The 113,746-nt window shown below is 67.3% G+C and carries 101 protein-coding genes, 1 tRNA gene and 2 pseudogenes (1 of these 104 cut by a window edge); 56 read left to right on the top strand and 48 right to left on the bottom strand.

The annotated features are described in order from the left end of the window. The coding region (locus AX730_RS09010; RefSeq protein ID WP_157074175.1) for a hypothetical protein at positions 1-869 on the bottom strand (869 nt) is incomplete at its 3' end. 2 nt (positions 870-871) lie between these two features. Continuing rightward, positions 872-1,426, bottom strand: coding sequence for an RNA polymerase sigma factor (locus tag AX730_RS09015; RefSeq protein ID WP_062355381.1), 555 nt, complete (start codon positions 1,424-1,426; stop codon positions 872-874). Between the two features lie 263 nt (positions 1,427-1,689). Between AX730_RS09015 and AX730_RS09020 the strand changes: the two genes are divergently transcribed. Beyond that, complete coding sequence (locus tag AX730_RS09020) at positions 1,690-4,596, top strand: bifunctional diguanylate cyclase/phosphodiesterase (RefSeq protein ID WP_062355092.1); 2,907 nt, start codon at positions 1,690-1,692, stop codon at positions 4,594-4,596. 23 nt (positions 4,597-4,619) lie between these two features. Here AX730_RS09020 and AX730_RS09025 read toward each other — a convergent pair whose 3' ends face one another. From AX730_RS09025 to xseA, 4 genes are all read right to left on the bottom strand, one after another. After that, positions 4,620-5,000, bottom strand: a complete 381-nt coding sequence (locus AX730_RS09025; RefSeq protein WP_062355095.1) for a hypothetical protein — start codon at positions 4,998-5,000, stop codon at positions 4,620-4,622. Between the two features lie 70 nt (positions 5,001-5,070). Next, positions 5,071-6,846, bottom strand: coding sequence for a vWA domain-containing protein (locus AX730_RS09030; protein WP_062355097.1), 1,776 nt, complete (start codon positions 6,844-6,846; stop codon positions 5,071-5,073). Between the two features lie 107 nt (positions 6,847-6,953). Continuing rightward, the gene (locus AX730_RS09035; RefSeq protein ID WP_062355100.1) at positions 6,954-7,298 is read right to left on the bottom strand and encodes a ribonuclease E inhibitor RraB; all 345 of its coding nucleotides are present in this window, start codon (positions 7,296-7,298) and stop codon (positions 6,954-6,956) included. A gap of 83 nt (positions 7,299-7,381) precedes the next feature. Beyond that, positions 7,382-8,710, bottom strand: coding sequence for an exodeoxyribonuclease VII large subunit (xseA, locus tag AX730_RS09040; protein WP_062355103.1), 1,329 nt, complete (start codon positions 8,708-8,710; stop codon positions 7,382-7,384). Positions 8,711-8,827: 117 nt separating this feature from the next. Here xseA and AX730_RS09045 point away from each other — a divergent pair, with 117 nt between their 5' ends. The 4 genes and pseudogenes from AX730_RS09045 to AX730_RS09060 form a co-directional block, all read left to right on the top strand. Beyond that, positions 8,828-10,132, top strand: coding sequence for a sialidase family protein (locus tag AX730_RS09045; protein ID WP_062355106.1), 1,305 nt, complete (start codon positions 8,828-8,830; stop codon positions 10,130-10,132). Positions 10,133-10,196: 64 nt separating this feature from the next. Next, positions 10,197-10,589, top strand: coding sequence for a DUF2946 family protein (locus AX730_RS09050; protein ID WP_157074176.1), 393 nt, complete (start codon positions 10,197-10,199; stop codon positions 10,587-10,589). Between the two features lie 62 nt (positions 10,590-10,651). Next, on the top strand, positions 10,652-12,853 hold the full coding sequence (locus tag AX730_RS09055; RefSeq protein WP_083537818.1) for a TonB-dependent receptor: 2,202 nt from the start codon (positions 10,652-10,654) through the stop codon (positions 12,851-12,853). Between the two features lie 46 nt (positions 12,854-12,899). Then, positions 12,900-13,115, top strand: a pseudogene (locus AX730_RS09060) (hypothetical protein); the annotation flags it as partial. Positions 13,116-13,198: 83 nt separating this feature from the next. Here the strand turns inward: AX730_RS09060 and AX730_RS09065 are convergent. Together AX730_RS09065 and AX730_RS09070 are read right to left on the bottom strand one after the other, a co-directional pair. After that, positions 13,199-13,750 (bottom strand): response regulator transcription factor, encoded by a 552-nt coding sequence (locus AX730_RS09065; RefSeq protein ID WP_062355114.1) that lies wholly within the window; start codon positions 13,748-13,750, stop codon positions 13,199-13,201. 13 nt (positions 13,751-13,763) lie between these two features. Continuing rightward, positions 13,764-14,999, bottom strand: coding sequence for an ATP-binding protein (locus AX730_RS09070; protein ID WP_062355117.1), 1,236 nt, complete (start codon positions 14,997-14,999; stop codon positions 13,764-13,766). A gap of 98 nt (positions 15,000-15,097) precedes the next feature. Between AX730_RS09070 and ispG the strand changes: the two genes are divergently transcribed. Together ispG and AX730_RS09080 are read left to right on the top strand one after the other, a co-directional pair. After that, entirely contained in the window at positions 15,098-16,363 is a 1,266-nt protein-coding gene (ispG, locus tag AX730_RS09075; protein WP_062355120.1) for a flavodoxin-dependent (E)-4-hydroxy-3-methylbut-2-enyl-diphosphate synthase, read from the top strand. A gap of 4 nt (positions 16,364-16,367) precedes the next feature. Continuing rightward, entirely contained in the window at positions 16,368-17,042 is a 675-nt protein-coding gene (locus tag AX730_RS09080; protein ID WP_157074185.1) for a phosphatase PAP2 family protein, read from the top strand. Positions 17,043-17,129: 87 nt separating this feature from the next. Here the strand turns inward: AX730_RS09080 and AX730_RS09085 are convergent, their stop codons facing one another. Further along, on the bottom strand, positions 17,130-17,741 hold the full coding sequence (locus tag AX730_RS09085; RefSeq protein WP_062355126.1) for a hypothetical protein: 612 nt from the start codon (positions 17,739-17,741) through the stop codon (positions 17,130-17,132). A 55-nt stretch (positions 17,742-17,796) separates the two neighbouring features. Then, a complete protein-coding gene (locus AX730_RS09090) occupies positions 17,797-19,212 on the bottom strand; it encodes a pectin acetylesterase-family hydrolase (RefSeq protein WP_062355130.1) in 1,416 nt (471 codons plus the stop codon). Positions 19,213-19,585: 373 nt separating this feature from the next. On the opposite strand from AX730_RS09090, the gene AX730_RS09095 reads away from it, so the two are divergent. Then, positions 19,586-20,527, top strand: coding sequence for a DedA family protein/thiosulfate sulfurtransferase GlpE (locus AX730_RS09095; RefSeq protein ID WP_062355133.1), 942 nt, complete (start codon positions 19,586-19,588; stop codon positions 20,525-20,527). A 13-nt stretch (positions 20,528-20,540) separates the two neighbouring features. Here AX730_RS09095 and AX730_RS09100 read toward each other — a convergent pair whose 3' ends face one another. Then, positions 20,541-21,437, bottom strand: coding sequence for a GGDEF domain-containing protein (locus tag AX730_RS09100; RefSeq protein ID WP_083537819.1), 897 nt, complete (start codon positions 21,435-21,437; stop codon positions 20,541-20,543). Between the two features lie 95 nt (positions 21,438-21,532). On the opposite strand from AX730_RS09100, the gene AX730_RS09105 reads away from it, so the two are divergent. Then, positions 21,533-24,274, top strand: a complete 2,742-nt coding sequence (locus AX730_RS09105) for a serine/threonine-protein kinase (RefSeq protein ID WP_062355137.1) — start codon at positions 21,533-21,535, stop codon at positions 24,272-24,274. A gap of 13 nt (positions 24,275-24,287) precedes the next feature. Here the strand turns inward: AX730_RS09105 and AX730_RS09110 are convergent, their stop codons facing one another. From AX730_RS09110 to AX730_RS09135, 6 genes are all read right to left on the bottom strand, one after another. After that, on the bottom strand, positions 24,288-25,196 hold the full coding sequence (locus tag AX730_RS09110) for a DMT family transporter (RefSeq protein ID WP_062355140.1): 909 nt from the start codon (positions 25,194-25,196) through the stop codon (positions 24,288-24,290). Positions 25,197-25,209: 13 nt separating this feature from the next. Next, positions 25,210-26,250, bottom strand: coding sequence for a UDP-N-acetylmuramate dehydrogenase (gene murB / locus AX730_RS09115; protein WP_062355143.1), 1,041 nt, complete (start codon positions 26,248-26,250; stop codon positions 25,210-25,212). Then, positions 26,247-27,302, bottom strand: a complete 1,056-nt coding sequence (locus AX730_RS09120) for a quinone-dependent dihydroorotate dehydrogenase (protein WP_062355146.1) — start codon at positions 27,300-27,302, stop codon at positions 26,247-26,249. Before AX730_RS09120 ends, murB begins: the two co-directional genes overlap by 4 nt. A gap of 14 nt (positions 27,303-27,316) precedes the next feature. Further along, positions 27,317-27,595: a DUF4190 domain-containing protein gene (locus tag AX730_RS09125; RefSeq protein ID WP_062355149.1), complete on the bottom strand. Its 279-nt coding sequence runs from the start codon at positions 27,593-27,595 to the stop codon at positions 27,317-27,319. A 146-nt stretch (positions 27,596-27,741) separates the two neighbouring features. Continuing rightward, the gene (gene amaB, locus AX730_RS09130; protein ID WP_062355152.1) at positions 27,742-29,274 is read right to left on the bottom strand and encodes an L-piperidine-6-carboxylate dehydrogenase; all 1,533 of its coding nucleotides are present in this window, start codon (positions 29,272-29,274) and stop codon (positions 27,742-27,744) included. A 246-nt stretch (positions 29,275-29,520) separates the two neighbouring features. Beyond that, positions 29,521-29,597 (bottom strand) — tRNA-Arg (locus AX730_RS09135). Between the two features lie 107 nt (positions 29,598-29,704). On the opposite strand from AX730_RS09135, the gene AX730_RS09140 reads away from it, so the two are divergent. The 4 genes from AX730_RS09140 to thrC all read left to right on the top strand — a co-directional run bounded on the left by AX730_RS09140 (position 29,705) and on the right by thrC (position 35,309). Next, complete coding sequence (locus AX730_RS09140) at positions 29,705-30,160, top strand: GNAT family N-acetyltransferase (protein ID WP_062355153.1); 456 nt, start codon at positions 29,705-29,707, stop codon at positions 30,158-30,160. A 333-nt stretch (positions 30,161-30,493) separates the two neighbouring features. Next, positions 30,494-32,986, top strand: coding sequence for a bifunctional aspartate kinase/homoserine dehydrogenase I (thrA, locus tag AX730_RS09145; RefSeq protein ID WP_062355156.1), 2,493 nt, complete (start codon positions 30,494-30,496; stop codon positions 32,984-32,986). 31 nt (positions 32,987-33,017) lie between these two features. After that, complete coding sequence (locus AX730_RS09150) at positions 33,018-33,947, top strand: homoserine kinase (protein ID WP_062355158.1); 930 nt, start codon at positions 33,018-33,020, stop codon at positions 33,945-33,947. A gap of 54 nt (positions 33,948-34,001) precedes the next feature. Beyond that, positions 34,002-35,309, top strand: coding sequence for a threonine synthase (gene thrC, locus AX730_RS09155; RefSeq protein WP_062355161.1), 1,308 nt, complete (start codon positions 34,002-34,004; stop codon positions 35,307-35,309). Here thrC and AX730_RS09160 read toward each other — a convergent pair. Further along, positions 35,269-36,159, bottom strand: coding sequence for an MBL fold metallo-hydrolase (locus AX730_RS09160; protein ID WP_062355387.1), 891 nt, complete (start codon positions 36,157-36,159; stop codon positions 35,269-35,271). The two genes, thrC and AX730_RS09160, sit on opposite strands and share 41 nt — an antisense overlap. Before the next feature lie 116 nt (positions 36,160-36,275). Here AX730_RS09160 and AX730_RS09165 point away from each other — a divergent pair, with 116 nt between their 5' ends. The 7 genes from AX730_RS09165 (at position 36,276) to AX730_RS09195 (ending at position 43,545) form a co-directional block, all read left to right on the top strand. Beyond that, positions 36,276-36,752 carry an OsmC family protein gene (locus tag AX730_RS09165; RefSeq protein WP_062355163.1) on the top strand — a complete coding sequence of 159 codons (477 nt, stop codon included), beginning with the start codon at positions 36,276-36,278 and terminating at the stop codon, positions 36,750-36,752. Positions 36,753-36,820: 68 nt separating this feature from the next. Beyond that, a complete protein-coding gene (locus tag AX730_RS09170) occupies positions 36,821-37,873 on the top strand; it encodes a LacI family DNA-binding transcriptional regulator (RefSeq protein ID WP_062355166.1) in 1,053 nt (350 codons plus the stop codon). A gap of 120 nt (positions 37,874-37,993) precedes the next feature. Continuing rightward, positions 37,994-40,102 carry a TonB-dependent siderophore receptor gene (locus AX730_RS09175; RefSeq protein WP_062355169.1) on the top strand — a complete coding sequence of 703 codons (2,109 nt, stop codon included), beginning with the start codon at positions 37,994-37,996 and terminating at the stop codon, positions 40,100-40,102. Positions 40,103-40,150: 48 nt separating this feature from the next. Next, positions 40,151-41,416 carry an MFS transporter gene (locus AX730_RS09180; RefSeq protein WP_198147112.1) on the top strand — a complete coding sequence of 422 codons (1,266 nt, stop codon included), beginning with the start codon at positions 40,151-40,153 and terminating at the stop codon, positions 41,414-41,416. Beyond that, complete coding sequence (locus AX730_RS09185) at positions 41,413-41,691, top strand: hypothetical protein (RefSeq protein ID WP_062355175.1); 279 nt, start codon at positions 41,413-41,415, stop codon at positions 41,689-41,691. Before AX730_RS09180 ends, AX730_RS09185 begins: the two co-directional genes overlap by 4 nt. After that, entirely contained in the window at positions 41,691-41,954 is a 264-nt protein-coding gene (locus AX730_RS09190; protein ID WP_062355177.1) for a hypothetical protein, read from the top strand. The genes AX730_RS09185 and AX730_RS09190 overlap by 1 nt, the downstream gene beginning before the upstream one ends. Before the next feature lie 10 nt (positions 41,955-41,964). Beyond that, the gene (locus AX730_RS09195) at positions 41,965-43,545 is read left to right on the top strand and encodes a PepSY-associated TM helix domain-containing protein (RefSeq protein WP_062355180.1); all 1,581 of its coding nucleotides are present in this window, start codon (positions 41,965-41,967) and stop codon (positions 43,543-43,545) included. 10 nt (positions 43,546-43,555) lie between these two features. Here AX730_RS09195 and AX730_RS09200 read toward each other — a convergent pair whose 3' ends face one another. Further along, positions 43,556-45,226, bottom strand: a complete 1,671-nt coding sequence (locus tag AX730_RS09200) for an alpha-amylase family glycosyl hydrolase (protein ID WP_062355183.1) — start codon at positions 45,224-45,226, stop codon at positions 43,556-43,558. Then, positions 45,226-46,716 carry an MFS transporter gene (locus AX730_RS09205; RefSeq protein ID WP_062355184.1) on the bottom strand — a complete coding sequence of 497 codons (1,491 nt, stop codon included), beginning with the start codon at positions 46,714-46,716 and terminating at the stop codon, positions 45,226-45,228. The genes AX730_RS09200 and AX730_RS09205 overlap by 1 nt, the downstream gene beginning before the upstream one ends. A 374-nt stretch (positions 46,717-47,090) precedes the next feature. Between AX730_RS09205 and AX730_RS09210 the strand changes: the two genes are divergently transcribed. Both AX730_RS09210 and AX730_RS09215 read left to right on the top strand, forming a co-directional pair. Further along, positions 47,091-48,707: an alpha-glucosidase family protein gene (locus tag AX730_RS09210; RefSeq protein WP_062355186.1), complete on the top strand. Its 1,617-nt coding sequence runs from the start codon at positions 47,091-47,093 to the stop codon at positions 48,705-48,707. A gap of 301 nt (positions 48,708-49,008) precedes the next feature. Further along, complete coding sequence (locus AX730_RS09215; RefSeq protein WP_062355188.1) at positions 49,009-51,765, top strand: TonB-dependent receptor; 2,757 nt, start codon at positions 49,009-49,011, stop codon at positions 51,763-51,765. 102 nt (positions 51,766-51,867) lie between these two features. Here the strand turns inward: AX730_RS09215 and AX730_RS09220 are convergent, their stop codons facing one another. After that, the gene (locus AX730_RS09220; protein ID WP_062355190.1) at positions 51,868-53,412 is read right to left on the bottom strand and encodes a TerC family protein; all 1,545 of its coding nucleotides are present in this window, start codon (positions 53,410-53,412) and stop codon (positions 51,868-51,870) included. A gap of 260 nt (positions 53,413-53,672) precedes the next feature. Here AX730_RS09220 and AX730_RS09225 point away from each other — a divergent pair, with 260 nt between their 5' ends. The 3 genes from AX730_RS09225 to AX730_RS09235 are packed head-to-tail and all read left to right on the top strand — an operon-like array spanning position 53,673 to position 57,467. Beyond that, positions 53,673-54,794, top strand: a complete 1,122-nt coding sequence (locus AX730_RS09225; protein ID WP_198147113.1) for a Fe(3+) ABC transporter substrate-binding protein — start codon at positions 53,673-53,675, stop codon at positions 54,792-54,794. A 10-nt stretch (positions 54,795-54,804) separates the two neighbouring features. Then, the gene (locus AX730_RS09230; protein ID WP_062355191.1) at positions 54,805-56,463 is read left to right on the top strand and encodes an ABC transporter permease; all 1,659 of its coding nucleotides are present in this window, start codon (positions 54,805-54,807) and stop codon (positions 56,461-56,463) included. Then, complete coding sequence (locus AX730_RS09235) at positions 56,460-57,467, top strand: ABC transporter ATP-binding protein (RefSeq protein WP_083537822.1); 1,008 nt, start codon at positions 56,460-56,462, stop codon at positions 57,465-57,467. The genes AX730_RS09230 and AX730_RS09235 overlap by 4 nt, the downstream gene beginning before the upstream one ends. On the opposite strand, the gene AX730_RS18855 is transcribed toward AX730_RS09235, so the two are convergent. Both AX730_RS18855 and AX730_RS09240 read right to left on the bottom strand, forming a co-directional pair. Then, entirely contained in the window at positions 57,445-57,696 is a 252-nt protein-coding gene (locus AX730_RS18855) for a hypothetical protein (protein WP_157074177.1), read from the bottom strand. The two genes, AX730_RS09235 and AX730_RS18855, sit on opposite strands and share 23 nt — an antisense overlap. Positions 57,697-58,028: 332 nt before the next feature. Next, entirely contained in the window at positions 58,029-58,838 is an 810-nt protein-coding gene (locus AX730_RS09240; RefSeq protein WP_062355193.1) for a helix-turn-helix domain-containing protein, read from the bottom strand. A 96-nt stretch (positions 58,839-58,934) separates the two neighbouring features. On the opposite strand from AX730_RS09240, the gene AX730_RS09245 reads away from it, so the two are divergent. Beyond that, positions 58,935-59,765, top strand: a complete 831-nt coding sequence (locus tag AX730_RS09245) for an NAD-dependent epimerase/dehydratase family protein (RefSeq protein WP_062355392.1) — start codon at positions 58,935-58,937, stop codon at positions 59,763-59,765. Between the two features lie 73 nt (positions 59,766-59,838). Here AX730_RS09245 and AX730_RS09250 read toward each other — a convergent pair whose 3' ends face one another. The 4 genes from AX730_RS09250 to AX730_RS09265 form a co-directional block, all read right to left on the bottom strand. Then, positions 59,839-60,693 carry a PA4780 family RIO1-like protein kinase gene (locus tag AX730_RS09250; RefSeq protein ID WP_062355395.1) on the bottom strand — a complete coding sequence of 285 codons (855 nt, stop codon included), beginning with the start codon at positions 60,691-60,693 and terminating at the stop codon, positions 59,839-59,841. A 469-nt stretch (positions 60,694-61,162) separates the two neighbouring features. Then, positions 61,163-61,426: a hypothetical protein gene (locus tag AX730_RS09255; RefSeq protein ID WP_062355196.1), complete on the bottom strand. Its 264-nt coding sequence runs from the start codon at positions 61,424-61,426 to the stop codon at positions 61,163-61,165. Between the two features lie 10 nt (positions 61,427-61,436). Continuing rightward, positions 61,437-62,762, bottom strand: a complete 1,326-nt coding sequence (locus AX730_RS09260; RefSeq protein ID WP_062355199.1) for a hypothetical protein — start codon at positions 62,760-62,762, stop codon at positions 61,437-61,439. A gap of 13 nt (positions 62,763-62,775) precedes the next feature. Beyond that, the gene (locus AX730_RS09265; RefSeq protein ID WP_062355202.1) at positions 62,776-63,924 is read right to left on the bottom strand and encodes an SPFH domain-containing protein; all 1,149 of its coding nucleotides are present in this window, start codon (positions 63,922-63,924) and stop codon (positions 62,776-62,778) included. Between the two features lie 157 nt (positions 63,925-64,081). On the opposite strand from AX730_RS09265, the gene AX730_RS09270 reads away from it, so the two are divergent. Beyond that, complete coding sequence (locus tag AX730_RS09270; protein WP_062355204.1) at positions 64,082-64,624, top strand: hypothetical protein; 543 nt, start codon at positions 64,082-64,084, stop codon at positions 64,622-64,624. Positions 64,625-64,868: 244 nt separating this feature from the next. Here the strand turns inward: AX730_RS09270 and AX730_RS09275 are convergent, their stop codons facing one another. After that, the gene (locus tag AX730_RS09275; RefSeq protein ID WP_062355398.1) at positions 64,869-67,766 is read right to left on the bottom strand and encodes a ligand-binding sensor domain-containing diguanylate cyclase; all 2,898 of its coding nucleotides are present in this window, start codon (positions 67,764-67,766) and stop codon (positions 64,869-64,871) included. Between the two features lie 193 nt (positions 67,767-67,959). On the opposite strand from AX730_RS09275, the gene AX730_RS09280 reads away from it, so the two are divergent. After that, positions 67,960-69,039 (top strand): metallophosphoesterase, encoded by a 1,080-nt coding sequence (locus AX730_RS09280; RefSeq protein WP_062355207.1) that lies wholly within the window; start codon positions 67,960-67,962, stop codon positions 69,037-69,039. A 6-nt stretch (positions 69,040-69,045) separates the two neighbouring features. Here the strand turns inward: AX730_RS09280 and AX730_RS09285 are convergent, their stop codons facing one another. Next, the gene (locus tag AX730_RS09285; RefSeq protein WP_062355210.1) at positions 69,046-69,849 is read right to left on the bottom strand and encodes a DUF2306 domain-containing protein; all 804 of its coding nucleotides are present in this window, start codon (positions 69,847-69,849) and stop codon (positions 69,046-69,048) included. A 189-nt stretch (positions 69,850-70,038) separates the two neighbouring features. Here AX730_RS09285 and AX730_RS09290 point away from each other — a divergent pair, with 189 nt between their 5' ends. Next, positions 70,039-71,127, top strand: coding sequence for a helix-turn-helix domain-containing protein (locus AX730_RS09290; RefSeq protein ID WP_062355212.1), 1,089 nt, complete (start codon positions 70,039-70,041; stop codon positions 71,125-71,127). Positions 71,128-71,136: 9 nt separating this feature from the next. On the opposite strand, the pseudogene AX730_RS09295 reads toward AX730_RS09290, so the two are convergent. Both AX730_RS09295 and AX730_RS09300 read right to left on the bottom strand, forming a co-directional pair. After that, a pseudogene (locus AX730_RS09295) lies at positions 71,137-71,609 on the bottom strand (VOC family protein). Between the two features lie 177 nt (positions 71,610-71,786). Next, entirely contained in the window at positions 71,787-73,313 is a 1,527-nt protein-coding gene (locus AX730_RS09300) for an esterase/lipase family protein (protein ID WP_062355215.1), read from the bottom strand. A 140-nt stretch (positions 73,314-73,453) separates the two neighbouring features. Between AX730_RS09300 and AX730_RS09305 the strand changes: the two genes are divergently transcribed. After that, complete coding sequence (locus AX730_RS09305) at positions 73,454-74,503, top strand: S66 peptidase family protein (protein ID WP_062355218.1); 1,050 nt, start codon at positions 73,454-73,456, stop codon at positions 74,501-74,503. A gap of 147 nt (positions 74,504-74,650) precedes the next feature. Further along, a complete protein-coding gene (locus AX730_RS09310; protein WP_062355221.1) occupies positions 74,651-75,460 on the top strand; it encodes a GNAT family N-acetyltransferase in 810 nt (269 codons plus the stop codon). Between the two features lie 21 nt (positions 75,461-75,481). Here AX730_RS09310 and AX730_RS09315 read toward each other — a convergent pair whose 3' ends face one another. Then, positions 75,482-75,790: a YkgJ family cysteine cluster protein gene (locus AX730_RS09315; protein ID WP_062355224.1), complete on the bottom strand. Its 309-nt coding sequence runs from the start codon at positions 75,788-75,790 to the stop codon at positions 75,482-75,484. A 334-nt stretch (positions 75,791-76,124) separates the two neighbouring features. Between AX730_RS09315 and AX730_RS09320 the strand changes: the two genes are divergently transcribed. After that, positions 76,125-76,643, top strand: coding sequence for a hypothetical protein (locus AX730_RS09320; RefSeq protein ID WP_157074178.1), 519 nt, complete (start codon positions 76,125-76,127; stop codon positions 76,641-76,643). 7 nt (positions 76,644-76,650) lie between these two features. On the opposite strand, the gene AX730_RS09325 is transcribed toward AX730_RS09320, so the two are convergent. The 5 genes from AX730_RS09325 to AX730_RS09340 form a co-directional block, all read right to left on the bottom strand. Next, the gene (locus AX730_RS09325) at positions 76,651-76,971 is read right to left on the bottom strand and encodes a DUF6122 family protein (protein ID WP_062355231.1); all 321 of its coding nucleotides are present in this window, start codon (positions 76,969-76,971) and stop codon (positions 76,651-76,653) included. 7 nt (positions 76,972-76,978) lie between these two features. Next, the gene (locus AX730_RS09330; protein ID WP_062355233.1) at positions 76,979-77,449 is read right to left on the bottom strand and encodes a YaiI/YqxD family protein; all 471 of its coding nucleotides are present in this window, start codon (positions 77,447-77,449) and stop codon (positions 76,979-76,981) included. Further along, the gene (locus AX730_RS19130; RefSeq protein ID WP_198147115.1) at positions 77,446-77,613 is read right to left on the bottom strand and encodes a hypothetical protein; all 168 of its coding nucleotides are present in this window, start codon (positions 77,611-77,613) and stop codon (positions 77,446-77,448) included. Before AX730_RS19130 ends, AX730_RS09330 begins: the two co-directional genes overlap by 4 nt. A 457-nt stretch (positions 77,614-78,070) precedes the next feature. Beyond that, on the bottom strand, positions 78,071-79,897 hold the full coding sequence (locus AX730_RS09335) for an extracellular catalytic domain type 1 short-chain-length polyhydroxyalkanoate depolymerase (RefSeq protein ID WP_062355236.1): 1,827 nt from the start codon (positions 79,895-79,897) through the stop codon (positions 78,071-78,073). A gap of 137 nt (positions 79,898-80,034) precedes the next feature. Next, positions 80,035-80,877 (bottom strand): class I SAM-dependent methyltransferase, encoded by an 843-nt coding sequence (locus AX730_RS09340; RefSeq protein WP_062355401.1) that lies wholly within the window; start codon positions 80,875-80,877, stop codon positions 80,035-80,037. A gap of 125 nt (positions 80,878-81,002) precedes the next feature. Between AX730_RS09340 and AX730_RS09345 the strand changes: the two genes are divergently transcribed. Together AX730_RS09345 and AX730_RS09350 are read left to right on the top strand one after the other, a co-directional pair. Beyond that, a complete protein-coding gene (locus tag AX730_RS09345; protein WP_062355240.1) occupies positions 81,003-81,929 on the top strand; it encodes a M14 family metallopeptidase in 927 nt (308 codons plus the stop codon). A gap of 97 nt (positions 81,930-82,026) precedes the next feature. Then, positions 82,027-82,293 carry a DksA/TraR family C4-type zinc finger protein gene (locus tag AX730_RS09350; RefSeq protein ID WP_062355243.1) on the top strand — a complete coding sequence of 89 codons (267 nt, stop codon included), beginning with the start codon at positions 82,027-82,029 and terminating at the stop codon, positions 82,291-82,293. Between the two features lie 71 nt (positions 82,294-82,364). Here AX730_RS09350 and AX730_RS09355 read toward each other — a convergent pair whose 3' ends face one another. Then, complete coding sequence (locus tag AX730_RS09355; RefSeq protein ID WP_062355245.1) at positions 82,365-82,820, bottom strand: PA2169 family four-helix-bundle protein; 456 nt, start codon at positions 82,818-82,820, stop codon at positions 82,365-82,367. Between the two features lie 260 nt (positions 82,821-83,080). Here AX730_RS09355 and AX730_RS09360 point away from each other — a divergent pair, with 260 nt between their 5' ends. Continuing rightward, the gene (locus AX730_RS09360) at positions 83,081-83,998 is read left to right on the top strand and encodes an HDOD domain-containing protein (protein WP_157074179.1); all 918 of its coding nucleotides are present in this window, start codon (positions 83,081-83,083) and stop codon (positions 83,996-83,998) included. 121 nt (positions 83,999-84,119) lie between these two features. Continuing rightward, positions 84,120-84,710, top strand: coding sequence for a DUF6151 family protein (locus AX730_RS09365; protein WP_269746990.1), 591 nt, complete (start codon positions 84,120-84,122; stop codon positions 84,708-84,710). A 10-nt stretch (positions 84,711-84,720) separates the two neighbouring features. Here the strand turns inward: AX730_RS09365 and AX730_RS09370 are convergent, their stop codons facing one another. Further along, complete coding sequence (locus AX730_RS09370) at positions 84,721-86,796, bottom strand: putative bifunctional diguanylate cyclase/phosphodiesterase (RefSeq protein WP_062355407.1); 2,076 nt, start codon at positions 86,794-86,796, stop codon at positions 84,721-84,723. Between the two features lie 201 nt (positions 86,797-86,997). On the opposite strand from AX730_RS09370, the gene AX730_RS09375 reads away from it, so the two are divergent. Together AX730_RS09375 and thpR are read left to right on the top strand one after the other, a co-directional pair. Further along, entirely contained in the window at positions 86,998-89,121 is a 2,124-nt protein-coding gene (locus AX730_RS09375) for a M13 family metallopeptidase (RefSeq protein ID WP_062355251.1), read from the top strand. A 118-nt stretch (positions 89,122-89,239) separates the two neighbouring features. Continuing rightward, positions 89,240-89,830: an RNA 2',3'-cyclic phosphodiesterase gene (gene thpR, locus AX730_RS09380; RefSeq protein WP_062355254.1), complete on the top strand. Its 591-nt coding sequence runs from the start codon at positions 89,240-89,242 to the stop codon at positions 89,828-89,830. A 6-nt stretch (positions 89,831-89,836) separates the two neighbouring features. Here the strand turns inward: thpR and AX730_RS09385 are convergent, their stop codons facing one another. Beyond that, positions 89,837-90,922 (bottom strand): tetratricopeptide repeat protein, encoded by a 1,086-nt coding sequence (locus tag AX730_RS09385; RefSeq protein WP_062355256.1) that lies wholly within the window; start codon positions 90,920-90,922, stop codon positions 89,837-89,839. Between the two features lie 87 nt (positions 90,923-91,009). Here AX730_RS09385 and trxC point away from each other — a divergent pair, with 87 nt between their 5' ends. The 9 genes from trxC to AX730_RS18465 all read left to right on the top strand — a co-directional run bounded on the left by trxC (position 91,010) and on the right by AX730_RS18465 (position 97,259). Further along, positions 91,010-91,444 carry a thioredoxin TrxC gene (gene trxC, locus AX730_RS09390; RefSeq protein WP_062355259.1) on the top strand — a complete coding sequence of 145 codons (435 nt, stop codon included), beginning with the start codon at positions 91,010-91,012 and terminating at the stop codon, positions 91,442-91,444. A gap of 109 nt (positions 91,445-91,553) precedes the next feature. Next, the gene (locus tag AX730_RS09395) at positions 91,554-92,108 is read left to right on the top strand and encodes a GNAT family N-acetyltransferase (RefSeq protein WP_062355262.1); all 555 of its coding nucleotides are present in this window, start codon (positions 91,554-91,556) and stop codon (positions 92,106-92,108) included. A gap of 111 nt (positions 92,109-92,219) precedes the next feature. Further along, positions 92,220-92,435, top strand: a complete 216-nt coding sequence (locus AX730_RS09400) for a hypothetical protein (protein ID WP_062355265.1) — start codon at positions 92,220-92,222, stop codon at positions 92,433-92,435. Positions 92,436-92,619: 184 nt separating this feature from the next. Continuing rightward, a complete protein-coding gene (locus tag AX730_RS18460) occupies positions 92,620-93,171 on the top strand; it encodes a GNAT family N-acetyltransferase (RefSeq protein ID WP_083537825.1) in 552 nt (183 codons plus the stop codon). A 13-nt stretch (positions 93,172-93,184) separates the two neighbouring features. Next, complete coding sequence (locus AX730_RS18860; protein WP_157074183.1) at positions 93,185-93,421, top strand: hypothetical protein; 237 nt, start codon at positions 93,185-93,187, stop codon at positions 93,419-93,421. Between the two features lie 119 nt (positions 93,422-93,540). Further along, positions 93,541-94,323: an SAM-dependent methyltransferase gene (locus tag AX730_RS09405; protein WP_062355268.1), complete on the top strand. Its 783-nt coding sequence runs from the start codon at positions 93,541-93,543 to the stop codon at positions 94,321-94,323. A gap of 24 nt (positions 94,324-94,347) precedes the next feature. After that, positions 94,348-94,875, top strand: a complete 528-nt coding sequence (locus AX730_RS09410; protein ID WP_198147117.1) for a GNAT family N-acetyltransferase — start codon at positions 94,348-94,350, stop codon at positions 94,873-94,875. A 310-nt stretch (positions 94,876-95,185) separates the two neighbouring features. Then, positions 95,186-95,425: a hypothetical protein gene (locus tag AX730_RS19135; RefSeq protein WP_198147119.1), complete on the top strand. Its 240-nt coding sequence runs from the start codon at positions 95,186-95,188 to the stop codon at positions 95,423-95,425. Next, positions 95,373-97,259 carry a sensor domain-containing diguanylate cyclase gene (locus AX730_RS18465; RefSeq protein ID WP_198147121.1) on the top strand — a complete coding sequence of 629 codons (1,887 nt, stop codon included), beginning with the start codon at positions 95,373-95,375 and terminating at the stop codon, positions 97,257-97,259. Before AX730_RS19135 ends, AX730_RS18465 begins: the two co-directional genes overlap by 53 nt. A 9-nt stretch (positions 97,260-97,268) precedes the next feature. On the opposite strand, the gene AX730_RS09425 is transcribed toward AX730_RS18465, so the two are convergent. After that, positions 97,269-98,357 carry a diguanylate cyclase gene (locus AX730_RS09425; protein ID WP_062355280.1) on the bottom strand — a complete coding sequence of 363 codons (1,089 nt, stop codon included), beginning with the start codon at positions 98,355-98,357 and terminating at the stop codon, positions 97,269-97,271. Between the two features lie 818 nt (positions 98,358-99,175). Here AX730_RS09425 and AX730_RS09435 point away from each other — a divergent pair. Then, complete coding sequence (locus AX730_RS09435; protein WP_062355287.1) at positions 99,176-99,520, top strand: RidA family protein; 345 nt, start codon at positions 99,176-99,178, stop codon at positions 99,518-99,520. Between the two features lie 3 nt (positions 99,521-99,523). Continuing rightward, positions 99,524-99,736 (top strand): hypothetical protein, encoded by a 213-nt coding sequence (locus tag AX730_RS09440; protein WP_062355290.1) that lies wholly within the window; start codon positions 99,524-99,526, stop codon positions 99,734-99,736. Positions 99,737-99,911: 175 nt separating this feature from the next. On the opposite strand, the gene AX730_RS09445 is transcribed toward AX730_RS09440, so the two are convergent. Beyond that, positions 99,912-101,174 carry a TIGR03862 family flavoprotein gene (locus AX730_RS09445; protein WP_062355410.1) on the bottom strand — a complete coding sequence of 421 codons (1,263 nt, stop codon included), beginning with the start codon at positions 101,172-101,174 and terminating at the stop codon, positions 99,912-99,914. A 97-nt stretch (positions 101,175-101,271) separates the two neighbouring features. Here AX730_RS09445 and AX730_RS09450 point away from each other — a divergent pair, with 97 nt between their 5' ends. Further along, on the top strand, positions 101,272-102,870 hold the full coding sequence (locus tag AX730_RS09450; RefSeq protein ID WP_407071484.1) for a serine hydrolase: 1,599 nt from the start codon (positions 101,272-101,274) through the stop codon (positions 102,868-102,870). Positions 102,871-103,020: 150 nt separating this feature from the next. Here AX730_RS09450 and AX730_RS09455 read toward each other — a convergent pair whose 3' ends face one another. Then, positions 103,021-103,386 (bottom strand): FKBP-type peptidyl-prolyl cis-trans isomerase, encoded by a 366-nt coding sequence (locus AX730_RS09455; RefSeq protein ID WP_062355418.1) that lies wholly within the window; start codon positions 103,384-103,386, stop codon positions 103,021-103,023. 85 nt (positions 103,387-103,471) lie between these two features. Between AX730_RS09455 and AX730_RS09460 the strand changes: the two genes are divergently transcribed. The 5 genes from AX730_RS09460 (at position 103,472) to AX730_RS09480 (ending at position 108,085) form a co-directional block, all read left to right on the top strand. Then, on the top strand, positions 103,472-103,834 hold the full coding sequence (locus AX730_RS09460; RefSeq protein WP_062355293.1) for a DUF6164 family protein: 363 nt from the start codon (positions 103,472-103,474) through the stop codon (positions 103,832-103,834). A 34-nt stretch (positions 103,835-103,868) separates the two neighbouring features. Further along, positions 103,869-104,618 (top strand): sulfurtransferase, encoded by a 750-nt coding sequence (locus tag AX730_RS09465; RefSeq protein ID WP_062355296.1) that lies wholly within the window; start codon positions 103,869-103,871, stop codon positions 104,616-104,618. 5 nt (positions 104,619-104,623) lie between these two features. Then, the gene (locus tag AX730_RS09470) at positions 104,624-106,183 is read left to right on the top strand and encodes a protein adenylyltransferase SelO (protein WP_157074187.1); all 1,560 of its coding nucleotides are present in this window, start codon (positions 104,624-104,626) and stop codon (positions 106,181-106,183) included. Positions 106,184-106,345: 162 nt separating this feature from the next. Further along, positions 106,346-107,017 carry a glutathione S-transferase gene (locus tag AX730_RS09475; RefSeq protein WP_062355301.1) on the top strand — a complete coding sequence of 224 codons (672 nt, stop codon included), beginning with the start codon at positions 106,346-106,348 and terminating at the stop codon, positions 107,015-107,017. Positions 107,018-107,101: 84 nt separating this feature from the next. Then, a complete protein-coding gene (locus AX730_RS09480) occupies positions 107,102-108,085 on the top strand; it encodes an LLM class flavin-dependent oxidoreductase (RefSeq protein ID WP_062355304.1) in 984 nt (327 codons plus the stop codon). A 105-nt stretch (positions 108,086-108,190) separates the two neighbouring features. On the opposite strand, the gene AX730_RS09485 is transcribed toward AX730_RS09480, so the two are convergent. The 3 genes from AX730_RS09485 to AX730_RS09495 all read right to left on the bottom strand — a co-directional run bounded on the left by AX730_RS09485 (position 108,191) and on the right by AX730_RS09495 (position 111,614). Continuing rightward, positions 108,191-109,801, bottom strand: a complete 1,611-nt coding sequence (locus tag AX730_RS09485; RefSeq protein WP_062355307.1) for a carboxylesterase/lipase family protein — start codon at positions 109,799-109,801, stop codon at positions 108,191-108,193. 69 nt (positions 109,802-109,870) lie between these two features. Continuing rightward, positions 109,871-111,052, bottom strand: coding sequence for a BaiN/RdsA family NAD(P)/FAD-dependent oxidoreductase (locus tag AX730_RS09490; protein WP_062355309.1), 1,182 nt, complete (start codon positions 111,050-111,052; stop codon positions 109,871-109,873). Between the two features lie 4 nt (positions 111,053-111,056). Further along, on the bottom strand, positions 111,057-111,614 hold the full coding sequence (locus tag AX730_RS09495) for a YaeQ family protein (RefSeq protein WP_062355313.1): 558 nt from the start codon (positions 111,612-111,614) through the stop codon (positions 111,057-111,059). A 313-nt stretch (positions 111,615-111,927) separates the two neighbouring features. Here AX730_RS09495 and AX730_RS09500 point away from each other — a divergent pair, with 313 nt between their 5' ends. Beyond that, on the top strand, positions 111,928-112,137 hold the full coding sequence (locus AX730_RS09500; protein WP_055942770.1) for a cold-shock protein: 210 nt from the start codon (positions 111,928-111,930) through the stop codon (positions 112,135-112,137). Between the two features lie 68 nt (positions 112,138-112,205). Here the strand turns inward: AX730_RS09500 and dbpA are convergent, their stop codons facing one another. Together dbpA and AX730_RS09510 are read right to left on the bottom strand one after the other, a co-directional pair. Further along, a complete protein-coding gene (dbpA, locus tag AX730_RS09505; RefSeq protein WP_062355316.1) occupies positions 112,206-113,582 on the bottom strand; it encodes an ATP-dependent RNA helicase DbpA in 1,377 nt (458 codons plus the stop codon). A 41-nt stretch (positions 113,583-113,623) separates the two neighbouring features. Further along, a protein-coding gene (locus tag AX730_RS09510; protein WP_062355319.1) for a barstar family protein crosses the window boundary here: on the bottom strand, positions 113,624-113,746 show its final stretch. The gene runs 312 nt beyond the window's last position; the window shows 123 of its 435 coding nt (coding positions 313-435); its start codon lies off the right edge, out of view; it ends in the stop codon at positions 113,624-113,626.

Here is a 113,746-nt window from a genome sequence, read left to right on the forward strand (position 1 = left end):
GGAGGAGGGGGGGCATTGGCCGGCGGGGGCGCCGAGACGGCCTCTTGTGCCCTGATTGGGCGATCCCGTGCTCTCATCCGGCTGCCGGTCACGGAGATGCGATCGAGTGACAGGGTCTCCTCCGTCTTGCTGGCCGCGTCCCGTCGCGCTTCGTCGTACAGGACGCGCTGCTCTTGCTCCTGCTGCGTAGCAGCGCGGTATTGCATGCGTTCGCGGGCAGCGGTGTCCGATGCCGCCGTCGCCGGGGGCGAATCGGAATGGCGGTCGACGTCGGCAGGCAGTGCTTGGAGCACGGCTTCGGGCGCGGGTGCGGCAGGCGGGCTGGGAGGTGCAGGACTCAGCGCGAGCGGGCTGCGCTTGGGCGCAGGCGCCTGGCGCGCGGCGGCCTCCGCATTCTGGCGCGCAGGTCCCGGTGACGTGGCCGTGCTCCCGGCGGAGGGAGGTGGCGAGATCCTGGCTTGCATCGGTGGAAGCGCTTCGTCAGCCGCCACGGCAGGCGGTGGGGAAATGTCGGCTGGTATCGGGGCCGCCGCGTCCGCCGCCGCGACGTCCGCGTCTTCGGCGGCCACGCTGAACGAGGGTTCGGCCTCCATCGGCACTTCGCTGGCCACCGGCATTTCATGGGTCGGACGGAGTTGCCAGGCGATACCGGCCGCCAACAGGACCGACGCCGCCACGCCCATGCCGACCGGCCAACGCCGGCGGGAGGTCGGTACCTGGCCGATCCTTGCGGGCGCGTCCTCCACGGCCGCCCGCGCGGCACCGAGGATGCGTGCATCCAGCTCGGGCGACGGGCCACCGTGCGGCCCCAGTCGCGACAACGACTGCGCGAGCGCGCGCTCTTCGGGGGTCAGGGGTTCGTGGGGCATGCTCATTCGTTCAATCTCGTCCGCAGCCGGTCCATCGCATAGCGCAGGCGCGATTTCACGGTTTCCCGGCCGACGCCGGTGATCTCGCCGATCTCCTCCAGGGTCAGTTCCTGCTCCAGCCGCAACAGCAGCACTTCGCGCTGCTCCGGCGGCAACTCATCCATGGCCAGCTGCAGCCGCCGCCGCTGCTCGAACTCGGAGAGCTGGCGCTCCGGCGTATCCAGGTCCGGGACGCGTGCGGTGCGCTCGTCCGCGTCGGCGGGGGCGGCGGGCCGATGCTTCAATGCGCGCCAATGGTCGTTCAGGCGATTGTGCGCGATCCGGTACAGCCACGTACCGAACGCGGCTTCCGGTTTCCAGTCCTGGCGCGCCGTGATCACGCGCTGCCAGGTGTCCTGGAAGAACTCGTCGGCCAGCGCGGCATCGCGCAGGTGCCGTAGCAGGAACCGATACAGCGGCCCGCGATGGCGTGCATACAGCTGCTCGAACGACGACGCATCGCCAGCGGCGTAAGCCAGCATCAGGGTCTCGTCGGCGGGTTCTGCGAGGTCGTTCACTGCCGCCAGCGTAAGCGGTCCCCGCGTGTCCGTGAAGCTGGCCCGTCGCACGACCGCCGGCGCGTTCATCCATGCGTCGCCGCACAGGAACATGCGGGGAGCGGCGCGAGCGGCTGGGGCAGTGACGGTGGACACGTGAAGCGCAAACGGTCCAGCGGGATTGGAGGGGTTGGCGCGGGCGTTTCCGTTCAGGGGGCGGCAGGCGGTATGCTCGCTGCGGGGGACTTCCGGATACCGCCTTCCGACTCGGTCGGATCACGACCATGCCTACGCCATCGATCAGCGCCGACAGCCCGGCCAGCGCGGACGCCTCCCCGGCGGAACATATCGCGCGGGTCCTGTGTGGGTTGCTGCCGCCCGGCGCGGAACTGGCCGTGTGCTGGCGCGACTGGGCGCTGGGCAACGGCAGCGGCGCCACGCCGGGCGCACCGGCGGCGTTGCGCCGACGCGCCGAGCACGCGCTCGCTGATGTCGCGGTGGAACACGATGGCCCCGAACTGCGTGTGCATGCCTGGGACAATGCCGATGGCAACGCCCGCGTGTCGCTGGCGCTGGCCGTGCCGCAAGGACTGGCGAGCGCGGACGAAACGGCGTGGGTGACGCTGGCGCGTACGCTGCTGGTGACCTCGCTGGATGCCTCGCGGGCGCAGGCGCGCGTGGTGTCGCTGGAGAAGTCCAAGCGCCTGCAGCAGGCGCTATACGAGATCGCCGACCTGGCCGGCGCCGACCTGGAGATGCCGGAGATGCTCCGCCGCATCCACGCGGTGGTGAACTCGCTGATGTACGCGGAGAACTGCTACATCGTCCTGTACGACGACCAGCGCCGCAGCGTGCGCTTCCTCTACTTCGCCGACCAGCGCGACCCCTACATCGCCGAGCCCGAGCGCGAGTTCGGCGAAGAGGAGATGGTCAACAGCATGACCTTCGCGCTGCTGCGCCACGGCCAGCCGCTGCGTGGGCCGTCGGCGGTGATCCGGCAGAAGCTGGGCGTGGTGCGCGATCCCTCGCACGGCCCGGACAGCCTGGACTGGCTGGGCGTGCCGATGCGCCGCGACGACCGTGTCTGCGGCGCCATCGTCGTGCAGAGCTACGACACGCCCGCCAGTTATGCCGACGAGGACCGTGCGCTGCTGGGCTATGTGGCGCAGCACATCCTCACCGCGCTCGATCGCAAGCATGCGCATGTCGAACTGGAGCACCGCGTGGCGGTGCGTACGCGCGAGCTGCAGCTCGCCAACCGTGAGCTGCAGGCCGAGATCATCGAGCGCAAGCGCGCCGAAAAGCTGCAGCGCGCACTGTTCCGCATCACCGACCTGGCCATCACGTCGGAAAACCTCGAACGCTTCTATGCCGACGTGCACGTGGTGGTCGACGAACTGATCAACGCACGGAATTTCTACATCGCGCTGGTGTCCGACGATGGCGAGGACCTGAATTTCCCGTATTCGATCGACGAGCGTGACCCGATGCGCCAGACGCGGCGCATGACCAACGGTCTCACCGAGTACGTCATCGAGGCCGGTCGTCCGCTGCTGGCGGACCGCGAGGTGATCGGCCAGCTGGCCGAAGCGGGCAAGGTGCTCCAGCATGGCCCGCCCGCTTACAGCTGGCTGGGCGTTCCCCTGTTCCGCGGCGAGGATGTCGTCGGTGCCGTGGTCGTGCAGAGCTATTCCGAAGACGTGAAGTTCACCTCGCACGACCAGAACCTGCTGACGTTCGTGGCCCACCACATCGGCAATGGCCTGGACCGGCAGCGTGCGCAGGAACGCCTGCGCAACGCGCATGCCGGGCTGGAACGCCGCGTCGACGAACGCACGCGCGAACTCGCCGAGGCGAACCTGCAGCTACGCGGGCAGATCGGCGAGCGGTTGCGCATCGAGCAGCAGTTGACGCACCAGGCCACGCACGATGCGCTGACCGGGCTGCCCAATCGTCCGCACCTGCTGGATCGCCTGGCCGCCTCCATCGAGCGTGCGCGGCACGGCGACGGGCAGGCGTTCGCGGTGTTGTTCCTCGACCTGGACCGCTTCAAGCTGGTCAACGACAGCATGGGCCACGCCGCCGGCGACGAGCTGCTGGTGGAAGTCGCGCGGCGCATCACCATGAGCGTGCGCGACGAGGACGTGGTGTCGCGCCTGGGCGGCGACGAGTTCGCGCTGCTGGTGGAGTACGCCGAAGGCGTCGAGAACGTGCGCGATTTCGCCCAGCGCCTGCTCGCCGTGCTCGGCTTGCCGATGTGGGTGGCGGGGCGCGAACTGTTTCCCTCGGCCAGCCTTGGCATCGCGGTCTGGCATCCGCGCTACCGCAACGGCGACGAACTGCTGCGCGATGCCGACGCGGCGATGTACCGCGCGAAAGAGCAGGGCCGCGACCGCTGCGCCATGTTCGACGAAGTCATGCGCGAGGCGGCGGTGCAGAGCCTCGACCTCGAAGCCGATCTGCGCCGGGCGATCAACCATCGCGACTTCCTGCCGTTCTACCAGCCGATCCGCCGGATGGACGATGGTCGCGTGATCGGCCATGAGGCATTGCTGCGCTGGCAGCACGAGCGGCGAGGCCTGCTGCTGCCAGCCGAATTCATCGGCCTGGGCGAACACAGCGGGTTGATCGAGCAGGTCGACTGGCTGCTGTACGAACAGGTGGTGCGGCAGATCGCGCGCGGCGTCGAGGGCTATATCTCCGTCAATGTCTCGCCACGGCATTTCCGTTCGCCCGATTTCGGCGATCGCCTGCTGGCGATGTTCGAGGCGCAGGGCGCGGACCCGTCGCGCTTGCGGCTGGAGATCACCGAAGTCGCGTTGCTCGACGATGCGCCGCGCACGCTGCGCATCCTGCGCACGCTGCGCCAGCACGGGATCCTCGCCCAGCTGGACGATTTCGGCACCGGCTTCTCCGCGCTGTCGTACCTGCACCGGTTCCCGATCTCGGTGCTGAAGATCGACCGCAGCTTCGTGTCGGGCCTGGGCAACGAGGCGCGTCCTGAGAGCCTGGCGCTGGTGCGGGCCATCCTGGCGCTGGCCAGCACGCTGGGCATCGAAACGATCGCCGAGGGTGTGGAAACCGAAGAGCAGCGCCAGGCGCTGATCGAACTGGGTTGCCATCTCGGACAGGGCTACCTGTTGGGGCGTCCGGCCGCGCAGATGGAAGTCGTGGTCGCCGACGTAGTGTGAGCGGGGCACCGCAATCAAACTAGCTAGCGAATATCGATCGGCTGTCCATGATAGGGACGCAGCTGTCCCGATGCGGCCTTGCCTGTGGCTGGAACAGTTCGCCAGTTGAGCCAGAAGTCGCCGGCGCAGAGTCGCCGGAATTTCACGTGGACGGTGTCGTTGGCGGGAATGTCGACCTGCTCCAGCGACGAGAGGTAGGGAGGCGCGTCGCCGTCGTAGACAGGCGCGTCGAAATCGTCATGTGCCGGTGCCGGCAGCGTCCGCTCTGCGTGGAAGCTCTTGAGCTGCACGGTGATCGCATGCTGGCGGTGATTGACCACGACGACGTCGATTCCGCAGCTTGTCACCGATGCGGCTGAGGAATACAGCAAGGCGAAGACCAGTGCGAATGTGCGGAGTGTCATGACGTTTGAGTCCCTGCTTCGAGACAAGTCGATGTGTCGAGGTCCATCCCTGGACCCCAGCCGCTTCAGGTCACTCGCCGGCAATCGCAGGCGCGTCCGTCTTCGCCCCGACCAGCCGATACGCCTGGTCGACCATGCCGACGAACTCCGCCTTCAGGCCATACGGATCGCGACCCGTCGCCGCACGCGCGGTGCGGGCGACATCGTTCCAGTTCCAGCCGTCGACGCGTTGACCACCGCGCAGCAGGTCGGCATAGGCCGCCACGGCACTGGCGAAACGGAAGGCATCGCTGGGTTGCGCGGTCAGCGACGTGCGCGCGATCGGTGTCTCGATCAACCGGCTGACCTCCTGGTCCGGCAGCTTGTAGCGCAGGCGCACGTGCGCGACCTCCTCGGCGGACGCGCCGGCGGCCACCTGCTTGCCGCCGTAGCGCAACGCCGGCAGACGATCGGCGCCGCTGCCGGCCGGGGTGATCTCGTACAGCGCGGTGACTTCGTGGCCCGCACCGATGTCGCCGGCATCGACCTTGTCGTTGGCGAAGTCCTCGTTCGCCAGCACGCGGTTCTCGTAGCCGATCAGGCGGTACTCGGAGACCACGGCAGGATTGAACTCCACCTGGATCTTCACGTCGCGGGCGATGGTCAGCAGGGTCGACTGCATTTCATCCACCAGCACCTTGCGGCCTTCCTGCAGCGTGTCGATGTAGGCATGGTTGCCGTCGCCGACATCGGCCAGCTTCTCGGCCAGCGCATCGTTGTAGTTGCCGGTGCCGAAGCCCAGCGTGGTCAGCGCGATGCCGGAGGCGCGCTGGTCGGCGACCATCGTCTCCAGTGCGTCCTGGCTGACCGTGCCCACGTTGAAGTCGCCGTCGGTCGCCAGGATGACGCGGTTGACGCCCTCCTTGACGAAGGCCTGCTTCGCCATCGCGTAGGCGAGGCGGATACCGTCGCCTCCGTTGGTGCTGCCGCCGGCCTGCAGGCGGTCCAGTGCGGCAAGGATCTCGTCATGCCGGTCGCCGGGCGTAGGCGGCAACACGAGGCCCGCGGAGCCGGCATAGACGACGATGCTGACGCGGTCCTGCGCGCGCAGTTGCTTGACGAGTTGTGCGAACGACTGCTTCAGCAGCGGCAACTTGTCCGGCGATTCCATCGAGCCGGAGGTGTCGAGCAGGAACACCAGGTTGGCCGGTGGAAGCGTCGCCTTCGGCACGTCGTAGCCCTTGATGCCGACCATCAGCAGTTGGCGTTTGGCATTCCACGGCGCCGGCGCCAGTTCGGTGGTCACGTTGAAGGGGCGGCTGCGGTCGGTCGGTACGGCATGGCCGTAGCGGAAGTAGTTGATGAACTCCTCCGCGCGCACGGCATCGGCAGGCGGGCGTTGGCCTTCGCGCAGCATGCGGCGCACATTGCTGTAGCTGCCGGTGTCAACGTCGACGGAGAACGTCGAGACCGGCTCGTCCAGCGTACGGCGCACCGGATTGTCGTCGCGCGCGGCGTACTTCTCGGTATTGGCCGACGGCGATGCGTATTGTTCGACAGCGACGTTGGCGGCCCGATACTGGACCATCATCGCGGGGGCCGGCGGTGCAGGCGGTGGGGGTGGCGCGTATGCACTGCCCGTGGCCATGACGGCCTTGGCCTGCTCGCTGCGCAGGCGGCTGCCGGTGACGGCGATGCTGTCGAGCGTCGCCTGGTCGCGCCTTGCGGTGCTTGCCTCCTGGCGGGCGTATGCCTCGGCCGCCACCGCGGCCGCTTCGGTTTCAGGGGAGTGCTGGGCGGTGGGGTTGGATTGGCAGGCGGCCAGCAGGGCGGCGGCCAGCAGGGTGAAGGTCAGGCGGTGCGACATGGCGCGACTCCGTGTGTGGGACAGGGAGTCGAACGCGCGGAGTCGGAAAACGGGGTTGGACGGAAGGGCGTTATTTCCGTCCGGTCTCCATGACGCTCCTGGGAGCGTCAGTCGATGGCGCCGACGTCCATGCCGTCGTAGGCGTCCAGCCCGTGTTCCTTGGCGAAGCGGTACAGCGCCTGGTTGCGCTCGTCGAGGCTGTCCGGTGTGTGGACTTCGGTCTTCTCAACGTGCAACCACCACAGGTCCGGATCCTTGCGGTTGTCCTTGTCTTCCAGGTACAGCGCGATCACGCGATAGCCCTGGTCCTGCAGCAACGGCACCACCGCCTCCAGCGCGGGCCGCGAACCGTGCGTGAAGAAGTATCCCCACACCAGCGGCTTGCGCAGGTCCCACGGGGTTTCCTTGGCCATGTTGTCGAACATCTCGACCAGTTGTTCGTGGGTGATCATCGGTGGGCTCCTGATGCGGTTCTGCGCGGCATCTGCCGCGCGTTGAAGGATTGTGGCTGGGGTGGCTCGATGGCGCGCCGTCGTTATTCCGCGCGCAGTGTCAGTCGACCATCGCCGACCTGCGCATCGATGCGTTCGCCAGGCTGCACCTGCGTCACCGAGCGCACCAGCGTGCCGTCCTCCTTGGTCACCAGCGCGTAGCCGCGGGCGACGGTCGCCAGCGGGCTGACGGCTTCCAGCGAGCGGGCGAGGGCGCGCAGGCGCAGGGCGTCGCGTTGCAGCGTGCGCGCGACCGCGGCCTGGGGGCGTGGCGCGAGGGCGAGCAGGCGCTGGCGCAACTGTTCGAGCCGGCGCTGCGGTGCATGCGCGCGCAGGACGGCGTCGGCGTGGCGGAGTGATGCGATGCGACGCGCCTGCTGGTGCTGCCACAGGGCATGCAGGCGACGCGCGGCTTCTTCCTGCCGACGCCGGAACGCTTCCAGCCTTGCCTGCGGACGCAACGCGTTCAAGCGCAACGCAGCACGGTCCGCGCGCTGCATGGCATTGCGCAGGCGCTGCGCCTGCGTGGTGGCGAGACGACGCTGCAGTCCCTGGATACGCGCCAGCAGGTCGCGCTGGTCGGGGACCAGCAGCTCCGCCGCGACGGAGGGTGTCGGCGCCCGCAGGTCGGCGGCGAAGTCGGCGAGGGTGAAGTCGGTCTCGTGGCCGATGGCAGAGATCACCGGAACCGGTGAAGCCGCGATGGTGCGCGCCAGCCGTTCGTCGTTGAAGGCCCAGAGGTCTTCCAACGAACCGCCGCCACGGGCGACCAGCAGCACGTCGTAGCGACCGCTGCGCGCCGCGCGCTGCAGCATGTCGATGATCTGCGCGGCCGCCGTCTCGCCCTGCACCTGCACGGGCAGCACGTCGACCTCCAGCAACGGGAATCGCCGCTGCAGGACGCTGAGCACGTCGCGCACCGCCGCGCCGGTGGGCGAGGTCAGCACGGCGAGGCGATGCACGTGGGCGGGCAGAGGCCGCTTGCGGGCGTCGTCGAACAGGCCTTCCGCAGTCAGGCGGGCTTTCAGTTCCTCGAACGCGCGGCGCAGGGCGCCTTCGCCGGCTTCTTCCAGGCTGTCGATGACCAGCTGGTAGTCGCCGCGTGCTTCGTACAGCGTCAGTCGACCGCGCGCGAGTACGCGCAGGCCTTCGCGCGGTGCGAACTTCAGCCATTGACTCTTCGGCTTGAACATCGCGCAGCGCACCTGTGCGCGCGCATCCTTCAGCGTGAAATACAGATGGCCCGAGGCGGGGCGGGTGACGTTGCCGAGCTCGCCTTCCACCCATACCAGCGGAAACGCACCCTCGAGCAGGTCGCGCGCCAGTGTGTTGAGCTGGGTGGGCGTGAGGATGTCGCGGGCGGTGTCGGTCATGGCGCAAGGATAAACGCTGGCCGATATCGACGCCGCGCTGCCTGCGTCAGCCGGTCGCAGCCTGCTGAAAGGATTCCGTGATGGAATGGCGGCCTCCCGTTGCCCGGAAGCTGCCGCATGCCCCGTCTCCGCTGGTCGAGCGCCCTTGCAGGGCGGTGTGCCGTGCTCCTGCTGTCCACGGGATGGATGGCCGCCTGTGCGCAGGCCGACAAGCCGGGGAATGCCGCGCAACCCGCACCTGCACCCATCGTGGAACGCCGGCAGCCTCCCGCGCCCGCAGGTGCCGCACAGCCGGATCTCGCCGTCATGCCAGACGGTGCCCTGTTGCTGAGTTGGTTGGAGCCGATGGGCGAGGCGGGCCATCGCCTGCGCTTCAGCCGCTTGCCCGCCAGGACAGTGGAATGGGAGCCGCCGCGCACGATCGCCGAGGGCGCGACGTGGTTCGTCAACTGGTCGGATACGCCGCATGTCTACGCGTTGCCGGACGGTTCGTTGTGGGCGCACTGGCTGCGCAGCACCGGGCCGTCGCGGATGGACTACGGCATCGATCTGGTGCGTTCCGGCGACGGTGGAGCGACGTGGAGCGAACCGCAACTGGTGCACCCGTCCGGCACGCCGGGCGACCACGGCTTCGTGACGTTCTGGCCGCAGGCGCGCGACCGGCTGGGCATCGCGTGGCTGGACAGCCGCCAGAAGGCGGCTGCCGGGCGCGCCGGGCATGACGACGGCGGACATGACCACGCAGGCGGTGCCGCGATGATGCTGCGCGCCGCGACCTACGATGCGCAGGCGACGCAGCAGGGCGAGTGGCCGCTCGACACGTCCACCTGCGATTGCTGCACCACCTCGTCCGCAGTGACGGACCGTGGCGTCGTAGTCGTCTACCGTGGACGCAGCGCTGGCGAGATCCGCGATACGCGCATCGTGCGCTTCGACGGCGAACGCTGGACGGCGCCACGCGACGTGCATGCGGATGGCTGGCAGATCGCGGGTTGCCCGGTCAACGGGCCGGTGACGGTCGCCGCTGGCGCTGCGGTGTGGGTCGCGTGGTACACGGAAGCCGGTGGCGTGCCGGAAGTGCGCGCGACGCGTTCCGATGATGCGGGCGATACCTTCGCTGCACCGGTGACGCTGGCGAAAGGCTCGCAGGTGTTGGGCCGCCTCGGCCTGGCGCAGGGTAATGGCCACCTGCTGGTGAGTTGGCTGGAGCAGGCACAGGACGAACGCCAGACGCTGGTGCTCGCCCGCTACGACGAAGGATGGGCAGGCGCACAGCGTGTCGACGTCGCCACACTGTCCGCACGCGGTCGTGCCAGCGGCATTCCGCGCCTGCAATGGCATGACGGTGCGGCATGGCTGGCGTGGACGGACGTGGCCGGCGACGCACCGCGCCTGCAGGCCGCGCGCGTGGCATTTCCGTGATGCGCACGGGTGCGACACTCGGTCGCAGCTGATGCCGGCGATCCATGACGCATAGAATCGCGTGGTGATCCGCTCGTCCGCTTTCTTCCGACCGATGCTGCAACTGGCCCTCGTGGCGACGCTGCTGATGGCGTTCGCGCCGTCGGTCACGCGCTGGGTCGCCAGCGCCGGTACCCAGGTGCTGGCCGGTTGGACCGAGCTGTGTACGACCGAGGGCACCAGGTGGGTCGACACCCGTCTTGAATCGCCGGTCGAGAAATCACCAGCGGGGGTGCAGATGGGTGCGGATTGCGCCTACTGCGTCTTGGCGAAGGCCCTGCCGTTGCTGCTGCTCGGCATCGTGCTGCTGTTTCCGCGACTCGCCGCATGCGTCTTCGGCAGTGCCGCAACGCTTCCACGAGCGAGGCGCTTGCGCCTGCGTGGCCTCGGCGGACAAGGACCGCCCGTCCTGCTCTGAACCACAAGCCTGCTGATTGAACGTGCGGCCTGCGCGCCGCGTCCTTGTGCTTTGGAGTTTCCATGTCCCTGATATTCCGGGCGACGCCGCGTGCGTCGTGCCTGTCCGTGGCCGTTGCCGCGGTCCTGTCGTTCCCCTTCGTCGCGCTCGCCACCGAATCCGTCGTGCTGCCCGACGGCTCGCGCGCCACCCAGCTCGATACCATCGAAGTCAAAGGCCACAATGCCGGACTCGAGCAGTCCGCGGGCACCGGCACGCGCCTGGCCTTGAGCCTGATGGAAACGCCGGCGTCCGTTACGGTGATCGACCGCGGCACGCTCGACGCGCGTGGCGTGCGTACCACGCAGGAAGCGCTGGCCGGCATTCCCGGCCTGACCGTCGCATCGCCGCCGGGCAATGGCAACGCGGTGACGTACCGCGGCTTCTCCGGCAGCCAGATCACCCAGCTGTTCAACGGCATCGACGTGCAGTACGCCAGCATCGCGGCGCGGCCCGTGGATGCATGGCAGTACGAGCGTGTCGAGGCGATCGGCGGGCCTTCGAGTTTCCTGTACGGCGCAGGTGCGGTCGGCGGCAGTATCAACTACGTCACCCGCCTTGCGCGGCTGGATCGTGACGAGGCGGCAGTACAGGCCGCTTGGGGTTCGTTCCGCGACGGCACGCTGGCGATGGGCGCCAACCTGCGTGCGGGCGGCGACGATGCCCGGCAGGCGGTCCGCGTGGATGCGAGCGCACGCGATGCGGAGAGCTGGGTCGATGGGCAGCGGCGTGAAGCGTTTGCGCTGGCGGCGTCCTGGCTGGTGCAACTTGCGCCCACGCTGCACCACACGCTGGCGGTCGAATACCAGCAGGAGGACAGCCATCGTCCCTACTGGGGCACGCCCGTGCGCCAACCTGCGGCAGGGCACCTGTCCGTGCTGCCCGAGACCGTCGGCCGCAACTACAACGTCGCCGATGGCTACTACGGCCAGGACGTACGCTGGGTGCGCTCGCTGCTGGAATGGACGCCGGGCGAGCGCGATACCGTGCGCAACACCGTTTACCTCTACGACGCCCTGCGTGATTTCCGCAATGTCGAAAGCTATCGCCTGACCGCCAGCAATGACGGGGTAGTCCGCTCCGGCACGCTGCTGCAGCGGCACGACCAGCAGCTCGTCGGCAACCGGCTGGAGTGGGCGCACACCGGTACGCTGTTCGGGCTGCCTACGCAATGGGCGACGGGGCTGGACGTCAGCTACAACCGGCAGACGCGATTTCCGCAGTTGTTGTCGGCGACCGTGGACACGGTGCCACTGGATGCGGTCACGCCGGGCCGTTTCCTCGATGTGCCTGGCGCAACGGTCGCCCATACGCCGGACCGTACCAATCGCCTGCACACGCAGGCACTGTTTGTCGAGAACCTGACCGAGCTGACATCGTCGCTGTCGCTGCTGACCGGGCTGCGTCGCGACCGTATCGCCCTGGACGTGGTCAACCACCGCGCGGTGTCCGCGACCAACCCGGCGCGTTTCCAACGGACGTACACGCCGACCACGGGGCGTGCCGCGCTGAACTGGGCGATCACGCCGCAGGCAAGTGGCTACCTTCAATACAGCACGGCCGCCGATCCACCGGCCGGCATCCTCAGCACGGCCACCTTCGCCACGCTGCGCGACTTCGATCTAAGCACCGGTCGCCAGGGCGAAATAGGCGCAAAGTTCCAATCACGCGACGGACGCCGCTTCGCCACGCTGGCGGCGTATCGCATCGTGCGACGCAACCTCGCGATCACCGATCCCGCCAATGCGGGACAGACGTTGCCAGTCGGCCAGCAATCGTCGCGCGGCGTGGAGGCGGCGTTCGGCTGGCGGCCCTTCGATGCACTGCGTGTCGAGGGCAATCTGGCCTGGGTCGATGCCACGCTGGACGATTTCTACGAGAACGCAGGCGGTGTGCCCGTCTCGCGCGCGGGCAACCGGCCTGCCAATACCCCTTCGCGCGTCGGCAACCTGTGGCTGGATTACTCCTTCGGTCCGCGTTGGTCGACCGGGCTGGATCTGCGCGGCGTGTCGTCGCGCTACGCCAACGCGGCCAACACCCTGTCCACGGCGGGCTACGCGACGTGGGGCGCACACCTGGCCTTCAAGGTCGGCGACAGCACCGAGGTGACGCTGCGTGGCCGCAACCTCGGCGACCGCACGCATGCCGTCTACGCGCTGGGCGGCACGATGGTCTACCTTGGCGATCCGCGCAGTTGGGAGGTCGTCCTGCGCAAGACGTTCTGATGTGGGTCGTGCACGGCCGCGACGCGGTGGTCGGGTCAGGTCGCGGCTGTTGACGACACGGGCGGGGCTGGCGCGGATCACGCTGATCGGCGTCGGCATCCGTCCGGTCATGATGCAGACGACGCAGCAGCGCCGTGCCTGCGAGAACCACCAGGTCAACGAGCGCCTGCGTACGCTGATGGCCGTCTACAGGACGCTGGGCGGCTCGTTCACTGGCGATCTCGACGTCGATCCCGCGCATCTTCGCGAACGACGGCAGCGCGCGGCGCAGGTGGCACGGGTGCCGGTGCCGCCCTCGACGCAGGATTGACGAGGGGGTCCGACCGCGATCCATCGCACCGACCGCTATTCGTCGATCCAGCGACGCTCGGGACCGGGCCGCTTGGCCAGCTTGCGCTGCAGCGAGCGCCGGTGCATGCCCAGCAGGCGCGCGGCAGCCGAGATGTTGCCTTCGGTCTCGGCCAGGGCCTGTTGGATGTGTTCCCACTCCAGTCGGCTCAGCGGCGTCATGGTGTCGTCGGTGGCGCCGGTGTCTTCCGTAGCGGCGGGGGCTTCCAGCCCCAGCGCACGCAGGATGGTCGGCACCGTCGCCGGCTTCGGCAAATAGTCGTCGGCGCCGCGCTTGATCGATTCCACCGCGGTGGCCACGCTCGCGTAGCCGGTGACCAGCAGGATCTGCATGTCGGCGCGCAACGCGCGCAGGGGCTCGATCAGGGTCAGGCCGGAATCGGCGCCCAGTTTCAGGTCCACCAGCGCGAAGTCGGGCTGGTACTCGCGTGCCCGCGCCAGTGCGCTGGCGGCGTCCAGCGCGATCTCGGTCTCGATGCCCTTGCGTGCCAGGCTGCGCTGCAGCGTGCGCGCGTAGAGTTCGTCGTCGTCGACCAGCAGGCCTTTCATCGGATGTCTCTCATCAGGGGGTCTCGTCGTGGCCTGCCACCGGCAGGCGGAATTGCACCTGCACGCCCTTCGGCGGCACGGCGCGCATGGTCATGCGTCCGCCCAGCCGCTCGATGGTGGCGTGCGACAGGGCCAGGCCCACGCCCATGCCCTCGGGCTTGCTGGTGCGGAACAGCTGTTCGGACTGGAACGGCAGGGCCTCATGGAAGCCGTTGCCGTAGTCGCGCACGGTGCCGACCAGCGCCTCGCCTTCGCAGCGCAGGTCCAGGTCCACGCGTTGCGAACCAGCCTGTCGGCTGGCGTCGGCGGCATTGTTCAGCAGCGCCTGCAGCAGATGGCCGGTGGACGCATCGGTGGCCAGCCACGGCGGCAGCGCGCCGGTGCGTTGCAGTTCCACCGTCGGGCGGATCAGTTGCCAGCGCTGCACCACGTCGTCCAGGTCGACGCGCTGGTGCACGCCCATGTCGGCCGAGGCAGCGAGGGCGCGCACGCGGTCGCGACACAGGTCGATGAGCTGGCGCATGGTGCCGGCGTCCTCGCGGATGTCGGGTTCGGACGCCTGCTCGCGGATGTCCTCGGTCAGCAGCGTCATCGTGGCCAGCGGGGTGTTCAGTTCGTGCGCGACGGCCGCGGCATGCGTGGCCAGCGCGACGATGCCCTCGTTGCGGGCGAAGCGCTCGCGCAGGCGCGCCAGTTCCTGCTCCCGCAGGCGCAGGGCGGCGACCAGCCGGGTGGAGAAGTACAGCACCACGGCCGCCGACAGCACGAAATTCACCCCCATGCCCCACAGGTGCACGTTGAAGTTGTCGCCATGCAGGTGCGGCAGCGGACGGCCGAACACCGCCGTCAGGATGTAGCCCAGCAGGCAGGCGATGCCAGTGGCCATCACCCAACGCAGCGGCAGGGCCAACGACGACACCGCGATCAGCAGCAGGAACATCGAGCTGAACGGATTGCCGATGCCGCCGCTCCAGGCGACCAGCCAGGACAGCACGACCACGTCCACCAGCATGTGGGCGAAGGCTTCCGCAGGGGTTTCCTCGCCGGCGCGGCGACTGCGCCAGGTGGCATAGACGTTGAACAGCGCCAGCGCGCCGATGCCGGCCCACAGCGGCCAGCGCGGCAGGTCGATGCCGAGCACCCCCAGCGCCACCAGGACCGTCACCGCCTGGCCCACGATGGCCACCCAGCGCAGGTTGCACAGCGTGCGCAGGAACGACGGCGACAGGGTCAGCAGGGTATTCGGCATGTTCACATGCTAGTGCAAGCACGCTGGCCGGGCCCGCGACATGGCGTCGCAGGGCGTGGCTGGCCGGCGCGACAGGTGGCCCACGCTACAATACCGGCATGCACGACGCCGTCACCCGCCCCACGCCCCCCACCGACGCCGCGCCCTGGCCGCGCCGCATCACCCAGGCCGTCCAGATCGGCAACGCCACCGTCGGCGGTGGCCGACCGGTGGTGGTGCAGTCGATGACCAATACCGACACCGCCGACATCGCCGGCAGCGTGAAACAGGTGGCCGACCTCTGGCGCGCCGGCTCGGAAATGGTCCGCCTGACGGTCAACAACCCGGAATCCGCCGCCGCCATCCCGCGGATCCGCGAGAAGCTGGAGATGATGGGCATCTCGGTGCCGCTGATCGGCGACTTCCACTACAACGGCCACCAGCTGCTCGCGGGCGAACCGGCCTGCGCCGAGGCGCTGGCCAAGTACCGCATCAACCCAGGCAACGTCGGCTTCGGCAAGAAGAAGGACACCCAGTTCGCCCAGCTGATCGAGTTCGCGATCCGCTACGGCAAGCCCGTGCGCATCGGCGCCAACTGGGGCTCGCTGGATCAGGCGCTGGCGGCGCAGCTGATGGACGAGAACCACACGCGCGAGACGCCGTGGGACGCCGGCCGCGTGCTGCGCGAGGCGCTGATCCGCTCGGCGGTGGATTCGGCCGAGCGCGCCGTGGAGATCGGCCTGCCGCGCGACCGCATCGTGCTGTCGGCCAAGGTCAGCGGCGTGCAGGAACTGATCGCCGTGTATCGCGACATGGCGGCCCGCACCGATTTCGCCCTGCACCTGGGCCTGACCGAGGCCGGCATCGGCAGCAAGGGCATCGTCGCCTCGGCGGCCGCGCTGTCGGTGCTGTTGCAGGAAGGCATCGGCGACACCATCCGCATCTCGCTGACGCCGGAACCGGGACAGTCGCGCACGCAGGAAGTCATCGTCGCGCAGGAACTGCTGCAGACCACCGGCCTGCGCGCGTTCACGCCGATGGTCACCGCGTGCCCGGGCTGTGGCCGCACCACGTCGGAGTTCTTCCAGGAACTGGCCAAGGTCGTGCAGGAACACGTGCGCGGCAAGATGCCGGAATGGAAGGTCACCCATCCGGGCGCGGAGAACATGACGCTCGCGGTGATGGGCTGCGTGGTCAACGGCCCCGGCGAATCGCGCCACGCCAACATCGGCATCTCGCTGCCGGGCACCGGCGAGGCACCCGCTGCGCCGGTGTTCGTCGACGGCGAGAAGAAGATCACGTTGCGCGGCGAGAACATCGCGCATGAGTTCGTCGCGCTGATCGACGACTACGTCGAGAGCAAGTACGCGCGTGTCGCCGGCTGAGAGGCTGTCCCAGGGCCGGCGCTTCATCGCCAGCCTGCTGCGCGAGCACGGCGGTCGCTTCGTCCTGCTGTTCCTCTGCCTGCTGGCACCGTTGTGGGTCTTCGTCGAACTTGCCGACGAAGTCCACGAACTGGAGGCGTTCTACTTCGACGCCCCGCTGCTGTGGCGCGCGCACGCGATGGCCGGGCCGGCGCTGGACCGTTTCTTCATCTTCATCTCGGCGATCGGCTACCAGTGGGGCGTGGTGCCGGTCGACATCGCGTTGACGACGGGCCTGCTGATCGCGCGGCGCTGGCGCGAGGCGACGTTCGCCGGCGTGTCCTTCGCCGGATCGGCGCTGCTGAACATGGCGACCAAGCAGTTCTTCCAGCGCGACCGGCCGACGTTGTGGGCATCGATCGCGCCCGAGCACACCTTCAGCTTCCCCAGCGGCCATGCGATGGGCTCGGCGACGCTGGCGATGGTGGTGGTGCTGCTGTGCTGGCACACGCGCTGGCGCTGGCTGGCGGTCGTCGTGGCGGGCAGCTTCGCGCTGCTCGTCGGCGTCTCGCGCATCTACCTGGGTGTGCACTATCCGTCCGACATCCTCGGCGGCTTCGCGGCCGGCATCGCGTGGGTGTCGGGGGTGTACCTGGTGCTGTATCGCATCCGTGCGCGACCGTGGCAGGTCGGAGGCTAGGGTTGCTGTGGGAGCGACGTAAGTCGCGATAAACCGCCGCATAGTCTCATCGCGACTTACGTCGCTCCCACACCCTTCTTCGTGCCCTCACGGCGCGTAGGCCCGCTCGCGTTCTTCCTGCAGCCGCTGGCGCAGGTACTGGTCGCGGGTGAGGCCGGCGGGGATCGTCGTGCTGGCCATCACCTCCGCCACCACCTGCGCTTCGCGTGCCTTGTAGGACTGGAAGCGGGGATCGTTGGCCTGCTGCGCGGCGAACGCGGCCATGCGCTGGTCGGTGTGCGCGCGATAGCGGTCCGCCATGGCCGCAACGGCCTCGGCCTGTTGCGCAGGGTCGTCCACCGTCGCCTTCACCAGCGCGGTGCGCAGCAGCACGGCTTCGCCAGCGGACAGGCCGCCGTCGGCTTCGTAGCGGTCGATCTGCCGCGTGAGCGCGTCGGCGCGCTCGCTGCGCTCGACGGCGCGCAGCGACGACGCACGGGCGAAGAAGTCCTTCGCGTCGGCTTCGAAACGCTGGCGGTCGCGATGCGCCTGCGCCTGCGGTGTGGCCTGCAGCGACGCCAGCGCAGGGGAGGGCGTGTCGATCGTGTCGGACGCCGTACGCGTCGCGTCCGCCGGCATGCCCGGATCGTCCCGCATCCACCACAGCACGGCGGCCACGAAGACCAGGCAGGGCACCAGCAGCATCAGCAGTTTCTTCATGCAGAACCCCGTGTGCGCCGGGACCGTCGAAGCGCGACGGTCCCGGGCGGAGACGTCAGCCCATCAGCTGGTCGACCAGCCAGTACAGCAGGTTGAACGGCTTGGCCTTGTCGGCCTTGTCGTCCTGCTCGCTGGCATCGAGCACCTTGCCCTGGCCATCGAGCACGCTGTCGATGAAGTGTTTCAGCTCCAGGTTCTGCGCCTGCACGTCGGCGTTCTTGAAGTCGACGATGGTGGTGCAGTGGCTCTCGTTGAGCGCGCGGTACTGCGGGAAATAACCGCCAAAATTGTTGAGGCCGTTCAGGCGATCGCGCAGGCGCGTGGTGTCGGTGTTCCAGCGGGCGTGGATGCGCGCCTGCTTGGTCGCCTGGTCCGGTGCATTGGCGATGTCGGGATAGAAGCGCTCGTACGAGTACGAGGAATAGTTGAGGTCCTTCCAGAAGTGCGTGTGGCCAAGGCGGTCGCTGGCGTACTTGCTGGACAGTGCGGGGTACAGGCTGCCGAGTTCGTTGAGGTCGAACTGCGGCAGACCGCTGGCGAGATAGGGCAGGGGGCCATTCGGCTGGTCCAGGCCCCAGGCGCTGCGGATCAGCGTCATCAGCGGCTGCGACGGGTAGTCGACCGGGTTGCCGTTCTTCGGTGTCGGGAAGATCGGGCCGGAGTCGTCGATCAGGAAGCTGCGCGTCGGCGCCAGGTCGCGGCGCAGCGGATGGTAGCTGGTCAGGGTGCCGGCGCCGCCGGCGCTGCAGCCGGTGGACAGCATCTGCGTGGGCCGCGGCAGGTTGTCCTTCAGCCAGCTCACCACCGCGCGCGTGTTGCGCGCGCCGTTGTGGTGCCACACCAGCGGCGCGTTCTGCCCGGTCGGGTCGTCGTACACGGCCACCTTGTCGCCGCTGTAGATGTCGCCGGTGCAGTAGGGCACGTAGACCATGTTCCAGCCCTGCGTCTTCACGCCATCGAAGGGACTGACGCGGGTGACGAAGGGACTGACCAGGCTGGCGCCCGGATTCAGCAGGCCCATGTAGTCGTCGGGAATGCCGTTGGGATTGCGCGCGCCGCGGATGCCGCTCTGGCCGCTGCAGCTGGCGTAGTCCCAGCACGCGCCGCCGCCTTCCATGTAGATGATGGTGTTGCGCGTGTTCGCCACACGGTTGACGAAGAACTTGAACGGCGAGCCGTCGCCACAGACCGCGCCGGTCGACGGGGCCAGCTGGATGGTCTGCCAGGCGTCGTAGCGGCCGGGCTGGAAGCCGTCGTTGAAGCCGGAGGGGTTGGACAGCAATGGATAGTTGCCGGTGCGCTGTGCAGCGGTGACCTTGTTGTCGGCCTTGGGCGGTGAGACCAGGTTCACCAGGGTCTGCCAGAAGCTGTAGTCGCCTTCCTCGGCTTTCAGCGGTGCGGCAATGGCCAGCGTCAGTGTCGCCGTGGCGAGGGCAAGCGACAGGCGGGTCGGTCGTACGGGTGCAACCATGATCGGATCCTCCGGAGAGTCAGACGGGACGTTCAACGGGATGGACTGCCTTGGTGTGCGGCACACCCTGGGGGCGGCGACCGTACAGCGGCGCATGGTGGTGGCTTCGAACGCTGGCGGGATTAAGTGCGCGTGATGGCGCCCGTTTTGGCTGTCGGTGCCCCCGACATTGGCCGCGATGCCCCCCTTCGACTGCCTCGCACCGCGCTCGGTAAACGCTGGCATCTCGCGTTGCAGCACGCGAGGGCGATCTCGTGCCGGCGTGCGCGATGACGGCCGCGCGACGGATCGTTGCGGGAGGATGGCTTGCCGCGTTCGCGCCGCGGATCGAACATGCCGATTCGCCGCACGCGCGGCCGCGCCGGGGGATGGAATGCAGGACGTGATCGACCGATACGGCGTGCTGCTGGTCTTCGCCAACGTGCTGGCGTTGTCGCTGGGCTTGCCCGTACCGGCCATGCCCACGCTGATCCTGGTCGGTGCCGGACTGGCCTTGCAACCCGAGGCCATGTGGCTGCCGCTGCTCGGCGTGCTGGCGGTGTCGGTGGCCGCCAGCCTGATCGGCGACAGCGTCTGGTTCTATGCCGGTCGCCGCTACGGCAACCGCACGCTGCAGTCGCTGTGCCGGCTGTCGCTGTCGCGCGACACCTGCATGAAGCGCACCGAGCGCTTCTACGGGCGGTTCGGCATCCGCGTCCTCTCGGTGGCGAAGTTCATTCCTGGTCTGTCGATGGTGTCCGTGCCCCTTGCAGGTGCGATGCAGGCACGGCTTCCGCTGTTCCTGCGCTACGACGGCCTGGGTGCCGCGCTGTGGGCTTCGCTGGGACTGGGGCTCGGCGTGGTGTTCTCGCGGCAGGTGGAAACCGTCATCGACACGTTGTCGCAACTCGGTGCCGGTGCCGGCGTGCTGATCGGCCTTGCGCTGGGGGCCTACGTGGCGTGGCGCTGGTGGCGCCGTCGCACACTGCTGGCGTCGCTGGAGACGGCCCGGATCGAGCCGGTGGACCTGGAAGCGCTGCGGCAGGCCGGGCAGCCACCGGTGCTGTTCGACATCCGCGCGCCCGGCTTCCGCGATGTGGACCCCTTCGTGATTCCGGGCGCGGTGTTCGCCGACGAACGCGAGCTCGGCGGCATCCTGACGACGTACCCGCGCGAGGGCAAGGTTGTCATCTACTGCGCCTGCCCGGATGAAGTGTCGGCCGCATGGATGGCGGCGAAGCTGCGCAAGGCGGGCTTCCGCGACGTGCTGCCGCTGCGGGGCGGGATCGATGCCTGGCGGCGTGCCGGTTACCGGGTGGAGCGCATCGGCGGCTGAGGCCGCGCGCGGGTCAATGCTCGATGCAGACCCGGTTGCGGCCTTCGCTCTTGGCGCGGTACAGCGCGGCGTCGGCGGCGGCCATCATCCGGCTGCAGGTGTCGCGGTCGGGCGTCAGCGCGGCGATGCCGATGCTGACGGTGATCCGCTGGGGTTGGCCACCGGGACGGAACACTACCTCTTCCACCGCTTCGCGCAGGCGCTCGGCGAAGCCATAGGCCGCCTCGGGCCCGCATTCGGGCAGCAGCACCGCGAATTCCTCGCCGCCGATGCGCGCCGCGGCATCGTCGTTGCGCACGTGCCGGCGCACCAGCCCGGCGATCTGCTTCAGTACGTGGTCGCCGGAAATGTGGCCGTAGCGGTCGTTGATCGGCTTGAACAGGTCCACGTCGATGATGCACATGGTCAGCTCGCGCTGGTGGCGCATCGCGCGGGCGATCTCCTTCTCGACGGTCTCGATGAAGTGCCGGCGGTTGTACATCTCCGTCAGTGCATCGTGGGTGGCGAGCTGGTAGATCTCCTCGTGGTAGCGCGCTTCCACGCTGCTGTGGCTGATGAACTTCAGGATGCTCTCGCCCAGCGTGATGTGGTCGCCATCGGCCAGCACCATTTCCGATACCGGCGCGTCGTTGACGCGCGTGGTGTTGGTGGCGCCGAGGTCGCGCACGCGGTAGCTGTCGCCGTCGCGCCAGATCTCGCAGTGCAGTCGCGAGACGCTGTTGTGCGGGATGTGCAGGTCGGCTTCCTGCGAGCGCCCCACGCGGACGCGCGCGGTGTCGATGTCGGCGCGCCGGCCCAGTCCCTCGCCATGGATCACCACCACGCACGCAGACCGGTGGGACGCCGGCGTGGGGCCGTCGCTCAGGATGGTCCGTTGCGTGGTCGGTGGATTGAGGAAGTCCCGGGACATGCGAGGGCGACTGGCAGGTGCGGTACCGAGTGTAACGGATCGGTCGGTCAACTCATGCTTCCGCTACCATGGTCGGGCGCACCGGGGACAGTGGCATGACATCGCAACCTTACGACGACCTCGCACCGACCGAGAGCCTGGCCACGCGGCTGACGGACGCGCCCACGGCACCCGACGGCACGCTCGCGCCCGGCGCGCGGCTGGGGCGCTACCGCATCGAGGGCCTGCTGGGTCGAGGCGGCATGGGCGAGGTCTACCGGGCCGCACAGCTGGAGCCGGTCCGCCGTGAGGTCGCCCTGAAGCTGATGCGTGCCCAGCGCCTGCAGGCGCGCCACCTGGCCTGGTTCGAAGTCGAACGGCAGGTGCTGGCGCAGATGCGCCACCCCGCCATCGCGCAGATCTACGATGCCGGCACCACCGAGGAAGGCTATCCGTTCTTCGCGATGGAGCTGATCGATGGCAGTCCGATCACGCGCTATTGCCGCGACCAGCGCCTGCCGCTGGATGCGCGCGTGGCGTTGTTCATCCGTGTGTGCGAAGGCGTGCAGCACGCACATCACAAGGGCGTGGTGCACCGGGACCTGAAGCCGGGCAACCTGCTGGTGGATACGCTCGACGGCCGGCCCGCACCGAAGATCATCGATTTCGGCATCGCGATGGCGGCCTCGCTGGCTGGCGACGCCGCGCTGGAACGCGCCGGCACGCCCGAGTACATGAGTCCCGAGCAGGCGCATGGCGATGCGGCGCAGGTGGATACGCGCAGCGACGTCTATTCGCTGGGCGTGGTGCTGTGCGAACTGGTGACGGGCGTGCGCCCGGACGCGGCCGGCGAAACTTGGGCGGCGGAGACGCCGACCGCCATCGCGCCGTCGTCGCGTCTGGCCGCGTTGCCCGCGGACCAGGCGCAGCAGATGGCGCAGGAGCGGGGCCTGTCGCTGGCGCGGATGCGCGACCTGCTGCGTGGCGACCTCGACTGGATCGTGCTGAAGGCGATGCAGCACGAGCGCGACGCCCGCTACGACTCGGTGGCCGCGTTGGCCGACGACCTGCAGCGCTATCTCGACGGCCGCGTGGTGTCGGCGGTGCCACCACGCCGCGGCTACACATGGCGCAAGTTCCTGCGCCGCCATCGCACGGCGGCCATCGCCGCAAGCGTCGCGCTGCTGGCGCTGCTGGGCGGGTTGGGCATGTCGCTGTACGGCCTGCAGCAGGCGCAGGCGCAACGCAGCGTCGCCGAGGCGCGCAGCGCGGAACTGGAGAAAGTCGCTGCGTTCCAGCAGTCGATGCTGGAAGGCATCGACATCGAAACCATGGGCGTGGGCCTGTCCGAAGGCCTGGTGCGCCAGGTCAGCAGCCTCGATCCGTCGGCGGCCGATGCGTTCGGCGCCACGCTGGCCAAGACCAGTACCGGCGACCTGGCGCGCGATCTGGTGGACCAGCAACTGCTCGCGAATGCGGAAGAGGCGATCACGCGCGATTTCGCCGACCAGCCCGACGTCGCGGCCAGCCTGCGCGAATCGGTGGGGCATGTGTATGCCGCCATCGGCCGTTACGACAAGGCGGCCGCGCATTTCGCGGAAGTGGCCGACTATCGAAGCCGGGTGCTCGGCGAAGGCGCGCAGGACACCCTGCGTGCGCGCAACGACCAGGTGCAGGCGCTGCTGGAAGGTGCGCACATCGACCAGGCCGAGGCAGTCCTGCAGAAGGCGTTGCCACGCGCCTTCGCCTTGCCGGACAACGACCGTGTGCGGGTGAAACTGGAACTGGCGCAGGCGCAGGTGATCTCGGCGCGCGGCGACCGGCCGCGCGCGAAGGGCGTGGTCGAGGCCGTGCAGGCGCGCCTGCTGGCCAGCGCCGGCGAGGACGATCCGGCGACGCTGGAAGCGACGAACGACCTGGCCGCCGTGCAGCGCAACCTCGGCGAACTGCCCGAGGCGCGCGCGAACATGGAGGCCGTGGTCGCCGGGCGCACGGCCACGCTCGGCGCCGACCACGAGGAGACGCTGTCGGCGATGGGCAATCTGGCGGTGCTGCGCATCATGAACCGCGAGAAGGCATCGGCGATCACCCTGCAGCGCGACCTGACCGACCGCTACGTGCGCAGGCTGGGCAGCGAACATCCGGTCACGCTGCAGGCCCGCAGCACGCTGGCGACGATGATGATCGATGGCGCCGATGCCGCTTCGGTCGACAAGGCATTGCCCCTGCTGCAGGAGGTGTTGGCGGCACGCGAGCGTGTGCTCGGGCGCGACCATCCGCAGACCGTCCGTACGCGCCTGAACCTGGCCACGGCCTATGCCAGGCGCAAGGACTACGCCGCTGCATTGCCGCTGGAAGAACAGGTCATCACCGCGCGCAGCCGCACACTGGGGCCGGGCCATCCGGACACCCTGTCCATTCTCGTCAACCACGCCGGCACGCTGCTCAATGCGGGCCAGGCGGAGGCGTCGCTGCGCCTGCTGGGCGATGTGCAGCCGCTGGCGCTGAAGACGCTGGGCGAGAAACACCCGCAGGCGCAGGCCACGATGGTCATCCGTGCCGAAGCGCTGCGGGTGCTCGGCCGCGTGCCGGAAGCGCTGGCCGAGTTCCAGCGCCTGTTCGAGCTGCGCCGGCGCGCGCTGGGCGAGACGCACGTGGAAACGCGCACGGCCGCCTGGAACCTGATCGATGCCTACCGCGAACTCGGGCGCCCGGCGGAGGCGGAACCGCTGTACCGCCAGTACATCGCCCCGTTGCTGGCGGCGGACCCGAAGACACTGGCCGACGCTGACGCCGAATTCGCCGAGCGTTACCGCGAGAACAAACGGCCGGGCAGGCAGCCGACGAAACGCGGCTGAGCCAGCGCGGAGGTCACTCGCCGGGCTTGGCGCCCGCGCTCGGCGCTTCCGAGGCGGCGCGACGGGACAGCACCGCTTCGCGGTGCGCGATGTACGCATTGGCGCCGAAGATGATGCCAGCGCCGAGCAGCGTCCAGCGGTCCAGCGTTTCGTCGAACAGCAGCCAGCCGAACAGCGCCACCACCGGCAGCTGCATGAAGCTGATCGGCGTCAGCGCCGACACTTCGCCCAGCTTGAGCGCGCGCGTCCACAGCATGTGGCCGCCGGTACCGAGCACGCCCGCCGCGATCACCCACACCCAGGTGATGCCCTGCGGCCATTCCCATACCGCCAGCGCCGGCAGCAGCGACATCGGTACCCATAGCAGCGTGGTGTAGATGACGATGCGGTCGGCCGGCTCGGTGTTCGAGAGTTGCTTGATCTGGATCGCCACCAGCGCGCTCATCACCGCGGCCAGCACGGCGATCATCGCGTCGACCGTGAAGGCCGACGTGCCGGGACGCACGATGATCAACACGCCGATGAAGCCCAGTCCCACTGCCGTCCACCGGCGCGCGCGGACCTGTTCGTTGAGCATCGCGGCCGCCGCGAGGGTGACGAACAGCGGCGTGGAATACGACAGCGACACCGCCTGCGCGAGCGGCAGATGGCCGATGGCCCAGAAGCCGGCGAGCATCGAGCAGATGCCGATGACGCAGCGGAACAGGTAACGCGGGAACTGCGTGGTCTTCAGCAAGCCGGGACCGTGGCGCAGGATCAGCGGCGCGGCCGCGAGCAGGCCGAAGAAGTTGCGGAAGAACGCGATCTCGAACGTGTGCAGCGTGGCCGAGGCCAGCCGGATCGCCACCACCATCAGCGCGAAGAACACCGTGCTGCCCAGCATCAGCACGGCGGCGCGATAGTGGGCGGGCAGGGTAGGCATGGCGTCCCGTGATCTACCAGCGTGCGCCGATGATCTTCGGTTCCGGTTCGATCGCGACGCCGAAGCGGGTTCTGACCGAGTCGGCGATCTTCCGCGCGAGCGCCAGCAGCTGCGCGCCCGTGGCTTCGCCGTGATTGACCAGCACCAGCGCATGCGCGGCCGACACGCCGGCGTCGCCGTCGCGGTGTCCTTTCCAGCCACAGGCCTCGATCATCCATGCGGCCGACAGCTTGCGGTTGTGGACCGCATCGCCACGGAACACCGGCAGCGTGGGGTAGTCGACCAGCAGTGCGTCGGCCTGCGCCTGGGACACGATCGGGTTCTTGAAGAAGCTGCCGGCATTGCCGACCACCGCGGGATCCGGCAGCTTGCGACGACGGATGCGGATGACCGCTGCACCGACGTCACGCGCGCTGGGCTCGACGATGCCCATCGCCGCCAGTTCCTCGCGGATGCCGGCATAGTCCAGGCGCAGGGCAGGCGTGCGCGGCAGCCGGAATTCCACCGCCGTCACCAGATACCGGTCGGCGTCACGTTTGAACACGCTGTCGCGGTAGGCGAACGCGCACGCGTCGCGGTCCAGTCGCACGCGCGTGCCGTTGCGACGGTCGAACGCTTCGACGATGTCGATGAATTCACCCACTTCGGTGCCGTAGGCGCCGATGTTCTGGATCGGCGAAGCGCCGGCGGTGCCGGGGATCAGCGCCAGGTTCTCCAGTCCGCACAGGCCCTGCTCCAGGGTCCACATCACCAGCGGATGCCACGCCACGCCGGCGTCGGCGCGGACGAGGGCATGCACGCCGTCGTCGGACAGCACGCGCAGATCGTGTGTGGCCATGGCGATGACGGCGCCCGGCGCATCGCCGGCGAACAGCAGGTTGCTGCCGCCGCCGATCACCAGGGTTTCGCCGTCGACCACCTGCGGCAGGGCGAGCACGTCGTCCAGCGCAGCGGCATCGTCGACTTCGATCAGCCACGGCGCCCGGGCAGGGACGCCGAAGGTCGTGCGTGCGCGCAGCGGGGCGTTTGCGGTGACGCGGTAGCCTGGGGTCATTCCGGTGCCACCGGGCCACCGCTGCGGGCTTCGCGGCGGCGGCGGATGGCTTCGACGCATTCGCGGACCAGTTCGGGACCTCGATAGACCAGCCCGGTGTAGCACTGCACCAGCGAGGCGCCGGCGGACATCTTCGCCACCGCGTCGGCGCCGGACAGGATGCCGCCCACGCCGATCAGCGGGATCGAATGCGGCAGGCGCGTGCGCATGCGGCGCAGCACCAGCGTGGCCTGGCCCATCAGCGGGGCGCCGGACAAGCCGCCGGTTTCGCGCGCATGCGCATGGTCCTGCACGCTGATGCGCGACACCGTGGTGTTGCTGGCGATGACGCCATCGACCTGCATGTCGCCCAGTACCCGGGCGACCGCATCGATGTCGCTGTCGGACAGGTCCGGCGCGATCTTCACCAGCATCGGCACGCGCTTGCCATGCTGCGCGGCCAGGTCTTCCTGCGCCTCGCGCAAGGTGCCGATCAGCTGGCGCAGCGCCTGTTCTTCCTGCAGCTCGCGCAGGCCGGCCGTATTCGGTGAAGAGATGTTGACGGTGATGTAGTCCGCCACCGGGTACACGCGTTCGAGGCAGTACAGGTAGTCGGCGGCGGCGCGCTCGTTCGAGGTGTCCTTGTTCTTGCCGATGTTGATGCCGAGCAGGCCACGATCGCGGCGGGCGGCTTCGACATTGCGCACCAGTGCATCGACGCCGTCGTTGTTGAAGCCCAGGCGGTTGATGACGGCCTGGTGCTGCGGCAGGCGGAACATGCGCGGCTTCGGATTGCCCGGCTGCGGCTTGGGCGTGACCGTGCCGATCTCGACGAAGCCGAAACCCAGCGCGAACAGCGCGTCGATGTGCGCGCCGTTCTTGTCCATGCCGGCGGCAAGGCCGACGGGATTGGGGAACGTCAGGCCCATGACCTTGGTCGGCATCGGCGTGATCGGCCGTGCCACCAGCGGTGTGGTGCCGGTGCGGTAGGCCAGGTCGAGCGCCTTCAGGCCCATGCCATGGGCGGTCTCGGCGTCGAGGCCGAAGAGGAAGGGGCGGGCGAACGAATACATGGACGCGCGCGGGCTCAGCTCAATGTCGCCAGCCAGGCCAGGCCGCCCAGGAACAGGAAGATCACGGCGATACCGAGGACCCACAGCAGCGCCGACACCCAGCCCAGCACCAGGCCGCCGATCGCCAGGCCGTCGCCGTCCATCGTGCCTGCACTGCGCCGGATTTCGGCGCGCGCCATGTGGCCGGTGATGATGGCCACGATCGTGCCGATGAAGGGAAGCAGGGTCCAGCCGAGGATGCCGGACACGAGGCTGGCGATGGCGAGGCTGCTGGTGGTGCGGGCTTGGTTCATCAGGTACTCCGTGCAGGGGTCAGGGAGGTGCGATGGCACTGGATCGGGCAGGCAAAAAAACGCCACCCGTGAAGGGTGGCGCGATTATCCCAGATGCAGGCCCGTCCGGGGCGGCCCGCATGCGGGCACGGCGTCCGTACGGCAGGTCAGAGGTCGAACTTGATGCCCTGCGCGAGCGGCAGCGAGTCGGAGTAGTTGATGGTGTTGGTCTGCCGGCGCATGTAGACCTTCCATGCGTCCGAACCGGATTCGCGGCCGCCGCCGGTTTCCTTCTCGCCACCGAAGGCGCCACCGATCTCCGCACCACTGGTGCCAATGTTGACGTTGGCGATGCCGCAGTCGCTGCCGGCCGCCGACAGGAACTGCTCCGCCGCCTTGAGGTTCTGGGTGAAGATCGACGACGACAAGCCCTGCGGCACGGCGTTCTGCATGTCGATGGCTTCGTCCAGCGTCTTGTACTTCATCACGTACAGGATCGGGGCGAAGGTCTCGTGCTGGACGACCTCATCGGAGTTCTTCAGCCCGGTGACGATGGCCGGCAGCACGAAGTTGCCCGCGCGGTCGATCGCAGTGCCGCCCGTCTCGACGGTGCCGCCGCTGGCCTTGGCCTTGGCGATGGAGTCCAGGAACTGCTGCACGGCGCCCTGGCTGTTGAGCGGGCCCATCAGGTTGGCCGGGTCGGTCGGATCGCCGATCTTGCCTTCCACCTGCTTGTACGCCTTGATCAGCGTGGCCAGCACGTTGTCGTAGATGGATTCGTGCACGATCAGGCGGCGCGTGGTGGTGCAGCGCTGGCCGGCGGTGCCGACCGCGCCGAACACGATGCCGGGCACCGCCAGCTTCAGGTCGGCGGTGTCGTCCAGGATGATGGCGTTGTTGCCGCCCAGCTCCAGCAGGCTGCGGCCCATGCGGCGCGCGACGCGCTCGCCGACCGTGCGGCCGACCTGGGTGGAGCCGGTGAAGCTGATCAGCGGAATGCGCTTGTCATCGACGAACTGCTGCGCCAGTTCGACGCCGGCGTCGTTGATCAGGAAGAAGATGTCCGGGAAGCCGCCTTCCTTCAGCGCGTCGTTGCAGATCTTCATGCTGGCGATCGCGGTCAGCGGCGTCTTGTTGGACGGCTTCCAGATGCAGATGTCGCCGCAGATGCCGGCCAGGAACGAGTTCCACGCCCACACCGCGACCGGGAAATTGAACGCGCTGATGATGCCGACCAGGCCCAGCGGCTGGTACTGCTCGTACATGCGATGGCCCGGGCGCTCGGAGTGCATGGTGTAGCCGTACAGCATGCGGCTCTGGCCCACAGCGAAATCGGCGATGTCGATCATCTCCTGCACTTCGCCGTCGCCCTCGGGCTTGCTCTTGCCCATTTCGAGTGCGACCAGCGAGCCCAGCGCGTCCTTGTGCTTGCGCAGCGCTTCACCGCACAGGCGGATCGCTTCGCCGCGGCGCGGGGCCGGGGTGGTGCGCCAGACCTTGAACGCGGCCTGCGCGCGGGCGACGACCTTCTCGTAGTCGGCCTGGCTGCTGGCGTGGACCTCGGCGATCACCTCGTTGGTGGTCGGGTTGATCGACTGCAGCAGGCCGGCGTCGGTGGTCGTGGACCACTCGCCGCTGCCGAGGTAGGTGCCGGAGTTGGTGGTGGCGAGGCCGAGGGCCTTGAGGAGGTCAGCAGGCATGGAAGCTCCAGGGTCATTGCACGGGATGCCACCGGACGGCGTGGCACCGAAAGAGGTGCGCGATTCTACCAGAACGGGTCGGCCAGACCGCGCGTAAGTCCGTGTTTTTCCAGCGATTCCCGAGCAATGGCGGCTTGCACGGAACGCCGAACATTCGGCAGCGGGCTTTGCTCGGATTGCCGATGCGGTAACGGATCGTTCGGCGATTCGCCGAGGTGCGCAGGGTGCGCCAGGCGATGAAGGAGATGGTGACCCCGGCGCGATTCGAACGCACGACCTGTCCCTTAGGAGGGGACCGCTCTATCCAGCTGAGCTACGGGGCCATCGGCGGCGATTCTCGCACGAAGCGCCGCCCGGCACGACGCGTCCGCGATATCCCGTCGGCCATCCGCATGGCACTGTAGAAAGAATCCCCACCGGTCTGCACCGCATGGACATCCGCACCGACGACCTCCGCCATCCCGCGGTCATCGCCCTGCTGCGGGAACACCTGGACTGGATGCATCGCACGTCGCCTCCGGATAGCGTGCATGCGCTCGACCTCGACGCACTCCGCGGCAATGACATCACCTTCTGGGCGGCATGGGACGGCGAGGGGCTGGCCGGTTGCGGTGCATTGCGCCAGTTGGATGCAGGGCATGGCGAAGTGAAGTCGATGCGCACCGCGCAGAGCCATCTTCGCCGCGGCGTCGCACAGCGCATGCTCGACCATGTCGTCGACGAAGCCCGCCGACGCGGCTACCGGCGCCTGAGCCTGGAGACAGGATCGATGGCGTACTTCGCGCCTGCGCGCGCACTGTATGCGCGTGCAGGCTTCGTGCTTTGCGCGCCGTTCGGCGACTACGTGGAAGACCCGAACAGCGTCTTCATGACGCGCGCGCTGTAGTCAGTGGCGCCATTGGTTTCAGTTGCATCCATCTGAAATCCTTGGCTTTGTTGCGACGCAGCGCTTGACAGCCCCCGGGGGTGGCGTGCTTTTCTTCCGCCATGCACTTCCATCTCACGCACGCAACGCTTACCGCACTGGCCCCGTCGCCGGCGATGGGGCGTGCGGAGATCGGGCGCACGCTCATTACCACCACCATTACCACCCTGACTCGTCGGGTGCGGTTGGTTGTGTTCGCGTAATCCGCAGACCACGGCCCCGCACCCGGATCAGGATGCAGGGCCACCCGACTTCCTGATGTGTGCCGGGCCTCCTTACCGAGGTTCCTGACCCATGTCGTCCCGCAACGCCGAAGTCGAACAATCGAAACGCCGCACCGTCGTCCACAAGTTCGGCGGCACGTCCGTCGCCGATGCCGAGCGCTACCGCCACGTCGCGCAGCTGCTGCTCGCGCGCGACGAGGGCCTGCAAGTCACCGTCGTCTCCGCGATGAAGGGCGTGACCGACGCCCTGATCGAGCTGTGCGAACTCGCGGCCGCCAACCGTCCGGAATGGCAGGAGAGCTGGCATGCGCTGCGCGCCCGGCACCGCGGCGCGGCGGTGGCGCTGCTGGGCGAAGCGGCAGGGCCGGTGATCGAATGGGTGGACGAACGCTTCCAACGGCTGCACGAGATCCTCAATGCGCTGATCGTCATCGGCGGCCTGCCGGAACTGGTCCTGCAGCGCGTGCAGGGACTCGGCGAGGTATGTTCGGCGCGCCTGCTGGGCGAGTACCTGACGCTGCAGGGCGAGGACTGCGCCGTGCTGGATGCGCGCGAGGTGCTGCGCGTCGACCATGGCGAGCTTGGCGTGGTGGTCGACTGGGAAGCCAGCGCGCAGCGGCTGGCCGCGTGGCAGGCCACGCACCCGCAACGCCGGGTGGTGGCGACGGGTTTCGTGGCGCGTGATCGCGAGGGCCGATTCACCACCCTCGGACGCAACGGCAGCGATTACTCCGGGGCGATCTTCGCGGCGCTGTACGACGCGGCGGAGCTGCACATCTGGACCGATGTCGACGGCGTGCTGTCGGCCGACCCGCGGCTGGTGCCGGAAGCGGTGCAGCTGGAAGCGTTGAGCTACGACGAAGCCTGCGAGCTGGCGTACTTCGGTGCGAAGGTCGTGCATCCGCAGACGATGTCGCCGGCGATGGAGCGCGGACTGCCGATCATCATCCGCAACACGTTCCATCCGGAGCATCCCGGCACGCGCATCACCGCGGAGCGGGATGCGGTGGGCCCGGTCAAGGGCCTGACGCTGAGCGCCGACCTGGCCCTGTTGAACCTGGAAGGCACCGGCCTGATCGGCGTGCCGGGCACCGCGGAACGCGTGTTTTCCGCCCTGCGCAACGCGCACGTGTCGGTGGTGATGATCTCGCAGGGCTCGTCGGAGCATTCGATCTGCTGCGTGGTCAAGGCCAGCGAGGCGGCGAAGGGACAGGCGGCGCTGCTGGAGGCGTTCGCGCACGAACTGGACACCCGGCAGATCCAGCGCGTGCAGCGCCGGGATGGCGTCAGTGTCCTGGCCGCCGTCGGCGATGGCATGGCGGGCACGCCGGGCGTATCCGCGCGCCTGTTCGGCGCACTGGCCCATGCCCAGGTGAACATCCTCGCCATCGCGCAGGGCTCGTCGGAACGCAACATCTCCGTCGCCATCGACAGCGCCGATGCCACCAAGGCCCTGCGCGCCGCGCATGCCGGCTTCTGGCTGTCGCCGCAGACCTTCGCCGTCGGCGTGATCGGGCCGGGCAACGTCGGCGCCACGCTGATCGAACAGTTGCGTGCCGCGCAACCGCAGCTGCTGGGCAAGGCCAACCTCGACCTGCGCCTGCGTGCCGTCGCCTCCAGCAAACGCATGCTGCTGGACGAACGCAGCATCGGCGCCGACTGGCGCGCGCGCTTCGACGCGAGCCCACAGGCGGCCGACCTGGACCGCTTCACCCAGCACCTCCTGTCGGCGCACATGCCGCACGCGGTGATCGTGGACTGCAGCGCCAGCCCGGAGGTCGCGGACCGCTACGCCGAGTGGCTGGCGGCGGGCATCCACGTGATCACGCCGAACAAGCAGGCCGGTGCCGGTCCGCTGGCGCGCTACCAGGCGATCCGCGATGCGGCCGCCGCCAGCGGCGCGCGCTTCCGCTACGAGGCGACGGTCGGCGCCGGCCTGCCGGTGATCTCCACGCTGCGCGACCTGCTGGATACCGGCGACGCGGTGGTGTCGGTGGAAGGCATCTTCTCCGGCACGCTGGCGTGGCTGTTCAACAAGTTCGACGGCAGCGTGCCGTTCTCGCAGCTGGTCACCGAGGCGCGTGGCCTGGGCTATACCGAACCGGATCCGCGCGACGACCTGTCGGGCACCGACGTCGCCCGCAAGCTGGTGATCCTGGCGCGCGAGGCCGGCCGGGAACTGGCGCTGGAGGACGTGCAGGTCGAGAGCCTGGTGCCGGAAGCGCTGCGGCAGGCGAGCGTCGACGATTTCATGGCGCGCCTGGGTGAGGTGGATGCCACCTTCGGTGAGCGGCTGGCGAAGGCGCGCACGGCCGGCAACGTCCTGCGCTACGTCGCCCGGCTCGATGCCGAAGGCCGCGCCAGCGTGGGATTGGTGGACCTGCCGGCGGCGCATGCGTTCGGCAACCTGCGCCTGACCGACAACATCGTGCAGTTCACCACCCGCCGTTACTGCGACAATCCGCTGATCGTGCAGGGCCCCGGCGCGGGCCCGGAAGTCACCGCCGCGGGCGTCTTCGCCGACGTGCTGCGCGTGGCGGCAGGGCAGGGCGCGAAGCTGTGAGGCATCCGATGACGAAGGACATGGAGTGGGCATGAGGCAGCAGGCAAGTGCGTTCTCGCCGGCATCGGTGGGCAATGTCGGCGTGGGGTTCGACATCCTGGGCCATGTGATCGAAGGCGTCGGCGATACGGTGACGGTCCGCCGCATCGAGGCGTCCGAGGTGCGCATCGCCGCGATCCGCGGTGCCACCGTCGACCTGCCGCTGGATGCGCCCGGCAATACCGCCGGCGCGGCGCTGATCTCGTTGCGCGAGGCGCTGGCGCTGCCTTTCGGATTCGAGGTGGAGATCGAGAAGGGCATTCCGCTCGGCTCGGGCATGGGCGGTTCCGCCGCCTCGTGCGTGGCCGCGCTGGTCGCGGCCAATGCGCTGCTCGATGTGCCGCTTACGAATGAGCAGATCTACCCGCATGCGCTGGTTGGCGAAGCGGTCGCCAGCGGTGGCAAGCACGGCGACAACCTCGGCCCGATGCTGCTGGGCGGCCTGGTGCTGTCCACGGCGGATCGCCTGGTGCGCGTGCCGGTGCCCGAGCACTGGCACAGCGTGCTGGTGCATCCGGAGGCAATCCTGGAAACGCGCCGCGCGCGCGCCGCCTTGCGGGGCGCGTACGAACTGAAGGAGTTCGTCGCGCAGAGCGCGAACCTCGCACTGGTGCTCGCTGGATGCCATGCGGGCGAGGCCTCGCTGGTGCGCGATGGCTTGCGCGACGTGCTGGTCGAGCCGCGCCGTGCACCGTTGATCGTCGGCTTCGATGCGGCCAAGCAGGCGGCGCTCGACGCCGGTGCGATGGGCGCCAGCATCTCCGGTGCCGGTCCCAGCGTATTCGCATGGTTCGAGTCGCGCAGCGAAGCCGAAGCGGCGGCGCCCGCTATCCAGGCGGCGTTCGCAGCGGCAGGTTTCGACAGCCAGGCCTGGGTGTCGCCGATCAACGCGACCGGCGCCGAACTGCTCTCCGCCAACTGATTCTTTCAATCCGGTCGCCGCGTTTCGTGCGTGGCGCCTTTCCAGCGACCGATCATGAACTTCATCTCGACCCGCAACGCCGCACCCGCCACCACGCTCAGCCAGGCCATCGCGACCGGGCTGGCGCCCGATGGAGGCCTGTATGTTCCCGAAGCACTGCCTGCCTCGCGCGCGCTGTCGCCCGGACGCGATATCGCCGAGACCGCGACAACGCTTCTTGCGCCGTTCTTTGCCGGCGATGCGCTGGAAACGGAGCTGCCGGCGATCTGCCGCGAAGCCTTCGATTTCCCCGCGCCGCTCAATGCGCTCGGTACGCCTAGCGATCATGTTCTCGAACTCTTCCACGGCCCGACCGCCGCGTTCAAGGATTTCGGCGCCCGTTTCCTGGCCGCCTGCATGGCGCGGTTGCGCCGCGATGAAGCCAAGCCACTGACCATCCTGGTGGCGACGTCCGGTGACACCGGTGCCGCCGTGGCGGCGGCCTTCCACCGCCAGCCGGGCCTGCGCGTGGTGGTGCTGTATCCGGACGGGCGCGTGTCGCCGCGGCAGGCGCATCAGTTGGGTTGCTTCGGCGACAACATCACGGCGCTGCGCGTGGCCGGTTCCTTCGACGATTGCCAGGGGCTGGTGAAGCGCGCGCTCAATGATGCCGACCTGCAGGCGCAGGCGCCGTTGAGTTCCGCGAACAGCATCAGCCTCGGACGCCTGCTGCCGCAGATGAGCTACTACGCGCATGCGGCGCTGACGCACCACGCGGACGGCGGTCGAGCGTTGAACGTGGTCATTCCCACCGGCAACCTGGGCAATGCGATGGCGGCGATCCTGGCGCGTGCGCTGGGGGTGCCGCTGGGCAGGATCGTGCTGGCGACCAACGCCAACCGGGTGTTGCCGGACTTCTTCGCGGGCAGTGAGTACGCACCGGCCGCCAGCGTCGCGACGCTGGCCAATGCGATGGACGTCGGCGCGCCGAGCAATTTCGAGCGGCTGCGCTGGCTGTATGCCAATGACGATGCCTGCCTGCGCGCCGAGTTCAGCGCCTCAAGCGTCGACGACGCCACCATCCGCGAGGTGATCGCGCGGCGCTACCGCGATCATGGCGAGGTGCAATGTCCGCACACCGCTACGGCAGTGAAGGTGCTGGAGGATCTGCGTGCGCAGGGCGAAGGCGGCGACTGGGCGGTGGCCGCCACCGCGCATCCGGCCAAGTTCGAGAGTGTGGTGGAGCCGTTGATCGGGCGATCGATCGACGTGCCGCCGGCGCTGGCCGATCTGCTCGCGCGACCGGCGTTTGCGGAGCCGATCCCCAACGACTACAACTTCCTCAGGCAGTCCGTTCTTCCTGGCGCGAGCCTTGGATCTTGAGCGGAATCTTCAGGTAGCGAACACCGTTTGCCTCCGGCTCCGGCAGGCGACCGGCGCGGAGGTTGACCTGCAGCGATGGCAGTAGCAGTGCCGGTGCCGGCAGTGTCGCATCGCGCGCCTCGCGCATCGCGACGAAGCTGTCCTCGTCCACGTCACCGCCCACATGCACGTTGCGGGCCTTCTCGTCGGCGACCGTGGTTTCCCACGCGTAGTGGTCGCGGCCGGGTGCCTTGTAGTCGTGGCACAGGTACAGCGCGGTTTCCGGTGGCAAGGCCAGCAGTTTCTGGATTGAACGATACAGCGTGCGCGCATCGCCGCCAGGGAAATCCGCACGCGCGGTGCCGTAGTCGGGCATGAACAGCGTATCGCCGACGAACACCGCATCACCGATGCGGTAGGACACGCAGGCGGGCGTATGGCCGGGCGTATGCAGTACGTCGACCTGCAGTTCACCCAGCGGGAACACGTCACCGTCGCGGAACAGTCGGTCGAACTCGCGGCCGTCGCCGCTGACATCGTCCAGCCCGAACACCGGTCCGAACGTGCGCTGGACGTGGGTGATGCGCTCGCCGATGCCGATGAGCGCGCCGGTCTTTTCCTTCAGGTACGGTGCGGCGCTGAGGTGGTCGGCATGCGCATGCGTTTCCAGGATCCAGGCCACGACCAGGTCGTGGTCGGCGACGAAGCCCAGCAGGGTATCGACGGAGCGGTACGAGGCGCGGCCGGCGCGATGGTCATAGTCCAGCACGGGATCGATGACCGCCGCGTGCCGCGTGGCGGGATCCCAGACCACGTAACTGATGGTGTTGGTCGCCTCGTCGAACTGGGCGTGCAGGGCAGGGGTGGTCATGAGACCTCCGGCAGCGTCGTTGGCCGTCATTCTACGGCCTGTCACGGATCGCCAAACCATCTTGGCCGGTGCGGTGCGATGATGGGCGACCACATCGATCTCTCCCGGAGCCTGCCATGAGCGACACCCAGATCGTCCGCCTCACGCTGGAACAGGAGAGCGACTACGCCTTCCGCATCCACTTCGACGACACGACCATCGCCGACCTGATCACCGACGAGTCGGAACCGTTGGGCAAGGGCGAGGGACCCAATCCGACACGACTGCTGTTGTCCGCCGTGGCGAACTGCCTGTCGGCAAGCCTGCTGTTCGCGTTGCGCAAGTTCAAGAACACCCCGGGCAAGCTGGTCACGCAGGCGACGGCCGAACTGGTTCGCAACGAACAGGGGCGGATACGCGTGGGACATATCCACGCCGACATCCGGTTGGCGGAGGCAGGTGCCGCGCACGCGTCGCTGGAGCGCATCCTCGCGCAGTTCGAGAACTTCTGCGTGGTGACGGAAAGCGTGCGGCACGGCATCGACGTCTCCGTCAGCGTCATCGACGCGGACGGTACGCAGTTGCATGGCACCGCGAAGACATCCGCCGGCTGAGCCGGCGGGACGGTTGTCCGTCTGGCCGGACGCCGTGTCATCATCATGGCTCCTGTCGTTCGCCACAGATGCCATCCGTGATCGCGCCCATCAAGGGAAAGGCCACCTCGCTGGACATCGCCCACCTCGCAGGCGTGTCCCAGCCCACCGTGTCGCGCGCCCTGCGCGGCAGTCCGATGGTCAACGAGGAAACACGCAAGCGCATCCTGGCCATCGCCGAACAGCTGAACTACAAGGTCGACAAGAACGCGTCGAACCTGCGCCGGCAGCATTCCGGCACCCTGGCGTTGCTGTTCTTCGAAGACCCGACGCCGGACGAGTCGGCGATCAATCCTTTTTTCCTGTCGATGCTGGGCAGCATCACCCGAGCCTGCGCGCTGCGTGGTTACGACCTGCTGATTTCGTTCCAGCAGTTGTCCAACGACTGGCAGGCCGACTACGAGGACAGCAAGAAGGCCGACGGCATCATCCTGCTGGGTTACGGCGACTACCTGGAATCGCGCGGGCGCCTGGAAAGGCTGGTGGAGCAGGGCACCCATTTCGTGCGCTGGGGTGCGGTGCAGGCGGATACGCCGGGAGTATCGATCGGTTGCGACAACACCCAGGGCGGGCATGACATCACGGCGCATTTGTTGGCGCAGGGACGGCGCCGGATCGCGTTCCTCGGACATGCGTCCAATCACTACCCCGAGTTTTTCGAGCGCTACCTGGGACATCGGCACGCGATCGAGACGATGGGGTTGATCGCGGACCCTGCGTTGCAGATCGATGCCATCACGACCGAACAGTCGGGACATGAGGCCGCCAGTGAGTTGCTGGCGAGGGGTGTTGCCTTCGATGCAGTCTTTGCGGCCAGCGACCTGATCGCGGTCGGCGCCATGAAGGCGCTGCTGGAACGCGGGCTGAGGGTGCCTGAAGACGTGGCCGTCGCCGGTTTCGACGACATCCCGCTGGCCAGTTTCATGACCCCGGGTCTGTCCACGGTCCAGCAGGACACCAAGCGCGCCGGGGCGCTGCTGGTGGAGGCACTGCTGGCCCTTATCCACGGGGAGCCCGTGGAGAGCCAGACCATCCCGGTCAGGCTCACATTGAGAGGGTCTACCGGCAAACCAGTTGCCTGAGCACGGTGGGCGACCTAAAATAAGAATCATTCTTGTTTTAGGTCGGTGCGGGTGCTGCCCGTGGCCCGATGTCGACCGGTAGGCGGCGGCAGGGGCGCCGGCCGTTGCCGAGCCGTCCCCATGACCTCTGTTCCCCGTCGCGCCGCCCTTCGTCGTCCCCTGAGTTTCGCCGTGGCCATCGCGCTGGCGGCCCCCCTGATGGCGAGCGCTCAATCCAGCGAATCGGATGCCACGACGCTCGATACCGTCCGCGTGCAGGCACCTATCCCGAAGGACACCGGCACCGCCACGAAGACCAACACGCCGCTGGCCGAGGTGCCGCAGTCGGTCTCGATCATCACCTCGCGTGACCTGCAGGATCGCGGCCTGCACGCCGTCGATGAAGCCATGTGGTACGTCGCCGGCGCGTCGGGCGGCGTATACGGCATGGATACGCGTAGCGAGTGGCTGCTGGTTCGTGGCTTCCAGCCTGCGCGCTACCTGGATGGCCTGGCGCTGCCGACCGGCACCTGGAGCGGCCAGACCCGTATCGAGCCCTACGGGATGGAACGCATCGAGGTGCTGAAGGGACCGTCGTCGGTCAATTACGGCGCGATGCCCCCCGGCGGCCTGGTCAATTACGTCACCAAGCGTCCGGATGCCGACATGGCGAATGAAGTCGAAGTCCAGGTCGGCAGCAATGACATGAAGCAGGTCGCGTTCGACGTCGGTGGTGCACTCAATGACAGCGGTACGCTGCTGTATCGCCTCACTGGCCTAGCGCGCAACAGCGACAACTTCGTCGACTACATCCAGGACGACCGTTACTACTTCGCTCCGGCGCTGACGTGGAAGCCGGACGAAGCGAATGAGCTGACCGTGTTGGCCCGCTGGCAGAAGGCCGATACCAAGAACGGCGCGGGCTTCCTGCCGTCGGTCGGCACGTTGCTGCCCAATCCGAACGGTCAGATCAAGCCCAGTCTGTACACCGGCGAGCCGAACACCAACGACTACGTCAAGACCATCGCCGCGATCGGTTATGACTTCCGCCACGATTTCGGTGGCGACACGGTGTTCCAGCAGAACGTGCGCTTCGAGGATTCGAAGGTCGATCCGACGGTCATGGTCGTGCCATGGGGCTATCTGGGCGACAACCGCACGCTGTACCGTTACACGTGGTCGATCAAGGAAAACGCCAAGACGTTCGGTATCGACAACAACATGCAGTGGCGTTTCGCCACCGGCGCGGCCGAGCATACGCTGCTGGCGGGACTGGACTATCGTCGGCTGGAGAGCGACTACAGCTACGGGTTCGGCTTCAACGCGACCGGGCTGGATGCCTTCAACCCGGTCTACGGCACGATGCCCAACGTGGTACCTACGTTCACTGGCAACACGCTGCAGAAGACCGGGCAGCTCGGCCTGTATCTGCAGGACCAGATCAAGATCAACCACTGGCTGCTGACCATCGGTGGTCGACAGGACTGGGTGGGTACCGATACCAACGGGTCGCGCCAGAGCGACGACCAATTCTCCGGCCGGGTCGGCGTGACCTACCTGTTCGACAATGGCTTCGCGCCGTATGTCAGCTGGGGCCAGTCCTTCGAAGTGATCAACGGCACGGAAGCGCCTGCGCGCGGTGGCAAGGTCTTCGACCCCAGCACTGGTGAGCAGGTCGAAGTCGGCGTGAAGTATCAGCCGGCCAGCGGCAACGTGCTGCTCACGGCGGCGGCTTACGAAATCAAGCAGAACAACGTGAATGTGGTCGATCCGGTCAACGCCGGTTTCACGATCCAGCAGGGTCAGTACACCTCGCGCGGCGTCGAGCTCGAGGGGCGTTGGAACATCGCGCGCAACATCAGTGTGTACGGCGCGTATGCCTACATCGATTCCGAGGCGACGAAAACCACCGAAGCCAGCCAACTCGGCAAGCAGATTCCGCTGCAACCGAAACAGTCGGCTTCGCTCGGTGGCAACTACACGATTACCAGCGGTGCACTGTCCGGATTGGGCTTCGGCGCAGGCGTCCGCTATGTCGGCGATCACTACGGCGATGCGGCCAACGTCTGGCGCGCGCCCTCGCATACACTGTTCGACGCGTCCGCCCATTACGACTTCGGTTACTGGCGTTTCCAGTTGAACGTGCAGAACCTGAGCGACAAGCAGTACATCAGCACCTGCAACACGGCGGACTGGTGCTACTACGGCTATCCGCGCACGATCACCGCCACGGCCCGCTACAACTGGTAAGCACGGGTCGCAGACCGGTAACCCACCAGCATGAATGAAGCGCTCGCCATGCCGACCCGGCCCCGGGCGGCATGGCCTTGGGCCGGCCTCGCCACGGTCGTCTTCCTCGGCGTCACCGCTGGCGTGCAGATGAGCGACCGCGGGCTGCAGTCGATCCTGTCGCCGGCGATCCGGGAGACGTTCGGCGTCGGTGACGCCGTCATCGGCGCGCTGCACGGTATCGCGGGCATCCTGATCGCCAGCGCGCTGGCGATGCCGCTGGCGCGCCTCGCCGATCGGCATTCGAGGAAGACGATCCTGCTGGGGCTGATCGCCGCATGGACGGCTCTGACGCTGTTGGGGGCGCTGGCACCCAACTTTCCGCTGTTCTTCGTCGGGCGTGCGGCCGCCGGGATCACCGAGTTCGCGATGATTCCCATCGTGTATTCGCTGATCCCGGACCTGGTGGGCGAGCGATGGCGGGTTGGTGCGAACCTGGGGTTTGCGGCGTTGATGGCCACAGGTGCGAGCGCCGGGTTCTACCTGGGGGGCGACCTGCTGCACTGGGTGTCCGGATTGGGCGGCATCGGCTGGCTTGCCGATCACGATCCATGGCGCAAGGCGATGCTGGTGCTCGCACTGGCGGGCCTGCCGTTGTTGCTGGCCGGCAGCTTCACCCGGGATCCGCCGCGGCATGTGGTGACGGACAGCGCGCCGCAGGTTGCTTCGTTGCTGGCGTTCGTACGCGCGAACCTGTGGCAGGTACTGCTGTTCATCGGTGCGGCCGGCGGCGTCGCCGTGGCGGTGCAGGCGGTCACGCCGATGGCGGCGATGGCACTGGTACGCCGTTTCTCCGCCGACCTTGAGGCCATCGGGCACACGTTGGGCATGCTGATCCTGGTCGGCAACATGGCCAGCCTGCTGATCGCATGGGGGGTGGATCGTGCGCTGCGATCCCGCTTCGGCGCACGCGGAAGGCCGGCGATCATGGGTGTGGCGACGGCCATTGCCATTCCCTGTGCTGGCCTGTTGGCCGTCGCCACGTCGGTGTCCGTGGCGCTGGCGCTGGTCGGCGCTTTCCTGCTGGCGACCTGTGTCGCGAATGCATTGCTCCCGACGATGCTGCAGGACCTGGCACCGGTGGAACTGCGCGCGCGCGCGTTCGCGGGCTACAGCTTCGTCATCGCCGCCTTCTGCGCCCTCGGGCCGGTACTATCCGGCGGCATTTCCCAGTTCCTGCTGGCCGACGACCTGCTGTCGGCCATGTCGTTCGCGGCGGTGCCCGTGATGGGCGTTACCCTGGTGTGTACCTTCCTGTGGTGGTCCCGATCATGATGTCAGGCCTTCTTGCCGTGGTACTGGCGGTTCTTTCCGCCATGGCGCTGTATGCCGGTTCGCGGCATTGCCGATGGACGTCCTGGCGTCGCGTCGGCCGCGCCGGTCGCTGGGGTGGCGCGTTGCTGGCGATCGCGTCGTGGGTGGTGTGGATGCGCGTGTTGGGTGCTGGTGCGGGATCCTGCGCGATGCTCGGCACCTGGATGCTGGCGATGATGGCGCTGCCCTACATGGCCGGTATCCGCATCGGCGGCGATGTGCGGAGCGATGGCTGATGTGGGCGCGCGCGACGGCCGGCATTGTCCCGGGGTTCTTCCTGTCCGCGGTGCTTGTGGGCCTGGTCAGCTGGGTGTTGCCGGGGCCATGGCAGTCCACGCTGGTCGCGGGCGGACTGGTGTTCTTCCCGGTCTGGGTCGGCCTCTTCTGCCTGGCGTTCCAGTTCCGCAGCGGTGCACGCGCGTGGTGGATCTACGGCGCGATATCCGTTGCCGGCCTTGGGATGCTCACGCTGCTGCGCTACCTGCAGTGGGTGCAGTAGGAGTGTTGCCGTGAAGCTGAAATCCGCCACGCTGCGTACGTTCACCACGCTGCACACCTGGGTCGGCCTGGTGGCCGGGTTCGCGTTGTTCGTCGCGTTCTACGCCGGCGCGATCACGATCTACCACCACGACCTGATGGTCTGGCAGTCGCCGCATGGCGCCAGCCAGCCAGTCGGAACGCTGGACGACGCGCAGCATCTGCTGGATGAAACGCTGTCGCGTCATCCCGATTCGCGGAACTGGATCGGCATGCTGTTCCCGGGCGAAGAATCCGCGCAGCCGCTCGTCTACTGGCCGGACGCGAAAGGCACCTGGTACTACGCCACGCCGGATGTCCTGCAGGGCACCACCGAGCCGCCTGCCGCCGCGTTGTCCGAACTGGTCAATGCCTTGCATTACTCGCTCGGCATCCCGGTGGTGGGCATCTACCTGATGGGCATCGTCAGCCTGCTGTACGGCGTGGCGCTGGTGTCCGGCATCGTGATCCACTTGCCGAAGCTGGTGGACGACCTGTTCGCGCTACGGCCCGGCCGCAATCTCAAGCGTTTCTGGCAGGACGCACACAACGTGATCGGCGTGCTCAGCCTGCCGATGCACGTGATGTTCGCGATGACCGGTGCGTTGCTGTGCCTCAGCCTGCTGCTTGCGTTGGCGCTCAACCCGCTGATCTACGGCGGCAAGCTGCTGGAGGCGATGCCGGTCGCGCTCGATACCGCGCCGTCGCTCACCGCAGCGGGAAAGCCGGAACCGCTCGGTGGACTGGCGATGTGGCACGCCCGCGCGCAGGAAGAGGCGAAGAAGCAGGGCCTGCAGGCGTTCGAGCCGGTCTACATGAAGCTGACCCATGCCGGCGATGCGAACGCGGTGGTCGAGATCACCGGCGAATCGCCGCGTACGCTGGGTGCGTTGGGCGCGGTCGCCCTGAACGCCAACACCGGTGCGCTGGTCGCCAGCCAGTTGCCCGGAAACCGCGACGCCAACCACGCCACGCTCTCGATCACCTACCTGTTGCACTTCGGTGAGTACGGCAATGCCTGGGTGCAGTGGCTGTACTTCCTGCTCGGCATCGGTGGCGCGTTCCTTTTCTATTCCGGCAACCTGCTGTGGATCGAATCCCGGCGCAAGCGGCGACAGGAAGCGCAGGGCAGGGCGCAAGTCGCGATGGCCAAGGCGACGGTCGGGGTCTGCATCGGCGTTTGCGTGGCGATTTCGGCGGCGTTCGTCGCGGCGCAGGTGTTCGAGGCGAAGGGCGCTGCCTGGGCTATCCCCGTCGATGTCGGGGTGAAGGTCGCCTGCTTCGGCACGTGGGCGCTCTGCGTGGCATGGGCGGTCCTGCGCGCGCCGATCCGGGCGGCGACTGAACTGCTCTGGGCAGCGGCCATCGTCACTGCGCTGGTGCCACTCGCGCACGGCCTGGCCACGGGCGCGTGGTTGTGGAAGAGCGCCGCGATCGGTCACACCGCCTTGTTCGCGATCGACCTGGGCGCGTTGGCGATGGCGATGGGCTTCGCCTGGCTTGCGCGCCTGACCGCGCGACGCGCCGCCACGGGTGAAGCGAACAGCGTGTGGACGCTGCCCGCCAAGGTCTAGGTGCGCTGTTTCAGGACGGATCGGTGGATTTGCGCGCCATCAGTTCCTGCAATCGCTCGCGCGTATCGGCGCGCGTCAGCGGTTTGTCGAACAGGAAGACACGTACGCCGTGCGCCGGCACGTCCGCCTGCAGGCGGTTGCGTGCCCGTTGCCGCTTCCCGCTGAATGCATCGCGCCACTCGCCTGGCTCCAGGTATTCCGACACCGACAGCTTGGCGGGCGTATCCGCCTTGTTCAGCAGCACCAGGGCGGTCTGCGTGACGCCTTCATGCTGCAGGACGCGGTAGAAGACCGCCTGGTCGCCCTTCAATCGCACATTGAGCTGCAGGCCGCGCTGCAGCGCTGGCGTGTCACGACGCAGCGCCGCGATGCGCTTGAGCGGGGCAAAGATCGGGCTCTGTGATGCGGTAGCAATGCGTTCCTGTCCGAAGTAGTTGCGGTTTCCGGCATGTTCGGCGCGGCCACGTTCGAAGCCGATCTCCGAGCCGTAGTAGACGACGGGGATGCCGCGCGCGGTGAACAGCCAGTTATGCGCGTCGATGAAGCCGGCATCGGGCGCATTCATGCGTGCCATATCGTGGTTGTCGTAGAAGGTCATCAGGTCGTACGGATTGGCGTACGGACCATCTTCCAGATACAGCGCCTTGCCGATCTCCTCATAGCTGGTGCCCGGTTTCTCGAACACCTCGGTGAGCTTCCCCTTGAGCGGGAAGTCCAGCACGCTGTAGCCGCCGTTGCGCGTCCACGTATGGCCGGCGATGCTGGCTGCGTCGTAGTTGAAGTTCTCGCCGAACATGAAGAAGCCCGGCTTCTTTGCGCGGATGCGGTCGGCGAACTCCTTCCAGAACGCATGCGGCATCCAGGCGATGGTGTCCACGCGGAACGCGGCAGCGCCCTGGTCGATCCACTGTTCGTAGGCGCCGACCAGATACTCCATCACCGCGGGATTGTGTTCGTTGAAGTCGGACAGCTGCGCCAGTCCGCCGCCGGTGTTGTAGAACGCGTGCATCGGCTTGCTGCGCGGTTGCAGCTTGTCTGGATTTACGTTCTGGTGGTCGGCGATCAGCTTGCCATCCTTGTCCCAGACCTTGCCGTATTGCGGCTGCATCGTCGGCATCGAATACGCGGGCGAGCCATGGTTGCCGACGATGTCGAGCACCACGTCCAGCTTCTGTTCCTTCATGCCACGGGTGAAGCCGGCGAAATCCAGGCCTTCGCTGGGCAGGTGTTCGTCCAGCGTGTAGAAGTTGATGCCCCAGTAGCCGTGGTAGCCGGTCTTGCCGCGGTCGGTGAACATGCCGGCCCACTTCACTTCCTCGCCGCCGGTGAAGGCTTCGTCGGGGTTGTCGATGATCGGCGTGACCCATACCGAGGTGAAGCCGAGGTCGCGGATGTAGCCGGCATTGTCGAGTACACCCTTGAAGTCGCCGCCGAGGTAGCCGACGTTGTCGGTCTGGCCTGCCGGTGCGCCCGGCGTGGGCCTGTCGAACGTCGGGTGCTTGCCGCCCTGGTCGCGATGGTCGTTCGACGGATCGCCATTGACGAAGCGGTCGGTCAGCACGAAGTAGATCGCTTCCTTCGCGAATGGCTCGGTGGTGCCGTAGAGATCGTCCGCCGCGATGGCCGCAGCCGGCAGAAAGAGCAGGATCGAGACGGCGGTGGCGAGGGCAAGCTTTCGCATCAGGCGGCCTCCGGGCCAGATCGTGGTTCTTTCACGCGCAGTACGAACACGCCGGCCACCAGAAGGCTGACGCCACCGATGGCGAGCGCGTAGATCGGTTGACCACCGGCGAAAACCTTCAGCAGGAAGCCGAGGACACTGGCCGCTACCAATTGCGGGATGACGATGAAGAAATTGAAGATGCCCATGTAGACGCCCATCTTTTGCGCCGGCAGGCTGTCGGACAGCAGGGCATAAGGCAGCGAGAGTATTGAGGCCCATGCGAAACCCACGCCGACCATCGATAGCAGCAGCCATTGGGGATCGCGGATCAGGATGAGCGACAGCAGGCCGAGTCCACCCAGCGAGACATTGATGAGGTGGCTCATGCGCAGGCCGACGGCGCGCACCATCCAGGGAATCAGGATCGCGGCGAGCGCAGCGAAGCCGTTGTAGGCCGCGAACAGCACGCCGACCCAGTTTGCGCCTTCGTTGTACGCGGCCGATGAGGTGTCGGTGGTGCCGTAATGCACGCCGGTGATCGCCGCGGTGGTGTAGATCCACATGGCGAACAGCGCGAACCACGAAAAGAACTGGACCACCGCGAGTTGCCGCATGGTGTCGGGCATGGTCTGCAGATCGGTCATGATCGAGGTGAACATGTTGTTCGCCCGCCACGTGCTGGCGAGGAGCAATGCCAAGCCATAGGCCGCCATACCGCCTGCCAGCACATAGAGCAGGCGGTCTAGCTGCCACCAGGCCACCGCCGCGATCGCGGCCAGGCCGGCGATCAACCACCCTATGGACGCTCTGCGTGATCGGTCGCGATCGATCTCGGTGTCCAGCGCAACGCCGGAAGGCGAAGCATCGTCGAAGGATGTCAGTTGCTCCGGCGGATACTCCCGCGTCCTGACGACGGTCCACAGGACCGCAAGGAGCAGGACGGCACCGCCGAAATAGAAGGCGTAGGTCACCGTATCGGGAACGTGTCCAGGCGCGGCCGTGTTGGACACGCCCGCCTTCGCCAGCAGCCACGGCAGCATGCTGGCCACCACAGAGCCCACGCCGATGAAGAAGCTCTGCATGGCGTAGCCGGTGGGCCGTTGCCTGGGCGGCAACTGGTCGCCGACGAACGCCCGGAACGGCTCCATCGATACGTTGAGCGACGCATCTAGGATCCAGAGCGTGCCGGCCGCGATCCACAGCGCGGACGAGTTGGGCATCACGAGCAAAGCGGCCGTGGAAAAGATGGCACCCCATAGGAAGTAGGGGCGGCGCCTGCCAAGGCGTGTCCATGTGCGGTCGGAGAAGTGGCCGATGATCGGTTGCACGATCAGTCCGGTCAGCGGGGCTGCGATCCACAGGCCGGGCACGTCGTCCATGTCCGCACCGAGCGTCTGGAAGATGCGGCTGACGTTGGCGTTCTGCAGCGCGAAGCCGAACTGGATGCCGAGAAACCCGAAGCACATGTTCCATATCTGCCAGAAGGACAGGCGGGGCTTGGCGGTCATTCGGGGTTCCCTGGTCGTGCGATGCGGTCGAAGTGCGCGCACGCGTTGGCGAGCGTCGCGGCATCTTGCCGACATGCGCGGCCGATTCCATGCTGCACCGCAAACAACGCAGGCGAGCGGCGGGCGCCGCATCCGCGCGTCGCCGCGCGGCGCCCAGGTGCGGAAAACCATTGGTACATCTGCGTTTCGGCCGAAGAGTGTCGTGGCACGCGCGTCAGTCGCCGAGTGATGCGGAGCCTTCGCCCGCCGCCATCTGCATACGTATTCATGCGCACCGATGACGACCGGCCTGCGCGCATCCCGATGCGGCGTGGAATAGTGGCGCCCGCCGAGCGCACCGGAGGGGTTCGCTACGCATTGCGACGGGTGCATCGATGACGAAGAACAACTGGTGGCGTGGCGCGGTGATCTACCAGATCTACCCCCGCAGCTTCCTGGACACCAACGGGGACGGGGTAGGTGACCTGCCGGGCATCGTCGAGAAGCTCGACTACATCGCCGGCCTGGGCGTGGATGCCATCTGGATATCGCCGTTCTTCAAGTCGCCGATGGCCGACTTCGGTTACGACATCGCCGACTACCGCGACGTCGATCCGCTGTTCGGCACACTGGCCGATTTCGACCGTCTGCTGGCCAAGGCGCACTCGCTCGGCGTCAAGGTGATGATCGATCAGGTGCTCAGCCACTGCTCGGTCGACCATGCCTGGTTCAAGGAAAGCCGCGAGAGCCGCGACAATCCGAAGGCCGACTGGTACGTGTGGGTCGATCCGAAGGAAGACGGCACGCCGCCCAACAACTGGATGTCGCTGTTCGGCGGCGTCGCGTGGCGCTGGGAACCGCGCCGCGAGCAGTATTACCTGCACAACTTCCTTGCCAGCCAGCCCGACCTGAACTTCCACAACCCGGCGGTGCAGCAGGCCACGCTCGACAATGTGCAGTTCTGGCTGGACCGTGGCGTCGATGGTCTGCGGCTGGATGCGATCAACTTCTGCTTCCACGACGCGCAGTTGCGCGACAACCCACCCAAGCCGAAGGAAAAGCGCGTGGGGCGTGGCTTCAGTCCCGACAATCCCTACGCCTACCAGTACCACTACCACAACAACACGCAGCCGGAGAACATCGCCTTCCTGGAGCGGCTGCGTGGATTGCTGGATCGCTATCCGGACGCGGCCGCGCTGGGCGAAATCTCGTCGGAGGACTCGCTGGCGACCACCGCCGAGTACGTCACCGACCAGCGCCTGCACATGGGCTACAGCTTCGAACTGCTCACCGAAGATGGCAGTGCGGGTTACATCCGCGCGACGGTCGAACGGCTGGAAGCCGCAATGATCGATGGCTGGCCATGCTGGGCGGTATCCAACCATGATGTGCAACGCGCGGTGACGCGCTGGGGCAACGGCGAGGCATCGCCGGCGCTGGCAGCGCAGTTGGTCGCGCTGGTGTGTTCGCTGCGCGGTTCCGTCTGTCTGTATCAGGGCGAAGAGCTCGGCCTGCCGGAAGCCGACGTGCCGTACGAGGCGTTGCAGGACCCTTACGGCAAGACGTTCTGGCCGAACTTCAAGGGTCGCGACGGGTGCCGCACGCCGATGCCATGGACGGACGGCGAGCGTGCCGGATTCAGCGACGGCACGCCATGGCTGCCGATTCCCGCAGAACATCGTGCGATCAACGTGGCGGTGCAGGACGCTCGGCCGGATTCGGTGTTGAGCGTAGTACGCCGCTTTCTCGCGTGGCGTCGAAGCCTGCCCGCGTTGCGTGTCGGCAGCATCCGGTTCCTCGACGCACCGGAGCCCGTGCTTGCGTTCATCCGCGAAAGCGATGAGCAACGGATCCTGCTCGTGTTCAATCTCTCCGCGCATCCGGTGACGTGGTCCCTCCCCGACGACATGCAAACGGAATCACTGGATGCGCAGGGACTGGTCGCGGCCGTGCTGGACGGTGCGGTGCTGTCGTTGCCGGCGCGCGGCGTCTACTACGCGCAGCTGATCTGACCACGCACGATCGTGACGGGTCGTCCGGCGCACATCGTCCGAGCACGTTGACGCATCGGGCGCTGGTGCATGCGCGCCTGAACGATGCTCCCCGCGAATGCCTGATTTTCAGGGCGGAATACGTGTTACATGGGTCTGCGGAAATATGCATGAATACGTATGCAGGCCGGTTTGTGCAGCTGCGCAGGCCACTACCATGGCCGCACGTTTCGGGGCACCTGCCCCTGGCGTAGCAGACCCGGGCGATCGCACCACGTGACGCACCCGGTTCATCGCATACAACGTCCTTGGAGAGGGGAACATGCATTTCAAGCGCAACCTGCTGAGCGCGGCGTTGGCGTCCGCCATCGCGCTCACCGCGACCGGCGTACAGGCCCAGACCGCTCAGGCTCCTGCCGAACAGAACCAGACCGACGCCACCGAACTCGACACCGTCGTCGTCACCGGCATCCGCCGCGGCATCGAGAGCGCGATCTCGGTCAAGCGCGATTCCACCTCCATCGTCGAGGCCGTGTCCGCCGAAGACATCGGCAAGCTGCCCGACGTCAGCATCGGTGAATCCATCGGTCGCCTGCCCGGCCTCGCCGCGCAGCGCGTGGCCGGTCGTGCGCAGGTGATCAGCGTGCGTGGCCTGTCGCCCGACTTCTCCACCACCACGCTCAACGGTCGCGAGATGGTCAGCACCGGCGACAACCGCAGCGTCGAATTCGACCAGTACCCGTCCGAACTGGTTGCGGGCGTCACGGTCTACAAGACGCCCGATGCCGGCCTCGTCGGCCAGGGCCTGTCGGGCACGATCGACATGCAGACCGTGCGTCCGCTGAGCTTCGATGCGCCGGTGGGTACCATCGGCGTGCGCGGCCAGCGCAACGCACTGGGCGCGGCCGCGGATTCGTCCGCCTATGGCGAGCGGATCAACGCCAGCTACATCACCCAGAATGAAGCGCGCACCCTCGGTTTATCGATCGGTTACTCGCACTCCACCACGCCGATCCAGGAAAACCAGGTCGGCCTGTACGAGCCGTGGCAGGCGATCGGTGACAACTGGCGTCCGGGCGTGCCTGCCGGCACGTTCTATTCCGACGGGATCAAGGCGCTTCGTCGCACCGGCGAAACCAGGCGCGATGGGGTGATGGCCACGTTGCAGTTCCGTCCGTCGAACGCGTGGACCAGCACGCTGGACCTGTTCCATTCGCGGGCCAGGCAGGTCGATACGGCCAACCAGTTCGAAGTGCACATCGGCGACTACAACGGCGGCTACGGCCGGCTGCAGGTCACCAATCCGTCGATCAATGGCGACAACACCTTCACCGGCGGCACCGTCGGCAACGTGTACCCGCTGGTGCGCGGCATGTACAACAAGCGCGAAGACGAGATCAACGCCTTCGGCTGGAACAACGAATTCACCGCCGGCCAGGCGCGCATCATCGCCGACATCGGTTGGTCGCGCGCCAAGCGTGACGAGCTCAATCTCGAGAACAATACGCAGATGCTGCCGGCGCCTCAGCTGGATGCGCTGCAACTGCAGATCCGCAACAACGGCTTCTCGCAGATCAATCCCGGCCGCAACTACTCGGACCCGAATTCGCTCTACCTGACCGGCACGATCTACGGCTCCGGCTACGGCAAGGTGCCGAACGTGGTCGATGAACTGCGCACGGGCAAGCTGGGGGCGTCTTTGCCCGCTCCGTCGTTCCTCTCCTGGATGTCCGACATCGACGTCGGCCTGAACTACGCCGACCGCGAGAAGAACAAGCGCCAGCCCGAGGGCAACATCAATCTCGGCCCCCAGGGCAATACGACGATCGGTTCCGACCTGCAGTACCGTCCGGTCGACCTGAGCTTCGCCGGTATCGGCTACATCCCCTCCTGGAACGTGCCGGCCGCGGTCGCGCGCTACATGACGTTCGAACCGAATGCCATCGCGCCTTACCTCATCGCCAAGTCCTGGGACGTCAGGGAGAAGACCAGCACCGCTTACGTCCGCGGCAACATCGATACCGAATGGGGCGGCGTGAGCGTGCGTGGCAACGCCGGCGTGCAGGTGCAGCGCATCGACCAGTCTTCCGACGCGGTCAGGCTCAGCGGAGGGTCCAATACCCAACCGATCCGCATGGGCAAGACCTTCACCGACGTATTGCCGAGCTTGAACCTGGCGTTCGGCTTCGATCACGACCAGACCCTGCGCGTCGCGCTGGCCAAGCAGGTGGCGCGCCCGCGCGTGGACCAGTTGCGCGCCTCGCTGGAAGTGACGGCATCCGATGGTCCCGATCAGGACAACGGCCTGCGCAACAGCTTCGCCAGCGGCGGCAATCCGCTGCTGGATCCGTGGCGCGCCTACGCATTCGACGTCTCCTACGAGAAGTACTTCGGCACCAAGGCCTACGTGGCCGCCGCCTACTTCTACAAGGACCTGCAGACCTACATCTACACGCAGACCGATCCGTTCTACGACCTCTCCGCGTACACGCCCGATATTCCGCCGAGCACGAACAACCCGGGCATCGGTGTCGATCCGACCGGCAGCTATTCGCGTCCGGTGAACGGCGAGGGCGGCACGCTGCAGGGCCTGGAACTGACGGCGTCGCTGCCGTTCGACATGTTCAGCGATGCATTGCAGGGCTTCGGTGCGGTGGCCAGCGCCACGTTCAACGACAGCAACATCCAGATCCGCGATCCGGAAAGCGCCTCCAGCGTCGGCGCAGGCGACATCGACCTGCCGGGCCTGTCCAAGCGCGTCTACAACCTGACCGTGTACTTCGAGAAGAACGGGTTCGAGGCGCGCGTCAACCAGCGTCGCCGTTCGGACTTCATCGGTGAGATCGGCAACTTCAACGGCAATCGTACGCTGCGCTATGTGGTCGGCGAGAACATCACCGACGCGCAGGTCAGCTACACGTTCCCGGACGGCCATGCGCTGAGTGGCCTGAGCGTGCTGTTCCAGGCCAGCAACCTGACCAACGAGGCTTACCAGACCTACGCCGGCACCAAGGACCGTCCGCTGGAATACGTCGAGTGGGGCCGCAGCTACCTGCTGGGCGTCAGCTACAAGTTCTGATCACGCGACACTTTGCTCTCCCAGCCCGTCGGCGTCCTGCCGGCGGGCTTTTTCTTTGCAGGGCAGGCGCCGGATCATGAAGGCCACCGCAAGCACGGCATGCTATTCCGTGGCGTCTTCACCGACGGGCGTCAGTCGCGCCTTGCCCACCCTGCGTCGTTCCAGCGACACGGCCTCGATCTCCCACGCGCCTGCGCGCACGGTATCGCCGACGACGGGCAGACGCTCCAGTGCATACAGAAACAGCCCGGACAGGCTGACGTACGAGGGATTGCGTTCGAGCGCGATACCGGTGGCGCGTTCCACGTCCTCCATCGACATGGACGCGTCGACGATCCAGCCGCCCTCCGTCTGCTCGACGCCGTAGTCGGCATCGCGCGTGTCCGCAAGATCGCCGGCAATGGCGGCAAGCAGGTCGTTGGCCGTGACCACGCCTTCCACGCCACCGTATTCGTCGACGACCACGGCGAACGGCACGGCATGCTGCTTGATGCGCTCCAGCGCACGCAGGGCGGTCGTGCTCTCGGGCAGGGTCAGCGGCTCGCGCAGGTAGTCCGACAGCACGAGCGGCTTGCCGGACAGCACGCCGGCGAGCAGGTCGCGACTCTGCACCACGCCCTGCAGCGCGTCGAGATCGCCATCGCCGACCAACAGGCGGGTATGCGGTGACTGCACCAGTTGCTGTGTGGCGTGATCGGTGCCTTTCCTGATGTCGATCCACTGGATGTCGGTGCGTACCGTCATCACGCTGGCCACCGAACGGTCCGCCAGCGTCAGCACGCTGCGGATCATGTCGTGCTCGACCGCTTCCAGCCCCGGCTCCTGCTTCGCCTCCACATCCTGCGTACTGGTGCCGGTATCGCCAGACGGACGCGAGCCCAGCAGGTTCATCACCGCATTGGCGGTGCGTTGCCGGAACGGAAGCCGCTGGGCGTGCTTCTGGCGGTTGAAGCGCGACCACTGGTTGAACCCTTCGATGAGGATGGAGAACACGATGGCGGCGTACAGGTAACCCTTCGGAATCTTGAAGCCCAGGCCTTCGGCGACCAGGCTGAAACCGATCATCAGCAGGAAGCCCAGGCACAGCACGACCACGGTCGGATGCCGGTTCACGAAGCGGGTGAGCGGCTTGCTGGCCAGCATCATCACGGCCATCGCGATGATCACCGCGGCGAACATCACGCCGAGGTCGTCGACCATGCCGACGGCGGTGATGACCGAGTCCAGCGAGAAGACCGCGTCGAGGATCACGATCTGGGTGACGACGACGCCGAAGCTTGCGTAGACCTTGTTGCCGCCCGATTCGTGCGAACGGCCTTCCAGGCGCTCATGCAGCTCCATCGTGGCCTTGAACAGCAGGAACAGGCCGCCGATGAGCAGGATCAGGTCGCGCCCGGAGAAGGCATGTTCGAAAACGGAGAACAACGGCGTCGTGAGCCGCATGATCCAGGAGAGCGTGGCCAGCAGGCCCAGTCGCATCAACAGCGCCAGGCTCAGGCCGATGAGGCGTGCCTTGTCGCGCTGGTGGGGAGGAAGCTTGTCCGCCAGGATGGCGATGAAAACGAGGTTGTCGATGCCGAGGATGATCTCGAGCACGACCAGCGTTGCCAGACCCATCCAGATCGTCGGGTCGGATAACCATTCCATGAAAGGCGTGTGGTAGCGGAGGGCATTCGATCATCGCATGCGCGATGCGGCGCGCTTTTCAGGGCTGCGCCTGTACCTGAATTCGTTGTTCATGTTTGACGCGAAACGCATGCGCTCAGGCGTCCATGCGCATGCGATTGCACTAAAGAAGGCAGCCGCGTGGTGGCAATCGTTCCCGTCGAGCGCTTAGTATCGCGGTCGCTGCTCCAGCCGGCGCACGGCCATGCCAGAGCCCTCCCTTCCACTCACGAGGAGTATCCATGCGTCCCGTTGCGTACCGCGTTCCCGCGTCCTTGATGGCGCTCACCTGCAAGTTCGCCGTGGCCAGCAGCCTGCTGTTCGCACTCGCCGCGTGCAAGCCGCAGACGCCTGCGGCCGAGCCTTCCGCCGCTGCAGCCGCAGCGGTACCTGCCGCTGCCGGCGGTGGTGAAGTCAATCTCTACACCACGCGTGAACCCGCGCTGGTGCAGCCGTTGCTGGATGCATTCACAGCGAAGACCGGGACCAAGGTCAACACGGTGTTCGTGAAAGACGGCCTGCCCGAGCGCCTGCGCGCGGAAGGCGAGCGTTCGCCGGCCGACGTGCTGATGACGGTCGACAGCGGCAACCTGCTGGAACTGGTCGATGGCGGGCTGACGCAGCCGGTCGCCTCCGACGCGCTCAACGCGGCGATTCCTTCGCACCTGCGTGCCGCCGACGGCCAGTGGTTTGCGCTGTCGCTGCGCGACCGCGTGCTGTATGCGCGCAAGGACCTGTCGCTGGCGGGCTTCGCCTACGAAGACCTGGCCAAGCCGGAATGGAAGGGCAAGGTATGCATCCGCTCCGGCCAGCATCCGTACAACGTCAGCCTGATCGCGGCGATGATCGCGCACGCCGGCGAGCCCGCGACCGAGCAGTGGTTGCGTGGCGTGAAGGCCAACCTGGCGCGCAAGGCTGCCGGCGGCGATCGTGAAGTGGCGCGCGACATCCTCGGCGGCATCTGCGACATCGGCATCGCCAATGCGTACTACGTCGGCCGCATGAAGAACAGCGAGGAAGGCTCCGAGCAGCGCCAGTGGGGCGACGCGATCCAGGTCGTGCGCCCGGTGTTCGCCTCGGCGACCCCGACCGGTACCCACGTCAACATCAGCGGCGCGTCGGTGGCGAAGTTCTCGCCCAACCGCGAGAACGCCGTGAAACTGCTCGAATACCTGGTGTCGGACGACGCGCAGAGCCTGTATGCGAAGGCCAACTACGAGTACCCGGTGAAGGCGGGCGTGGAACTGGATCCGGTCGTCGCCAGCTTCGGCGAGCTGACCAGCGATCCGCTGCCATTGCAGCAGATCGTCGCCCAGCGCAAGAAGGCCAGCGAACTGGTCGACCGCGTGGGCTTCGACAACTGACAGCCGCGCCATGAGGCCAGCCCGACGGCTGCCTGCGGGATGGCGCATCGCCGCGGCCGGTATCGCGCTGTCCGCGGCGACTCCATTGATCGCGCTGGTGTGGGAAGCCGTCGGTGGCAGTGACGGCCTGTGGTCGCACATGGCCCGTTACGTGCTTCCACAGGCGGGATGGAACACGTTGAGGGTGCTCGCCGGTGTCGGCGTGATCGTCGGCGTCGTGGGTACCGGCACGGCATGGCTGGTCACCGCGTTCGAGTTTCCCGGACGTCGCGTGATGGCATGGGCACTGCTGCTGCCGCTGGCGGTGCCCACCTACATCATTGCCTACGTCTATCTCGATCTGCTGCATCCGCTGGGCCCGCTGCATGCCGGTCTACGCGCGGTGCTGGGCATCGATGATCCGCGCGACCTGCGCCTGCCCGATGCGCGATCGCTGGTCGGCTGCATCGTGCTGCTCGGCTTCGTGCTGTACCCGTACGTCTACCTCACCACGCGCGCCATGTTCATGACGCAAGCAGGCGGCTTGCTGGACGCCGCGCGCTCGCTCGGCACGCCGGCATCGGCGCTGTTCCATCGGGTGGCGCTGCCGCTGGCGCGGCCGGCGATCGCCGTCGGCATGGTGCTGGCGTTGCTGGAAGCGCTCAACGATATCGGTGCCTCCGAATTCCTTGGCGTGCAGACGCTCACCGTGTCCGTCTACACCACCTGGATATCGCGCAGCGATCTCGCCGGTGCGGCGCAGATTGCGCTTGGCATGCTGGTGGTGGTGGTGGCGCTGATCGCATTGGAGCGGCACGGGCGACGCCGGCAACGCTACGCCGCGACGCGTCGCCCGCAGCCGACGCGGGCGACGCGATTACGAGGCATCGGGGCCTTCGCCGCGCTCGTGGCGACGGTGGTGCCGGTGACGATCGGCTTCTTGCTGCCGTTCGCACATCTGGTGATGAGTGCTTGGCAGCGCTTGCAGCAATCCGGCGTGTCGCCGCAGCTGCTCGACAGCTTGTGGAATACGCTGACGGTGGCCGTGTTCGCCACCGTCCTTGCCCTGCTGGCGGCGCTGGTGGTGGTGTGGGCGTTGCGCCTGGCGCGTGCGCGACGGCAGGCCGTCGTGGAAGCGGTCAGCCTGCGCGTCGCCAGCCTGGGCTATGCCATTCCAGGCACTGTGCTGGCACTGGGACTGCTGGTGCCGCTGGGTGCGTTCGACGCAGGCCTGTCCGCGTTGTTCGCACCGTTCGGCATGTCGCCGCAGCTGTGGTTGATGGGGTCCGCTTTCGCCTTGGTCATCGCGTACACGCTGCGGTTCCTGACCATTGCGATCGGCAACGTGGAGGCGGGCATGGAGCGCATTGCGCCGTCGCTGGATGACGCCTCACGCAGTCTGGGCAGGACCTCGACCGCGACGCTGCGTCATGTGCATCTTCCTTTGTTGCGACCGGCGCTGGCTGCGGCTGCTTTGCTGGTATTCGTCGACGTGATGAAGGAGCTGCCGGCCACCTTGCTGCTGCGGCCGCTAGGCTTCGATACGCTGGCGACGTGGCTGTATGCCGATGCCGCGCGTGGCGCGTATGAGGAAGGCGCGATCGCAGCCCTGTTGATCGTGGTGGCCGGCCTGCTGCCCGTCGTGCTGCTGGCGCGTGCAGGCCATCGCATGGGGAGACACGCGGCATGACGCAGGATGTCTGGCTTGAGCTGGACGGCGTGGTGGTCGGATATCCCGGCCCGGCTGGTCTGCGCGTGGTGGTGCAGGGCCTGTCGCTGTCCCTGTCGCGCGGCGAGATCTGTGCGCTGTTGGGCGCGTCCGGTTGTGGCAAGACCACGGCGTTGCGCGCCATCGCCGGCTTCGAGCCCATCGCGGACGGGCGCATCGTGCTCGACGGATCCGAACTCGCGACGCGTGGTCAGGCGCTCGCGCCCGAGCAGCGACGCGTGGGCATGATGTTCCAGGACTACGCGCTGTTTCCGCATCTGGATGTCGCGGACAACATCGGTTTCGGCATCCACGCACTGGCGCGCAAGGCGCGTGATGCGCGCGTACAGGAATTGCTGGAACTGGTCGGCCTGGCCGAGGCCGCGCGTGCCTATCCGCACGAACTCTCCGGGGGACAGCAACAGCGGGTCGCGCTGGCCCGTGCGCTGGCACCGCGGCCGTCGCTGCTGTTGCTGGATGAACCGTTCTCGAGCCTCGATGTGCAGACACGTGCCCGGCTGGCGGGCGAGTTGCGCGGACTCCTGAAGGCCGCCGAGACGACTTCGTTGTTCGTCACCCACGACCAGGCCGAAGCGTTCGCCATGGCGGACCGCGTCGGCGTGATGGCGCAGGGTCGCCTGTTGCAGTGGGATCGTCCCGACGTCCTGTATCGGTCGCCGACCCATCGCGACGTCGCGACCTTCATCGGACGCGGCGCGTTGGTGCCCGCATCGGCACTGCAGGACGGTATGCAGGGCGAGGTGCTGCTGCGCCCGGGCGACGTGCGCCTGGATCCAGCGGGTAGCCTGCGCGGCGTCTTGATCGCGGTGACGTTCCGCGGACCTCATTTCGAAGGACGTGTGCGGCTTCCGGGTGGCGACAGCGTGGATATCGACCTGGGGGTGGCGGAGCCGCCGGCAATCGGCAGCACGCTTGTCCTGGCGCTGGCAGGAACCTCGCTCGTCAGGTTTCCACCATCGACTTAGGGAAGGCCTGTACAACGCGCCTTGACGCCGGCAGTTCTGCATCCACGCGCGGGTTCGAACTCGACCGGCTGATTCTCGACATTTTCTGGCGGGATTCGATGCAGTTCCGCCCTGCGGGCGCGACTACCTGTCGTCGGCAGAGCTGCCGGTGCGACATCCACGGATTCGACGGCGCGAACAGCGCCGGCACGTGCACCGCACCGAACGCCAGCGCGCCCTGACGTGCCATCCGCGCGTCGTGCTGCCGACGCATTGGGATAGTTTCTCGGTGCCCGTATGAGGACGAGGCCGCACTGTCGAAGACAACACAGGAGAAGGGCGAACCGTTTGCTGCGGTGCAGGGCGCGCCCAGGCCCGCCATGTGGATGCGTCGATCGCCGCTGCCGCGTCATCGTCCGGGCAATGAATGGCGGGCTTGAGGCCGGCCTGCCGACATCGCGCATCGCGTGCGGGGAGAAGGTGCCCCGGGGACGGATAAGGGGCCGGCGCGGCGTCGCACCATGCGCGCTGCAACCGCTGATCGCGGGGGGTGATGCATCACCCCGGGAGCGGCCTTCGGCCTTACCCGGCCCAGGCGGTATGCGTGCGATCGGCGATATCGCCAGCGCCTTCGCGCAACTCCGCCATCAGTGTGGTCGGCGTACTGCCGGCGATGGCATGGAAGTCGGCGATCAGGTGGGCCTGGTCGTAGTAGCCGGTGTCGGCGGCGATGGCGGACCAGTTGACCGTGCCGGCGGCTTGCGCGGCGCGTACCGCGTGTTCGAAGCGCTTCAGGCGCGCATACGTCTTGGGGCTGAGGCCGAGCGTGTCGTGCAGTACGCGGCGGAGGTGGCGTTCGCTGATGCCGAGATCGCGCACGACATGACCGAGGCTGGCGACCTGCAGCCGTTCCAGCGCGGCAGCGAGGAACGCCGGTGTAGCGACGACCGTCGGCCGCCGTGCCGCACGCGACGACACCGCGGCGTCGAGTAGCGCACCGGCAGCCTGCGTATCGGCCGTGTTGGCGAGGTGTTCGCGCAGGCGCTGCACCTGGGCCGGGGCCCACAAGGCGTCCAGCGGTACGGGGCCGCCCTGCAACGCCGAGGCCGAGACACCGAGCGCCGCTTCATACGTGCCGGGGCGCAGGCGCGCGATCACCGCACGCTGTCCGCCGCGGATGAACTTGCGATGGACCTGTCTGCGCGGCCCCATCGCGTGCACGTCGACGCCGTCCGGCAGGGTCGGCCCGAAGCGCACGACGAGCTGCGCTTCCACCTGGGGGATGGCCACGCGCTGGCGGTCGCGCGGGTAGTCGCTCGCCGTCCATCCGACGACCGGGCGCAGGTCGGCACCGGCAGCGGTCACAGGCGAGCGGGCGAGGGCGGACGGCATGGGGGCATTGTGGTCACGGGATGCCGCTGCCGCAACCCATGTGCGATGGCCGGTTTTTCCAATGCGTCGGACGATGTGGCGTCTATCGTGGCCCCCATGAACATACTCGTAACCGGCGCGACCGGAAAAGTGGGAAGCAGACTCGCGATGCGGCTGGTGCAGCAGGGACACGCGGTGCGTGCTCTGGTGCGCGATGCCGCGCGTGCAACCGACCTGTCGGACAACGGCATCCAGCTCGCCATCGGTGACCTGATGCAGCCGGCCTCATTGCCGGCAGCCGTGGAGGGCGTGGACGCGGTGGTGCATTGCGCGGCGTTCTTCCGCGGCGCCACGCCGGAAGAGGCGCATGCGGTGAACAACCTGGGCACGCAGCATCTGGCGGAGGCAGCGCGCGAGGCCGGCGTGGCGCGCTTCGTGTTCACCAGCACCGGTCTGGTCTATGGGCCGGACGGGGGCGTGCCGTCGCAGGAAGACGATGCCTGCGCGCCGGTCGATGCCTACCCGCAGAGCAAGCTGGCGGCCGAGCGGATGCTACTGGCGATCGACGGTCTCGACGTGCGCGTGCTGCGGCTGCCGTTCGTCTACGGCGACGGCGATCCGCATATCCAGGACGTGGTGCCGTTCATGCGCACGTTCCCGCCGGACCAGCGCATGTCGCTTGGCCATCATGCCGACGTGGCGCAGGCCGTCATCCGCCTGCTCGACAAGGCGTCACCGGCATATCGCATCTACAACGTGGTGGACGATGAAGCGCCGGACCTGGCGACGCTGTTCGCCGCGGTCGGCCAGCCGCCGCCGGATGGCTCGGACCCGAAGCGTGCGAAGGCGTTCTCCGCCGTGATGGATGGACGGCGCATCCGCGAAGATCTTGGCTTCCGGCCCGTGTATCCGCGGCTGGCGGATGCGGTGAGGGCGGGGGAGGCGTAAGCCTGCTTTGATCGCCGCTACATCGGGTCGTCGCGGTGCGCGATGGCGGGCTTGAGCCCGCCCTACGTGAGGATCAATCCTCGTCCTGCGCCTCGCGGCCCTGCTGGCGGATCAGGGCCAGCTCACGCGCATCGTTGATCGCATCACGCACGCCGTCGAGGTCGACGCTGCGTTCGTCCGGGGTGAACCGGCCGGTGAGTGGCGTGTCGGGCAGCAGCGTGCCGGCTTCGAACAGCACCCACATCTCTTCGCCATACCAGGTGTCGAGCAGTTCCGGCGCCCAGCGGCCGAGCGTGGCAGTGAGGTTGTTGACGTCGCGCAGCAGCATGGTGCGCGCGGCATTGTTGCCGCCGGCGCTGACCACCTGCGGAAAGTCGATCACCACCGGGCCGTCGGGACCGACCAGCACGTTGTACGCTGACAGGTCGCCGTGGATCAGGCCGCAGCACAGCATGCGCACGACCTGGCGCACCAGCACGGCGTGGTACTCGCGGGCCTGTTCCGGCGTGAGTTCGATCTCGCCCAGGCGCGGGGCGGAGAAGCCTTCGGCATCGGTGACCAGTTCCATCACCAGCACGCCGTGGAAGAAGCCGTAGGGCTCGGGCACGCGCACGCCGGCCTCACGCAGCTGGTACAGCGCGTCGACCTCGGCGTTCTTCCATTCGGCTTCCTGCTGCTTGCGGCCGTAGCGGCTGCCGCTGGCGACCGCGCGGGCCTCGCGGCTGCCGCGCGACTTGCGGCCTTCCTGGTACTGCGCGCGCTTCTGGAAGCTGCGCTGCGCCATGTCCTTGTAGACCTTCGCGCAGCGGACGTCGTCGCCCGCGCGCACCACGTAGACGGCCGCTTCCTTGCCGCTCTTGAGCGGGCGCAGCACCTCGTCGATGACGCCTTCGTCGATCAGCATCAGCAGGCTGGCAGGGGTCTTCACGGCATCCTTGCAGGCGCGCGGCGAACGCCGCGACGGGCGGGCAGTGTGCCCGAACACGGCACGGCGTGCAGGCAGCGCGGTCCCGAATGTGAATGTGAAAGCCGCATCGCGTGCGCCGAGGGGAAAGCGCCCCTCAGCCGCCTTCGGCATCTTCTCCCCGTCGTTCACGGGGAGAAGGGAACGGCGGGTGGGTCGCGGCTTTTCCGCCCCGATGCGGGAGGTGCCGCTTTTCCCTTCGCCCCGCGTGCGGGGAGAAGGTGCCCGGAGGGCGGATGAGGAGCGAGCGCTGTGTTGCACCGTGCGCGGTGCATCCGTCGGTCGTCGACTGCGGGTGGCGATGCAACCGCGGTGAGTGCGCGGGAGATGTTTCGCGCAGGCGGAGGGGAAAGCGCCCCTCATCCGCCTTCGGCACCTTCTCCCCGTTTTACACGGGGAGAAGTGAACGGCGCACGGCGGGCTTAGGCCTGCCTTACGAGCCGCCGTCGTCGCGGACCCGCGTCACGCGCTGGCGGTAGGCGGCGACGTTGTCGCCGTCGATGCGGGTGCGCTGGGTGCCGGTGACGGTGTCGACCTTGCGGTCGTTGCCGGTGACGGGTTTGGCCTCGATATCGGTTTCATTCTCGAAGGCGTGCGACTTGTCGGTGTTGCGGTAGTACCGGTAGATCGCCCAGTACAGCGCCGCGGCCCCGGTGGGACCGAGGGCCAGCAGCCATAGGCCGTTGTCGTCGCTCATGTGTCGTTGCTCATGATCCGGCCCAGATGATCCAGAGGGCGATGCCCTCCAGGAAGGTGCCCACGGTCAGCGCAGTGAGCAGCAGCTTCCACTGCTGCACCGGCACGCTGCCCATCGTCTCGCCCGTGCGGCCGTTGACCGCGATGTAGTGCAGCATGCCGCCGTTGCTGCCGGGCTGGTGGTACGAGTACAGCCACACCGGCAGGTACATCGACACCCAGCGCGTGCCGTGCACGTCCAGGCGCTCCTGTTCCCAGCGCACGCCGCGGTCGTAGCGGCCGACCGAGCCGTGCACCTGCGCGCGCGCGATCGACAGCAGCTGGTCTTCCAGTCGTGGCCGCAGCTGTTCGACGTCGGTGTCGCGCTTCTCCGAGGTGAAGCCGGACAGGTAGGACGCGTTCCACTTCACCGCGTTCTTGGTGTCGAACGGCAGGATGGTGTTGATGATGTTCTGCGTGTTGGCCTGGGTGTCGAGGTTGCCGCGCTCGCGCGAGGATTCCAGCGGCAGGTCGTCGACGGTGAAGTCCACCGCCCGTTCCACCCGGTAGATGTCGGCGTCGTAGTAGGTCTGCTTGTTCTTCTCGGTGCCGCGCGTGTACTTGCGCGTCTGGATCTCGCCCTTGCCGGCCACCGCCGCGCTCGCGTTGCCGTCGACGATCATGTACGGCAGGTACACGCCGACGACGTTCTCCGGCGAGAACTGCTCCTTGAACGCCTTCAGCGCGAACAGCTTGCGCTTGTCGACGAACTGGCGGATGCGCGCGACCGCATCGTCCTTCTTGATGTGGAACGGCAGCACCGCGTCGGGCACGGCGCCGTTGGGGATCTGCTCGTTGACCCCGAACACGTGGCGGCACCAGTGGCATCGCGCCGTCATGGCGTTCTGCGTGTTCACCGTGACCTCGGCGCCGCAGCCGGTGCACTTGAAGGTCATCAGGACGGCGGTGTCGGCCTGGATGTCGCGCGCGCCCGAGGCGATGACGGTGCCGCGCAGGTCGGCGATGCCTTCACCGAAGCCGAACGCTTCCTCGACGCGCTCGCCGACCCACTCGTTGCGGCAGTACAGGCAGACCAGCACGTCGCTGCCCGGCTTCTGGCGTATGTCGGTGGCGCCGCACTTCGGGCAGCGGTTCTGCCCGTCCTTCAGCTCGGCCGAGGCGGTATCGAGGGCGACCGGATCGGGCGCCTCGAGTTCCTCGCGGATGGCGTCGGGCAGGGTGGCGGGGTCGACCGGGAAACTCCCGGGCAACGGTGGCACTTCCTGCGGCGAGCCGGGGCCCAGCGCAGGAGGCACCGGCGGCAGCGGCGGAGGCGCTGGACGGAGCGGAGTGGACATGCGTGGCGTCCGCTTACAGGCCCAGGGCCTTCGCCTTCAGCGCGTCGTAGTCGGATTGCGTGATCAGGCCGAGCTCGAGCATCTCCTTGGCCTTCTTCAGCTTCGCGACCGGATCCTCCGCGGCCGGCGCTGCGGGGGCGGCCGGCTGCTGCAGGGTGCCGACGCCCATCATGCCGGTGGCCATGCCCACGCCCATCAGGCCGGCCGCGCCGCCGGTCTCGCCGGCGGACTGGATGCCCTGGGCGACGCTGGCCTGCAGGTTGGAATTGCCGCGTGCGCCGGACAGCGCGTCGGCGCGCTGCACGGTCTTCAGCAGTTCACGCGTGTTGGCGTCGTACTCGATGGAGACGATGGCGGTCTTGACGATGGCCAGGCCGCGATCCGAACTCCACTGGTAACCCTGTTCCACTGCCGCCGACAGGCTCTGCGCGAAGCCCAGCGAATCCTGCTGCAGCTTGGTGATGCGGTTGCCCTTGGACGGATCGTTCGTGTACAGGCTGAACGCCGGGGCGAGCGAGCCCACCACTTCGTTGAACAGCTGGGTGGCGGCGGCGTTGTCCAGGTCGGTGAAGTCGAACACCTGGCCGGCGGCGAGGTACTTGGCCGGCACGAAGTTCTTCACGAACAGGATGGGGTCGACGATCTTCAGCGTGTACGAGCCGCGCGTGACCGCGCCGACCTGGGTGTTGAGGAAGCCGTCGTCCCAGTAGATCTCGGATTGCGTGCCGAAGCGGTTGTCCGGCAGTTCCTTCAGTGAGACGAAGAACGCCGCCTGCTGCGAACCCGGCTGGCCGCCGAACTTGAAGCGCTCCCAGCTCTGGGTGATGAAGGTCGAGACGATGCCGTCGCCGGCGAAGATCGACTTCGAGTTGATGTCATCCGAACGCCATTCGTAACCACCCGGCTCGGCGACGAACGCGGTGATCGCGCCGTCCTGCATCAGCAGCAGGCCATAGCCTTCGGGCACGACGATCTTCGAGCCGTTGGTGATGATGTTGGTCGAGCCGCTGGTGTTGGACCCACGCCCGGCATTGGTGCCCTGGGGCACCGCGGCGAACAGCGCCGCCGTCGACGGCAGGCCTGCCGGCACCGTGTAGAAATCCTTCCACTGGTCGCCCAGCACGCCACCGACCGCACCCACCACCGCCTGTACAAGACCCATGACATCGCTCCGTGATTCGTCGGCGGATAAGGGCATCCGCCATGCCGCTCCGAGTATACAGAGCGATACGCGGTGTCCATGGCGCAGAGGTCATGGGTGCAAGAACGTTGCGAAATCGTTACGCGAGCGGCAACACCGGTTCCGGCTACGATGCGGCATGCGCGCCGACGATGCCGACGTCTTCGAAGCCGACCTGCCGCTGGTGCGCCGCGCATTCCCGTGGCCGATCCGCGTGGGTTGCGTTGTCGCGGGTGCGTTCGCCATCGGCATCACGCTGTGGGAACTCGGCGGTGGGCTGTGGCCGCTGAACATCGCCACGCCATTCTTCGCGATCATCATCGGCGGCGCGGGGTACGTGGGCGTCCAGTTCATGCGCGCCGGCCCGTCGGGCTGGGGTGACGTGTGGACGTATCCGCCACGCACCATCCTCGTCCAGCGCCGCGCCTGGGGCCGCCGCACCACCACGAGGTTGAGCACCGCCAACGTGGCCGCCGTCGAGGTGCGCAGGAGCGAGGACGCCGACCACGACGACGCGCCGTGGCAAGTCGTCATCGTGGCGAAACCGACGGTCTCCGGACCGGCCGCGATCGCTGGTGCGGGTGGGGTGTTCGATGCGGGGCGCTATGGCTCAGACGCCTATGCCGAGCGCTGCTGGCACACCTCGGATCCTCGTAGGGCGGGCTCAAGCCCGCCATGTTGATCTCTCCGTCGTGGTGCTCTTCGACGGGAAGTCGCGAGGCCGGATGGTCCGCGACGGCGGGCTTGAGCCCGCCCTACGGCGACACGATCCCGGTAGGGCGGGCCCAGGCCCGCCGTGTTGATGCGTCCGTCGTGGGGCTTCCGGGCGGAGCATCGCGATTTAGATGCGTGCGAATGATTGGACGAGCGCCGATACGCCGCGACGGCGGGCTTGAGCCCGCCCTACGGCAAAGGGCGGGCCACCATCATTTCGCCGGCAACGCCCGGTTCCTGCCTTCGTCCTTGGCGCGATACAGCGCGGCATCCGCCGCATGCAGCAAGGCATCGGGCGTGCCGCCCTGAGCCGGATGCAGGCTGGCGGCGCCGAGGCTGACGGTGACGATGCCGGCCACGCTGGAGGCGCGGTGGGGCAGGGCGAGGCCTCGCACGTCGGCCACCAGTTGTTCGGCGAGGGCGAGCGCCGTGTCGGCGTCGCAGTCGGGCAGCAGCACGGCGAACTCTTCGCCGCCGTAGCGTGCGGCCAGGCCGTCGCGGCCACGCAGGCTGTCGGCCAGGCGCGTGGCGAGGGTGGCCAGCGCGGTATCGCCGCCCAGGTGGCCGTAGCTGTCGTTGTAGGCCTTGAACTCGTCTACGTCGATCAGCAGCACGGCCAGTGACGCATCGCGGCGGGCATGGTCGTCCCAGGCCAGTTGCAGGCAGCGGGTGAACTCGCGGCGGTTGGCGATGCCGGTGAGCGCGTCGCTGGCGGCCAGGTGTTCCAGGCGCGCATTCGCTTCGCGCAGTGCGTCGGTGCGCTGGGCCACTTCATGGGTCAGCGCACGCTCGCGCTCGCGCGCCGAGCGCAGGCGCCACCGCACGGCCGCGCCGAGCAAGCCCAGTGCCGCCAGCGCCACCAGCGTGCGCAACCACCAGGTCTGGTGCCAGCGCGGCAGCAGGGTGAAGCGAAGTTGCGCGCCGGCTTCGTTCCATACGCCGTCGTTGTTGCTGCCGATCACCCGGAACACGTAATCGCCGGGCGGCAGATTGGTGTAATACGCGGCCCGGCCGGCACTGGCTTCGCTCCAGGCGCGATCGAAGCCTTCCAGCTTGTAGCGGTAACGCACGGCCGACGGTGCTACGTAGCTCATCGCCGCGAACTGCAGTTCCAGCCGCCCCACGCCGGGGCCGAGTCGAGCGGCTGCCTGCGGATCCACGTCCCCGCCGTCCACCAGCATCCGCTCGATCGAGACCGGCGGCGATTGCGGATTGCCCCGCATGCGGTCGGGATCGACGATCACCACGCCCTTGGCGGTGCCGAACCAGAGCCGGCCGTCGTCGCTGCGGTCCGCCGGTGTCTGCGACGCGCCGTTGCCCTGCGCGTTGAGCATGCCGTCGCTGGTACCGTACCAGTGCGGGGCAATCTGCCGCACCTCACCGCGGTCGAGCGCGGCGAAGCCGGCCCTGGGCAGGCGGCCGATGCCGCGGTTCGAACTGAACCAGACGTTGCCGCGATCGTCGTCGAGCAGCGCGAATACCGCGTCGCCATGGAAGCCGGCGCGCTCGAGGTAGCGGGTGACCTTGCCGTCCCGGACGCGCACGATGCCGACGCTGGTGCCCAGCCACAGGCTGCCGTCGGCGGCCGGGTGGAAGGCGAATACGCTGGTGCCCGGCAGGCCGTCGGTGCCGCAGGTATCCACGGTGCCGCGGGTCAGGCAGCGCAGGCCGCTGCGCAGGCCGATCCACAAGCGCCCATCGGCGTCTTCGTACAGCGCACGGGTGTCGTCGCCGCGCGTGCCTTCCACCACCTCCACCCGCGTGCCGTCGATCCTCGCCACGCCCTGCAGCGTGCCGGTCCACATGCCGCCCTGGCGGGCCGGGGCGAAGGCGAACACGATGGTGCCCGGCAGGCCGTCCGCGAGACCAAAGGTGCGGGCCTGGCCGCGTGCGTCGAAGCGGGTGACGCCTTCGGTGCCGGCCACCCACAGCTGGCCCTGCGCGTCGGACAGGATGGCGCGCACCAGCTGGCTGGGCAGCTGGCGGTTGTAGTCCGCCGCCGGCTGCAGCGCCGAACCGGTGTAGCGGGACAGGCCGGCGCCGTCGGTGCCTACCCAGAGCGGCCCGCCGGGTACCTGGTGCACCGCACGCACCGCGTTGGAGACCATCTGCCCGGTCACCGTGACCAGCTTCGACGGGCTGAGCCGGTGCAGGCCGCTGGAGGTGGTGCCGATCCACAGGTTGCCTTCGCGGTCCTCGAACATCGACCGCACGGTCTCGCCCTGCAGGCCGGCCAGGGTGTTGTCGCAGCTGAAGTCGCCGGCGACCAGGCGGCACAGGCCCATGTCCAGCGGCGCGAACCAGACGCTGCCGTCACGGTCGCCGTAGAGCGAGTAGATGCGCCGTCCGTCGAGCGCGGCCGCGTGCGGGTCGCGCTGGAAGCGGCCGTCGCGGAAGAATGCGGGACCGGCCTGGGTGCCGACCCAGGCGGTGTCCGACGCGTCCACGGCCAGGCTGTAGACCGCGTTGCTGGGCAGGCCGTCGCGTTCGTCGTAGAGCCGCGCGTGGCCGTCCCGCCAATGGACGACGCCGACGCCGTCGGCGGCGATCCAGATGCCGCCTGCGCGGTCGGCGACGATGGCGCGGTAGAAGCCGCGTGGCGGAAAGCCGTCGGTATCGCCGAGCAGGCGGGGCCGTCCGTTCACCATCCGCACCACGCCGGCGTTGGTGGTCAGCCACAGGCCGCCGGCGGTGTCGCCGACGATGCCGAACACGCTCTCGACGCCGTCGGGCATTGGCACCGGCTCGAGCGTACGGCCCTGCCGGCGATACAGGCCGCCGTTGAGCGTGCCGACCCACAGGCCACCGTTGCGGTCCGCGCTGACGGCGGTGATGGCCGAGCTTTTCAGTGCCGGCGCGACGCGCGGATCGATGGTCTCGAAGGTGTCGCCGCTGTACCGCGGCAGGCCGCCGTAGGTCGCCAGCCAGATCGCGCCGTCGGCCTGCTGCGCGATGGACAGCACCGTGCCCTGCGGCAGTTGGTTCTCGTACCAGACATGGGTGAACTGGCCGATCGCCCGCCGTGCTTCCAGCGCATGGGCGGGGAGCAGCAGGAGTGCACACAGCGCGCCGGCCAGCAGGGCGCTCGCGCGCCTCGCGTCAAGGAACATGCGGAATTCCAAGCATCGGTCCCCCCAACCGGTGGCGCGCCATGCTACCAGTTGCGCTGGATAGTGGCGGGGCCAACGGTGGATCGAGGGCCACGAAGCCGTCCTCCGCGCCGATCATGGCGCTTCGCCGGGCAGTTTGCCGCGGGGTGGCCTGCGAGGCATCCTCCCTTCCGGTCGATACGAAGGTGCCTGCATGACGATGTCCCGACGTGATCTTCTGAAAGCCGGCAGTGCGTCCGTGCTGCTCGCACCCGCGATGATGGCCTCCACAGGCTGGGCGGACGATCCGGTGGTGCCTTACGCCGATGCAGTGCTGGAAGACGGCGAGCCACCCGCACCGGCGGTCGGTGCCTTCACCCTGGTGGTGCTGCCGGACACGCAGTACTACGCCCGATCGTTCCCGCAGCACTTCATGGCGCAAACGCAATGGATCGCCGCGCAGGAGCAGGCGCGCAACATCGTCGGCGTGCTGCAGCTGGGCGACCTGACCGACCACAACACGCCCGAGCACTGGCAACGCGCCGCCGACGCGATGGCGGTGCTGCACGGCAAGGTGCCGTACGTTGTGGTGCCCGGCAACCACGACTACGGCGAACGCGGGCGCTGCACCGATCGCACCACCCTGATCAACGATTACTTCCCGGTGGCGCACTTCGCCCGGCAGGCCACGCTGGGCGGCACCTACGACAAGGAGCCGGACCGCATCGAGAACAGCTTCCACCTGCTGTCGGTGAAGGGACGCAGGCTGCTGGTGCTGGCCCTGGAATTCGGCCCGCGTGCGGACGTGGTGCGCTGGGCCAACGAGGTGCTGCAGAGGCACCCCGACTGGGAGGCCATCCTGGTCACCCATGCATACCTGTACGACGACGGCACCCGGTACGACTGGGCGACGAAGGGCGAAGCGCAACCGTGGAATCCGCACAGCTATCCCATGGCCAAGGCCACGGGCGGTGACGTGGCCGATGGCGAGGCGCTGTGGCGCGAACTGGTGAGCCGCCACGAGAACGTCATCCTGACGTTCAATGGGCACGTGCTCGGCGATGGGCTGGCACGCCTGACCTCGCAGACGCCCGGTGGCCGCGACGTGCACCAGATGCTGATCAATTTCCAGATGCGAGCCAATGGCGGCGATGGCTGGCTGCGGCTGCTGGAGTTCCAGCCCGATCGCACCACCGTCCACGTGCAGGACTACTCGCCCGTGCTTGACCAGCGCAACACCGCCCCGCAGAACCGGTTCACCCTGGCGCTGTCGCCACCCAAACCCGCGGGATAGTCGCGCTCACAGCACCGGCCACCACATGAACGCCGCGGCCGCGAGGCTGCCGGCCAGCGTGGCCAGCGCGGCGACGCCAAGCACGATGCCCATGGCGGTCTTCGTCCACGCACGGCGCGAGCGTTCGGCACGGAAGTACAGCTCCAGCACGGCCAGCGGCAGCAGCCAGCTGGCAACGCTGACACCGATGAAGGCCGGGCCCTGGTAGTCGATCCTGATGCCGAGCGGCGTCAGCAGCAGGCCGGCCAGCATGATGCCGATGCGCAGGAACCACACCCCGTTCACCAGCAGCCAGGCGCGCAGGGCGTGGCGGCGATGGGCGGTGAAATCCCGCCGCACCGCGCTGCGCCATGCCAGCACGGCGAAGACGACGATCAGCAGGCCGTTGAGGCTGATCGAGACATCGCTGCCGAGGCCGAGCCGTGAACCGCGCACCCAGACCAGCCAGAAGCCGGTGAGCGTGACGACCAGCGCGACGGCGAGGAACAGGCGGCCGTTCCAGCGATGCGCGGCGGGCCAGCGACGGCGCAGTGCGGGCACCAGCTGCCAGAGGCCGGCGAACGTCACCAGCCCGGCCAGCACCGCATGGCCGAGGAACTGCGTGTTGCCGACGAGGTCGCCGGGCACATAGCCGGTGACATGCGGCTTCGCGTTGAGCCCCGCGAGGTCGCCGGTCGCCAGTGCGCCGCCGAAGAACGCCACGATGAAGGCGACGAACGCCAGTTGCCCGAGCGTGGCGGTGACGAACCAGAGGGTGGCGCCGGCGGACAGGATGCGTGACGGGAGGGGCGGACGAAGCGAAGCCTTCATGCGATGTCTCCTGGGTGGAAGGCCCGCACGATGGCGGTCGGCGGCAGGCGCGTCCCGCCGATTCGCGATTCGGCCAGCCGGATCGGCGATGGGGATTCGTCGTTCACCCGTGGCTTATCCGTGACCGATGGGGCTTGCCGGTCGCAGTCGTGGCATCGACCCTGTGCGCAGGCAGGTGGAGGCCGCGACATGCAGGACGGACAGATGGTGGCGACGGGCATCGCGGTCGCGGTGGCGACGATGTCGCTGCTGCTCCTGCTGTGGCAGCGGCCGAAGCGTGACGCCGAGGTGCTGTTCGCGGTGGTCAGCGGCTCGATGGCGCTGTCGCTGATGTCGCCGTGGATGGTCGATGCGCCGGCGTGGATGCGCTGGGCCGTCGCGATCGGCGGCAGCGCGACCTGCAACGGATACTGGCTGGTGTCGCGCGCGCTGTTCCGCGGCGAGGGCGGCGTGCGCAGGATGCATGTGATGGTCGCGGCGGGCGTGGCGCTGCTGATCGCGGCCTACCGCGGCGCCACGCTGGCGGCGCATGGCGGCGTGTCGCCGTGGTCGTCCGGTCTGGACAGCGTGCTGACGCTGGCCAGTTCCACGCTGCTGGTGCTGAGCTTCCTGGAGGCGCTGCGGGGCTGGTCTTCGTCGCTGCCGCAGTCCGAGCGTCGCCTGCGCGTCGCCTTCATGGTCATGTTCGCCGGCTGCGTGCTGTCGGCGACCCTGGTCGGTGCCGTGCCGGCGGTCGCCGGATCGCGCGCGGGGGTGGTCGCGGCCTGCGCGCTGGCGATGGTGCTATTCACCCACGTGGCGCTGGCGCACCGCCGCCGCAGGCCACTGCCGTCCCCGGCAGCCGCAGCGTCCACGACGCGGGCCGTCGGTGTCCTCACCGGCGAGGAAGCGCGCCTCGCCGCGGCCCTCCGGCACCAATTGGACGTGCGGCAGGTCTACCGCGAGCCCGAACTGAAAGTGGTCGACCTGGCGCAGCGGCTGGGCACGGTGGAACACCGGCTGAGCCGCCTGATCACGCAAGGCCTGGGCGAGAAGAACTTCAACCAGATGGTCAACCGTTACCGCATCGCCTACGCCTGCCGCCGGCTGGCGGAGCCGGAGGCCGCCGACAGCATCCTCGACATCAGCGGCGATGCGGGCTTCGCGTCGCTGGGCCCGTTCAACCGCGCGTTCAAGGCGGCGATGGACTGCACGCCCAGCGCGTACCGCGCAGCGTGCCGTGCGCAGGCCGGCGCCGACGACGGCACGCAGGCCGCGCTGCCGTCGGCACAGCGCTGACCGGGCGCGTCAGCCGCGCACGGCGGCTTCGATCTTCGCGACGTCGATCTTCTGCATCGTCATCAAGGCGGCGAACGCGCGCTTGGCGACGTCGCGGTCCGGGTTCGCCATGGCGTCGGTCAGCACGCGCGGGGTGATCTGCCAGTTCAGGCCCCACTTGTCCTTGCACCAGCCGCAGGCGCTCTCGCGACCGCCGTTGCCGACGATGGCGTTCCACAGGCGGTCGGTTTCCGCTTGGTCATCGGTGGCGATCTGGAACGAGAACGCTTCGCTGTGCTTGAACGCATCGCCGCCGTTCAAACCGATGCACGGAATGCCATAGACGGTGAACTCCACCGTCAGCACGTCGCCTTCCTTGCCGGACGGATAGTCGCCGGGCGCGCGGCGCTCACCGCGCTGTCGGGAAAGGTCATGGCGTAGAAGTTCGCCGCTTCTTCGGCGTCGTGGTTGTACCAGAGGCAGATCGTGTTCTTCGGGGTCATGATGGTCTCCAGGAGGGTGCGAACGGCGGTGCGAACAGGCCATCCATCGCTTCATCCGCAACACTCCCGCTGCCTGTGCAGCTATCCGTGTGTTGCATGGATCATATGAATCCACGGCGACGAGCGGGTCATGCGGAAATCGACAAGCCGCATGAACGCCTTCACCCGGGCGACGGCTTACGCCCAGGGCGACAGGGCGATCGTCAATTGCGCCTGGAATCCCTTGTTCGATGCCACCGGGACGGCGAACAGCGTGGGCGAGGCCTGCGCCACGCCGACGGCCTTCTTGCCCATCCGCGCGACTTCCGCCGCGTTCTTGGGGCCGGTCGCCCAGTGCTCGTCGGCCCAGACGTAGCGCAATGCCCACGTGCCGTCGTCGTTGCGCTTGGCGAACAGCACCAGGGTGTCGCGGAACAGGAACTCGCCGGGGATGTGCTGCTTGAGGAACAGCGCGCCGTCCACTTCGTAGCCGGCGGTCGACACCGCCAGGTCGATCGAGAACGACACTTCGCTGCCGGCGGTGATCTTCGAACTGTCCAGGTAGACCGAGAACAGCGTGGGCGCGCGGGCGTTGCGGATCAGGTTGCCGTCCTGGTCGAACAGCTCCGCGTACTCGCGCCGCACCGCGCTCTCGTGCGCCTTGGTCCGCGAGGTGAGGTCGTAGGTGTAGGCGCCGCGTGGCGCCACCGTGGTTTCGATGTAGTACGACGAGGCGATCTTCTTGCCGCGCTTGCGCGCCTGTTCGATCTCCGGAGGGAATGGCAACGCCGTGATGTCCAGCCGCGCGCTGGCGCTGAGGTCGCCGAACAGGAAGCGCGAGAGGTTCTGGTAGCCCTCTTCGGAATTGACGATGCCGAAGAAGCCGCTGTGGCTGCGGTTGACGAACGCGCGCGGGCTGTCGGCCACGTACGCGTTCTCGATCCGCACCAGGCCATCGCTCAATTGCCCGGCGGCCATCGCCGACAGGCCGTTCGCTACCGCATAGTCGCGGCTGTTGGTGCCGATCAGACTGAAGAAGCGTGCCGGTGGGAAGCCCGAGTCTCCCAGCGTGTTGACCTTTTCCTTGGGCACCTTGAGGTACTTCGCCATCACGCCGCGGTTGAAGTTGTCCAGGTCGTTGATCGACAGCAGGCTGGGCACGTTGATGCCGCCCACCTCGATGCCGTTGTGCGGCGTGGCGTAGGTGAACACCTTGTCGACCATGCCGCGGACGTCCGCGCTCGCGACCTCCGGATTCTGCAGCAGGCAGCGGCAGATCAGCCCGCCCATCGAATGCGCCACCAGGTAGACGCGGAACGCCTTGCGGTCGGCGTCGTTGTTGCCGCAGATGCGGTCGCGCAGCGCGACGATGAGCTGGCCCAGCGATGTCGCGGCGTCGGGAATGGAGGGGGTCTTGCCGCTGCCGAAAGCGGGGTCGGCGTCGTCGTAATAGCGATGGATGACGATGCTGCGCGGCGACAGCCTGCCGCTGTTCTCCGCGCCGGCTGCATACGTGTCGCGGTAGTCGTAGTCCTTCATCAGCCGCACCAGCGGCGATTCGAACACGAACTTCACGATGCGCCCGTCCTGCGCCTGGCGGATCTTGGTCGACCCGGCCTCGAAGCCCATGTACGGCGTCGACGTGGTCTGGACGACTTCATCCTTCGTCATCGCATAACCGCGGACGTAGATGATCGGATAGAACGGTCGCTGGATCCTGGCCATGGGCTTCCCTCCCTTTGCGTCTTCGGATGACTACCAGAGGTTCACGACAATGCCGGCGTTCGAAGGACACGTGCATGCGCCCGCCGGGTCGCAGCGGTTAGGATGAAGGCCCGATCCGTGCGATGTCCAATCGAGGTGGCATGAACAGGCGACATTTCCTTGGTAGTGCGGCACTGATGGCCGCTGCGTCCACCGTGCCGTTCGCGGTTGCTTCCACCGCATCGGCGGCCACGCCGCGCAAGCACCTGCTGCCGGCTGCGCTGAATCCCGGCGACACGGTCGCGCTGGTGAGTCCGTCGGGTGCCACCGACGAGCCGTTCGACCTGCAGCTCGCGCAGGAAGCGATGGAAGCGCTGGGCCTGAAGGTCAAGGTCGCCCCGCACCTCGCGTCGCGCTACGGGCATCTTGCCGGCCGTGATGCCGAGCGGGCAGGGGATCTCAACGCCATGTTCGCCGATCGCGAGGTCAAGGCCATCATCTGCGCACGCGGCGGTTCCGGCGCGGCGCGGCTGCTGCCACTGCTCGACTACGCGGCGATCCGTCGCAACCCGAAGATCCTGCTGGGCTACTCCGACATCACCGCGCTGCACAACGCGCTGCTCTCGCAGGCCGGACTGGTCAGCTTCCACGGCCCGATCGGCATTGGCAGCTGGAACACGTTCAACGCCGACCAGTTCCGCCGCGTGTTCTTCCAGCGCGAACAGATGCAATACGCGAACAGCACCGACAGGGGCGACGAGCTGGTGCAGCGCAAGAACCGCACCGTCACCATCACCGGTGGCAAGGCGCAGGGCGAACTGGTGGGCGGCAACCTGACCGTGCTCACGGCGCTCGCCGGCTCGCCGTACCTGCCGGACTTCAGCGGCAAGATCCTGTTCCTCGAAGACGTATCCGAGGCGCCCTACCGCATCGACCGCATGCTCAGCACGCTGCGGCTGATGGGCGCGCTGGACAAGGTCAAGGGCGTGATCTTCGGCGAATGCACCGAGTGCGATCCCGGCGGCGGTTACGGCTCGCTGACGCTGCCGGAGATCTTCGACGACTACTTCAGACCGCTGAAGATCCCCGCGTATCGCGGCGCGATGATCGGCCACATCCGCCAGCAGTTCATCGTGCCGGTCGGTGGCAAGGTCGAGATGGATGCGGATGCCGGCACGTTCCGGATGCTGGAGCCGGTGTTCGCCGCCTGATGAGCGTCGGCCCCGGCTTGTGCCCGGGGCCGGTGGGTGTGACTATCGACGCGCAGGGGTCCTCGAGGCAGCCGACATCGCGACGTGGCACGCCATCGGCGTGCCGTCGCGGGGTGATGGCTCGCTTCGCATGAAGGACATCCCGTCATGCCGTCATCGCCCCCCGTCGAATCGATCGCAGCCTGTGCCGACACGATCGGCGCGCGTACCGCAGGGCACCTCGACCACCTGTGGCGACTCATCATGCCGTCGCAGGGAGGCGTGGCCGATGCGGACTGGTTCCGCCTGATCTCCGGCGAGCCACACCCGCTGGGCAACGTGGCCATCCTCGCGTGGGACGACCACGACGAAGCCGCCATCGCGGCCGTCACGCCGTTGCTCTCGATCCCGCAGCCTTCCGCCGCCATCTGCCTGCATGGCGCCAGCGAGCACCTCGCCGGCGTGCTGGCCGCGCGTGGTTTCCAGCCGCACGGCGCGATGCCGGCGATGGCGGTGGACATCCACGACGTGGCGACGACCTCGCTGCCGCACGGCGACACGTTCGAGCGTATCGCCACCCCGGCGGCGTTCGGCGAATGGACCGATGTCCTCGCCACCGGCTATGACCTCCCGCGCGGGTTGTCGCGGATGCTGTCGCCGGAGGCGCTCGGCGCCGATCCGGCGGACGATGCAGCGATCCAGTTCTTCGCCATCCGTCGCGACGGCCGTCTCGTCGCGACCTCGATGATGTTCCTCGACGACGGACTCGCAGGCCTCTACTGCGTGACCACGTTGCAGGACGCGCGCGGGCAGGGGCTGGGCGCGCATGTCACCGCCGAGCCGCTGCGTCGCGCACGGACGCTGGGTTACCGCGTCGGCGTACTGCAGTCGTCCGACGCGGGGCATCCGGTCTATCGCCGGCTCGGCTTCCAGGATGTAGGCGCGGTGCCGTTGTTCATTCGCATGCCGGGCAGCTGACGGCTTCCCCGGCCTGGCTGCTCAATACAGTGTCAGTGGGATGCCACGTGAGGTGCGGTCGAGATAGTCGGCGCGCACGTCGCGGCAGTAGGCGCCGGACATGACGAAGCGGCGGCAGATCTCCGGGCGCGTTTCATAGATCGAGCAGCACATGCGCGCGGCGTCGATCGCCACGCACCAGCCTTCCTCGTCACGGGCCATGACGTGCAGGCCGGCGTCGGTATGCGTGGTCAGGTGGGCGGGAATGCCGTCCTCCGGCTGCAACACCACGGTCAGGCGGCAGCACACGGCATCGCAGCGTTCGCACAGAGGGACGGCCACGGCGCTCATGCATCACGCCCAGGGCGACGCAGCGGAAGGAGGGGATGGCATGCAGCGTGGAACCGATGACCCGGCATGGGGCGCTCCCGGAAAGACGTCAGCCCTTGCAGGCATGACGCGTGGAGGACAGCGCAGCGGGCGACAACAACGGTCGGACGGGACGCAGGAGAAACAGCGGCGCCATTCTAGGCGTTCGCTCCGGTACCCGCCTGAAGCGGGCCCGCGGAACTGAACGGATGGGTCAGGTTGTGCGCCATCGATCGAGGTGCCCTGTAGGCGATGTCCAGCGCGAACTGGAGGATGCACCCCCGAATCAAGGACGACTGTGATGCCGAATGCTGCGTTGCCCCAGATCGACCGCATCACGCCCAGAACGCACCGCGTCGTCCTGATGGCGGCGGGTATTGCCCTGCTGGCCTGGTCGTTGCGTGCGTTGTGGCAGGGATCGTGGCAACTGGATCCGCTTTCGCTGGTGGGGATATTGATCGCCTTGGGTGGCATCGGTGCGGCGCTGCTGCTGATCGTGGCGTCCCTCGCGGCCGAGTCGCGCGAGCGGTGGCAGTACCCACCGAAGGCGCTGGTGATCCATCGCAGGGTGTGGGGGCGTGAGGGCGAGATTCGGCTGGACGCCGCCAATGTCGCCTCCATCCAGGTGCTGCATCTCACTGAGTTCGACATGCCGGACCGCTGGCGCGTCACGGTACGTCCTCGGGCAGGAATGGCGGTGACCCGATCGCGTTGGGTCTTGCCCGATCATGTGTCCGTGTTCGAAACCGACGATTTCGCTTCGCGCGAAGCGGCGGAAGCCGCGCTGCATGTATTGCGGGAGCACCTGGGCATGCCGGCGCTTCGCACACGGTAGACGAGCGTTACATCAGCAGGCAGTCGATCCCGTCCAGCGTGATGTGGATCAGCAGGCCGATGCCGAACCAGCGGGTTTTCTTCGGCAGCGTGAGGCCGGCGTAGACGGCGATGGCGGGCCAGGTATGCAGCGGATGGAAGCCGATGCTGCAGCGGCCGGGCGCGTAGATCGGATCGGCGAGCAGGTGGTCGAGGTCGATCACCCAGGCGGCCAGCATCCACAGCGCGGCGCGTTTCCAGTCCTTCGGCCAGCACAGCCGCGCCGCTGCGACGGGCACGATGACGTGCAGCAGCAGGTGGAGCGGGGCGCGCAGCTCGAACTCGGGCATGGCGTTCTCAGCGGCGCGCGGCCAGCCAGCGGTCGAGCTGGTTGGCGAAGGCCTGGCGGTCGCGTGCATTGAACGCGGCCGGGCCGCCGGTCTGCACGCCGGCCCCGCGCAGCTCGTCCATGAAATTCCGCATCGACAGCCGCTCGGCGATGTTGTCCGTGGTGAAGCGGTCGCCGCGCGGATTGACGGCCTGCGCGCCGTTGGCGAGCACGCGCGCGGCCAGCGGGATGTCCTGGGTGACCACGAGGTCACCGGCCTGGGCGCGTTCGACGATGGCGTCGTCGGCGACGTCGTAGCCGCCCTGTACCTGGAGCGCCCGGATGAACCGCGAGGGCGGGGTGCGCAGCCACTGGTTCGCCACCAGCGTGACGGCCACCGGTGCGCGTTCGGCGGCGCGGAACAGGATGTCCTTCACCGGTCCCGGGCAGGCGTCGGCATCCACCCAGACCTGGGCGGCGGGGACCCCGGGCTCACTCATTCCGGCGCGGTGTCGGACTCAGACTCGGATTCCGGTACATCGGGAGCGTCATCGGAACGGCCGGCGTCGCGTTCGGCACGCTTCTTGGCGTCCTTCTCGTCCTTCTTCTTTTTCTTGGCCAGCTCGCGCTGGCGCTTCTCGAACGAATAATTGGGTTTGGCCATGCTGGGGGTCCTGTGAAGAGGGGCGGGCACCGGAAGACACGGGCGCCAAGGCGTACACGATAGCCGGCTTCCGCGCGGGTGTCCTGCGGCACGTGGCCGGCGTCAGGTTTTACGGGTCGTGTCCGGACGGCGTGTGGCCCGCGTGGCGTCGGCATCACGGGCCGTTGGGCGCGGTGCGGCGGGCGCTCGTGGACGTTGCGGCATCGCGGGCGTCGGGTGCCTGCGGGGAAGGGCGCCCATGGCGTCTTCTACGGGTGACGCCGCCGCCCGAGGCGGACCTGGTCAACGTGGGCGTGTTCTGGCCGCCAACCGGGGGCCGCCGACGGCGTCTGGGCAGATCGCTCCGTATGCCTCGTCCGAAGACATGGCGCTGCAGGCTTCCAAGCAGGTGAATCGCGGGCCACTTCTGGAAGATCCTGCCGCCGCCGTGATGCGGCCGGCGGCAGGCTGACCTCCGTCACGGCAGCGTGTAGGTCACCGAGAGCCTGGCGGTCGCACCACGGTCGATCCACAGGTAGTTCGTCGCCGTCTGGTTGGCGCTGAATCGCAAGCGCAGCTGGGTGCGTCCGCTGCGGTTGATCGCGGTGCGGCCGGCCGTGTCGAACACGGTGCTGGTCTGGTTGCCGCCGGTGAAGGCGGGCACCTGCGCACTGCCGGATGACGTGGTGGCCGCCGACCAGTCCGCTGCCTCGACGGTGCAGGCACCGAAACAGCCGTTGCGCACATCGACGACCATCGTATTGCCTGCCGGACTGTTCCACGGATCGCCGCTGGCGCTGCGGTAGGCGACGGTCAGCACCGCCGACGTCACCACTGCGTTGTCCGGCAGCGACGCGGTGTCGAACGACAGCACCGCGCGGTTGTAGTTGCCGTCGGTGCCACGTCCGATCGCCAGGCCGTAGTACGCCTCCAGCGTGCCGACTGCGGCGCTGCCGCCGGCGGCGGTGGCCTTGATGTAGCCATCGTTGGTGTCTTCGTTGTTGAACACCACGGTGACCGGCGAGCCGCCGCTGCTGCCGCCCGTCACGGTGACATTGACCGGTGCCGACGTGCCGGTGTTGCCGGCCAGGTCGACAGCACGCGCCGACAGCACATGCGCGCCATTGCCGGTGCCGCTGCTGTTCCAGGCCAGCGTGTACGGCGCACTGGCATCGCTGCCGAGCAGCGCGCCGTCGAGCAGGAAGTCCACGCGCGCCACGCCGACATCATCGCTGGCCGTGGCCGACAGCGTGAGCGTGCCGCTGACGGTGGCACCGTTCGCCGGCGAGGTCAGCGTCGCGGTCGGCGCCACGCCGTCCAGGTTGTCCAGGCCGAAGAAGCGGGCGATGTAGTAACTGGAGCAGATATTGACGTCGAGGATGTAGGCGCCGGCGGTGCCGCACTGGGTTTCGCCGGTACCGGGATCGACCGGCGTGCCGTGGCCCATGCCGGTGACGACGTAGGTTTCCAGCTTCGCGACGCCGCTGGCGTTCTTGTAGACCTTGTGCGGATATCCGCTGACGGTGTCGCTGACGTCGGCGACCGTGTCGATGCCGTGCACATCGGCCCACTGTTCCAGGCTCTCGGTGAAATTGGCGGGGCGCACGGTGTAGTCGGCGTCGCCGTGCCAGATCGAGACGATGGGCCATGGACCGGTCCAGTTGCTGGCCGCGCGGACCTTCGCACCCCATTGGGCCGGCGTGAGGTCGCTGCCGGGATTCATGCAGCTGAAAGCGGCGGTCTGCGTGGTCGCGCAGCGGTAGGGAATGCCGGCCACGATGGCGCCACCGGCGAACACGTCCGGATAGGTCGCCAGCATCACCGAGGTCATCGCACCGCCCGCGGACAGGCCGGTGACGTAGACGCGGGCGGGATCGATGCCGTGGTCCGCGACCATGCGGTCGACCATCTGCTTGATCGACAGTGGCTCGCCCTGTCCGCGCGTGGTGTCGGCGGTCTCGAACCAGGTGAAGCAGCGACTGCTGTTGTTGGCGGTCTGCTGCTCCGGCAGCAGCAGCGCGAAGCCGAAGCGGTTGGCCAGCAATTCCCAGCCGGTCTCGGCGTCGTAGTTGGCGGCGGACTGCGCACAGCCGTGCAGTGCGACCACCAACGGCGCGTTCGCCGGCAAGCCCGCAGGCACGACCTTGTACATCTTCAGGTTGCCGGGATTGCCGCCGAAGCCGGTGACTTCGGTCAGCGCCAGCACGTGGCCGCTGGCGAACAGGCAGGACAGGACGAGCAGGGCGCCGATGCGGCGGAGACGGTGACGCAGGGCAGGACACGACAGCAGGGCAGTGATCGACATCGACGGCACCTCCGGTGTGAAGTGGCGGCAGTGGGCCACAGCGCATGCCGGCGGGGCATTGGCCAAAGGGGAAAGCTGCGATGCAGCATTCGCCGACGGTGACGCAGGTTGTTGGTGGCAGGGGGGCTTACCGGCGCTCAGCGGCGCATGCCGGTCACACCATCGAGTGCCCGCTGTGCCTTGAAGCCTGCTTTCTCCAGGCGTTTGGTGACCTCGCCGGGCACGTCACGGCCGCTGGTCAGCTTGTTGGGGCTGCCGGTGTAGTGGAACAGCGTGCCGCCACGGCGCAGCACGCGTGCGAGCTGGTCGTAGAAGGTCTGCGAATACAGTTCGCCGGCGATGCCGAAGCGCGGTGGATCGTGCAGCAGCGCGTCGATGGACGCGTCCGCCACCTGCGCAATGGCCTGCGAGACGTCGGCGTGGGTGAGTTGCAGGCGACCGCCGGCTTCGGCGCTGTCCGGATCGGGCGACCACGGATTCAGCGTGCGCAGCCACAGCACGTCGGCGTTCTTCTCGAACGAGAGGATGCGCGCGGCGCCAGCGTCGAGACAGCACGCGGCGAAATAGCCCAGCCCGCCGCAGGTATCCAGCACGGTCTTCCCGCGCGGTTCGACCAGCGCGACCTTCCGCTTCGCGTCGTCGAGCGGGGATTCCTTCGACGTCGGCAGCATCTTGATGCCATCGATCTCGAACGTCGGCACGCCCCATTCGGTCGGCACCAGCTTGATCAGCGATCCGGCATAGCGCGAGACCGGTTCGAAGTCCTCGCCGTCCCACCAGTACAGCGTGCGCTCCTTGAGTTTTCCGGGATACGGGTACGCCACGTGGTCCCATTCCCAACGATCCGCATGCAGCGATGCCGTGCCCTGCGAACGGCCGAGGTCGAGCGAACCGGTCCACTCGCCTTCGCCACGGTCACGGGCAGCGAGCAGGGCATGGGCGGAGTCGCGTGTCAGCAAAGGGGCGGTGTAGCGGGGCATCGGACCGTCTTGCGCAGGAAGCAGGCGCACATTTTCGCCGCGATGGCGCGTGGAAGACAGTGCGGCAGGCACCACGGGCCCCGCTGGTATAGTGCGGACCCCTTGATCCGCACGCCGCCATTGCCATGAATACGCCAGAGCGCTTCCATCCCATCGGTATTCCCGGCCAGCCCTGGGGCGCGTCGGAGAAGGCACAGTGGCGGGCGCAGCAGCGCGTGCAGCGCCGTTACGTGGACGACGTGCAGGCCACGGTCGATGCCCTGCGCGAGCGGTTCGACGTCGAACAGTATGGCCAGCTCGACTACGGCCCCGGCGAGACCTATCCCCTGTATGCCGTACGCAGTCGCGACTGGAACGGTGCGCTGCCGACGATGCTGGTGACCGGCGGCGTGCATGGCTACGAAACCAGCGGCGTGCATGGCGCGTTGCAGTTCCTCGAACAGCGCGCCGGCGACTACGCGGGCAAGGCCAACCTGCTGGTGGTGCCGTGCGTCAGCCCGTGGGGGTACGAGCGCATCCACCGCTGGAACGCCGATGCGCTGGACCCGAACCGCTCGTTCCGCGCCGACAGCCCGGCGCAGGAATCCGCGGCGTTGATCGCGCTGGTCGTGCCGCTGAAGGACCGCGCGCTGATGCACATCGACCTGCACGAGACTACCGACAGCGACGAGAGCGAGTTCCGCCCGGCGCTGGCGGCGCGCGATGGCAAGCCGTACGAGCCGGGTGAGATTCCGGACGGCTTCTACCTGGTGGACGACAGCGAGCGCCGGCAGCCGGATTTCCAGCGGGCGGTGATCGCCGCCGTCGCCGCGGTCACGCATATCGCGCCGGCCGATGCGCAGGGCGAGATCATCGGCTCGCCGGTCGTCGCCGAAGGCGTGATCGAGTACCCGGTGAAGTCGCTGGGCCTGTGCACCGGCATCACCGAGGCGCGCTATACCACCATCACCGAAGTCTATCCGGACAGCCCCAAGGCCACGCCACAGCAGTGCAACGATGCGCAGGTGGCGGCGGTGGTGGCGGCGATCGACTACGCGCTGACGCACGCTTGAAGCAGGTCGCGGCAGGCCCTATCCCTGTTCGTGAACACCGGTGGGCGGCTGCGGCGTAAGCTGGGCCGGCGACCGTGATCCCCGAGAGGAGACGACCATGGCAACCGGATGGGCCGGCGATGGCGCCGTGCAGGACCAGATCGATGCGACCGTCAAGGACGGCATCGCGCGTGCACGCCGCGCGTTGCCCACAGGTCCCAGCCTGACCCACTGCGAAGAATGCGAAAAACCCATTCCCGTCGCCCGCCAGCAGGCCGTGCCGGGCGTGCGCCTGTGCGTGACCTGCCAAGAAGCCGCCGACCAGGAAGAACAGGGCGCCGGCCTGTACAACCGGCGCGGCAGCAAGGACAGCCAGCTGCGCTGACCGGCGCAGCACAGCAAGCGAGAAAAGCCCCGCGTCTGGCGGGCTTTCCGTGCACCGCATGATGTGGATTCTCAGCTCGCGCGCTTGAGTACCTGCTTGCGATCGCGCATCACGTTGTGGCACTCGCGCACGCTCGGCAGCAGCGCCTGGGCCTCGGCACGGGCGGCGGCCGGGGTGTCGTCGTCGCTGATGGTTTCGTTGAAGGCCTTCAGCAGGCGGTCTTCGGATTCCTCGAGCTCCGCGACGTAGCCGTACGTGGTGTCGCCCAGGGCGGCGCGGACCTTGCCGTAGAACTGCTGCATGCTGCCGACCATCGTGCCGTGCTCGGCGGGCGTGCCACCGGTAGCGGCGACGGCCGCGCTCAGGCGGGCCACGATGTCCTGCTTGACGCCGGCGATGCGCGTGAACAGCGATGCGAGTTCCGCGTCCTTCACCTTGCCGGCGGCTTCGGTGTAGAAGCCGTGGCCGTCGCGCGCGATCTCGATCAGGTCGTTGAGGCTGTGCTGGATCTTCTTCTGCGTGTTCATGTCGGTTCCTGGGCGTGGGCGAGGTGAGGCACCTCTCGTGCGGCCACCGTCTCGCATCCGCGATCAACACCGCGTGACCTTCAAGATGAAGCGTTCACCAAGATGGTGGCAGCGAGAAACGCGTGTAATGCCCGCGTGATGCGATGGTGAGTGCCGTGTCGTCGCGCATGCGATGAAGGCTAAAGATTCCACCGCCGCGGCCGCTAGCATGAGGTCGAACATGCGGATGAAGGCGGGTGTGCGTGCCGCTGCTTGCGAAAATGACCGGTTGGTGGAAGCGCGGGCCTGCCCGTGAGCCGGCAGTGCGCGTGCCCGTCGCGGCGATCGATGTCGGCCCGGTGGTCCGCATGGCCGGCACAGCCGTTTCGCGCGACTGGAGCGGACCGCTGTTGCGGATGGCCGGCGTGGACGCCACGACGCGACTGTCGGCCGAGCAAAGCGCCGCGCTGGTCGCGGCGACGAAGCGCGCGCTCGTACGCTTTGCGGATGATCCGCAGCGGCTGCCTCGCCGTCCGCAGCTGCTGCCGCAGTTGTTGAGCACGCTGAATGACGACGAGGCCTCGAGCCGCGACATCGCCGGCATCATCGCGCGCGATCCCGCGCTGGCCGCGAACCTGTTGAAGCTGGCCAACAGCGCCTTGTACCGCAGCCAGGCCGCCCCGGTGGACAGCCTGGACCGTGCCGTGGCGATGGTGGGGGTCGATGGCTTGCGCCACCTGGTCTCGGTGGCGTTGATGCAGCCGGTGATGCGCCTTGACGGGGGCGTCTTCGGCCGTCTGCCGGATCTGATCTGGGATCACACCCAGCGCACTGCGCTGCTCGCCTCTCAGGCTGCGCGACCCGCAGGTCGCGAGGACGTCTTCGCGGCGCAGTTGCTCTCCCTGTTGCAGGGATTGGGTGCCATCGTGGTCGTGCAGGTGCTGCGCGACACCTGCGCGCAGGCGGATGCGGGCCTGCCCGATGCCGACGCCATCGCGCGATTGCTGCGTCGCTGGTCGCCGCGCTTGGGTCGTGCCGTGGCGCGTGAATGGGCGCTGTCGGATCGCCTGATGCAGGCGTTGGACGACCAGGTGGTCGATGAGGTTGCCGCGATGAGCGCGCTCGGCCGTTGTTTGGCACTGGCCGCGCCAGCAGCAAGTGTTGCAATGGAGTCCGCGGACGTCGCCGACGCCGCCTGACGCGCGCGAACGCGATGGCGGTTTGTCTGCCAGTCAGGCAATCGACGTGTGTTTGACGCCGTCCTTATATCCGCTGCGGTATCCCTCTCCTCACTGCGATGACGAAGAGCGAGGCATGCCGATGACACTCGAATTGCGTTGCCAGTGCGGGAGCATCCACGGCAGGGTGAATCCGCGTCGCGCCTATGTGCGTGCAACCTGCTATTGCCGTGATTGCCAGGCGTACGCACGCCATCTGGGTCGCGGTGATGTCATGGATGGCCGTGGCGGCACCGACATCGTCGCAATGAACCCCGATGCCGTGACCTTTACTGCGGGCGAGGAGCACATCGCCGGGCTGTGCCTGCGCGAGGGCGGCCTGCTGCGTTGGTATGCGGCGTGTTGCCGCACACCATTGGCCAACACGCCGCACGATGGGGCCGTCGCCTACGTCGGCATCGTGGCGGCATGTCTTCACGATGCCGCCGATGTGGATGCGGTCTTCGGTCCGCCCGGGAGGATCGTGCTCAATGCCGAGTCCGCCAGCGGTGATGTACGCGGCACACCGCTGGCCTTGATGGCCGGAGGCTTGCGCATCGCGTGCGGCATCGCGATGGCGAAACTGCGCAGGCAGGCACCGTCCCTGTTCTTCGACGACGGTGGACAGCCGCATCGCACGGCGTATCCGCTGAGCCGGCAACAGCGGCAATCCGCGCGGCTCGAGCCTGCCTGATTGGCTCCCTTCAGGCGAGCCGGCGATCCGCGTGTGCGGCGAACAGCTGGTCGGCTTCCACGGGCTCGCCCATCAGGTAGCCCTGGTAGAGGTCGCAGCCGAGGCGGCGCAGATGATGCCGCTGCCCGGGCGTTTCCACGCCCTCCGCGACCACATTCAGGTTGAGCGTTTTTCCCAGGGCGATGATGGAGGCGACGATCGCGACGTCTTCGTGGTTGGATTCCAGGTCGTGGACGAAGGCGCGGTCGATCTTCAGCTCGGACGCCGGCAACCGCTTCAGGTACAGCAGGCTGGAATACCCGGTGCCGAAGTCGTCGATGGAGATCCTCACGCCCATCCGGGTCAGCTCGTCGAGGATGTCCAGGCTCGCATCCGCATCGCGCATCGCGGTGGTTTCAGTGATCTCCAGCGTCAGGCAGGACGGCGGCAGGCCATGCCGCTCAAGCGTGCTGGCCACGGTCTCGATCAGCGACGGGGACGAGAACTGCAGCGGTGACAGGTTGATCGCGACATTGGCGATGTCATGGCCTGCCTCGCGCCAGGCGCGCATCTGGCGGCACGCTTCGTCGAGCACCCAGTCGCCCAGCGAAAGGATCACCCCGCTGCGCTCTGCGGCCGGAATGAATGCCCCCGGCGGCAGCAGGCCGAGTTCGGGATGCTGCCAGCGCAACAGGGCCTCGGCGCCCACCATCCGGTAGTCCGGGGCGGCGAACTTCGGCTGGTAGTGGAGGACCAGTTCGCCTCGCTCGACGGCGCGGCGCAGCTCGTTCAGCAGCTTGACCTGCTGGTGGGCGCTGATGTTCATCGATGGCGCGAAGAACGTATAGCCATTCCGGCCGTTGTCCTTGGTGTGGTACATCGCGGCGTCCGCATGCGCCATCAGCTCGCGCTCGCTGTCGCCATCGGACGGATACAGGGCGATGCCGATGCTGCCGGTGACGTGCAGGTCGACGCCCTGCACCGGCAGCGCGGTTGCGGATACGGTATCGACGATACGCTGCGCCACCATGGCGGCGCCTTCGGGTTCGGTGGTGGCGATGATCAGCACGAATTCGTCGCCACCCAGGCGGGCGAGGGTGTCCTGGCTGCGCAGCAGGCCGCGCACGCGCGCGGCGACGTCCACCAGCAGCGCATCGCCGGCCTGGTGGCCATAGGCGTCGTTGATGCCCTTGAAGCCGTCCAGGTCGAGGAACATGACCGCGAACTGTTCATGCTTGCGCCTGGCCTTCTCGATCGCCTGTTCGATGCGGTCCTGCAGCAGGATGCGGTTGGGCAGGCGCGTGAGCGGATCGTGAAGCGCCGCCTGCACCAGTTCTTCGTTGGCGCGCGCCAGCGAGTTCGCTAGGTGGTGCGTGCGCGCATGCATCTGCCGGTCCAGCACCGAGACGAGCAGCGCGATGCCCATGATGGCCACGGTCGCCACGACGACCAGGATCGCCAGCCACTGCGTGGGCACGCCACCATCGCGCGCGGCGCCGCACCAGCTGTCGGCAGGGAATTCGGCCGCCGCCATCCCGGTGTAGTGCATGCCGACGATCGCGAAGCCCATCACCACCGCGGCCAGCACGCGCAGCAGGTGCTTGCGGCGGCCGCCGCGGCGCAAATGGAAGGCGATCCACAGCGCGGCGCCGGAGGCGGCGACCGCGATGACGATGGAGAGCGTGAACCAGCCCGGGTGGTAGTCGATGCCGGGCTGCATCTGCAGCGCGGCCATGCCGATGTAGTGCATCAGCGCGATGCCGATGCCCATCAGTACGGCACCCAGCAGCAGGCGCTGCGACGGCAGCTGCGCCTGCGAGACCAGCCACAGGGCGAACGCCGACGAGCCGAACGCGGCCAGCATCGAGCACAGGGTGAGGCCGATGTCGTAGCCCAGCGGGATCGGCAGGTGGAACGCCAGCATGCCGACGAAGTGCATCGACCAGATGCCCAGCCCCATCGCGAACGCGCCGCCGGCGAGCCACCAGCGCGCCGCCGTGCCCTGCGTGGTGGCGACGCGGCCGGCCATGTCGAGGGCGGTGTACGACGCGAGGATGGCGACCAGCAGGGAGAAGAGAACGAGGATCTCGTTGTACGTGCCGGTCATGGGATGGTTCGTTGCCCAGGGCATGAGCGTATCGGTCATTACTATCGGCACCGCATCCCGCTTCTTGAATGGCCGGGGCCCGGCGCACGCAGCAGATCGGTCGTTCCAGCACCTTTGGCACAGTCGGCGGCGGGACCCCGCCGATATCCTTCCAGCACGCCCGCGCGCGATGCGCGCCTGTCCCGCTGTCGGAGAACCCTGTTGAAGAAGACCCTGCTGTCCGCCGCCACTCTGCTGGCCCTCGCCGCCGCCGCCCCGTTGGCGGCCCACGAAGACCACGGCTGCCTGGATGACGGCTGCACGCTGCAGTCGCTGTTCGCCGAATCCGGTACGGACGGCGCCACTGCCTCAGGCTCGACGATCGCCGCCAAGCGCTTCGGCACCTGGGGTATCGACACGGCCAGCATGGACCGCCAGGCCAAGCCGGGCTCCGATTTCTTCCGTTACGTCAGCGGCACGTGGGCCGACACCACGCAGATCCCGGCCGAGCGGTCGAGCTACGGCAACTTCGCGTTGCTGCGCGACCTGTCCGAGCTGCGCGTGCGTGGCGTGGTCGAAGGGTATGCGCTGGGCGACCCCGCCACCGGCGGCGATGCCCCCAAGATCGCGGCGTTGTACCGGGGCTTCATGGATGAGCAGGCCATCGATGCGCTCGGCGCCAAGCCGCTGCAGCCGGTGCTCGCGGGCATCCTCGCCGCGAAGGACCGGGATGCCGTGGCCACGCTGATGGGCCAGCGCGGTGGCTTCTACGACAGTTTCTTCAACCTCGGCGTCAGCGACGACCAGAAGGATCCCGACCGCTACACGCTGTACCTGAGCCAGGGCGGCCTGGGCCTGGGTGATCGCGAGATGTACCTGCGCGACAACTTCAAGCCGCAGCGCGAGCGCTACGAGGCCTACATCGCGCAGATACTGCAACTCGCCGGCTGGGCCAGGCCGCAGGAGAACGCCAAGGCGATCCTCGCGCTGGAAACCCGCATCGCCGACGCGCACTGGACGCGCGCGGAGAGCCGCAACCGCGACAAGACCTACAACCCGCTGGCGATGACGGCGTTCGCCACCACCTCGCCCGGCTTCCCGTGGGCATCGTTCTTCAAGGCGGCCGGCGTCGATGGCGCGGGCCGTGCGGTGATCCGCCAGGACAGCGCCATGCCGAAGATCGCCGCGATCTTCGCCGAGACCGACGTCGCCACGCTGCAGGCGTGGCAGGCCTTCCACGCCACCGACAATGCCGCGCCGCTGCTGTCGAAGGACTTTTCGGTGGCGCAGTACGAGTTCCGCGACAAGTTCCTGTCCGGCCAGCCGCAGCAGCGCGAGCGCTGGAAGCGCGGCGTGGCGTTCGCCGAATCGGCGATGGGCGAAGCGATCGGCCGTGACTACGTGACGCTGTACTTCCCGCCCGATGCGAAGGCGAAGATGGACGCGCTGGTCGCCAACGTGAAGGACGCCATGGGGGCGCGACTCGACACGCTCGCCTGGATGAGTCCGGCCACCAAGGCCGAGGCGCACGCCAAGCTGGCCGGGTTCGGCCTGAAGATCGGCCACCCCGACACGTACCGCGACTACAGCACGCTGGTGGTCAAGAACGGCGACCTGTTCGGCAACGCGCAGCGCGCCGCGCAGTTCGAGTGGAACTACCGCCGCGCCCGCATCGGCAAGCCGGTCGACAAGGCCGAGTGGGGCATGACCCCGCAGACGGTGAACGCGTACTACAACTCGGTGAAGAACGAGATCGTGTTCCCGGCTGCCATCCTGCAGCCGCCGTTCTTCGATCCCGATGCCGACCCCGCGGTGAACTACGGCGGCATCGGCGGCGTGATCGGCCACGAGATCATCCATGGCTTCGACGACCAGGGCCGCAAGTCCGACGGCGAGGGCGTGCTGCGCGACTGGTGGACGGCCGACGACGCGGCCAAGTTCGAAGTGCAGGCCGCCAAGCTCGGTGCGCAGTACGAGGCCTACACGTTCGCACCGTTGCCAGGCATGCATATCAACGGGCGCGTGGCGATGGGCGAGAACATCGGCGACCTCGGCGGCCTGACGATCGCGCTGGAGGCCTACCACCGTTCGCTGGCCGGCAAGCCCGCGCCGGTGATCGACGGCTTCACCGGCGACCAGCGCTTCTTCATGGGCTGGGGCCAGGTCTGGCGCACGCTGTGGCGCGACGACGCGCTGCGCCAGCAGCTCGTCAACGGCACCCATTCGCCGGGCCACATCCGCGCGTTCGCCCCGTTGCGCAACATGGACGCGTGGTACGACGCGTTCGGCATCAAGCAGGGCGATCCGCTGTACATCGCGCCGCAGGACCGCGTGCGGATCTGGTGATCCGCTGACCTGTACCTGCAGGCGTGCGTGCGCGCCTGCAGGATGCGGCGACGGCCGCAGGGTTGCATGGCGATGGCGTCGCGTCGATGATGCGGGGGTTGTTCCACGCGCGCGCGCCATGTCATCCCGCTCCGTTCCCACTCCGCAAGGCGACCTGTTCGGCGGCCCGCAACCGGGCCGGCTGCATCGGCTGTTCTTCGCGCTGGTGCCCTCGGCGGGCGAACGCGAGGGCCTGCGGCACCGCGCCGAAGACCTCAAGGCCGCCTTCCCGCAGGCGCGCTGGGTGAGCCCGGAGCGCTACCACCTGACCCTGCATTTCCTCGGCGAAAGCGATGGGCCGCGCGAGGACATGGTGCGCACGGCGTGCGATGCGATGCAGGGCTGGCAGCCGGAGCCGGTCGGCATCACCCTCGATCACCTGCTGTGCCTGGGCAATCCGAAGAATCCGGCATTGACGCTGGCGGCGCTGGCGCCATCGCCCGCCGTCGTCGCCTTCTGGCGCAACCTGCAGCAGCGCCTGCTGCGCGCCGGGTTCAAGCAGCACGTCGGGCGCAGCTTCGTCCCGCACCTGACCCTGGCCTACGTGCCGCCGCGCACCGCGCCGGTGGACGTGCCGCCGGTGGTGCTGCATCCGCAGGGCGTGCACCTGTTGCAGAGCATCGAGGGCGAAGCCGATTACGACCTGCTCGGCGAATGGCCACTGGGCTGACGCGGTTCAGTGCTGGAGTCGTCGCAGCGCATCCAGCTTTGCGTGGTAGAGCTGCCGGTTGCCGCCTTCACTGAGTTGTTCGGCGCGCGCGAGCGCCGCGCCGGCACGGCCCCGGTCGCCCAGCTGGAAGTAGACGCGCGCCAGGCCGAAGTGGAAGCGGTGCTCGTCCGGAAACAGCCTGATCGCCTGGCGATAGTCACGGACCGCCTGTTCGAGATCGCCTTCCCGCTCGTGCCTGACGCCTAGCAGGAAGTGGTGGAACGGGTCCTTCTTCTGCACCCGCTGCAGGCGGACCTGCAGCGCGGCCGCCGCGGCGGTGTTGCCGGTGCGCTGGTAATGCGCCGCCAGGTTGGACAGGGCGCCGGGGTGCTGCGGATCGAGCTGCAGCGCATGCAGGTAATGCTGCTCGGCCTGCACCGGATCGCCATGGCGCAAGTGCAGGACGCCGGTGTTGCTCCAGGTGACGGCGTAGCCAGGGTCCATCGCCTTTGCCACTTCCGCATACCGCAGTGCATCCTCAAGCCGGCCGGCTTCCAGCAGGTCGGCGGCGCGGTTGTTGTAGTAGTGCACCAGCAGGCGCTTGTCGCTGATCCTGCGTGGCGGCTTGCGCGCGATCACCTCGTCCCAAGCCACGTCCACCGTCAGCAGACGATCCTGGATGCGCACGCCGGCATTGACGTGGTTCGTGCGGTACAGCGTGTCCTGTTCCTGGCGCCAGGCGAGGGTCTCGTCGATCTGCTGGCCGTACGCCTGCAGGCCGGCCTCGCGCGCGAGTGCGATGGCCAGCAGGGTGAAGCTGAGGCAATTCGCCTTGCGGGTGGCGTAGGCCTCGGACACCGTGTGGTTGGCGTCGATGTCGTAGCTCATGCCCAGATCGTCGGGCGAGAACAGAAACTCGACCATCCGCCGCAGGCGCTGCTCGGATCCACGCGGGGTCGACAGTACCTTGGCATGGAACTGCTGCCGCAGCGGTTCGGGCAGCGCCATGACTTCGATCGGCGTGGGCGGCTGGGCGGCGGGAACCGGGGGCGCGACGGGCGCGGGCACCAGTCCGGCCACGGCCAGGGTAGCGGCCATCAGGGTGGCGATCATGGGGCGGCCCTCCCGACGGAGACGATGGCGGCAGTCTATGCGCTGTGGCGATGCAGCATGGACACAGGGCGGGGTTAGGATGTGCGCATGGACGCTTCCGCCCACCTGATCGCCTGTCCCCACTGCGCCGCGATGAATCGCGTGCCGGTGGAGCGGTTGGCGGAGGCGCCGCAGTGCGGGCGTTGCCGCGCGTCGCTGTTCACCGGCGCGCCGTTGGCGTTGGGCGAGGCGGACTTCGATCGGCACGCGTTGCGCAGCACGTTGCCGCTGCTGGTCGATTTCTGGGCGCCGTGGTGCGGCCCGTGCCTGCAGATGGCGCCGCATTTCGAGCGCGCGGCGGGCCTATTGGAGCCGCAGCTGCGCTTGGCCAAGGTGGACACCGACGCCAGCCCCAGCCTCGGCAACCGCTTCGGTATCCGCAGCATCCCGACGATGGTGCTGCTGCAGGGCGGCCGCGAGATTGCCCGGCAGAGCGGGGCGATGCAGGCGGAGGGGATCGTGCGGTGGGCGAGGGGGCGGTAGTTCGCAAGGCTCCAACCGACTCCGATGTTTGGGATTGGATACGGCTGCCATGTTCTGCGGGCGGGTGATGTGTTACTCATTACCCACCAAGCCGAGGTTCGTTCGCCCGATGCCAAAGATCAAGGATCTGATCGAGACTGAAAGATTTCTGCTTCGGAGAATCGAGCCAGAAGACGAGGCGCTGTATGTGGCCATCCATACGGACGCTGGAATAATGCGAAATGCTGGCGGCGCAGTTGAAGAGAGCATTGCTAGAGCCGCCTTTGACAGGCTGCTGAAGTACGCGGAGTTGCCCGATCTAAAGCAGCACGCGTGGGTGATCAGCTCAAGGGTGGAACCGCCGAATCAGTCGATAGGAGTCGCGGCCATGACCGCGCACGGCGCCGACGTAGAGCTAGGCATCATGGTCCTGGAAGCGTGGCAGAGCCTTAAGGTCGCTCAAGAAGTCCTGGCCGAGCTGACAAGGCATGCATTCGGTGCGCATGATGCGCAACGTGTCTTCGCACGCCACCTCGCCGACAACTTGGCCGGTGCCGGAGTGATGAAGAGACTTAGCTTTGAATTGATGCCGGACGTTCCTGGTTCCGACAAATATGTTGGTTGGGTGATGAGGCGGCAGGATTCTTCCGCGCTTGATGGCCGATCTGGCTTTGACGTGCTTTAACCAACATCGTGACGTTTGATGTGGAAGGTTGGCATATTCGAGATCGATGCTGCTTTCTGCATCAAGGCGTAGTGAAGTAAGGTAATTCCATTCTTTAAAAAGGAGTTTTCTATGCTGGAAGTCGTAGATGTCCTGGAGCGCCTTGGTGGGGATGCATCCTCTTCCGCGCTTGATGCGGTGGGTTATGAGCAGATGATTCGTGCTTATGATTTGCCTGACAAGCACCTCAGTGCGCTGCTCGCGCGCGATGCTCGGGCCCTGAGTAGCGAGCTTGGTGGGCGAGAGGCCATGAACTGCATGATTTTGGTGCCAGACGAAGAGGGTTAAAGGTTTATTTATAGTTGGACTTCCGTTGTCGATCCATCCGAGAGGATGGATCGACTTAGGAGCCGGTTAGCATCTTTCCAATGGCTGTTTCGGCATTGTGTGAGTGCAGGCGCAGTTGAAGTCTGTGCCGAGAAGAACGTGGTAGCCTTCAGAGGGGAATTCATTTCGCAAGCGCGAGTGAAATATGTCTTCAAGAATGCGGCCGGAAGCCAAAGAAATCCGTTTGCGCCTCCTCGATGGCCGCGACAGGGCTCTATATTTGTTTGCCTTTACCGATAAATCGATGATGCGGTTCGTTGGCGAGCCCGTCGGTGATGAGCGAGCGGAGAAGGCTTTCTCGCGTGCGTGCGCCTCCAATTTGATGCAAAACTTGAAGGCTCGCACTTGGGTTGTCGAAGTCGGTCCATCAGGTGATGCTGCAGGTCTTCTGAGCATTTCCGTTAAAGGCGCTTCCGCTGAGATCGGTGGCATGATTCTGCCTCGCTGGCAGGGCCTGGGTATCTCGGGAGCTGTATTCCCATTAGGTATTGCGGAAGCGTTTTCTTTTAGTGAGATTGATGAGATGGTGATCAGATTCAGTAGCCAGAATGGCCTCGCAGCGGGGCTGATGCCAAAGATCGGATTCTTGCGAACTGCGGAGAGTCACCCTGATGATGGACTGGAACGTTGGGTTCTGCGTCGGGATGAGTGGGAGCGATGGAGCGTTACGAAGAGAAGTGCTAATTCCCGTCAATAAAAGGAGCTGTTTAATGTCGAGCGCGATTGAATTTCTGGAGAAAGCTGGGGCAAGTGCGCTGTTCGGTTCTTTCTCCGAGCGCGAGTATCAGGCGATGGTAGCTAGCTTGGATGTCGATGCTTCTCATCGACGGTCGTTGCAAACGAAAGATGCGAGTGGACTTGCTCTCAGTCTCTGCGGTCGTGATCAGATGATTTGCATGATCGCGATTCCTGAGGAAGATGATCTTGACTCTGAAGATCGTGACTGATTGATTGGTGCGCTCGAGGCTTGTGTTAGGCGGGCCTCGGGCGCTTTATGGTGTTTGGTGGCTGATAGCGCGAAGCTGGCTACACAGTAGTCCGACATTTAATTTTTCGTGAGGGACAAATGGGGAGTTTGGTTTGCGTTGGCACCGGCATGATGTTGGGTGCCCATATCGGTCCGCGTGCACGCAGTCATATTGAGAAGGCGGATGTGGTGTTTGTCGCTGTCTCGGATCCACTGGTGGAGCTGTGGGTCCAGGGAATGAACAAGGATGTCCGCAGCCTTCAGCCATTCTATGAAGAGGGGAAGCCCAGGACCGAGACCTACCGTCAGATGGTTGCTGCGATGATGGATGAGGTGCGAGCCGGTCGACGGGTATGCGGCGCGTTCTACGGTCATCCGGGTGTCTTCGCGCTCGTTCCGCATAGGGCGATTGACCTGGCAAGGCAAGAGGGATACGAGGCCGTCATGGAGGCTGGAGTGTCGGCCGAAGATTGCCTTTACGCCGATCTTGGCATCGATCCTGGCACGTTCGGATGCCAGCACTACGAGGCCAGCCAGTTCATGTTCTACAAGCGGAAGATCGATCTTTCCGCATACCTTATCCTTTGGCAGATCGGTGTAGCAGGTGACAGGACGCTGGCGAGATTCTCGACGGGAGCGGCATTCCGTGAGGTGCTTGTGGATCTGCTGGCGGAAGAAGGCTATCCGACTTCGCATGAAGTGATCGCGTACGAAGCAGCGACGCTTGCCATATCCGAGCCGCGAATGGATCGATTGCCCTTGGCCGATCTGCCGTCCGCAGAGTTGCGGCTGAGTACTACGCTAGTAATTCCGCCGGCGCGCCCGCTTGAGCGGAATGAATTGGTGCTCCAACGACTGGCGAGCTTGCCGACTGAAGTTTAGTCGTCTGACGTTGGAGATTTGATCGTGGCGCCGCCGCCGTCGGGAATACCGCATCTTTACTCGTCTAAGCTCTATCTTCGTCCTCTGATTGCATTAGACGAAGCGAGGTACGTGTCATTGTTCACGGATCCGGAAATCATGGAGCATGTTGGTTCCCCGATGGGGAAAATTGACGCCGCTTCAGCGTTCTCTGCGACGTTGGGCATGATGTCCAAGTCGCCGCCCGACGCTTGGCTCTGGATTGCGTGCGATCGTACGGGTGGTCAAGAGGTTGGATTGTTCGGGTTGGTCATGCGGGAGGGCCGCTACGAGATCGGCGCGATGGTCCTGGAGGAGCACCAGGGTCGGGGTTTCGCTTATGAAGCACTGTCGTGCGTGCGTGACTTCGGTTTTGCGCAGTTGAGATTGGCGGCTCAGTTCGGTCGTCAGCTGGCATCCAATCGACGATCTGTCGGGTTGATGCTCAAGCTGGGGTTCGAGCAGGTTCCAGATGGACCTCGCAGCGTCCATTGGCAGCTGGATCGCGCCGTTTGGGCCTCACGGCTCCGTTAAGGGTGCCCTGAGCTGTTGGGATTGGTGCCCCCGGTGGGGCCGAGGCAGGTCTTCCCGCTTTCCCTTGGGTGGCAGTCCAGGTCAATGGGCAGAATCACGCGGGGTAGTGATCCATGCGGAAACCCGCTATCTTCAGCACGGGGATAGGTAGGGGGTAAGCATTGCCCGCCTCGGCTCTGGCGGCCTTGGGGCTGTCGCCTGGAGGCGATGGATGACCCGACGAATGGCTGTTTTCTAGACGTGCTCTATTGGGGAAGATATGTCGGATCATATGGTGAAGTGTCTTGAGGGCATGGGGAGCGACGCATCGGTGTCATTCCTCACCCATGAGCAGTATGTGGTTATGGTGGGGGCGATGGAGCTCTCGGAGCCTGAGCAGTCAGCACTGCTCGGTCGTGACGTCCAGCGCATCAATGATCTACTCGGGGGTCGACCGCAGATGGTCTGCGCCATTTTCGCGCCCGAGGAAAGCCCGCTCAAGGAAGGAGAAGATGGAGATGGGCAGCAAGATGGCGAAGATCTTCCGAACGAGGATGCGCCGCTCAACTGAGTCCTTTGGCAGGGGCATAAGGCGAGCCGTCGTCCAGGCATGGACGGCGGTTCTGTTTGTGTCCGTTATGCAGGCCAGTCCTGTCGCCTTCGCTGCTGGACCGGAGCGGGTGAGTGAATTGCTGGAGAAGGCTGAGGAGCTGCGGAGTTCCGATGCTTTGGCTTTCAGGCGATTCTTGCGAGAGGCAAATGAGTCGCGCACTGAGGCCACCGAGGCTCAGCGTGAGCAGATGGACTATTTGAATGCTTACGCACTCAATACGTCCGGTCGTTTCGCTGATGCAATCGCGGCCACGAAGAGTCTGCTGGCCACAACGACGGACAAGAACCTGCGGGTACGCGCGAGCGCGCTGCTCGTCAATAGTTATGGTGCTACCAGGCAGTTCGCCGAGGGTCTACGTCAGCTTGAGCGAACGCTGGAATGGTTGCCCGAAAGCAACGATCCTCGCATGCATGTGCATGCGATGGTATCGGCCAGCATTCTCTACAATCTGATCGGCCAGTATCAGCATGGCCTTGATTACGCCCTCAAGCTGCAACAGCAAACCTTAAGTGAGCGCGAGCAGTGTTTTGCGCGGTACACAGAGGCTGAAGCTAAATTTTTCTTGGGCAAGTCGACTGATAGTGCCGACATTGCTGCAGTGGTGGAGTTCTGTGCGTCGATCCGTGAGGCAATCCTATCCAATCTGGGGCGGCAGCTGTTGGCCCGTCAGCTGGCGGATAACGGACAACGTAAGAATGCCATCTCGCTGCTGCAGAACCATCTCGCAGACGCTGAGGCCACGCGTTACCCGCGTTTGATCGGCGAAACCCATGCATTGCTCGCGCAATACATGCTCGAAGAAGAGAGCTTTGCCGGGGCGGAGCAGCATGCGACAGCCGCTGTAGCGTATTCGACCGATATCGCTTACTCGCAGCCTCTGGTGACGGCTTACCATACGCTTTATGAGTTGGCGCAGCGAAAGGGCGATCCGCAGTCCGCTCTTAACTATTTCAGGAAGTACGCGGAAGCCGACAAGGCCTATCTCAATGAGATCAAGGCGCGAGAGCTGGCTTACCAGATCGTTCGCCAGGAAACTTTGCAGAAATCTCAGCAGATCAGTGTCCTGGATCAGGAAAACCAGGTGCTCCAGCTACAGCGCCAAGTAGACAAGGCGGCACAGGACAACAACCGCCTGATCGTCATCCTACTGGTGCTGCTGGTCGCCTCGATAGGCTATTGGGCGTTCAAGATCAAGCGTGTGCAGCTGTCGCTGAAGAAGATGGCCGAGACCGATGCCCTGACCGGCATCTGCAACCGCCACCACTTCACCATCCGCGCCGAGCGCGCGCTGGCCGAGTGCGCCCGCAATGGCGAACAGGCCTCGCTGATCATGTTCGACCTGGACCACTTCAAGAACATCAACGACCGCTTCGGCCACGGCACCGGCGACTGGGCGCTGAAGGAAGTCGCCGAGGCGAGCCAGGGGTTCTGCCGTCGCATCGACGTGCTGGGCCGCCTCGGCGGCGAAGAGTTCGCCATCCTGATGTACGGCTGCGACCTGCGCGCCGCCGCCCGTGTCGCTGAAGACTGCCGCGTGCGCCTGGCCCAGATTGAAACCCGCGACACCGGCCACGTCTTCGCCATCACCGGCAGCTTTGGCGTGACCTCAAGCCAGCACTCCGGTTACAGCCTGGCGAAGCTGCTTTCGCACGCCGACAAGCAGCTCTACCGCGCCAAGCACAATGGCCGTAACCGTGTGTGCGTTGTCGAGACAGAGCAGGACGCCGCCCGCGTGGCCAGCAACGTGCTGGAGATGCCGCACCGCGACCGCGCCGAGCACCTCGGCGCCTGAGGGGCCGGATCAGGGCGTATCGACGATCGCCCGCAGGTTGTCGTCGATGGCCAACTGGTTGCGGCCCCGGCTCTTGGCCTGATACAGCGCCCGGTCGGCCGCTTCGAGCCAGGCGCGCAAACCGTCCGCCGATCCCGTTGCCTTCGCCAACCCAAGGCTGACGGTGGGGCATAGCCCCGGCGCGCTGCCCACTTGCAAGGTCTGCACGCCTTCGCGGATACGCTGCGCCACGATGCCGGCCGCCTCCACGTCGGTGCCGCGCAGCAGCACCGCGAACTCGTCGCCGCCCAGCCGGCCCGCGGCATCGTGACCACGGATGCTGTGGCGGATCACGTCCGCTGTCGCGCGCAGTACGTCGTCGCCGGCCGCATGGCCGTGGCGGTCGTTGATCGCCTTGAAGTGGTCGATATCGATCATCAGCAGCGTGGCCGGCTCGCCGGTCGCCGCGCATTGGTCGAGCAGCAGCGCCGCCTGTTCCTGCCAGTGCCGCCGACTGTCCAGCGCGGTCAGCGTGTCGCGCCGGCTCAGTTCGTCCAGCTGCCGGTTCTGCCGCTTCACCTTGCGCACCAGGTGGTAGCTGGCCTGGCTGACGGCGATCGAATGGATCAGCAGCATCGGCAGGCAGGCGACCATCACCGGCATGCTGGTCGCCGGCTGCATCTCGAATCCCGTGGCGACGCCGATGGCCAGCGCGCTCGCGGCCATCAGTGGCAGCGACCAGTACCAGAGACGATCGATGCCGGTGCTGATCTTGTCGACCGTGGCCAGCGTCACCAGCAGCACGCTGGGCAGCAGGTTGAAGGCCATCAAGGGAACCCACATGCCGGCCAGGATCGAGTCGACCAGCAAGTTGCGGATCTCGCCGCGGAATGGCACGGGGTGTCGCAGCGCGAGCCACAGGGCGAGCTGCGGCCACAAGACCGTGGTGAAGAACAGGAACGCCCAATGACCGATCCCCGCCTGGTTCTCCAGCAGGACCATGCCGATCGGCAGCGATGCCAAACCCATGCCGAGCATGCGCAGATGATGAATCCTGCGCGGCAGTCGTTGGGTGTGGCGCGCCGGGTCGGCGGCCGAGGGCGGTTCAGTGGACGGCATTGGCGCGTGGAGTCCCCTTGCTCATGGCGGCCATCCCCGGGTGCCGGGGGAAGGCGGAGTGTAGGTCAAAGCGTGACGGCGGGCACGCTGCAGAGCCATGTCCGCCAGAGCGGCCGCGGGCACGGATTCTTGAGTCGCTGGACGATAATCCGTGGTCCCTCACGCCCGTTCCCTGGATGTCCAAGCCCTGGCTTTCCACTGATCGCACCTTCCGGCAGGTTCCGGCCCGCCTGGCCGCGGTGACGGCGATGACCGGTGCTGCGGTGTTCCTTGCCGTGGCGGGATCGCTGCAACTGGTGCGCGGCGACCTGGACTGGCAACGGGCCACGCTGAGCCAGTACCTGCTCGGACCGTGGGGGCTGCTGCTGCGCATCACCTACTGCATGCTGGCTGCGGCCATCGTGGTGCTCGCGCTCGGGTTGCATGCGCAGTTGTCCGAGAAGGCACGCAGTGCGGCGCCACTGCTGCTGTTCTGCATCGGCGGCGTCGCGCTGGCGGGTGTCGCCCCATCACGCGTGTGCGATCACGGCCTTCCTGTGTGTCACCACCGGCATGCTCCTGCAGTCCTGGCGATTCCGTCTGGACGATGCGTGGCGACGTTACTTTCCCCTGGCTGCCACATGGTCCATCGCGTGCTATGCCCTGTTGTGGCTGCACGCCTTGTGGCCGCCTGCGGGACAGGGCTGGGTGCAGAAGCTGCTGATTGCGTTGATCGTGATCGCCATGGGGCTGGCAGGGGCATGGCTCTGGCGTGCGTCTTCCCGTGCGGTGGCCGCGCAGCAGCGCTAAGCTTCGGGCATCACAACGGAGGAAATCCCATGATCCAGCGGTTCGATGTAGGCGCGCGGCTGTCCGAGATGGCTATCCACAACGGCGTGGTGTACCTGGCCGGGCAGATCGCCGAAGACGCGACGCAGGGCATCGCCGGGCAGACCCAGCAGGTGCTGGGCGAGATCGATGCGTTGCTGGCGCGTGCAGGCACCGACAAGTCGAAGATCCTGCGTGCCGAGATCTACATCAAGGACCTGCAGGATTTCGAGGCGATGAACCGCGTGTGGGATGCCTGGGTGCCGGAAGGCAATGCGCCGCCGCGCGCGACCGTGCAGGCGAACCTCGCGCGGCCGGCGTGGCTGATCGAGATCGTGGTGACCGCCGCGGTCTGATCGATGGCCGCGCGCAAGTCCGGTCCCTGGCAGCGCCCTGCACCGAAGCGGCGGGGTGGCGGTCTGAAGCTGACGCCGGCACAGGTGGAAGAAGCACGTGCCCGTGCCGCGGCGGCGGGCCGGCGCTATCCCAACCTGGTCGACAACATGCACGTGGCGGCGAAGGCGCGACGCGAGGCTGTCGAAAAAAAACCGGCGAGCGACGAAGCAGAATGACGGTGCGTGCCGCGTGAGGCCAAGCATGCACATCCCGCCGTAAATGTCTGTAATAAAACTGCTTTGAAACGCTAACCGGACTTCAACAACGCGTCGCGTATCGTGCACGCACGTTCCGCAGCCGCTGCGGCATGCACTTCCCGGGGTGCGCGCCGCAGCCCCTGCGGACGACCATTCAGGCCCTGCGATTCGCCAGCCAGTCGATCACGCCCAGCGCGGCGCGTCGGCCACTGGCGAAGCAGGCCGTCAGCAAGTAGCCACCGGTAGGCGCTTCCCAGTCGAGCATCTCGCCCGCGGCGAAAGTGCCTGGCAGGGTACGCAGCATCAGGCGCTGGTCCAATGCCTCGATCGGCACGCCACCGGCGCTGCTGATCGCTTCGCCGATGGGACGTGGACGCTGCAACCGGAAAGGAAAGCGTTTCAGCGTGCGTGCGATGCGTAGGGTGTCCGCGAGCGCCGTCTTGTCCAGCACTTCGTGGAGCAGTGCGACACGGACACCACTGACACCTGCTTCGCGCCGCAGGTGTTCGCCGAGGCTGCGCGAGCCGCGCGGCTTGCCGAGACGACGCACGAGCTCGTCTTCGTCGCGCCCGGGCAGCAGGTCCAGCACCAGCGTGGCATGGCCGTCGCGTGCGATGGCGTCGCGCAGCATCGGTGAGAGTGCGTAGACCAGGCTGCCTTCGATACCGGTGGTGGTGACGACGCACTCGCCCTGACGCTGATGCGGCATGCCGTGTTCATCGATCCAATGCGCGACGACCGGCTTGAGCGGTTCACCGGCGAAGCGCGTCGCCAGATGCTCGCTCCAGCCGATGTCGAAACCGCAGTTCGACGGTTGCAGCGGTGCGATGGCGATGCCTTTTGCCTCCAGCGATTCGACCCAGCGACCATCGGACCCCAGTTCCGGCCAGCTCCCGCCGCCCATCGCCAGCACGGTCGCGTCGTGTCGCGCGACGACATCGCCATCCGGCGCCTCGAACCGCAGCGCCCCTTCGTCCGTCCAGCCGCGCCATCGGTGCTGGACATGGAAGCGGACGCCCTGTTCGCGCAGCCGCTTCACCCAGCCGCGCAGCAGCGGCGCCGCTTTCAGGTCGGTGGGAAACACGCGCCCCGACGTGCCGACGAAAGTCTCCACACCGAGGCCGCGCGCCCACGCGCGCAGGGCATCGGCGTCGAAGTCGCGCAGCCACGCGGCGACCTCGTCCCGACGTTCGCGGTAGCGGGTGACGAAGACATCGAACGGATCGGAGTGGGTCAGGTTCATGCCGCCCTTGCCGGCGATCAGGAACTTGCGGCCCACCGAGCCCTTGGCGTCGTACAGGTCCACCTGCAGGCCCGCGGCGCGCAGGGTTTCGGCCGCCATCAGGCCGGCGGGACCGCCGCCGATGACGGCGATGGTGCGTGCAGGAGCAGGGGATTCGGAGTGTTGCACAGGCATCGGCATAGTATGCCGCGCCCGTCCGCTGCTTCCGGCATGCGCGGTGTGCGCCTGCCATGCGGTATGGTCGCGCAGCACTCACGACATGGGACACACGATGCGTTCGAACCTGCCGGCGACCATGGGTCGCGCGCTCTGGCTGCTCTGCCTGTTCGCCTCCACGGCTGCCGCGAAGGACGCTGCTGCGCCGCCCGCGCTGCAGGACATCGACGCGTATGTCGAATCGGTCCGTGAAGCCTTCGACGTGCCCGGCATCGCGGTGGCGGTGGTCAAGGACGGCGAGGTGGTGCTGGCCAGGGGCTGGGGCGAACGCGAGATGGGCAAGGCGGCGCGGGTCGACGCGCACACCATGTTCGCCATCGCCTCCAACACCAAGGCCTTCACCGCCGCGTCGCTGTCGATGCTGGCCGACGAGGGCAAGCTGGCGCTGGAGGATCGCGTGATCGACCACTTGCCGTGGTTCCGCATGGCCGATCCCTACGTCACCCGCGAGATGCGCATCCGTGACCTGCTGGTCCACCGCAGCGGCCTGGGCCTGGGCGCGGGCGACCTGCTGTTCTGGCCCACGACCACCTACAGCAACCGCGAAGTCGCCGAGCGCCTGCGCGATGTCCCGCTGACGGGTGGCTTCCGCGAGCGCTACGCCTACGACAACATCCTGTACGGCGTCGCGCAGCTGGTCGTCGAGCAGGCCAGCGGGCAGTCGTACGACCAGTTCCTGCGCACGCGCTTCTTCCAGCCGCTGGGCATGCGCGAGACGCGCTACAACAGCGATACGCTGAAAGCAGGGGACAACGTCGCCACCGGCCATGCCAAGGCGGATTTCACCACGCTGCAGCCAGCACCACGGATGACGTGGCGCAATGTCGCCGGTGCGGGCGGGATCTATTCCAGCGTGTCGGACATGGCGAAGTGGATGAACGCGCAACTCGCCGGCGGAACCTATCGCGACGCGAACGGCCGCGAGCAGGCGTTGTTCACGCCGGCGCGGCAGAAGGCGATGTGGTCGCTGGTCACGCCGATCCCGATTGCCGAGCCGAAGATCGACGCGTTGAAGGCGGCGAAGCCGAATTTCCTCGGCTATGGCGAGGGCTGGATGGTCTCCGACTTCCAGGGGAGCAAACTGGTGTGGCATACCGGCGGCTGGCCGGGCATGGTGTCGCGGGTGACGCTGGTGCCGGAACAGAAGCTGGGCATCGTGGTGTTGACCAACCAGGAAGTCGGCGCGGCGTTCAACGCCGTGACGATGAAGGTACTGGATGCCTATCTTGCGAACAGCGGCACCGACTGGCTGGCCGCCTACCGGGCGCAGGTGGCGCAGTCCAAGGACAACGCCGACGGACACTGGAAGAAGCTGCTGGCCGCGCGCGATGCAGACGCGAAGCCCTCGCGGCCGCTGGCGAAGTACGCCGGCACGCTGCGCGACCCATGGTACGGCGACGTGATGGTGACGCAGGAAGGCAACGGTCTGGTCCTGCGTTTCAGCCGCACGCCGGAACTGGTCGGCGACCTGCAACCGTGGCAGCACGATACCTTCGTGGTCCGCTGGCGCGAGCGCTGGCTCAACGCGGATGCGTTCCTGACCTATTCGCTGAAGCCGGATGGCGGCATCCGCGAGGCGCGGATGGAGGCGATCTCGCCGCTGACCGACTTCAGCTTCGACTTCCACGATCTGCGGCTGGCGCCGGTGGAGTAGAGCGGTGTCGTGATAGCTGACGTGGGAGCGACGTCAGTCGCGATGGAAGCAGCGCGGTGTATTGGTCGTCCGGCGTGCCTCCTGGCCCGCCGGAAGCTCGCGACTGACGTCGCTCCCACAACGGCGGTCGCTCCTACAGACAGCACAACCTCACTCGTGCGGCTTGACGTCGATCAGTTCGACGTCGAATACCAGCGAGGCGTTCGGCGGGATGACGCCGCCGGCGCCGCTGCTGCCGTAGCCGAGGTCGGCGGGGCCGGCACCGAGCAGGAAGGTGAACGGCGTGCCGCGGTCGACCGAGCTGTCGAACTTCATGCCGCGCTGCTGCGGGGCGTTCTCGTCGTACAGCCAGCCGGTGTAGTGCACGCTGACATCGCTGCCGCTGGTGGCCACGGTACCGGTGCCCGCAAGCGTGTCGATGCGCTCCAGTTCGGCGACGCTGCCGCCCGGGGGCGGGCCGGCGGGTGCGCAGGCGGCGAGCAGGGTCAACGAAACAGCGAGCAGCAGGGTACGCATCGAGGACGTCATCCGGTAGACGAAAGGCGGGCAGGGTAACCCATCCGGCGCGAGTACCCTGCAGTACGCCGGGTACACTGCGCGCATGGCGAAACTTTTCCTGAACCTGCGCAACGTGCCCGGTGACGAAGCCGACGAGGTGCGCGACCTGCTGCGCACGAATGCGATCGACTTCTATGAAACCCAGCCCAGTCCGTGGGGAATCTCCGCAGGCGGGCTGTGGATCGAGGACGCAGACCAACTGGCGCGCGCGAAGACCCTGATGGCCGACTATCAGGCCACGCGCCGCAACCAGGCCCGTGCGCGTCAGGCCGCGGACGAGCGGGAAGGGCGCGCTGAGACGTTCATGGGGCTGCTGCAGGCGCGGCCGGGCTACGTCATCGGCATGCTGGCGGCGATGGTCGCGATCATCGTGCTGACGCTGGCATTGCCCTGGCTGCTGCTCTGAGGCGGATCTGGCCGGGGCACGGTAAAATCGCGTTATGGTCACCAACATCGCCGCCTACCACTTCGCGTCCATCGACGCGCCTGCCGAGTTCGCGGCGACCTTGCATGCTCGCGCCGAGGCGCTCTCGCTGCGCGGTTCCGTGCTGGTGGCGGGGGAGGGGCTGAACCTGTTCCTGGCCGGCGAAGCCGATGCCATCGAATCCTTCCTCGCACCGCTGCGCGCCGACCCGCGCTTCGCCGGGCTGCGGGTGAAATACAGCACCAGCCGGCAGATTCCGTTCGCACGGCTCAAGGTCAAGGTGAAGCCGGAGATCATCAGCTTCCGCCGTCCGGGCTCCACGCCCGAGGACGCACGGGCGCCCGTCGTCGAACCGCGCACGCTGGCCCGCTGGCTGGAGCAGGGTCACGACGACGCAGGTCGCCGCGTGGTGATGCTGGACACGCGCAATGCGCAGGAGATCCAGTACGGCACCTTCGCCGGTGCGCTGACGCTGCCGATCGACAAGTTCACCGATCTGCCGGCCGCGCTGGCACCGCATCGCGATGCCTTGAAGGATGCCACCATCGTCAGCTTCTGCACCGGCGGTATCCGCTGCGAAAAGGCTGCGCTGTGGATGCAGGCCGACGGCATGGACAACGTGCTGCAGCTGGACGACGGCATCCTGGGGTACTTCGAGCAGGTGGGCGGGTTCGGCTACGACGGTGCCTGCTTCGTGTTCGACGAGCGCGTGGCGCTGCGCCCGGACCTGAGCCCGCTGGTGGACGAGGCTGCGGACGCCGCATGAGCGGCCTGGACGCGCTGCGCTTCGACAATCGCTTCATCCGCGAACTGCCGGGCGACGAGGAGCAGGGGTTCCGTCGTCGCGAAGCGAGGGGGGCGCTGTGGTCGGCGGTCGAGCCGACGCCGGTCGCGGCACCAACGCTGCTGGCCCATTCGCGCGAGGTGGCGGCGTTGCTCGGGCTCGACGACGCCGATGTCGCGTCGCCCGCCTTCGCGCAGGTGTTCGGTGGCAATGCGCTGCTGCCGGGCATGCAGCCGTTTGCCGGCAACTACGGCGGTCACCAGTTCGGCAACTGGGCCGGGCAGCTTGGCGATGGCCGTGCCATTTCCCTTGGCGAGGCGATCAACGCGAACGGCGAGCGTTGGGAGCTGCAGCTGAAAGGCGCGGGCCCGACGCCGTACTCCCGCACGGCGGATGGTCGCGCGGTGTTGCGTTCCTCGATCCGCGAATTCCTGTGCAGCGAGGCGATGCACCACCTCGGCGTGCCGACGACGCGGGCCCTGAGCCTGGTCGGCACCGGTGAATCCGTGGTGCGCGACATGTTCTACGACGGCCATCCGATACCCGAGCCGGGCGCGGTCGTGTGCCGCGTGGCGCCGTCGTTCCTGCGCTTCGGCCACTACCAGTTGCCGGCGTCGCGCGGCGAGACGGACCTGCTGCGCACGCTGGTCGACTTCACGATCCGACGCGATTTTCCGCACCTGTCCGGTGAAGGCGAGGCGCTGTACGCCGCGTGGTTCGCCGAGGTCTGCAAGCTCACCGCGGTGATGGTGGCGCACTGGATGCGTGTCGGCTTCGTCCATGGCGTGATGAACACCGACAACATGTCGGTGCTGGGCCTGACCATCGATTACGGTCCCTACGGCTGGATCGACAACTACGATCCGGACTGGACGCCGAACACCACCGATGCGCAGGGCCGGCGCTACCGCTTCGGTTGGCAGCCGAGGGTGGCGGGCTGGAACCTGAGCCGCTTCGCGCAGGCGCTGTCGCCCTTGTTCGCTGGCGTGGACGCGCTGCAGGACGGCCTGCAATGCTTCGCCGATGCCTATGCAATTGCCGATCGCGACGGAATCGCCCGCAAGCTGGGTCTGGCGGAATGTCGCGACGACGATGTCGACCGCATGGAGGCCCTGCAGGGCCTGCTGCAGGAAGGCGAGATCGACATGACGCTGTTCTTCCGGGCGCTGGTGGATGCGGACCTGTCGGATGCGTCGCTGTCGGCGTTCGACGGGGCGTTCTACGACGCGGCAAAGCGCGACGCCGTTGCTCCCGCGTTGTGCGATTGGATGGCGGCATATGCACGTCGCCTCGAAGAAGACGTCCTCGATGCCGCTTCGCGTCGCGAACGCATGCGCCTGGCCAATCCACGCTACGTGCTGCGCAACTACCTGGCGCAGCAGGCCATCGATGCCGCCGAAGCGGGCGACTTGTCCGGCATCCACGACCTGTTGGACGTCATGCGCCGGCCGTACGACGACCAGCCGGGCAGCGAGCAGTTCGCACAGCGGCGACCGGACTGGGCGCGGCAGCGCGCCGGCTGCTCGATGCTGTCCTGCAGCTCCTGACGGCATCATGGTGGATGTGGGAGCGACGTAAGTCGCGAGCTGTTGTGCAGGTGTAACCCACATGCACGTAGTTTCGCTTTGCGCCGGTTCGCGACTGACGTCGCTCCCACAACCACAAGACGGGAGCGGTAGGATGTCCCATCTTTTGCGGAGCGCCGGCCCATGATCACCGTCCACCACCTCAACAACTCCCGTTCGCAGCGCGTGCTGTGGCTGCTGGAGGAACTGGGCCTGGACTACACGGTGGTCCGCTACCAGCGCGACGCGAAGACGATGCTGGCGCCGCCGGAGCTGAAGAAGATCCATCCGCTCGGCAAGTCGCCGGTGATGGTCGATGGCGAACACGTACTGGCCGAATCCGGTGCCGTGCTCGAGTACCTCGTGGAGCGTTACGACGCCGCACGCCGGTTCGCGCCGTCACCGGGGACGGCGGAGCACCTGCGCTACCGCTATTGGCTGCACTACGCAGAAGGCTCGGCGATGCCGCCGATGCTGCTGAGCCTGGTGTTCTCGCGCCTGAAGAAGGCGCCCATGCCGTTCTTCGCCCGCCCGATCGCGCGCGGCATCGCCGACAAGGCGATGAAGACCTTCGTCGGTCCGCAGGTGAGGTTGCACCTGGACTACATGGAACGCGAACTCGGCAAGGCGGCGTGGTTCGCGGGCGAGCAGTTCAGCGCGGCCGATATCCAGATGAGCTTCCCGGTGGAAGCGGCAGCGGTCCGCGCGGGACTCGGGAACTATCCGAACCTCGCCGGATTTCTCGCGCATATCCACGCGCGTCCCGCTTACCAGCGGGCGCTGGAGCAAGGGGGGGCGTTCGACCTGCTGGGCTGAGCGGGATACAGCGTCCCGCGACGGGCGGTGGAATCCACGGCGCCATGTCCCCATGACGATGTCATCGTCATCGCCGGTACTCCCATGATTCCCTATTCGCTCCTCGACCTGGCCCCCGTCTGCGAAGGCAGCGACACCACCCAGGCCTTCGTCCACATGCGGGACCTCGCGCAGCATGCCGAACGCTGGGGTTACACGCGCTACTGGCTGGCCGAGCACCACAACATGCCGGGCATCGCCAGTGCGGCGACCGCGGTGCTGATCGGACACGTCGCAGGCGCGACCTCGACCATCCGCGTCGGTTCCGGCGGCATCATGCTGCCGAACCATTCACCGCTGCAGGTGGCCGAACAGTTCGGCACGCTGGCGTCGCTGTATCCCGGTCGCATCGATCTGGGTCTGGGCCGCGCGCCCGGCACCGACCAGCCCACGGCGCGCGCGCTGCGCCGCTACTTCGACAGTTCCGAGCAGTTCCCGCAGGACGTGCAGGAGTTGCTGCGCTACTTCGAACCGGTGCAGGAAGGGCAGGCGGTGCGCGCCGTGCCGGGCGCCGGACTCGACGTGCCGGTGTGGTTGCTGGGCTCCAGCCTGTTCGGTGCGCAGCTGTCGGCCGCCCTCGGTTTGCCGTATGCGTTCGCCTCGCACTTCGCGCCTGATGCGATGGACCAGGCGCTGCTGCTGTACCACCGCGATTTCCGTCCGTCGAAACGGTTGGCGAAGCCGCACGCGATGCTGGCGTTGAACGTGGTGGCGGCAGAGACCGACGAGGAAGCCCGCCATCTGTTCACCACCCAGCAGCAGGCCTTCGTCAACCTGCGTCGCGGCCGTGCCGGGCTGGTGCCGCCGCCGATCGACGATATCGAAGCGTTCTGGCAGCCGCACGAGAAAGCGGGCGTCGCGCAGGCGCTGGCCTGTGCCGTTGTCGGCAATCCCGACACCGTGCGCAAGGGCATTGCCGCGTTCATCGAGCGGCATCGGCCGGACGAACTGATGCTGACCGCCAACATCTTCGACCACGCCAAGCGCCTGCGTTCGTTCGAGATTGCCGCCGACGTCATGCGGTCGTAGGGCGGGCCGTGGCCCGCCGTCGCACGCTGTGGAACACGGTGCGTCGAGTCTCCCGATCATTAACCGCGTGAGCGGATGCGGCACGATGGTGGGCCAAGGCCCACCCTACGAAGTGCCTCTTTGACTGAAGGGAACGCGCTCGTAGAGTTTGCGTTCACCACTGCGCGGATCGTCCTGCAAGCCGCTGTCGTCGTCGAACACCATCGTCTGCCGCTGCGGCAGGGTGTAGGGCGACCACGACGGGCTGGCCGCGTGGTTCGGGTCGCCGTGACGGGCGAGGGCGATCAATGCGTTGCTCATACGCGCCGCCATCGTGCGGGCGCGCGCATCGGTACCGGTCTTCGAGCCTTCGGCGCCGGTGTTGTCGAACACCAGCGGGATGTCTAGCGTGTGGAAGGCGCGCAGCCGTCCGCCGTCTGCCGGCGAGCGCCAGTCGAGTTGGTAGACCCATGCGGGCGATCCCTGTCGTGCGCGTTCCTCGGCTTCGATGATGGCGCCGCGCCACGAGCGCCCCGCGGTGGTGGCCGCGAAAAAGACGTCCGACGGGGTGTACTCCGGATACAGTCGGCGGTACTCGGTGATCACCACATCCGGCGACAGGTCCACATACTGCTGCTCGCGGAGCTTGTGCGGCAGTTGCTCCCACGTGAGGATGAAGTTCGCTTCGTCGTTGCCCAGGAAGGCGCGCGTTTCGTCGCGCGTGTTGCCGATGACCATCGGGATGCGTGCGGACTGCGCAGGTGCGTCCGGGTAGAAGGGGTGGCGACGCAGGCTGCGCGAGTCCAGCACAGGACCGAAGTAGAGCGACGTGTTCTCCGCGCGCGACGGATCGCGGACCCGCGTGGCGTCGAGCAGACGCGCCATCGGCATCTTCAGCAACACATCGATGGCATTCGGTTCAAGACCGAGTTCGGCCAGGAGCAGCGTGCTGCGCTGCGTCGCCGCGCGCGGTCCGGCGGCGGTCACCTGCTGGCCGCTCATCGTCATCGCCTTGTGGAACAGGCCGTCGGCCTCCGGCATCGCCATCAAGGTTGCGATCTTCGCGCCACCGCCTGATTGACCGAACACGGTGACATTGCCGGCATCGCCGCCGAACTCGTGCGCGTGCTCGCGCACCCAGCGCAGCGCGTCGATCAGGTCGAGCTGGCCGATGTTGCCCGCGTCCAGCAGGCGTTCGTCGCCGGTGTCTCCCAGGTAGAGATAGCCGAACGCATTGAGCCGGTGGTTGACGGTGATCACGACGACATCGCCGCGGCGGCACAGGTTCACGCCGTCGTAGAGCGGGTGCGATCCCGAGCCGTTGTTGTAGCCACCGCCGTGGATGTAGAACAGGATCGGTCGCTTGCCGCCATCGCGCAGGGCAGGGGCGTAGACATTGAGGAACAGGCAGTCCTCGCTGACGGCCTGGCCATCGGCATCGCCGCGCTGTGGGGCGGAGGCGCCGAAGCGGACCGCGTCGCGCACGCCGGTCCAGGCGGTTTCGCGCAGCGCACGCTGGAAGCGTCGCGTGCCGGTGTCGGCGCCGTAAGGCACGCCGCGGAAGACGTGCACGCCACGGTCGACGATGCCGGCAATGCGGCCGCTGCGGGTCGTCGCGGAAACCGGGCTGCGTGCGGCGGCGGTGGCGGGCAGCGCCGTCGCCAGGGTGGCGAGCGCCGACGTGCCGACCAGCTGCCGCAGGAAGCGGCGCCGCGACGTTTCGGTGGAGGCAGTCATGGACACCTTCGGATGACACCGGTTTCCAAAGGCTAGCAAAGGCGGCCCTGGCAGGAACGCCGCAGTGCGTCAGGCCGCCATGCCAGCCGCGTGGCCGGAGGCCCAGGCCCACTGGAAGTTGTAGCCGCCCAGCCAGCCGGTGACGTCGAGCACTTCGCCGACAAAGAACAGGCCCGGCATGTGCTTCGACATCATCGTGCTGCTCGACACGCCGTCGGTGTCCACGCCGCCCAGCGTGACCTCGGCCGTGCGGTAACCCTCGGTGCCGCTGGCGACGAGCGGCCAGTCGGCCAGCAGCGCGGCGACGTCCTTCAGTTGCGGGGCGTTGAACTGTTTCATCGGCCGGTTGGGCAGCCAGACCTCGCACAGGCGCTGGGCGAACCGGCGCGGCAGTGCGTCGGACAGGACGGTCTTCAGTTCGGCATCGGGGCGCTGCTTCTGCTGGGACTGCAGCCAGTCCAGCGCATCGCGGTCGGGCAGCAGGTCCAGCCGCAGGTCGTCGCCGGGCTGCCAGTACGACGAGATCTGCAGGATCGACGGCCCGCTGACGCCGCGGTGGGTCAGCAGCATGAAGTTGCGGAAACGCGCCTTGCCGCAGCGGGCTTCGACGGGGAGCGCCACGCCGCTCAGGTCCGCCAGCCGTTCCTGATGCTTGCCGCTCAGCGTCAACGGCACCAGACCGGCGCGCGTCGGCAACACGTCATGGCCGAACTGGCGCGCCAGCTCGTAGCCGACGCCGGTGGCGCCCATGCTGGGAATCGACAGCCCGCCGGTGGCGATGACGAGCGAGGGTGCGGCGAAACGGCCGAGCGCCGTCTCCAGCCGGAACACGCCCTCGGCCTGCTCGACCTTGTGTACGCCGCAGCCGGTCTCGATACGCACGCCGGCGGCCAGGCATTCGTCCACCAGCAGCTTCACGATGAGCTTGGACGAGACATCGCAGAACAGCTGGCCGAGTTCCTTCTCGTGGTAGGCGATGCGGTGGCGCTCGACCAGTTCGGTGAAATCCGCGGGCGTGTAGCGCGCCAGCGCCGATTTGCAGAAATGCGGGTTGGCGGACAGGAAGTTGGCGGGCGTGGTGCCGGTATTGGTGAAATTGCAGCGCCCGCCACCGGACATCAGGATCTTCTTGCCCACCTTGTTGGCGTGCTCCACCACCAGCACGCGCAGGCCACGCTGGCCGGCGGTCAGCGCGGTCATCAGGCCCGCGGCGCCACCGCCGATGACCAGCACGTCATGGGTGGGCAGCATGCGATCAGGCGGCCCGGGCGAGACCTGCCTGGCGGATGGTCGGCGCGATGGCGACCATCTGGTCGTCGGTCAGCCACTGCATCTCGCCGTCCTGGATCATGACGCTGAAGCGCATGCTGCGCACCATCAGGGCGGTGATCGCGTCCACCGCGTCGGGGGCGATGTCGAGCACGGTCAGGTTGCGGTGGCGCGCCAGCAGCGCCCCGTTCTTGTCCCACCAGAGGTCGGCGGCGCGACCGCCATAGTTGACGACGATCACCTCGTTGGCCCGCCCGCAGGCTTTGCGGATGCGGGATTCGTCCGGCTGGCCCAGGTCGATCCACTGCTCGATCAGTCCCGTGTAGTCCTTGCGCCACAGGTCCGGTTCTTCGTCATTGCTCAGTCCCTTGCCGAATTCCAGGCGGTCGTCGGCGAACAGGGCGAACGCCAGTACGCGGACCATCAGCCGCTCATCGGTTTCCGAGGGGTGCTGGGCCAGGGTCAGGCCGTGCGTGCCGTAATAATGCCGGTCCATGTCGCTGATCTGCAGTTCGGCTTTGACGACAGTGGACTTGAGCGCCATGGCGAGGGGTTCGGCAAAAGGGGCGCCATCATACGCCGGCGGCGCGAGGAGGCCAGGCGGCGCGCTGCAACCGGTTACAGGATGGTCCTCAGTGACCCCTGTTCAGCTTTCATGTGAAAGGGATTCGCTTTTACGTGAAAAGCCCGGTAGAGTGCGCGGCACTGTGCTTGCCAGGGTCACCGTGAATCGTGAGCCTGATGCGGTAGATACATCTGCTACATCTTCCCGCTTTACCAACGCCTGCAAACCCAGTCCCGTCCCGGCCATCGCCGGGGTTGTGGTCCTTTCATCCATGTTTCAGGAGTTAGTAAAGATGTCAGATCGTCAGACTGGTACCGTCAAGTGGTTCAACGACGCCAAGGGCTTCGGCTTCATCACCCCGCAGAGCGGCCCGGACCTGTTCGTGCACTTCCGCTCGATCCAGGGCAATGGCTTCAAGTCGCTGAAGGAAGGCCAGGCGGTCTCCTTCGTCGCCGTGCAGGGCCAGAAGGGCATGCAGGCCGACCAGGTGCAGCCGCTGTAATCCAGCGCTGAACCCGACGGTTCAAGAAAACGCCGGTGCGCAAGCGCCGGCGTTTTTGTTTGCGCGCCTTACAGCGTACGTACGCGGAAGCTGCGGCCCTTGATCTTGCCAGCGTTGAGGCGCAACAGCGCGAGGCCGGCCTTCTCACGGGCGACGGCCACGTAGGTGCGGGTGGCGAAGACGTTGATCTTGCCGATGGCCGCCGCCGACAGGCCGGCGTCGCCGGTCAGCGCGCCCAGCACGTCGCCGGGCCGCAGCTTGTCGGTCTTGCCGGCGTCGATGCGCAGCGTCGTCATCGCGGCCGGCGGTGCGGCGTGCGCCTTGGGTGCGGACGGCGCGCTGCGATCCCATAGCAGGGGCGCGCCCATCCGTTCCTCGATCGCGCTGGCGCGTGGCAGCTCACGTGGAGTGCACAGGCTGATCGCCAGACCATCGCGACCGGCACGACCGGTGCGGCCGATGCGATGCACGTAGGTGTCGGCGTCGCTGGGCATGTCGTAGTTGACGACAAGCGCCAGGTCTTCGATGTCCAGACCGCGTGCCGCCACATCGCTGGCGACCAGCACGTTGCAGCTGCGGTTGGCGAAACGCACCAGTACCTCGTCGCGGTCGCGCTGCTCCATGTCGCCATGCAGGGCAAGGGCGGAGAAACCGAAGTGCTGCAGCGAGACGGCGACTTCGTCCACGTCCTTGCGCATGTTGCAGAACACCACGCTGGACTCGACGCGATGCTGCGCAAGCAGGCCGGCAAGTGCGGTCTGCTTGCGGGCGGGATCGACCTGCAGGAAGCGCTGTTCGATCACCGCCTGTTCCTGCGGTGCGTCGACGGTGACCTCCAGCGGGTCGTGCAACGTGGTGCGGGCGATCGCGCGGATGGCATCGGTGAAGGTGGCGGAGAACAGCAGGCTCTGGCGGTCCTTCGGGGTCCTGCCGGTGATCTCGCGGATCGGCTCCTCGAAGCCCATGTCGAGCATGCGGTCGGCTTCGTCCAGCACCAGCGTGCGCACGCCGCCCAGGTGCAAGGCCTTCTTGCGCAGCAGTTCCTGTATGCGCCCGGGCGTGCCGACCACCACGTGCGGGTCGTGCGCCTCCAGCGATCGCAACTGCGGCTCCAGCGGCATGCCGCCGCACAGCGTCAGCACCTTCAGGTTGGGCAGGCCGACCGCCAGCTTGCGCAGCTGCTGCGCCACCTGGTCGGCCAGTTCGCGTGTCGGGCACAGCACCAGCGCCTGAGTGCGTACCGTCGCGATGTCCAGTTTGTGCAGCAGGCCCAGGCCGAACGCGGCGGTCTTGCCGCTGCCGGTCGGCGCCTGCGCGATGACGTCGCGCCCGTCGAGGATGGCGGGCAGGCTGTGGGCCTGGATCGGGGTGGGTCGGGTGTAGCCGAGCGCCTGGACGCCCTGCTGCAGGCCGGGCGCCAGCGGGAGAGAAGTGAAATCGTGCATGCGGCATTTTCGCAGATCGGCGCCGCCGCTGCCCGGACCGGCTACTGCAGGTCGGGGAAATCCTCGTCCGGCAGCGCGATGAAGGCCCAGAACGGCACCTCGTCCGCGGCCCACGACTGCGAGGCCTCGTCGAGGATATCGAGCAGGGTGTCGAAATCAGCTTC

This window comes from Pseudoxanthomonas mexicana, from assembly GCF_001556105.1.
GTDB lineage: Bacteria > Pseudomonadota > Gammaproteobacteria > Xanthomonadales > Xanthomonadaceae > Pseudoxanthomonas_A > Pseudoxanthomonas_A mexicana_A.

Excerpts from the sequence above, each read along its gene's own strand:
- AX730_RS18860 (WP_157074183.1), top strand. The coding sequence starts at position 93,185 with ATGTCGAGCGCGATTGAATTTCTGGAGAAAGCTGGGGCAAGTGCGCTG.
- AX730_RS09350 (WP_062355243.1), top strand. The coding sequence starts at position 82,027 with ATGGCAACCGGATGGGCCGGCGATGGCGCCGTGCAGGACCAGATCGAT.
- AX730_RS09400 (WP_062355265.1), top strand. The coding sequence starts at position 92,220 with ATGCTGGAAGTCGTAGATGTCCTGGAGCGCCTTGGTGGGGATGCATCC.
- AX730_RS09180 (WP_198147112.1), top strand. The coding sequence starts at position 40,151 with ATGCCGACCCGGCCCCGGGCGGCATGGCCTTGGGCCGGCCTCGCCACG.
- AX730_RS09325 (WP_062355231.1), bottom strand. The coding sequence starts at position 76,971 with ATGCCCGAGTTCGAGCTGCGCGCCCCGCTCCACCTGCTGCTGCACGTC.
- AX730_RS09305 (WP_062355218.1), top strand. The coding sequence starts at position 73,454 with ATGAACAGGCGACATTTCCTTGGTAGTGCGGCACTGATGGCCGCTGCG.
- xseA (WP_062355103.1), bottom strand. The coding sequence starts at position 8,710 with ATGACCGACACCGCCCGCGACATCCTCACGCCCACCCAGCTCAACACA.
- AX730_RS09220 (WP_062355190.1), bottom strand. The coding sequence starts at position 53,412 with ATGGAATGGTTATCCGACCCGACGATCTGGATGGGTCTGGCAACGCTG.
- thrA (WP_062355156.1), top strand. The coding sequence starts at position 30,494 with ATGTCGTCCCGCAACGCCGAAGTCGAACAATCGAAACGCCGCACCGTC.
- AX730_RS09150 (WP_062355158.1), top strand. The coding sequence starts at position 33,018 with ATGAGGCAGCAGGCAAGTGCGTTCTCGCCGGCATCGGTGGGCAATGTC.
- AX730_RS09340 (WP_062355401.1), bottom strand. The coding sequence starts at position 80,877 with ATGCCCCGCTACACCGCCCCTTTGCTGACACGCGACTCCGCCCATGCC.
- AX730_RS09405 (WP_062355268.1), top strand. The coding sequence starts at position 93,541 with ATGGGGAGTTTGGTTTGCGTTGGCACCGGCATGATGTTGGGTGCCCAT.
- AX730_RS09210 (WP_062355186.1), top strand. The coding sequence starts at position 47,091 with ATGACGAAGAACAACTGGTGGCGTGGCGCGGTGATCTACCAGATCTAC.
- AX730_RS09025 (WP_062355095.1), bottom strand. The coding sequence starts at position 5,000 with ATGACACTCCGCACATTCGCACTGGTCTTCGCCTTGCTGTATTCCTCA.
- AX730_RS09460 (WP_062355293.1), top strand. The coding sequence starts at position 103,472 with ATGGCGAAACTTTTCCTGAACCTGCGCAACGTGCCCGGTGACGAAGCC.
- AX730_RS09485 (WP_062355307.1), bottom strand. The coding sequence starts at position 109,801 with ATGACTGCCTCCACCGAAACGTCGCGGCGCCGCTTCCTGCGGCAGCTG.
- AX730_RS18855 (WP_157074177.1), bottom strand. The coding sequence starts at position 57,696 with ATGGCACGTCAGGGCGCGCTGGCGTTCGGTGCGGTGCACGTGCCGGCG.
- trxC (WP_062355259.1), top strand. The coding sequence starts at position 91,010 with ATGGACGCTTCCGCCCACCTGATCGCCTGTCCCCACTGCGCCGCGATG.
- AX730_RS09265 (WP_062355202.1), bottom strand. The coding sequence starts at position 63,924 with ATGGGTCTTGTACAGGCGGTGGTGGGTGCGGTCGGTGGCGTGCTGGGC.
- ispG (WP_062355120.1), top strand. The coding sequence starts at position 15,098 with ATGCACGACGCCGTCACCCGCCCCACGCCCCCCACCGACGCCGCGCCC.
- AX730_RS09490 (WP_062355309.1), bottom strand. The coding sequence starts at position 111,052 with ATGCTGCCCACCCATGACGTGCTGGTCATCGGCGGTGGCGCCGCGGGC.
- AX730_RS09140 (WP_062355153.1), top strand. The coding sequence starts at position 29,705 with ATGGACATCCGCACCGACGACCTCCGCCATCCCGCGGTCATCGCCCTG.
- thrC (WP_062355161.1), top strand. The coding sequence starts at position 34,002 with ATGAACTTCATCTCGACCCGCAACGCCGCACCCGCCACCACGCTCAGC.
- AX730_RS09480 (WP_062355304.1), top strand. The coding sequence starts at position 107,102 with ATGATTCCCTATTCGCTCCTCGACCTGGCCCCCGTCTGCGAAGGCAGC.
- AX730_RS09085 (WP_062355126.1), bottom strand. The coding sequence starts at position 17,741 with ATGAAGAAACTGCTGATGCTGCTGGTGCCCTGCCTGGTCTTCGTGGCC.
- AX730_RS09070 (WP_062355117.1), bottom strand. The coding sequence starts at position 14,999 with ATGCCGAATACCCTGCTGACCCTGTCGCCGTCGTTCCTGCGCACGCTG.
- AX730_RS09215 (WP_062355188.1), top strand. The coding sequence starts at position 49,009 with ATGCATTTCAAGCGCAACCTGCTGAGCGCGGCGTTGGCGTCCGCCATC.
- AX730_RS09440 (WP_062355290.1), top strand. The coding sequence starts at position 99,524 with ATGGCCGCGCGCAAGTCCGGTCCCTGGCAGCGCCCTGCACCGAAGCGG.
- AX730_RS09255 (WP_062355196.1), bottom strand. The coding sequence starts at position 61,426 with ATGAGCGACGACAACGGCCTATGGCTGCTGGCCCTCGGTCCCACCGGG.
- AX730_RS09235 (WP_083537822.1), top strand. The coding sequence starts at position 56,460 with ATGACGCAGGATGTCTGGCTTGAGCTGGACGGCGTGGTGGTCGGATAT.
- AX730_RS09290 (WP_062355212.1), top strand. The coding sequence starts at position 70,039 with ATGCAGGACGGACAGATGGTGGCGACGGGCATCGCGGTCGCGGTGGCG.
- AX730_RS09120 (WP_062355146.1), bottom strand. The coding sequence starts at position 27,302 with ATGTATTCGTTCGCCCGCCCCTTCCTCTTCGGCCTCGACGCCGAGACC.
- AX730_RS09435 (WP_062355287.1), top strand. The coding sequence starts at position 99,176 with ATGATCCAGCGGTTCGATGTAGGCGCGCGGCTGTCCGAGATGGCTATC.
- AX730_RS09200 (WP_062355183.1), bottom strand. The coding sequence starts at position 45,226 with ATGCGAAAGCTTGCCCTCGCCACCGCCGTCTCGATCCTGCTCTTTCTG.
- AX730_RS09045 (WP_062355106.1), top strand. The coding sequence starts at position 8,828 with ATGCCCCGTCTCCGCTGGTCGAGCGCCCTTGCAGGGCGGTGTGCCGTG.
- AX730_RS09260 (WP_062355199.1), bottom strand. The coding sequence starts at position 62,762 with ATGTCCACTCCGCTCCGTCCAGCGCCTCCGCCGCTGCCGCCGGTGCCT.
- AX730_RS09280 (WP_062355207.1), top strand. The coding sequence starts at position 67,960 with ATGACGATGTCCCGACGTGATCTTCTGAAAGCCGGCAGTGCGTCCGTG.
- AX730_RS09310 (WP_062355221.1), top strand. The coding sequence starts at position 74,651 with ATGCCGTCATCGCCCCCCGTCGAATCGATCGCAGCCTGTGCCGACACG.
- AX730_RS09240 (WP_062355193.1), bottom strand. The coding sequence starts at position 58,838 with ATGCCGTCCGCCCTCGCCCGCTCGCCTGTGACCGCTGCCGGTGCCGAC.
- AX730_RS09100 (WP_083537819.1), bottom strand. The coding sequence starts at position 21,437 with ATGTCCCGGGACTTCCTCAATCCACCGACCACGCAACGGACCATCCTG.
- AX730_RS09450 (WP_407071484.1), top strand. The coding sequence starts at position 101,272 with ATGCGTTCGAACCTGCCGGCGACCATGGGTCGCGCGCTCTGGCTGCTC.
- AX730_RS09425 (WP_062355280.1), bottom strand. The coding sequence starts at position 98,357 with ATGCCGTCCACTGAACCGCCCTCGGCCGCCGACCCGGCGCGCCACACC.
- AX730_RS18460 (WP_083537825.1), top strand. The coding sequence starts at position 92,620 with ATGTCTTCAAGAATGCGGCCGGAAGCCAAAGAAATCCGTTTGCGCCTC.
- AX730_RS09185 (WP_062355175.1), top strand. The coding sequence starts at position 41,413 with ATGATGTCAGGCCTTCTTGCCGTGGTACTGGCGGTTCTTTCCGCCATG.
- AX730_RS09370 (WP_062355407.1), bottom strand. The coding sequence starts at position 86,796 with ATGACCGGCACGTACAACGAGATCCTCGTTCTCTTCTCCCTGCTGGTC.
- AX730_RS09330 (WP_062355233.1), bottom strand. The coding sequence starts at position 77,449 with ATGAGTGAGCCCGGGGTCCCCGCCGCCCAGGTCTGGGTGGATGCCGAC.
- AX730_RS09345 (WP_062355240.1), top strand. The coding sequence starts at position 81,003 with ATGAATACGCCAGAGCGCTTCCATCCCATCGGTATTCCCGGCCAGCCC.
- AX730_RS09090 (WP_062355130.1), bottom strand. The coding sequence starts at position 19,212 with ATGGTTGCACCCGTACGACCGACCCGCCTGTCGCTTGCCCTCGCCACG.
- AX730_RS09315 (WP_062355224.1), bottom strand. The coding sequence starts at position 75,790 with ATGAGCGCCGTGGCCGTCCCTCTGTGCGAACGCTGCGATGCCGTGTGC.
- AX730_RS09205 (WP_062355184.1), bottom strand. The coding sequence starts at position 46,716 with ATGACCGCCAAGCCCCGCCTGTCCTTCTGGCAGATATGGAACATGTGC.
- AX730_RS19130 (WP_198147115.1), bottom strand. The coding sequence starts at position 77,613 with ATGGCCAAACCCAATTATTCGTTCGAGAAGCGCCAGCGCGAGCTGGCC.
- AX730_RS09125 (WP_062355149.1), bottom strand. The coding sequence starts at position 27,595 with ATGAACCAAGCCCGCACCACCAGCAGCCTCGCCATCGCCAGCCTCGTG.
- AX730_RS09170 (WP_062355166.1), top strand. The coding sequence starts at position 36,821 with ATGCCATCCGTGATCGCGCCCATCAAGGGAAAGGCCACCTCGCTGGAC.
- AX730_RS09030 (WP_062355097.1), bottom strand. The coding sequence starts at position 6,846 with ATGTCGCACCGCCTGACCTTCACCCTGCTGGCCGCCGCCCTGCTGGCC.
- AX730_RS09165 (WP_062355163.1), top strand. The coding sequence starts at position 36,276 with ATGAGCGACACCCAGATCGTCCGCCTCACGCTGGAACAGGAGAGCGAC.
- murB (WP_062355143.1), bottom strand. The coding sequence starts at position 26,250 with ATGACCCCAGGCTACCGCGTCACCGCAAACGCCCCGCTGCGCGCACGC.
- AX730_RS09365 (WP_269746990.1), top strand. The coding sequence starts at position 84,120 with ATGACACTCGAATTGCGTTGCCAGTGCGGGAGCATCCACGGCAGGGTG.
- amaB (WP_062355152.1), bottom strand. The coding sequence starts at position 29,274 with ATGCCTGCTGACCTCCTCAAGGCCCTCGGCCTCGCCACCACCAACTCC.
- thpR (WP_062355254.1), top strand. The coding sequence starts at position 89,240 with ATGTCATCCCGCTCCGTTCCCACTCCGCAAGGCGACCTGTTCGGCGGC.
- AX730_RS09465 (WP_062355296.1), top strand. The coding sequence starts at position 103,869 with ATGGTCACCAACATCGCCGCCTACCACTTCGCGTCCATCGACGCGCCT.
- dbpA (WP_062355316.1), bottom strand. The coding sequence starts at position 113,582 with ATGCACGATTTCACTTCTCTCCCGCTGGCGCCCGGCCTGCAGCAGGGC.
- AX730_RS09385 (WP_062355256.1), bottom strand. The coding sequence starts at position 90,922 with ATGATCGCCACCCTGATGGCCGCTACCCTGGCCGTGGCCGGACTGGTG.
- AX730_RS09445 (WP_062355410.1), bottom strand. The coding sequence starts at position 101,174 with ATGCCTGTGCAACACTCCGAATCCCCTGCTCCTGCACGCACCATCGCC.
- AX730_RS09055 (WP_083537818.1), top strand. The coding sequence starts at position 10,652 with ATGTCCCTGATATTCCGGGCGACGCCGCGTGCGTCGTGCCTGTCCGTG.
- AX730_RS09300 (WP_062355215.1), bottom strand. The coding sequence starts at position 73,313 with ATGGCCAGGATCCAGCGACCGTTCTATCCGATCATCTACGTCCGCGGT.
- AX730_RS18465 (WP_198147121.1), top strand. The coding sequence starts at position 95,373 with ATGGGCAGCAAGATGGCGAAGATCTTCCGAACGAGGATGCGCCGCTCA.
- AX730_RS09020 (WP_062355092.1), top strand. The coding sequence starts at position 1,690 with ATGCCTACGCCATCGATCAGCGCCGACAGCCCGGCCAGCGCGGACGCC.
- AX730_RS09035 (WP_062355100.1), bottom strand. The coding sequence starts at position 7,298 with ATGATCACCCACGAACAACTGGTCGAGATGTTCGACAACATGGCCAAG.
- AX730_RS09335 (WP_062355236.1), bottom strand. The coding sequence starts at position 79,897 with ATGTCGATCACTGCCCTGCTGTCGTGTCCTGCCCTGCGTCACCGTCTC.
- AX730_RS09105 (WP_062355137.1), top strand. The coding sequence starts at position 21,533 with ATGACATCGCAACCTTACGACGACCTCGCACCGACCGAGAGCCTGGCC.
- AX730_RS09095 (WP_062355133.1), top strand. The coding sequence starts at position 19,586 with ATGCAGGACGTGATCGACCGATACGGCGTGCTGCTGGTCTTCGCCAAC.
- AX730_RS09500 (WP_055942770.1), top strand. The coding sequence starts at position 111,928 with ATGTCAGATCGTCAGACTGGTACCGTCAAGTGGTTCAACGACGCCAAG.
- AX730_RS09285 (WP_062355210.1), bottom strand. The coding sequence starts at position 69,849 with ATGAAGGCTTCGCTTCGTCCGCCCCTCCCGTCACGCATCCTGTCCGCC.
- AX730_RS09355 (WP_062355245.1), bottom strand. The coding sequence starts at position 82,820 with ATGAACACGCAGAAGAAGATCCAGCACAGCCTCAACGACCTGATCGAG.
- AX730_RS09230 (WP_062355191.1), top strand. The coding sequence starts at position 54,805 with ATGAGGCCAGCCCGACGGCTGCCTGCGGGATGGCGCATCGCCGCGGCC.
- AX730_RS09190 (WP_062355177.1), top strand. The coding sequence starts at position 41,691 with ATGTGGGCGCGCGCGACGGCCGGCATTGTCCCGGGGTTCTTCCTGTCC.
- AX730_RS09495 (WP_062355313.1), bottom strand. The coding sequence starts at position 111,614 with ATGGCGCTCAAGTCCACTGTCGTCAAAGCCGAACTGCAGATCAGCGAC.
- AX730_RS09110 (WP_062355140.1), bottom strand. The coding sequence starts at position 25,196 with ATGCCTACCCTGCCCGCCCACTATCGCGCCGCCGTGCTGATGCTGGGC.
- AX730_RS09275 (WP_062355398.1), bottom strand. The coding sequence starts at position 67,766 with ATGTTCCTTGACGCGAGGCGCGCGAGCGCCCTGCTGGCCGGCGCGCTG.
- AX730_RS09065 (WP_062355114.1), bottom strand. The coding sequence starts at position 13,750 with ATGAAAGGCCTGCTGGTCGACGACGACGAACTCTACGCGCGCACGCTG.
- AX730_RS09270 (WP_062355204.1), top strand. The coding sequence starts at position 64,082 with ATGCGCGCCGACGATGCCGACGTCTTCGAAGCCGACCTGCCGCTGGTG.
- AX730_RS09395 (WP_062355262.1), top strand. The coding sequence starts at position 91,554 with ATGCCAAAGATCAAGGATCTGATCGAGACTGAAAGATTTCTGCTTCGG.
- AX730_RS09245 (WP_062355392.1), top strand. The coding sequence starts at position 58,935 with ATGAACATACTCGTAACCGGCGCGACCGGAAAAGTGGGAAGCAGACTC.
- AX730_RS09225 (WP_198147113.1), top strand. The coding sequence starts at position 53,673 with ATGCGTCCCGTTGCGTACCGCGTTCCCGCGTCCTTGATGGCGCTCACC.
- AX730_RS09475 (WP_062355301.1), top strand. The coding sequence starts at position 106,346 with ATGATCACCGTCCACCACCTCAACAACTCCCGTTCGCAGCGCGTGCTG.
- AX730_RS09160 (WP_062355387.1), bottom strand. The coding sequence starts at position 36,159 with ATGACCACCCCTGCCCTGCACGCCCAGTTCGACGAGGCGACCAACACC.
- AX730_RS09455 (WP_062355418.1), bottom strand. The coding sequence starts at position 103,386 with ATGCGTACCCTGCTGCTCGCTGTTTCGTTGACCCTGCTCGCCGCCTGC.
- AX730_RS09175 (WP_062355169.1), top strand. The coding sequence starts at position 37,994 with ATGACCTCTGTTCCCCGTCGCGCCGCCCTTCGTCGTCCCCTGAGTTTC.
- AX730_RS09360 (WP_157074179.1), top strand. The coding sequence starts at position 83,081 with ATGACCGGTTGGTGGAAGCGCGGGCCTGCCCGTGAGCCGGCAGTGCGC.